Annotated in this window: 96 protein-coding genes and 3 pseudogenes (1 of these 99 running past the window's edge); 53 read left to right on the top strand and 46 right to left on the bottom strand. The window is 46.5% G+C overall.

From position 1 onward, the window contains the following. Positions 1 to 648, top strand: the final stretch of a protein-coding gene (locus tag A8708_RS20630) for a BTAD domain-containing putative transcriptional regulator (protein ID WP_068666920.1). 2,451 nt of this gene lie to the left of the window's left edge; 648 of the gene's 3,099 nt are visible here — the last part of the coding sequence; its start codon lies off the left edge, out of view; the stop codon is at positions 646 to 648. 196 nt (positions 649 to 844) lie between these two features. After that, entirely contained in the window at positions 845 to 4,615 is a 3,771-nt protein-coding gene (locus A8708_RS20625; protein WP_068666918.1) for an S-layer homology domain-containing protein, read from the top strand. A gap of 102 nt (positions 4,616 to 4,717) precedes the next feature. Here the strand turns inward: A8708_RS20625 and A8708_RS20620 are convergent, their stop codons facing one another. Genes A8708_RS20620 through A8708_RS36875 form a run of 4 tightly spaced genes read right to left on the bottom strand, consistent with a single transcriptional unit; the run spans position 4,718 to position 9,273 of the window. Then, positions 4,718 to 5,497 (bottom strand): DUF1295 domain-containing protein, encoded by a 780-nt coding sequence (locus tag A8708_RS20620; RefSeq protein ID WP_068666916.1) that lies wholly within the window; start codon positions 5,495 to 5,497, stop codon positions 4,718 to 4,720. Further along, on the bottom strand, positions 5,498 to 7,309 hold the full coding sequence (locus tag A8708_RS20615) for a DegV family protein (RefSeq protein WP_068666914.1): 1,812 nt from the start codon (positions 7,307 to 7,309) through the stop codon (positions 5,498 to 5,500). Next, complete coding sequence (locus A8708_RS20610; protein WP_068666912.1) at positions 7,297 to 8,307, bottom strand: EAL domain-containing protein; 1,011 nt, start codon at positions 8,305 to 8,307, stop codon at positions 7,297 to 7,299. Before A8708_RS20610 ends, A8708_RS20615 begins: the two co-directional genes overlap by 13 nt. A gap of 33 nt (positions 8,308 to 8,340) precedes the next feature. Next, on the bottom strand, positions 8,341 to 9,273 hold the full coding sequence (locus A8708_RS36875; RefSeq protein ID WP_068666910.1) for a methyl-accepting chemotaxis protein: 933 nt from the start codon (positions 9,271 to 9,273) through the stop codon (positions 8,341 to 8,343). A gap of 178 nt (positions 9,274 to 9,451) precedes the next feature. Here A8708_RS36875 and A8708_RS20600 point away from each other — a divergent pair, with 178 nt between their 5' ends. Beyond that, positions 9,452 to 10,333, top strand: coding sequence for a MerR family transcriptional regulator (locus tag A8708_RS20600; protein ID WP_068666908.1), 882 nt, complete (start codon positions 9,452 to 9,454; stop codon positions 10,331 to 10,333). Positions 10,334 to 10,508: 175 nt separating this feature from the next. On the opposite strand, the gene A8708_RS20595 is transcribed toward A8708_RS20600, so the two are convergent. Both A8708_RS20595 and A8708_RS20590 read right to left on the bottom strand, forming a co-directional pair. Then, entirely contained in the window at positions 10,509 to 10,856 is a 348-nt protein-coding gene (locus A8708_RS20595) for an MFS transporter (protein ID WP_068666906.1), read from the bottom strand. A gap of 70 nt (positions 10,857 to 10,926) precedes the next feature. After that, on the bottom strand, positions 10,927 to 11,166 hold the full coding sequence (locus tag A8708_RS20590) for a hypothetical protein (RefSeq protein WP_068666904.1): 240 nt from the start codon (positions 11,164 to 11,166) through the stop codon (positions 10,927 to 10,929). 238 nt (positions 11,167 to 11,404) lie between these two features. Here A8708_RS20590 and A8708_RS34965 point away from each other — a divergent pair, with 238 nt between their 5' ends. Next, positions 11,405 to 11,515 (top strand): S-layer homology domain-containing protein, encoded by a 111-nt coding sequence (locus tag A8708_RS34965; protein WP_082927670.1) that lies wholly within the window; start codon positions 11,405 to 11,407, stop codon positions 11,513 to 11,515. An 80-nt stretch (positions 11,516 to 11,595) separates the two neighbouring features. On the opposite strand, the gene A8708_RS20585 is transcribed toward A8708_RS34965, so the two are convergent. Further along, positions 11,596 to 12,174, bottom strand: coding sequence for a TetR/AcrR family transcriptional regulator (locus A8708_RS20585; RefSeq protein ID WP_068666902.1), 579 nt, complete (start codon positions 12,172 to 12,174; stop codon positions 11,596 to 11,598). A 283-nt stretch (positions 12,175 to 12,457) separates the two neighbouring features. Here A8708_RS20585 and A8708_RS20580 point away from each other — a divergent pair, with 283 nt between their 5' ends. Further along, on the top strand, positions 12,458 to 13,651 hold the full coding sequence (locus tag A8708_RS20580; protein ID WP_068666900.1) for an MFS transporter: 1,194 nt from the start codon (positions 12,458 to 12,460) through the stop codon (positions 13,649 to 13,651). A gap of 117 nt (positions 13,652 to 13,768) precedes the next feature. Then, positions 13,769 to 14,869, top strand: a complete 1,101-nt coding sequence (locus tag A8708_RS20575) for an FAD-dependent monooxygenase (RefSeq protein ID WP_068666898.1) — start codon at positions 13,769 to 13,771, stop codon at positions 14,867 to 14,869. A gap of 80 nt (positions 14,870 to 14,949) precedes the next feature. Here the strand turns inward: A8708_RS20575 and A8708_RS20570 are convergent, their stop codons facing one another. Further along, positions 14,950 to 15,588: a nitroreductase family protein gene (locus A8708_RS20570; protein WP_068666896.1), complete on the bottom strand. Its 639-nt coding sequence runs from the start codon at positions 15,586 to 15,588 to the stop codon at positions 14,950 to 14,952. Between the two features lie 135 nt (positions 15,589 to 15,723). Between A8708_RS20570 and A8708_RS20565 the strand changes: the two genes are divergently transcribed. From A8708_RS20565 to A8708_RS20540, 6 genes are all read left to right on the top strand, one after another. Beyond that, positions 15,724 to 16,086, top strand: coding sequence for a helix-turn-helix domain-containing protein (locus tag A8708_RS20565; RefSeq protein ID WP_068666894.1), 363 nt, complete (start codon positions 15,724 to 15,726; stop codon positions 16,084 to 16,086). A gap of 209 nt (positions 16,087 to 16,295) precedes the next feature. Then, entirely contained in the window at positions 16,296 to 18,068 is a 1,773-nt protein-coding gene (locus A8708_RS20560) for a diguanylate cyclase domain-containing protein (protein WP_068666892.1), read from the top strand. Positions 18,069 to 18,289: 221 nt separating this feature from the next. Further along, positions 18,290 to 19,231, top strand: a complete 942-nt coding sequence (locus tag A8708_RS20555) for a hypothetical protein (protein ID WP_068666890.1) — start codon at positions 18,290 to 18,292, stop codon at positions 19,229 to 19,231. Between the two features lie 76 nt (positions 19,232 to 19,307). Then, positions 19,308 to 19,559 (top strand): NHLP leader peptide family RiPP precursor, encoded by a 252-nt coding sequence (locus A8708_RS20550; protein WP_068666888.1) that lies wholly within the window; start codon positions 19,308 to 19,310, stop codon positions 19,557 to 19,559. Between the two features lie 114 nt (positions 19,560 to 19,673). Then, positions 19,674 to 19,925, top strand: a complete 252-nt coding sequence (locus A8708_RS20545) for an NHLP leader peptide family RiPP precursor (RefSeq protein ID WP_068666886.1) — start codon at positions 19,674 to 19,676, stop codon at positions 19,923 to 19,925. Between the two features lie 195 nt (positions 19,926 to 20,120). Beyond that, positions 20,121 to 20,369, top strand: a complete 249-nt coding sequence (locus A8708_RS20540; RefSeq protein ID WP_068666884.1) for an NHLP leader peptide family RiPP precursor — start codon at positions 20,121 to 20,123, stop codon at positions 20,367 to 20,369. Here the strand turns inward: A8708_RS20540 and A8708_RS20535 are convergent. From A8708_RS20535 to A8708_RS20520, 4 genes and pseudogenes are all read right to left on the bottom strand, one after another. Next, the gene (locus A8708_RS20535) at positions 20,335 to 22,254 is read right to left on the bottom strand and encodes a sensor histidine kinase (protein WP_068666882.1); all 1,920 of its coding nucleotides are present in this window, start codon (positions 22,252 to 22,254) and stop codon (positions 20,335 to 20,337) included. The two genes, A8708_RS20540 and A8708_RS20535, sit on opposite strands and share 35 nt — an antisense overlap. A gap of 182 nt (positions 22,255 to 22,436) precedes the next feature. Beyond that, positions 22,437 to 23,423, bottom strand: coding sequence for an ABC transporter substrate-binding protein (locus A8708_RS20530; protein ID WP_068666880.1), 987 nt, complete (start codon positions 23,421 to 23,423; stop codon positions 22,437 to 22,439). A 75-nt stretch (positions 23,424 to 23,498) separates the two neighbouring features. Beyond that, positions 23,499 to 25,145, bottom strand: coding sequence for a helix-turn-helix domain-containing protein (locus A8708_RS20525; RefSeq protein WP_068666878.1), 1,647 nt, complete (start codon positions 25,143 to 25,145; stop codon positions 23,499 to 23,501). A 126-nt stretch (positions 25,146 to 25,271) separates the two neighbouring features. Beyond that, positions 25,272 to 26,235, bottom strand: a pseudogene (locus A8708_RS20520) (helix-turn-helix transcriptional regulator). Positions 26,236 to 26,338: 103 nt separating this feature from the next. Here A8708_RS20520 and A8708_RS20515 point away from each other — a divergent pair. Genes A8708_RS20515 through A8708_RS20505 form a run of 3 tightly spaced genes read left to right on the top strand, consistent with a single transcriptional unit; the run spans position 26,339 to position 27,786 of the window. Beyond that, positions 26,339 to 26,755, top strand: coding sequence for a DoxX family protein (locus A8708_RS20515; protein ID WP_068666876.1), 417 nt, complete (start codon positions 26,339 to 26,341; stop codon positions 26,753 to 26,755). Positions 26,756 to 26,815: 60 nt separating this feature from the next. Further along, positions 26,816 to 27,295 carry a GyrI-like domain-containing protein gene (locus tag A8708_RS20510; protein WP_068666874.1) on the top strand — a complete coding sequence of 160 codons (480 nt, stop codon included), beginning with the start codon at positions 26,816 to 26,818 and terminating at the stop codon, positions 27,293 to 27,295. 23 nt (positions 27,296 to 27,318) lie between these two features. Further along, positions 27,319 to 27,786, top strand: a complete 468-nt coding sequence (locus A8708_RS20505) for a phage tail protein (protein WP_068666872.1) — start codon at positions 27,319 to 27,321, stop codon at positions 27,784 to 27,786. Between the two features lie 151 nt (positions 27,787 to 27,937). Here the strand turns inward: A8708_RS20505 and A8708_RS20500 are convergent, their stop codons facing one another. Then, positions 27,938 to 28,699, bottom strand: coding sequence for an SDR family oxidoreductase (locus A8708_RS20500; protein WP_068666870.1), 762 nt, complete (start codon positions 28,697 to 28,699; stop codon positions 27,938 to 27,940). Further along, positions 28,696 to 29,079, bottom strand: a complete 384-nt coding sequence (locus A8708_RS20495; RefSeq protein WP_068666869.1) for a MerR family transcriptional regulator — start codon at positions 29,077 to 29,079, stop codon at positions 28,696 to 28,698. Before A8708_RS20495 ends, A8708_RS20500 begins: the two co-directional genes overlap by 4 nt. A gap of 190 nt (positions 29,080 to 29,269) precedes the next feature. Here A8708_RS20495 and trpB point away from each other — a divergent pair, with 190 nt between their 5' ends. Together trpB and A8708_RS20485 are read left to right on the top strand one after the other, a co-directional pair. Further along, the gene (trpB, locus tag A8708_RS20490) at positions 29,270 to 30,430 is read left to right on the top strand and encodes a tryptophan synthase subunit beta (RefSeq protein WP_068666867.1); all 1,161 of its coding nucleotides are present in this window, start codon (positions 29,270 to 29,272) and stop codon (positions 30,428 to 30,430) included. 301 nt (positions 30,431 to 30,731) lie between these two features. Continuing rightward, positions 30,732 to 31,565: a LamG-like jellyroll fold domain-containing protein gene (locus A8708_RS20485; RefSeq protein WP_068666865.1), complete on the top strand. Its 834-nt coding sequence runs from the start codon at positions 30,732 to 30,734 to the stop codon at positions 31,563 to 31,565. 68 nt (positions 31,566 to 31,633) lie between these two features. Here the strand turns inward: A8708_RS20485 and A8708_RS20480 are convergent, their stop codons facing one another. After that, positions 31,634 to 33,901, bottom strand: a complete 2,268-nt coding sequence (locus tag A8708_RS20480) for a helix-turn-helix domain-containing protein (RefSeq protein ID WP_068666863.1) — start codon at positions 33,899 to 33,901, stop codon at positions 31,634 to 31,636. A 340-nt stretch (positions 33,902 to 34,241) separates the two neighbouring features. On the opposite strand from A8708_RS20480, the gene A8708_RS20475 reads away from it, so the two are divergent. From A8708_RS20475 to A8708_RS20450, 6 genes are all read left to right on the top strand, one after another. Further along, on the top strand, positions 34,242 to 35,135 hold the full coding sequence (locus A8708_RS20475; protein WP_068667049.1) for an ABC transporter permease: 894 nt from the start codon (positions 34,242 to 34,244) through the stop codon (positions 35,133 to 35,135). A 16-nt stretch (positions 35,136 to 35,151) separates the two neighbouring features. Beyond that, a complete protein-coding gene (locus A8708_RS20470; RefSeq protein WP_068666861.1) occupies positions 35,152 to 36,018 on the top strand; it encodes a carbohydrate ABC transporter permease in 867 nt (288 codons plus the stop codon). A gap of 58 nt (positions 36,019 to 36,076) precedes the next feature. Continuing rightward, positions 36,077 to 37,621 (top strand): extracellular solute-binding protein, encoded by a 1,545-nt coding sequence (locus A8708_RS20465; RefSeq protein ID WP_068666859.1) that lies wholly within the window; start codon positions 36,077 to 36,079, stop codon positions 37,619 to 37,621. A 156-nt stretch (positions 37,622 to 37,777) separates the two neighbouring features. Then, positions 37,778 to 38,440 (top strand): serine/threonine protein kinase, encoded by a 663-nt coding sequence (locus A8708_RS20460; protein WP_068666857.1) that lies wholly within the window; start codon positions 37,778 to 37,780, stop codon positions 38,438 to 38,440. 110 nt (positions 38,441 to 38,550) lie between these two features. Beyond that, positions 38,551 to 39,012 carry a phage tail protein gene (locus tag A8708_RS20455; protein ID WP_068666855.1) on the top strand — a complete coding sequence of 154 codons (462 nt, stop codon included), beginning with the start codon at positions 38,551 to 38,553 and terminating at the stop codon, positions 39,010 to 39,012. A 145-nt stretch (positions 39,013 to 39,157) separates the two neighbouring features. After that, positions 39,158 to 40,801 carry a stalk domain-containing protein gene (locus tag A8708_RS20450; RefSeq protein ID WP_068666853.1) on the top strand — a complete coding sequence of 548 codons (1,644 nt, stop codon included), beginning with the start codon at positions 39,158 to 39,160 and terminating at the stop codon, positions 40,799 to 40,801. A 78-nt stretch (positions 40,802 to 40,879) separates the two neighbouring features. On the opposite strand, the gene A8708_RS20445 is transcribed toward A8708_RS20450, so the two are convergent. Beyond that, positions 40,880 to 41,233 (bottom strand): DoxX family protein, encoded by a 354-nt coding sequence (locus A8708_RS20445; protein WP_068666851.1) that lies wholly within the window; start codon positions 41,231 to 41,233, stop codon positions 40,880 to 40,882. Positions 41,234 to 41,367: 134 nt separating this feature from the next. Here A8708_RS20445 and A8708_RS20440 point away from each other — a divergent pair, with 134 nt between their 5' ends. Both A8708_RS20440 and A8708_RS20435 read left to right on the top strand, forming a co-directional pair. Next, the gene (locus A8708_RS20440) at positions 41,368 to 41,709 is read left to right on the top strand and encodes a winged helix-turn-helix transcriptional regulator (RefSeq protein ID WP_068666849.1); all 342 of its coding nucleotides are present in this window, start codon (positions 41,368 to 41,370) and stop codon (positions 41,707 to 41,709) included. An 89-nt stretch (positions 41,710 to 41,798) separates the two neighbouring features. Further along, complete coding sequence (locus tag A8708_RS20435) at positions 41,799 to 44,159, top strand: discoidin domain-containing protein (RefSeq protein ID WP_204787605.1); 2,361 nt, start codon at positions 41,799 to 41,801, stop codon at positions 44,157 to 44,159. A 133-nt stretch (positions 44,160 to 44,292) separates the two neighbouring features. Here the strand turns inward: A8708_RS20435 and A8708_RS20430 are convergent, their stop codons facing one another. From A8708_RS20430 to A8708_RS20415, 4 genes are read right to left on the bottom strand one after another with little or no spacing between them, the layout of a single operon-like run. Beyond that, positions 44,293 to 45,099, bottom strand: coding sequence for an ABC transporter ATP-binding protein (locus A8708_RS20430; protein WP_068666845.1), 807 nt, complete (start codon positions 45,097 to 45,099; stop codon positions 44,293 to 44,295). Continuing rightward, a complete protein-coding gene (locus A8708_RS20425; RefSeq protein ID WP_068666843.1) occupies positions 45,099 to 46,130 on the bottom strand; it encodes a FecCD family ABC transporter permease in 1,032 nt (343 codons plus the stop codon). Before A8708_RS20425 ends, A8708_RS20430 begins: the two co-directional genes overlap by 1 nt. Beyond that, positions 46,127 to 47,167, bottom strand: coding sequence for a FecCD family ABC transporter permease (locus A8708_RS20420; RefSeq protein ID WP_068666842.1), 1,041 nt, complete (start codon positions 47,165 to 47,167; stop codon positions 46,127 to 46,129). The genes A8708_RS20425 and A8708_RS20420 overlap by 4 nt, the downstream gene beginning before the upstream one ends. A gap of 4 nt (positions 47,168 to 47,171) precedes the next feature. Then, positions 47,172 to 48,251 (bottom strand): iron-siderophore ABC transporter substrate-binding protein, encoded by a 1,080-nt coding sequence (locus A8708_RS20415; protein WP_068666840.1) that lies wholly within the window; start codon positions 48,249 to 48,251, stop codon positions 47,172 to 47,174. A 336-nt stretch (positions 48,252 to 48,587) separates the two neighbouring features. On the opposite strand from A8708_RS20415, the gene A8708_RS20410 reads away from it, so the two are divergent. The 6 genes from A8708_RS20410 (at position 48,588) to A8708_RS20390 (ending at position 52,639) form a co-directional block, all read left to right on the top strand. Beyond that, the gene (locus tag A8708_RS20410; protein WP_068666838.1) at positions 48,588 to 49,784 is read left to right on the top strand and encodes a ParM/StbA family protein; all 1,197 of its coding nucleotides are present in this window, start codon (positions 48,588 to 48,590) and stop codon (positions 49,782 to 49,784) included. Continuing rightward, a complete protein-coding gene (locus A8708_RS20405) occupies positions 49,781 to 50,143 on the top strand; it encodes a hypothetical protein (protein ID WP_157264913.1) in 363 nt (120 codons plus the stop codon). Before A8708_RS20410 ends, A8708_RS20405 begins: the two co-directional genes overlap by 4 nt. Before the next feature lie 52 nt (positions 50,144 to 50,195). Next, positions 50,196 to 50,654, top strand: coding sequence for a hypothetical protein (locus tag A8708_RS20400; RefSeq protein WP_068666834.1), 459 nt, complete (start codon positions 50,196 to 50,198; stop codon positions 50,652 to 50,654). A gap of 45 nt (positions 50,655 to 50,699) precedes the next feature. Beyond that, positions 50,700 to 50,930, top strand: coding sequence for a hypothetical protein (locus A8708_RS35900; RefSeq protein WP_204787606.1), 231 nt, complete (start codon positions 50,700 to 50,702; stop codon positions 50,928 to 50,930). Between the two features lie 124 nt (positions 50,931 to 51,054). Continuing rightward, entirely contained in the window at positions 51,055 to 51,576 is a 522-nt protein-coding gene (locus A8708_RS20395; protein WP_068666832.1) for a TetR/AcrR family transcriptional regulator, read from the top strand. Between the two features lie 112 nt (positions 51,577 to 51,688). After that, on the top strand, positions 51,689 to 52,639 hold the full coding sequence (locus A8708_RS20390; protein ID WP_068666830.1) for an NAD(P)H-binding protein: 951 nt from the start codon (positions 51,689 to 51,691) through the stop codon (positions 52,637 to 52,639). Between the two features lie 413 nt (positions 52,640 to 53,052). On the opposite strand, the gene A8708_RS20385 is transcribed toward A8708_RS20390, so the two are convergent. The 9 genes from A8708_RS20385 to A8708_RS20345 form a co-directional block, all read right to left on the bottom strand. Beyond that, a complete protein-coding gene (locus A8708_RS20385) occupies positions 53,053 to 54,066 on the bottom strand; it encodes an extracellular solute-binding protein (RefSeq protein ID WP_068666828.1) in 1,014 nt (337 codons plus the stop codon). Positions 54,067 to 54,236: 170 nt separating this feature from the next. Then, positions 54,237 to 55,313 (bottom strand): ABC transporter ATP-binding protein, encoded by a 1,077-nt coding sequence (locus A8708_RS20380; protein ID WP_068666826.1) that lies wholly within the window; start codon positions 55,311 to 55,313, stop codon positions 54,237 to 54,239. 44 nt (positions 55,314 to 55,357) lie between these two features. Continuing rightward, positions 55,358 to 57,070 carry an ABC transporter permease gene (locus tag A8708_RS20375; RefSeq protein WP_167355908.1) on the bottom strand — a complete coding sequence of 571 codons (1,713 nt, stop codon included), beginning with the start codon at positions 57,068 to 57,070 and terminating at the stop codon, positions 55,358 to 55,360. 45 nt (positions 57,071 to 57,115) lie between these two features. Next, a complete protein-coding gene (locus A8708_RS20370) occupies positions 57,116 to 58,150 on the bottom strand; it encodes an ABC transporter substrate-binding protein (RefSeq protein ID WP_068666824.1) in 1,035 nt (344 codons plus the stop codon). 24 nt (positions 58,151 to 58,174) lie between these two features. Continuing rightward, positions 58,175 to 58,960, bottom strand: a complete 786-nt coding sequence (locus A8708_RS20365) for a DUF3919 family protein (RefSeq protein ID WP_068666822.1) — start codon at positions 58,958 to 58,960, stop codon at positions 58,175 to 58,177. A 43-nt stretch (positions 58,961 to 59,003) separates the two neighbouring features. Beyond that, positions 59,004 to 60,443, bottom strand: a complete 1,440-nt coding sequence (locus A8708_RS20360) for a sensor histidine kinase (protein WP_068666820.1) — start codon at positions 60,441 to 60,443, stop codon at positions 59,004 to 59,006. A 3-nt stretch (positions 60,444 to 60,446) separates the two neighbouring features. Further along, positions 60,447 to 61,121, bottom strand: a complete 675-nt coding sequence (locus A8708_RS20355; protein WP_068666818.1) for a response regulator transcription factor — start codon at positions 61,119 to 61,121, stop codon at positions 60,447 to 60,449. A gap of 504 nt (positions 61,122 to 61,625) precedes the next feature. Next, positions 61,626 to 62,894: a sensor histidine kinase gene (locus tag A8708_RS20350; RefSeq protein WP_068666816.1), complete on the bottom strand. Its 1,269-nt coding sequence runs from the start codon at positions 62,892 to 62,894 to the stop codon at positions 61,626 to 61,628. After that, the gene (locus A8708_RS20345) at positions 62,894 to 63,574 is read right to left on the bottom strand and encodes a response regulator transcription factor (protein ID WP_068666814.1); all 681 of its coding nucleotides are present in this window, start codon (positions 63,572 to 63,574) and stop codon (positions 62,894 to 62,896) included. The genes A8708_RS20350 and A8708_RS20345 overlap by 1 nt, the downstream gene beginning before the upstream one ends. Positions 63,575 to 63,795: 221 nt before the next feature. On the opposite strand from A8708_RS20345, the gene A8708_RS20340 reads away from it, so the two are divergent. From A8708_RS20340 to A8708_RS20330, 3 genes are read left to right on the top strand one after another with little or no spacing between them, the layout of a single operon-like run. Further along, positions 63,796 to 64,533 carry a polyphosphate polymerase domain-containing protein gene (locus tag A8708_RS20340; RefSeq protein ID WP_068666812.1) on the top strand — a complete coding sequence of 246 codons (738 nt, stop codon included), beginning with the start codon at positions 63,796 to 63,798 and terminating at the stop codon, positions 64,531 to 64,533. Beyond that, positions 64,530 to 65,210 (top strand): DUF4956 domain-containing protein, encoded by a 681-nt coding sequence (locus A8708_RS20335; protein ID WP_068666810.1) that lies wholly within the window; start codon positions 64,530 to 64,532, stop codon positions 65,208 to 65,210. Before A8708_RS20340 ends, A8708_RS20335 begins: the two co-directional genes overlap by 4 nt. 31 nt (positions 65,211 to 65,241) lie before the next feature. Next, the gene (locus A8708_RS20330; RefSeq protein WP_068666808.1) at positions 65,242 to 67,143 is read left to right on the top strand and encodes a carbohydrate-binding domain-containing protein; all 1,902 of its coding nucleotides are present in this window, start codon (positions 65,242 to 65,244) and stop codon (positions 67,141 to 67,143) included. Between the two features lie 80 nt (positions 67,144 to 67,223). Here the strand turns inward: A8708_RS20330 and A8708_RS20325 are convergent, their stop codons facing one another. From A8708_RS20325 to A8708_RS20315, 3 genes are read right to left on the bottom strand one after another with little or no spacing between them, the layout of a single operon-like run. Continuing rightward, positions 67,224 to 67,886 (bottom strand): hypothetical protein, encoded by a 663-nt coding sequence (locus A8708_RS20325; protein ID WP_068666806.1) that lies wholly within the window; start codon positions 67,884 to 67,886, stop codon positions 67,224 to 67,226. 59 nt (positions 67,887 to 67,945) lie between these two features. Next, positions 67,946 to 69,589 (bottom strand): thiamine pyrophosphate-binding protein, encoded by a 1,644-nt coding sequence (locus A8708_RS20320; protein WP_068666803.1) that lies wholly within the window; start codon positions 69,587 to 69,589, stop codon positions 67,946 to 67,948. Positions 69,590 to 69,599: 10 nt separating this feature from the next. Continuing rightward, a complete protein-coding gene (locus tag A8708_RS20315) occupies positions 69,600 to 71,840 on the bottom strand; it encodes an EAL domain-containing protein (RefSeq protein ID WP_338044213.1) in 2,241 nt (746 codons plus the stop codon). Positions 71,841 to 72,263: 423 nt separating this feature from the next. Here A8708_RS20315 and A8708_RS20310 point away from each other — a divergent pair, with 423 nt between their 5' ends. From A8708_RS20310 to A8708_RS20295, 4 genes are all read left to right on the top strand, one after another. Beyond that, a complete protein-coding gene (locus A8708_RS20310; RefSeq protein ID WP_068666801.1) occupies positions 72,264 to 74,063 on the top strand; it encodes a sensor histidine kinase in 1,800 nt (599 codons plus the stop codon). Further along, positions 74,063 to 74,659, top strand: a complete 597-nt coding sequence (locus A8708_RS20305; RefSeq protein WP_068666799.1) for a response regulator transcription factor — start codon at positions 74,063 to 74,065, stop codon at positions 74,657 to 74,659. Before A8708_RS20310 ends, A8708_RS20305 begins: the two co-directional genes overlap by 1 nt. A 169-nt stretch (positions 74,660 to 74,828) precedes the next feature. After that, positions 74,829 to 77,561: a hemoblobin-interacting domain-containing protein gene (locus A8708_RS20300; RefSeq protein ID WP_068666797.1), complete on the top strand. Its 2,733-nt coding sequence runs from the start codon at positions 74,829 to 74,831 to the stop codon at positions 77,559 to 77,561. Positions 77,562 to 77,638: 77 nt separating this feature from the next. Further along, on the top strand, positions 77,639 to 79,354 hold the full coding sequence (locus tag A8708_RS20295) for an S-layer homology domain-containing protein (protein WP_157264911.1): 1,716 nt from the start codon (positions 77,639 to 77,641) through the stop codon (positions 79,352 to 79,354). Between the two features lie 69 nt (positions 79,355 to 79,423). Here A8708_RS20295 and A8708_RS20290 read toward each other — a convergent pair whose 3' ends face one another. Both A8708_RS20290 and A8708_RS20285 read right to left on the bottom strand, forming a co-directional pair. Further along, positions 79,424 to 80,896, bottom strand: coding sequence for a DHA2 family efflux MFS transporter permease subunit (locus tag A8708_RS20290; protein ID WP_068666793.1), 1,473 nt, complete (start codon positions 80,894 to 80,896; stop codon positions 79,424 to 79,426). Next, a complete protein-coding gene (locus A8708_RS20285; protein ID WP_068666791.1) occupies positions 80,889 to 81,350 on the bottom strand; it encodes a MarR family winged helix-turn-helix transcriptional regulator in 462 nt (153 codons plus the stop codon). The genes A8708_RS20290 and A8708_RS20285 overlap by 8 nt, the downstream gene beginning before the upstream one ends. 458 nt (positions 81,351 to 81,808) lie before the next feature. Between A8708_RS20285 and A8708_RS20280 the strand changes: the two genes are divergently transcribed. Beyond that, positions 81,809 to 87,184 carry an Ig-like domain-containing protein gene (locus A8708_RS20280; protein ID WP_068666789.1) on the top strand — a complete coding sequence of 1,792 codons (5,376 nt, stop codon included), beginning with the start codon at positions 81,809 to 81,811 and terminating at the stop codon, positions 87,182 to 87,184. An 83-nt stretch (positions 87,185 to 87,267) separates the two neighbouring features. Here the strand turns inward: A8708_RS20280 and A8708_RS20275 are convergent, their stop codons facing one another. The 6 genes and pseudogenes from A8708_RS20275 to A8708_RS20250 form a co-directional block, all read right to left on the bottom strand. Beyond that, entirely contained in the window at positions 87,268 to 87,948 is a 681-nt protein-coding gene (locus tag A8708_RS20275) for an ABC transporter permease (RefSeq protein ID WP_068666787.1), read from the bottom strand. Further along, complete coding sequence (locus tag A8708_RS20270) at positions 87,929 to 88,864, bottom strand: ABC transporter ATP-binding protein (protein WP_068666785.1); 936 nt, start codon at positions 88,862 to 88,864, stop codon at positions 87,929 to 87,931. Before A8708_RS20270 ends, A8708_RS20275 begins: the two co-directional genes overlap by 20 nt. A gap of 15 nt (positions 88,865 to 88,879) precedes the next feature. Next, a complete protein-coding gene (locus A8708_RS20265) occupies positions 88,880 to 89,815 on the bottom strand; it encodes a sensor histidine kinase (protein WP_420848591.1) in 936 nt (311 codons plus the stop codon). Positions 89,816 to 89,819: 4 nt separating this feature from the next. After that, positions 89,820 to 90,521 carry a response regulator transcription factor gene (locus tag A8708_RS20260; protein WP_068666781.1) on the bottom strand — a complete coding sequence of 234 codons (702 nt, stop codon included), beginning with the start codon at positions 90,519 to 90,521 and terminating at the stop codon, positions 89,820 to 89,822. Positions 90,522 to 90,588: 67 nt separating this feature from the next. Next, positions 90,589 to 91,383 carry an ABC transporter permease gene (locus A8708_RS20255; protein WP_068666779.1) on the bottom strand — a complete coding sequence of 265 codons (795 nt, stop codon included), beginning with the start codon at positions 91,381 to 91,383 and terminating at the stop codon, positions 90,589 to 90,591. A 43-nt stretch (positions 91,384 to 91,426) separates the two neighbouring features. Then, positions 91,427 to 92,131 (bottom strand): annotated as a pseudogene (locus tag A8708_RS20250) (ABC transporter ATP-binding protein); the annotation flags it as partial. Between the two features lie 870 nt (positions 92,132 to 93,001). On the opposite strand from A8708_RS20250, the gene A8708_RS20245 reads away from it, so the two are divergent. The 8 genes from A8708_RS20245 (at position 93,002) to A8708_RS20210 (ending at position 102,985) form a co-directional block, all read left to right on the top strand. After that, on the top strand, positions 93,002 to 93,994 hold the full coding sequence (locus A8708_RS20245; RefSeq protein ID WP_068666775.1) for a substrate-binding domain-containing protein: 993 nt from the start codon (positions 93,002 to 93,004) through the stop codon (positions 93,992 to 93,994). Next, the gene (locus A8708_RS20240; protein WP_068666773.1) at positions 93,991 to 95,451 is read left to right on the top strand and encodes a sensor histidine kinase; all 1,461 of its coding nucleotides are present in this window, start codon (positions 93,991 to 93,993) and stop codon (positions 95,449 to 95,451) included. The genes A8708_RS20245 and A8708_RS20240 overlap by 4 nt, the downstream gene beginning before the upstream one ends. Then, complete coding sequence (locus A8708_RS20235; RefSeq protein WP_068666771.1) at positions 95,426 to 96,793, top strand: response regulator transcription factor; 1,368 nt, start codon at positions 95,426 to 95,428, stop codon at positions 96,791 to 96,793. Before A8708_RS20240 ends, A8708_RS20235 begins: the two co-directional genes overlap by 26 nt. A gap of 302 nt (positions 96,794 to 97,095) precedes the next feature. After that, a complete protein-coding gene (locus tag A8708_RS20230; RefSeq protein ID WP_082927678.1) occupies positions 97,096 to 98,439 on the top strand; it encodes a sugar porter family MFS transporter in 1,344 nt (447 codons plus the stop codon). Positions 98,440 to 98,552: 113 nt separating this feature from the next. Continuing rightward, positions 98,553 to 99,053: an SRPBCC family protein gene (locus tag A8708_RS20225; protein WP_068666769.1), complete on the top strand. Its 501-nt coding sequence runs from the start codon at positions 98,553 to 98,555 to the stop codon at positions 99,051 to 99,053. 27 nt (positions 99,054 to 99,080) lie between these two features. Next, positions 99,081 to 100,097 carry an SDR family oxidoreductase gene (locus A8708_RS20220; RefSeq protein ID WP_068666767.1) on the top strand — a complete coding sequence of 339 codons (1,017 nt, stop codon included), beginning with the start codon at positions 99,081 to 99,083 and terminating at the stop codon, positions 100,095 to 100,097. A gap of 997 nt (positions 100,098 to 101,094) precedes the next feature. Further along, the gene (locus A8708_RS20215; protein ID WP_068666765.1) at positions 101,095 to 101,940 is read left to right on the top strand and encodes a MerR family transcriptional regulator; all 846 of its coding nucleotides are present in this window, start codon (positions 101,095 to 101,097) and stop codon (positions 101,938 to 101,940) included. Between the two features lie 88 nt (positions 101,941 to 102,028). After that, positions 102,029 to 102,985: an NAD-dependent epimerase/dehydratase family protein gene (locus A8708_RS20210; RefSeq protein WP_068666763.1), complete on the top strand. Its 957-nt coding sequence runs from the start codon at positions 102,029 to 102,031 to the stop codon at positions 102,983 to 102,985. Between the two features lie 640 nt (positions 102,986 to 103,625). On the opposite strand, the gene A8708_RS20205 is transcribed toward A8708_RS20210, so the two are convergent. From A8708_RS20205 to A8708_RS20195, 3 genes are all read right to left on the bottom strand, one after another. Further along, positions 103,626 to 105,209: a catalase gene (locus tag A8708_RS20205; protein ID WP_068666761.1), complete on the bottom strand. Its 1,584-nt coding sequence runs from the start codon at positions 105,207 to 105,209 to the stop codon at positions 103,626 to 103,628. 132 nt (positions 105,210 to 105,341) lie between these two features. After that, on the bottom strand, positions 105,342 to 106,184 hold the full coding sequence (locus A8708_RS20200) for an aldo/keto reductase (protein ID WP_068666759.1): 843 nt from the start codon (positions 106,182 to 106,184) through the stop codon (positions 105,342 to 105,344). Continuing rightward, positions 106,181 to 107,404 carry an MFS transporter gene (locus A8708_RS20195; RefSeq protein ID WP_068666757.1) on the bottom strand — a complete coding sequence of 408 codons (1,224 nt, stop codon included), beginning with the start codon at positions 107,402 to 107,404 and terminating at the stop codon, positions 106,181 to 106,183. The genes A8708_RS20200 and A8708_RS20195 overlap by 4 nt, the downstream gene beginning before the upstream one ends. Before the next feature lie 137 nt (positions 107,405 to 107,541). Here A8708_RS20195 and A8708_RS20190 point away from each other — a divergent pair, with 137 nt between their 5' ends. Then, positions 107,542 to 107,958 carry a winged helix-turn-helix transcriptional regulator gene (locus tag A8708_RS20190; RefSeq protein ID WP_068666755.1) on the top strand — a complete coding sequence of 139 codons (417 nt, stop codon included), beginning with the start codon at positions 107,542 to 107,544 and terminating at the stop codon, positions 107,956 to 107,958. Then, positions 107,955 to 108,323 carry a DUF4180 domain-containing protein gene (locus tag A8708_RS20185; RefSeq protein ID WP_068666753.1) on the top strand — a complete coding sequence of 123 codons (369 nt, stop codon included), beginning with the start codon at positions 107,955 to 107,957 and terminating at the stop codon, positions 108,321 to 108,323. The genes A8708_RS20190 and A8708_RS20185 overlap by 4 nt, the downstream gene beginning before the upstream one ends. 88 nt (positions 108,324 to 108,411) lie before the next feature. Here A8708_RS20185 and A8708_RS36205 read toward each other — a convergent pair whose 3' ends face one another. Further along, complete coding sequence (locus A8708_RS36205; RefSeq protein ID WP_157264909.1) at positions 108,412 to 109,350, bottom strand: hypothetical protein; 939 nt, start codon at positions 109,348 to 109,350, stop codon at positions 108,412 to 108,414. 130 nt (positions 109,351 to 109,480) lie between these two features. Between A8708_RS36205 and A8708_RS35545 the strand changes: the two genes are divergently transcribed. Continuing rightward, the gene (locus tag A8708_RS35545) at positions 109,481 to 109,774 is read left to right on the top strand and encodes a hypothetical protein (RefSeq protein ID WP_157264907.1); all 294 of its coding nucleotides are present in this window, start codon (positions 109,481 to 109,483) and stop codon (positions 109,772 to 109,774) included. 20 nt (positions 109,775 to 109,794) lie between these two features. On the opposite strand, the pseudogene A8708_RS20165 reads toward A8708_RS35545, so the two are convergent. Together A8708_RS20165 and A8708_RS20160 are read right to left on the bottom strand one after the other, a co-directional pair. Further along, positions 109,795 to 110,120 (bottom strand): annotated as a pseudogene (locus A8708_RS20165) (antibiotic biosynthesis monooxygenase). Between the two features lie 201 nt (positions 110,121 to 110,321). Then, positions 110,322 to 110,990, bottom strand: coding sequence for an HAD family hydrolase (locus A8708_RS20160; protein ID WP_068666751.1), 669 nt, complete (start codon positions 110,988 to 110,990; stop codon positions 110,322 to 110,324). A 172-nt stretch (positions 110,991 to 111,162) separates the two neighbouring features. Here A8708_RS20160 and A8708_RS20155 point away from each other — a divergent pair, with 172 nt between their 5' ends. The 3 genes from A8708_RS20155 (at position 111,163) to rlmN (ending at position 115,219) form a co-directional block, all read left to right on the top strand. After that, positions 111,163 to 112,947, top strand: coding sequence for a methyl-accepting chemotaxis protein (locus tag A8708_RS20155; RefSeq protein WP_068666749.1), 1,785 nt, complete (start codon positions 111,163 to 111,165; stop codon positions 112,945 to 112,947). A gap of 162 nt (positions 112,948 to 113,109) precedes the next feature. Then, positions 113,110 to 113,955 carry an ABC transporter ATP-binding protein gene (locus tag A8708_RS20150; protein WP_068666747.1) on the top strand — a complete coding sequence of 282 codons (846 nt, stop codon included), beginning with the start codon at positions 113,110 to 113,112 and terminating at the stop codon, positions 113,953 to 113,955. 181 nt (positions 113,956 to 114,136) lie between these two features. After that, positions 114,137 to 115,219: a dual-specificity RNA methyltransferase RlmN gene (rlmN, locus tag A8708_RS20145; RefSeq protein ID WP_068666745.1), complete on the top strand. Its 1,083-nt coding sequence runs from the start codon at positions 114,137 to 114,139 to the stop codon at positions 115,217 to 115,219. Positions 115,220 to 115,343 lie beyond the last annotated feature (124 nt).

Raw genomic sequence — 115,343 nt, 5'->3', positions numbered from 1 at the left:
TCCAAAACAAAAGAGCTTATGGCTTACCTAGTTCACCATCAGGGAGAACCCATTGATAAGTATCGAATCATAGATGCTTTATGGAGCGATTTTGATGCAAAACGAGCAGTCGCTCAGTTAAACACGACGGTACATTATCTCCGGAAGCAATTAGAACAAATAGGGTTAAAAGGAATCGTCCAATACGTCAAAGGCAGTTACAGGTTGGAAATGAATCATTTTGACTGCGATTACAATGCATTTCGTCAATTGGCGTCAGCTGGTATTCCGATTGCGACCGAGGAAGTCAAAGCTTATGAAACAGCACTGGCAAAGGCTTATCGGACAGGCTATATGGAAGATAGTTTATTTTCGTGGGTCGAACAGGCGAGAAACCATCTGGAAAGCGAGTACATCGGCCAACTGCTGCAGATCTATGAATACTACGTACAGGAAAAGGAATTTCCAGCAGCCGTGGCCGTATTGAAAAGGGCGCTTGCCTGTGATCCGTTTAACGAGAGCTTGCATACGAAGCTGATTCGCGTATATGTGCTTGTCGGTGATCGGGTCTCGGCGAAGAAGCAATATGATTGGCTTTATAGTATGCTTCGCGCTGAGTTTGGCTTAGAAGTCGGAAATGCTGCCAAACAATTGCTACAAATTCTTTAGCTATTCAAATTAAGCTTTCAAAGCAGGAGTGCGAATCGAAATCCCTCTATTGACAAGGGATTTGGATGCGTGCTCTTGTTTTTTTTGTCGATATATATCAATTTTTGTTGAGTGTTTGATGAGTATTTGCAAAGTGAGTCATTGCTATAGTAGGAAGAGATTGAAACCTAATGAACGAAGAAAGGGAAGAACGAAAATGAAACGTTACTTATCTCTGATTTTGGCAATGCTCTTGATGGTGGGTCTCATGCCAGTTTATAAATCTGCCTATGCTTCCACTCCGTTAGACAACTGGGAGTCGAGAACATCCGGTTCTACAGATACGATGTATGGCGTGGCTTACGGCAATGGATTGTTCGTGGCAGGAGGAGACAAAATCGTCACCTCAACCGATGGCGTAACGTGGAGCGCGGTGACTTCTCCTCCGGGTTTTTCATTCCTGGCGAGTGTTAGCTACGGGGGTGGCTTGTTTGTCGGAGTTGGTTGGTCGGGCAATTTGTTCACTTCTCCAAACGGCACGACGTGGACCAGCCGGGCTTCCGGCACGTCGAATATTCTCTTTGATGTGGTGTATGGGGACAACTTATATGTTGCCGTAGGGCAGTCGGGGTACATGCTGACTTCCCCGGACGGCGTAACTTGGACGAGCCGTGTGTCCAATACCTTTTCTGGACTTAACCGTATTACTTACGGCAATGGGAAGTATGTAGCAGTAGGTGATTATGGTACGATTGTCACTTCGACGGATGGCATGACCTGGACAAGCAGTACCTCAGGCTCGACTAATCAGCTTTACGGCATCTCTTACGGCAATGGGGTGTTCGTGGCGACGGGGTACGAAGAAGTTATTCTGACTTCCGGGGACGGCGTGACCTGGACGGAGCGGCAAAGAATCCCTGGGACTAATCCAATGTTTCCAATCGCATACCAGTATTATCGTGCCATTTTTAGTAATGGTATGTTTATCTTGGCAGGACAGTTAGGCAAAATTCTGACCTCTACTAACGGTATTACCTGGACGAGTCATAACTCCGGATACACGGGAGGGTTATGGGGTCTGGCTTCTGGTAACGGCACTTATGTGGTGACGGGTCAACAGGGGACGATCCGGCAAACGGTGGCGTCTTTGAACGCCGAAGCGCCAAGCATTAGCGTGCAGCCGTCGAACCAGACGGCGAACGAGGGCGATACAAGTCCGACGCTGTCCGTTACAGCGACGGTAAGCGACAACGGTTTGCTGAGCTACCAGTGGTACAGCAACACGACGAACAGTAACAGCGGCGGCACGCTAATCGGCAGCGCAACAAGCGAGACGTATGCGGCGCCGACGGCAAGCGCGGGTACGACGTATTACTATGTCGTCGTAACGAATACGAACGCTAGCGTGAGCGGTACGCAGACAGCTTCGACCACGAGCAGCGCTGCGAAGGTGACGGTGAACGCGCTGGTGAACGCCGAAGCGCCGAGCATCAGCGTGCAGCCAACGGAACAGACGGTGAACGTTGGCGATACAAGTCCGACGCTGTCCGTTACAGCGACGGTGAGCGACAACGGCTTGCTGAGCTACCAGTGGTACAGCAACACGACGAACAGTAACAGCGGCGGCACGCTAATCGGCAGCGCAACAAGCGAGACGTATGCGGCGCCGACGGCAAGCGCGGGTACGACGTATTACTATGTCGTCGTAACGAATACGAACGCTAGCGTGAGCGGTACGCAGACAGCTTCGACCACGAGCAGCGCTGCGAAGGTGACGGTGAACGCGCTGGTGAACGCCGAAGCGCCGAGCATCAGCGTGCAGCCAACGGAACAGACGGTGAACGTTGGCGATACAAGTCCGACGCTGTCCGTTACAGCGACGGTGAGCGACAACGGCTTGCTGAGCTACCAGTGGTACAGCAACACGACGAACAGTAACAGCGGCGGCACGCTAATCGGCAGCGCAACAAGCGAGACGTATGCGGCGCCGACGGCAAGTACAGGTACGACGTATTACTATGTCGTCGTAACGAATACGAACGCTAGCGTGAGCGGTACGCAGACAGCCTCGACCACGAGCAGCGCTGCGAAGGTGACGGTGAACGCGCTGGTGAACGCCGAAGCGCCGAGCATCAGCGTGGAGCCAACGGATCAGACGGTGAACGAGGGCGATACAAGTCCGACGCTGTCCGTTACAGCGACGGTGAGCGACAACGGCTTGCTGAGCTACCAGTGGTACAGCAACACGACGAACAGTAACAGCGGCGGCACGCTAATCGGCAGCGCAACAAGCGAGACGTATGCGGCGCCGACGGCAAGTACAGGTACGACGTATTACTATGTCGTCGTAACGAATACGAACGTCAGCGTGAGCGGTACGCAGACAGCTTCGACCACGAGCAGCGCTGCGAAAGTGACGGTGAACGCGCTGGTGAACGCCGAAGCGCCGAGCATCAGCGTGCAGCCAACGGATCAGACGGTGAACGTTGGCGATACAAGTCCGACGCTGTCCGTTACAGCGACGGTAAGCGACAACGGTTTGCTGAGCTACCAGTGGTACAGCAACACGACGAATAGTAATAGCGGCGGCACACTAATCGGCAGCGCAACAAGCGAGACGTATGCGGCGCCGACGGCAAGCGCGGGCGAAAGCTATTATTATGTAGTGGTGACGAACACGAACAACAGTATCAACGGTACGCAGACGGCGACGGCTGTGAGCCAAGCAGCCAAGGTGACCGTCCATGCATCGCTACTGGTAAGCTTCGACAGCAATGGCGGTTCGGCTGTAAACAGCCAGACAGTGAGCTATAACGGCAGTGCCTCCCGACCTGCAGACCCGACGAAACTTAATTATACATTCGCCGGATGGTACAGCGACAGCAGTTTGATAACTACATTCAATTTCAATAATGTCATTACTGACAATATGATGTTATATGCGAAATGGTATTCATCAATAGCCTCATTATCAGCGTTGTCGGTAGATCAAAGCATGTTAACACCAGCATTTACAGCGTCGGAAGTTAATTATCGAGTGGATGTTCCGAACTCAGTGGATAGACTTACTTTTTATATAACTAAAGGGAATTTAAGCCAATCCCTTACAGTTACCGGGGCAACTTACAGTGCTGTAACGAATAATGTGTATGCGTATCGCACCGCAGATTTGCTTGTCGGATCCAATGTAATTCAAATTGCAGTAACGGCACAGAACGATACTACAACTACTTATACGATTACGGCGACGCGTGGATCTGTACAAACACCAACATCAACGTCAACACCAAGTGACAGTGAAGCTCCTCCATCTACAAACAATGAAACACTGAATCTACCAGTTAGTCCCTTTAAGAATCATGTAATTGATCAGGAGGCGGTTATCAAAACGGTCAAAGATGCAATAGCCGCTACTAAGAACACAAGTGTAGAATTTAGTGATATCTCTCAACATTGGAGTGTCCCAAATATCAAGGTTGCCGTGAAATTGCGTATTATCAGTGGTTACCCAGATCAAACGATCCATCCAGATGCTCCAGTGACCAGAGCTGAGTTTGCGACTATGATTTTCCGCGCTTTTGGTCTTGAGCAAGGCAAGGCTGTAGCTTCGTTCAGTGATACTTCCTCACATTGGGCTTCTGCCTATATCCGTACGTTAGCTTCCCTCGGTATTGTGAGCGGATACGATGATAGCAGCTTTAAGCCGGATGCTGAGATCACCCGTGCGGAGATGGTAACGATTATAGCACGGGTACTAGATCTAAATCTGTTGGGAAAAGGTGCAACCACTAACTTTAATGATGTTAGCAGTGACTATTGGGCGAAGGATGCTATCCAAAAATCCTCATCTGCCAAACTGATTCAAGGGGTAACCAACGATACATTTAAACCAGATAGCCATGCTAGTCGAGCGGAAGCCATAACCGTTATTATCTATGCTCTAGAAAGTGACACTTCTATCAAGAAATTAATTCAAGACATTCAATAAATCAAAGAGCTAAGCAGCTTGGCTGCTTAGCTCTTTGTAGTTTTTTGGCTCATCCAATGAAATATAAACAAGTATCATTATCTGCAGCTTCGAAGCGTACATTTACCGCCGTTCGATTCTAGGAAACCATGGTAGGAATCGATTCGTTTCTCTTTTATATTGCTGATAAGCCAGATTATTTGCGTAACGCCGATCAAGGAACGGTACACCGGAAACCTTAATTAGTAGAAGATTAATTAATAGGGAACTGATTAACGCACCCCAACCGCCGGGCAAAGGGAGGACGATGAGTGCGATTCCCCACCACATCACAGCCTCGCCAAAGTAATTGGGATGGCGAGTATAGCGCCATAACCCGCTTGTCAGCACTTCTTCTTGATTCCGGCGGTTCTTCTTAAATTGTCGAAGTTGCCAATCCCCGATCGTTTGGAACATGAATCCGACAATCCATACAGCCAAACCGAGGTAAGCGGTTAAATCAAAGGCACCCATCTGTTTCGAATGAACGCGAATGATCGGATATGCGAGCAGCAGCATAATGAATCCTTGCATCATGAAGACGCGGAAAAAGGCGATGAGCACAGCACGGCTGCCCCATTGTTTACGGAAGTTGGCATAGCGGTAATCTTCCCCTCGACCAATTGAACGAATGAATAGATAGACCGCCAACCGAATACCCCATATGCACACCAAGATCGTGATCAGTAATTGTCTACCGTCATAACCTTGCTGATACATGAACGTCGTCAGTGCGATGATGACGAATCCTAAGCCCCAGCCGATATCTACAATCGAGTTGTCTTTCTTGACTTGCGCTATAAAGAATAATAAGGACATAAAAATAAAGACAGCAACTCCACTGATTCCATATAATACCCACATTTACGTATTCCTCCTTGTATTTTTGCCGCTAAGCATCATAGCCACGCTCACCGCTCCCTTGCCTGCATGCAGTCCGATAACAGGTGCTACTCCGGTGATATACAGCGGGTTTTGTCCAGTCATCCGAACCATTTCTTCTACGTAACGCGCGCTGTCCGCTTCAGCTCCAGCATGAAGGATAACATAACGTTGGATTGGATTGCGGCGATGAATGAGTGAAATCATTTTCAGCATTTTGCCTAGATTGGATTGTTTATAAAAGGTTTTTCCATAGAGGATCGATTGGCCTTCTTGATTGACAGATACAATGGGTTTCATATCGAGCCATCTTGCGATTTTCCCCTGAAGCGGGCTTACTCGTCCGCCTCTAATCATGTGCTTCAACGTCGGCACGCTCACGAGAATTTCCGAACGGGATATGGATGATGCTAGCAAATCAAGCACCTCCTCGATCGGTTTCCCTGCTTTAACCGCCTCAGCGGTTTCATGAACGATAAGCCCATAAGCGCCGGACAAAGTTCTCGAATCTACCACATGTATTCTGTCCGAATCAATACGTTCGGCTGCTTGTCGGCATGCATCATAGGTGCCGCTTAGCGGCTTAGATAGGTGTATAGAAATTATATGGTCATAATGAGTCAATAACTGTTCATAGAGCAACGTAATGGTTTCTTGAGCAGGCTGCGAGGTAGTCGGCTGTTCGGTCATCCACTCAAGCTTGTCATAGAATGTATCTAATTGAAGGGTTACTTTATCTAGATAGGTGGAACGACCGAGCTGTAGATGTAGAGGGATCCTATGAATCTGATAGTCATCCAGCCACGTTTCTGGCATATCGCAAGCAGAGTCGATCACAAGGGCAATAGATGCTTGGCGATTGTAAATCATATCTTTCTGCCGCTTCATGTCTTCAACCTTCTGATAGACGATCCAGCCGTTATTTTGAATTACCTCGGCGACCCGAGCAGGAACGTTAGTATGAATATGAATTTTGCCCTGAATACCGTCACCAACAGCTACCATCGAGTTACCCAAAGTCGCGATATGCCCTTTGACTTCTTCTAAACTCGTCTTAATGTCGAACATAAATTCGGTACAATACCGATACGCAAGGGAATCGGAGAGATCATGGGATGGATTGTGGACAATGTCGTCGGTGGAAGCGAATGGTTCCTGTTCATCAAAGATCTGCTCAGCAATCGGGAATGTATCGTCTAATGATGCAATAAATCCCTGCAAGAAATGGATAAAGCCTCGCGCTCCCGCATCGACGACGTTATGTTTTCGAAGCACTTCCAGCTGGTGTTTCGTATTCTCCAACGAGATGCACGCCTCAGCGTAAGAGCGATGTAGCATGTCTGCAAGCCCCTCCGAAGGAGCGAACGCGGTTTGAAGAACGTTGACCCAGTCATCCATGACTGACAACACGGTTCCTTCCTGCGGTTCATGCACGGAACGTCGGGACATGGCCACAGATTGCTCACACATTTCAATAAACTGTGCAATCTTCAGCTCTGGGCGAGCGGTCATATAGCTGCACATAGAAAGGATAAACTGAGAGAAAATCATGCCCGAGTTGCCGCGCGAGCCTCTCAAGCAAGCCCGTTTCATACTTTCGAGCATCTCGGAGGAGGTATCGCTCCATTTCGTCTCCCGTACGAGCATTCGCATTAAGTGCGCAAGGTTGCTTCCCGTATCCCCATCAGGAACGGGGAAAACGTTGATAGCATTCAACTCTTTTTCCCTCGATATAATTTCGTTGGCTCCGGCCAAGATCATGCGGAATAACGTAGGGTGATTTAGAACTTGCAAGTCTGGACCTCCTGTTGAGGGCTCGGAGGAAGGCTGGGTTTTCCGAATAAGTAGCCTTGAAATAGCCGATACCCTCGTTGTTTTAACCATTCGAAATCTTCTCTGGATTCGATACCTTCCGCCAGCGGTACTGCCCCGATGCGTATAGCTGATTCAAGGAAAAGTTCAGCTGTCCGCTGCATCGCCGAATTTCGTGAGACGCCATGTACATGGGAACGATCCAATTTCATATAATGAGGCTTAAGCTCTGACAGCATTTCTATCGTACTGAAACCTTCCCCAACATCATCAAGGGCATATTTAAACCCTTTTTCCTTGTAAAACGCCAATATACGCTTCAAATGCGCTAAGTCTTCGGTCTTCTCAGTTTCAACAACTTCGAAAACAAATAGCGAAGGGTCAATGTTCAATTTTGTGGCTAACTCGATGGTGGACTTTAAACAAAATTCGGGAGAATAAATGGACGTTGGTATAAAATTAATAAACATTTTGGCTCGAAGCGGAGCAGCTTCTTCTACTGCTTTCATCCTGCATAGTCGGTCTAAAACGTATAGCCGACCGCGTTTCTTGGCAGCGGGGAAAACGATGTTCGGATAAAGCACGGAACCGTCTTCGTCCGTGAATCTCGCTAATGCTTCATAGGCATAGGTCCGTTCTTCGCTGTCAACAATAGGTTGGAAATACATGAAAACCCGACGCTCAGCAATTAACTTGTCGATCCACTTCGTTTCAGCAATCACCAGAAGCTCCGACATGGACCTCCAGTCCTCTCCCGGCAGCCGAATTCTCATTTTCTCTTGATCCAGGTGATCATTGCAAAAGTCCGCAAGCTCACGAGCTCCGAACTCTCTAATCGTTAAAGTATCTTCATTCTCATGATGCAGGGCTTTTCTAATTTGCATAAGATTAGACACGTCACGCAACAAATTCCGGTTATGGGGCCCCTCAACTTTAATTTCGATGAGCAACTCATTCAGTCCGCAACCCTGGCAGCTCATTAGCATTTCCTCCCGTTGAAATCGGATTTGTCGTTAATTCAGGATCAACTTGATTTCGTTCGCTTTCCCATCTAGCTTAGAGGTGGCTTTCCCGATGTCCTGGAACTCTCCTATAGCTTGCTGGATTCGTCTCTGGCTCTCGGAAGCGTAAATCTGCGAGCGTTTCGTGCTTTCTCCGACTTCCCGGACCTGAGCCTCGATTTCTGCGACGTATTTGCTTGCTTCCTTAGTCGCTTGTTCGACTTGTGCTGCAAGCTTGCGCACCTCGCTAGCCACTACAGCGAAACCTCGCCCGTGCTCCTTTGCGTGAGCAGCTTCGATTGCCGCGTTAAGGGCAAGAAGATTTGTTTGTGAAGCAACGTCTTTGATGGATCGTACGATTTTGCGAATGGAATGGGACTGGTGTTCCAATTGAAGCAAAACAGCCATATTCTCCTCGGAGCCCGAAACGACGTTGCTAACCGCTTCTTCGATTTCCCTGCTGCGAGCTATGCCTTCCTTTGCCCGGTGAAGCAGATCCTCGGACATCCGTAAAAGATCCCCGGTCAATCGGGCAGCCGCTTGTTCCCGCTCATCGATGTTAGTGGCGATCTTCAACACGCCGAACGGTAGTCCATCTTCACCGAGGATCGGCATATAAGTAGCTTCAAGCCAAATAAGACGCCCGTCTTTTCGCACTCTATGGATTTTGTTCTGAAACGCCTTGCCTTGCCTTAATCCTTCCCACAGCTTATGATAGTGAGCACTGTTTCGAAATTCGGGCGTACAGAAAGCCGTATGTCGCATGCCGCGCATTTCCGAGGATTGATAGCCCATGGAGTTCGCGAAATTATCGTTGGCATAAAGCACATTGCCTTCCATGTCGAATTCAATCATGGCAAGGGAGCTTTCGATGGCCGTCATTAATGCACGAAGTTTCGTATCGCCATGTATCTCTATTAAAGCCGTTGCTTGATTTCTGTTCATGGGAATGAGCTCCTCGGTTATGTATAGATTTTATAATCATAATTGTACAAAATCTATACAGAATTATCAATAAATTTTGGGAATCAATGAAAAGTTCATAAAATCGATGAAATTTTTGACAAAGCTCTCCTCATTTTGTATTGATTATGTATAATTAAGTGGAGGAGGGGACGAAATCATGTATAGCATGAAAAAGGCGTCGGAGCTGCTTGGTATCCCAGTCGTAACGATTCGTGCCTGGGAGAACCGATACGGGGTTATAACTCCGAGCCGAAGCGGTGGCGGACATCGGCTGCTAAGCGAAGAAGATCTATCAAAGCTTCGCTTCCTTAAAAACCAAATCGATCAAAACGGCTTGAAGATCAGCGAAGCAGTGGCGAAATTGGTTCAGGAGAACAAGCCTATCCCTCCAGTACAAGAAGCAGAACAAGCGGCGAGCATTCGAACTTACGACATTTTAGCCGAAAAGCTATACATGGATTTGATCCATTTCAGATCCGTCCAAGCGGACGAGACGATAGATCTGGCGTTTGCCTTGTATGACTTCGAAGAGGCGTTCCGACGCATCATTGTTCCTGTTCTATATAGGGCTGGATCGGATTGGGAGGAAGGAAAAATCGTCGTAGCACAGGAGCATTTCGCTTCAGAAACGATTATGCGAAGAATATCCGCCTTGTTCAGAATTTTTCCGGTGAATCCCAGCATGCCTGTTGTATTGGCTTTTTGCCCCGAGGGAGAACGGCATCATCTCGGACTCATGTCGTTTAGCCTATTCTTGCGTAAACGCGGAGCCGAGGTATTGTATTTAGGACCCGATACGCCTTTGAAGGATCTGGATAGTATCATCGCGAGTCAAAATGTATCTTTTATCGCCGTTTCCGTTACGGACCGACGCCATGTGGACAAGCTCTTGGAGTGGATTGAATTAGCCATACGAAACCATCCCCGATTGAGGTTTCTTCTTGGGGGGGCCGCATTCGAATTAGAGGAATGGCGCCCTGCTAAAGCTAATGTTCGTTATATGTCTGTCGAAGAATGGGAAGATTGGCACAACGCTTAAGAATGACTGGGTCAGCAGGATGGACATCGATCGGTGGGGAGAATACGCTTGGGAATGTAAGGTATATAAACCAATACCGTATGTTTGTTAAGGAGAGCAACGGTTGAACAAACGAGGAACGACAGCTGAATCACCGACAATCAGGCCGACGATAATCCCATTAAGCTGAGCCGTATTACAAATAACGGCGAAATAAGTGTTTCAGAACCCTAAGACACCAAGTTTTAGGGTTCTTTCTCTTGAGAGAAATCGGCGCACCGAGACGGCCATTTATAAACCAACCCAGTACCAATACAAGTATGGATAGAATACATTCAATTCCAAAAACCGTTTGCAAGCCGGCAACGATGCTTTGTGGTTTATCTTCAAATGCAACGGGATCGAGCGAACGGTGAAGATAACGGTTGGCTCCGGATGACATGATGCCAACGAACAAAGCGATGCCAATTCCCCCAGCAATCTGCTGGAGCGTATTGTATATGGCTGTACCATGGGGGACCAGGTGAGGCGGGAGTTGATTCATGCCTGCCGTTTGAGCAGGGCAGCTAGCATCGCCCCTCTCTTTATTCCACTTGCCTCTTGAACCTGTCCGTTCATCCTACACCATCACTTTCTAACAAGGAGTAAAAATTATCGCGGTCTTCATCATCGAATCGTCCAAGCGCCCGTATCCTGACAAATTCATGCCCACCTAACATGTCGATTTCCTCGCCGAAACTATTGTAGAGTGCAATCATATGGCCATCTTGATTCAGCTCCAGATATCCGTAACAAGTTGTCTCTAGCGCTTTGCCGTAAAAGATCAAAAATTTGATTTTATCCACGCTGTTCATGCAGATCTCCTTCCTTGGTTCCTCATTGATCTGAAGACTATTTTACGTGAGACCGGATGAATTGGAAAAAGCGATATTGCCCTGCATACTCGGAAATTGATTCCTATGTTGAAAACATAAGGGGGGATCTCCCGCTATATCGCTCATTTGCACATTATCTCTTGACGAGATGCGATTTGGGGATTATGATAACGTGCCTGTAAACCCAACAAGCTAATTCAAACGAAAAAGCCGAGCGGTGCAAGCAGGCATTATGCAAGGCAAAGGTGATAACCAATTTGCACCTAACGACAATGCGATCAGAGCAGAGGCTGTAACGGTACTGCTTAATATGCGGGAGCAGAAGTAAAATTAGTACGGAAAAACGCAGCCCTATACACCATTGGGCTGCGTTTTTATTTCCCTGGAAATGGGGATCCTCTAATAAAATCAGGTTAAACGGATTCCTTCAAATGCATTCTTAACTAAATGCTCCACATAGAATTCATCCAAGGTTTCGCCTGTCACAAGCAAACGATAAAAAATTGGTCCATAAATGAGATCAATGCAGATGCCGATGTCGAGATTATTTTTCAATTCCCCGCGTTGAATTCCTTTTTCCAAAAGACCTCGCGCCTCGAGTCGGCGGGGACGGAAAAACCGAGTTCGATAGGCGTCCGCCAATCCTGTATCAAACTGTCCTTCACCTAATAACTGCGTAATGATGGTTCCCTCGCGGCTTGTCAAAAATCCGGTTAAATTCGTAGCGTGAATTAGAACGTCTTTATAGGTTGTACCTGTATCAGGGACGGGTAATCTATCCGTGGCAGCATGCATGAAACCATCCATAACTACAGCAGCTTTGTTAGGCCACCATTTATATATCGTGGCTTTGCTCACTTGGGCGCGTTCGGCAATTTTATCGACGGTGACGGCTTGAAAGCCATTTTCCAGCAATAACTCGTAAGATGCGGAAAGGATAGACTTATGAGATTCTATATTACGCGGTCTTCCTCTTTTTCCATTCATCGTTAGCATCCTCTTTCGTCCTTACATAAATGTAAAACCATTAAAACAAACTATACGTTCAGTATACCAATTATAAATTAAAAATAAAGTTGCACTTGCCTATTTACAAAACTATACGTTCAGTTTAATATTCAAGTTATATAATTAATAAACTATACGTTCAGTATATTAAAGCGGAGAAAATTTATGATAAGGAAGGGGTATGGAATCGTAACTGTCGTAATGCCATGAATTTATTGAACCTATTGAACACATTATATTTCTATATAAGGAGCTGCCGAAAATGACTGCTAACAAAAATCAAGCTATTGAGAAAAATATTCCAACCTGGCTAACTGTACTTCTGGCTGCCGCATGCGGTGTCATTGTAGCAAATCTTTACTATGCCCAGCCGTTGGTTGGGGTTATCAGCTCTTCCATCGGGCTGTCGCCAAGCAGTTCTGGCTTAATCGTGACGTTAACACAGATAGGTTATGTAGTCGGCTTGTTATTTATTGTACCTTTGGGAGATATCGTTGAAAATCGAAGGTTGGTTGTCGCATCCTTAGTTCTTACAGGTGTTGCTCTTGCCGTTACGGCAGTATCGAAGCAAGCTGTGCTATTCTTGGCAGCCTCGTTAGTCATCGGAATAGGGTCCGTTGCGGCGCAGGTACTCGTACCTTTTGCATCATACCTTGCATCGGATTCTTCACGCGGTCGTGTTGTCGGCAATGTCATGAGCGGTTTGTTGCTTGGCATTATGCTCTCGCGTCCATTGTCTAGCGTCGTGGCCGACTTTCTAGGCTGGCATGCCGTATTCGCGTTGTCTGCCGCAGCGATTATTAGTTTGGCAATTGTCTTGTCCAAGGTGCTGCCTGAAAGAAAACCCACAAATGCCACACGATATACCGCTCTGCTCGCATCGATGTGGGGTTTGCTGCGCACAACTCCGATCTTACGCCGTCGGGCAGCTTACCATGCATTTGTGTTTGCGACTTTCAGCCTATTCTGGACAACAGTTCCATTACTGTTATCTGGCCCTATGTTTCATTTTTCGCAGATAAAAATTGCGCTGTTCGCGCTTGTTGGAGTCGCAGGTGCGATCGCCGCGCCTATAGCTGGACGGTTAGCTGACCGCGGCTGGACGAAACCCGCAACAGGGATAGCACTCGTTACTGTCGTCTGTTCCATGTTGCTGCCGCTTATATTCCGCACGGGTTCAATGACCGGAATTATTATTCTCGTCGTTGCAGCTATTTTATTAGACGCGGGCGTATCCGCAAATCTTGTGCTTGGACAACGGGCACTGTTCTCGCTTAGTCCAGAAATTCGTAGTCGGCTGAATGGGCTTTTTATGGCAATCTTCTTTTTTGGCGGTGCGATCGGATCCGCGATTGGGGGATGGACCTATGCGACAGGAGGATGGAGTGCCGTATTATGGATTGGCATGGCTTTCCCCCTCGCAGCTATTCTTTATTTTGCGACAGAGAAGAAGTAATGCTAGGCGGAAGAATGAATCAACAGTGAATACAATGATGTTTATATTCAGTTTATAAGTCTAATTTATTCTGTAATCACACCATTAAAAATGGCATGGATTACGGGAGGAACGAATATGACAAAAAATGTTCTAGTGAGTGGAGCTAGTTTCGCAGGTATCTCAACTGCCTACTGGATGAAACACTTGGGATACAATGTGACCGTAGTGGAGATCGCCAAAGGTCTCAAAAAAGGCGGAACACCTGTAAATATCCGTGAAAATACGGTCGACATCGTGAAACGGATGGGGCTGCTCGACGAAATCAAGTCTAATAAAATAAACATGGAATTAATAGAATTCAAAAATTCAGAGGATGTCACCGAAAAAGTGGAATTGCGCGTGGATCTCGCAGAGGATGAATATGAAATCGAGCGAGACGTATTGTTGAATATCATGTTCAACTCTGTCAAAGATGATGTGGAGTTTATTTTTGGCGATAGCATCGTTTCAATGAAGGAAGATAGTAACGGCGTCGACGTAGCTTTCAAAGGGGGCCAGAAGCGCTCGTATGACCTGGTATTCGGTTGTGATGGTATCCATTCGGCCGTCAGGAAATTATGCTTCGGGGAGGAAGCCGAATACTCGCATTTTCTTGGAACTTATTTCTCTATAACGATAGTGGATAAGTTGTTGATCAGGGAGAATACGACACAGATGTACAATGAGCCGGGCAAGGCGGTTATGCTGAACAGTTACAATAATAAAACCGATATCGTCCTCTGCTTCTCTTCGGAGAAGGAAATCCCTTATGACTACCGAAACGAAGAAGGGCAGCGGACTATCATTATGAATCAGTTTGCGGGCCTAGGCTGGCGAACGCCCGAATTGCTGGAAGAGGTGAAGAACTCGCAAACTTTTTACTTTGACAAGCTATGCCAAATGAAAATGCCATCATGGACAAAAGGCAGGGTAGCACTTGTCGGTGATGCTGGATACTGCGCTTCTCCAGCTGCTGGCATGGGTGGATCACTCGCCATAGATGGTGCAGCCGCGTTGGCGGATGCTTTCCAGGAATGCGATGGTGATTATGAACTTGCGTTCCAAGCCTACAACAAGAGTTTCCGTCCTTTCATCGAGGAAGTGCAAGCTAACGCGGCACAATTCGTAGATTTCCTTGTTCCACGAACGGAGGAAGCCATTCGCCAAAGAAATTTGCAAGAAGGGTACGATTTATAAAAAGCTTTGGTTATTGTTCATGAAATGAGGAAAGTCGGGCCGGTTACCGGTCCGACTTTCTCTGTTTCAATGGATAGATATTACCGCCAATAGGTAATTCGTTCACCAGGCAATCGCACAGATTCATGCCCGGCTTCTTTCGCTTTTCCAATAGAGAGGATCATGACCGGTACATATCGCTCGTCGTCTAAATCAAATGTGCTAACAACTTTATCGCGTTCAAAGCCTGCCATAGGATTCGTGTCATATCCATGCGCGCGGGCTACCAGCATGAGCTGCATAGCAAATAAGCTTGCATCGATTTTGGCAATTTCGATCTTTAAATCCCTAGGTATGTGAGGAAACATGCTCATAATTTGTGTAACCTGCTTGTCGCGTACATCGCTAGGCATTTTCCCTTGTTCCACAGCCGTATTATAAATTTCTTCTACATACAGTTCACTCTGAGTATCGCCTATTATGATGAGCATTGCCGCGGAAGTATCATTTTGTTGCGTATTAAACTGAACAAGAGGTCGCAGTTTGTTTTTCCCTTCAGGGGAGTGAACGACGATGACACGCCAAGGCTGTATATTCGCAGAGGAAGGTGCTAGACTTGCTTCTTGAATGATAGCTTGCAATTCTTCTTTTGGAATGGGAATGTTCTCATCATATAGTCGTACGGAACGACGGCCGGTAATAATGTTGACAAAATCGTTATTTTGAATGTGTTCCAGCATGTAATCTCTCCTTTGGATGTCACCAATTGTTTTGACAGTTGTGATGTCATTGGTTATCATGTTGTTTAGTATGAACTATGAACCTTGGTTCATAGCAAGTATAAATGATTTGTAAGCATAGGAAGGGGAACGGTTATGAAAGCAAATGAGGTTTCTAAGCTGACAGGGCTGTCCATATCCACCTTGCGATTCTATGAACGCAAACAATTGATTCCGGAGCAGTTTATCTCGAGGGATGAGAATAATTACCGTGTATATGATGAAGAAGTGGTTACCTATTTGCAGGATGTGAGAACGCTGCTCACGGTAGGTTTTACAGTTCAGGAAATAATTGTACTCATTAGTGAAAGTTCCGATATCGAGAAGAAGGTATTGGTTACGGAGAAAATTATATATATCCAGGAGCTAGAGGCAAAATTGGAAGCATCGAAAACTTTCTTAACGAATGTGTTAGAGGGTAAGGCGAATTTTCAGACCCGATGCAACTATGAGCATTAACCGTGGCATGAAATTACAGATCATATTTGTAGTAAGCGAACTCGGTGTGCGGGTATAGGCTAATCGATATAAATCGCTATAGGATAGGACTTAATTTGCGTGTTATACTTATCGATGACGAAGAAATATGTTGAAAATAATAGCATTCATCGCTTTTAGAGATCGAAAATGTCATGTTTTGTAGACCATTCAATTCATGGAGGTGTGTTATGTCGAAGCAGGACGAAATTCCGGCCTATACCCTCTTTACAATGCCGTCCAACCGTTTGCAGCGGCGGTCTGCTTTTGTCATTGGCCTGGTCATAGCTATTATTACGTTGATGTGCGTTCCGTTTGCCCGATTGGACTTACCCAAGACCAATACATTCCTACCGACTTTGTTAGGCACAGTGATCTGTTTTGAGTGGATGACCATCTTTGTGTTTTACAATCAGTTTCGCATCCACCGCTCCCCACAGATCTTAGTCCTGTGCGCAGGATATTTGTACACTTCTCTGATGACATTGGCCTATTTACTACTATTTCCGGGGTATTTCCCGCCGACATACTATCGACCGGGCAATCAGACGGCCGAGTATTTGTATGTCTTCTGGCACGCCGGATTCCCTTTGGCCATATTGGTCTATACCGTCATGGAACGTTGGTTCAAAGTGGTTCGATGGAGCGAAAAGCAAGCCCTGCGGGGAACCATTATACTAGGTATCGGTGTTGTCTGCGTCGTGGCTTGCATCGTATATAGTTCGGTCTCTTTTGAAAATCGACTGCCCCATTTGATGAACTTCGGCCTTGTGTCGAGGTTATTTACGTTTGGCTTTGCTCTGCCAATCATGGTACTTAGTTGTGCAGCTTTCATATTCTACTACAGACTGACCCGGGCAGGCACAGTAATTTCGTCCTGGTTCTGCGTAGCATTGCTTGCAAATGTATTGGATGTGGGAATCGTCTTGTGTGGCGGCAACCGATTCAGCCTGGGATGGTATGTGTCCAAATTCGATACGTTTATTTTCGCAAATATCGTGCTTGCCGCAATCATTTATGAATTTATTCAAATGTACGTGAAGATGACGGGACTATATGACCAAAGCCGGAAGAAGGAACGCAAGATTGCAGAGCAAAACAAGATTATTGAACGTATGCTGGCATCTAGCCATGAAGCGGTTAGTATGTGCGACAATCGGGGATTGGTTGTTTTTACTAATGGCAGGTTTGAGGAATTATTTGGACGAGCATTGTCTACAGGAGATTCCTTAATAACTTATTTTCAGGGAATGAAGCTATTGAATGGAGGCGTGCTTACCGAAGAGATGCTCATATATTTTGAGAAAACACAGGCTGCCTTCCGGGAGTTCGTTACTCATCGGGCGTCTGATGGAGAGACTTACTATTATGAGTGTCATGTCACTCCAATCAGGGATGAGGAAACCACCACTTTCTATGGGCATTTAATCGCCTTCGGAAACCGTACTGAAACCGTAAATAAGGCACACCATGATGAATTGACCGGACTGCCAAACCGTCGGTATATTGGGGAGTGGCTTGAACGCCGAGTGTCCTTACAAGAAACGGGAGAGGCTCCTTATGCATTGCTGTTCCTGGATCTGGACGGGTTTAAAAAGGTGAACGATACGCTGGGGCATGAAACTGGCGATAGACTCTTACAGGAAGTGTCCGCCGTGCTCAAACGGTGTACTGACGATCAGTGCATTGCTGCCCGCTGGGCCGGGGATGAATTTGTAATCCTAGTGGAACGGGTCGAACATTATGTTGATTTGGATCAGTTAGCCAATAGTGTTATTTCTGCCGTACGGCAAATTAAAAATATCATGGGCTACCCAGTGACCATCTCCTGCAGCGTAGGGATTGCTTTAGGAAATGAGGCCAATATGGATGCAAAGACAATTCTGCATCAGGCGGATCAAGCAATGTACGAGGCCAAGTCGAATGGGAAAGACCGTTACTGCTTTTATAGCAAAATAGCGTAGGATTAGCCCCGATAAGAAGGGGCTTTTTTAAATTGGCGCGGAAGATACGCGCCGTCAGGCGCATTGTTTGAATTTGTATAATTACTATTATGATGCGCTATGAGTATATGATGCGAATTGCAAGGTTTACGCCTAGATGGATCAGAAGTATAATTATGGAAAATATACGACCCAGCCTAGATAAAAGATTTTCAGAATAAGAGAGGAACTGATTCCAATCCATGAATCAATTAATAGAGCCATATAGCGATGAGATTGTCCACATCTTCGGGAAAGCCTCAGCTCAATTGCAGACGCTGCCGGAGGAATTGAAGGAGCAAGCTTTGGCGCTTCTGGGCAAGTGCCATCCATTGAATAGGAAGGACAACGAGGGACCTAATATGATCAGCTACCTGCTGCCGTATTGGGTCGGAGAGACCTTGGGGAGCCCGATCGAGTTGTGTCGCGAGTTAGCGGTGGGGAATTTGTACGGGATGTTGTCCTTCTTTCTCTTAGATGACGTTATGGATGAAATGAGAGATGTTCGGCGTTCGCTAGCGCTTAGTACGGTTTTGAATCAGCGCTTCTTGGAGGCTTATCAGTGGTGTTTCTCAGAAAACCCTCAGCTGTGGGGTTGCTATAATCGCTATTTAGCCCAGTGGGCAGATGCTATGTACCGTGAGGAAGACGAGCCTATGGACCCGCGGGATCCTGGCCGATTGGCTCGCAAGGCTGCCCCAGTGAAGCTGTGCGTCGCAGCATTGTTGCTTCAAGCTGGACAGGTCAATAAGATGCCTCATATGGAGAAAGCCATTGATCTGGCCCTAGCGGTACTCCAACTCTCCGATGACTGGGCAGACTGGCTGGAGGATTTGCCGACAGCCTCCTGCAACGCTTTCCTGGTGTTGTTGCGGGAGAACCTTCAGCTACAGGTGGGCGAAGTTATGGATGAGAGCATGGTGAAACGCAGCATCTACCGTGAGATGGCTTTAGGAGGGCTTGCGACCCTTGCAAGCGATTATGCGGATGAGTTGACAGCCATGAAGGAGGCTCCTGCGTCCCTTCAGATTTTCGCATCGACCATGGCTGAAAGCTTGCAGTTTAAAGCAAATGAGATCAAAGATCGCTATGATAGGTTGTTAAATGATGGCGGGTTTTCAATTTATTTAGCAGAAAATGGTTAAAAATGGTACAAGCTATCTAGTTCTATGGTAATATGGAGATGCAATTACATCCTAATATTTGGAAGGTAGTGTTGTCATGTCCATCGATACGTTGAAAGTGAATATCATCAAGAAAGCTTGGGAGGACGAGGATTTCAAGGCGCGTTTGCTGGCAGATCCTCGTAGTGCACTGCAAGAGGAGTTCGGACATGAAATTCCTGAGGGTATTGAGCTGAATGTGATGGCTGTAACACCTACGAAGTATGCGCTGATTATTCCTCCGAAACCGGAGGAATTGGATCAATTCACAGGTAGTGGGGTACAGCCGCAAATGGCTTCTTGGAGTTAAAGTTGGAAATGAGAGGGAACCAGGTGATGGCATCGGTTCCCTAGATACAACATGTTCAGTTAAATGACATTATGAAGGTGTATTATATTCCAATATTCGAAAGGTTGTGTTGTCATGTCCATCGATACGTTGAAAGTGGATATCATTAAGAAGGCTTGGGAGGATGAGGATTTCAAGGCGCGTTTGCTTGCGGATCCCCGCAGTGCACTGCAAGAGGAGTTCGGACATGAAATTCCTGAGGGTATTGAGCTGCAAGTAATGGCTGTAACACCTACGAAGTATGCGCTGATCATTCCTCCGAAACCGGAGGAATTGGATCAATTCACAGGTGCAGGGGCACAACCACAGATGGCTACTTGGACATAGTGTTGGAAAAAGGGAACCGAGCGATGGCTTCGGTTCCTTTTCCTTTTCATTAAGTAATTGCAGGCACCATGATTGTTGAATGCTGGTGAATTTAAAATTTATTTGTCGATAATTGGTTAATAATGGTACAAAAGATCTAGTTCCATGGTATGATAAACAGGAAGATATCCTAATATATTGAAGGGTTGTGCTGTCATGTCCATGGATACGTTGAAAGAGAAGATCATTAAGAAAGCTTGGGAAGACGCAGATTTTAAGGCACGCTTGTTGGCAGATCCTCGTAGTGCACTGAAGCAGGACTTCGGAATTGACGTTCCAGAAGGTATTGAGTTGAGTGTGTTGGCAGAAACACCAGCTCATTATGCACTGGTCATTCCCCCACAACCGGAGGAATTAGATCAATTGAAAGCTACTGAGGCACAAGTGCAGTATTCTTGGAACTAGGGTTGGAAACGAGAGGGAACCGGATGATAGCTTCGGTTCCTTTTCCTTTTTCACTATGAAATACTAAGCTGCCCTCCATGACTTCGATGATACGGAAGGTAACCATTAGGCCGAGGCCAGTTCCTTTGGACTTTGTTGAGAAGTAAGGCTCTCCTAGCTTCGCGATCTGCTCTGGTTCCATGCCTTCGCCGTTATCTGCAATGCGGATGACAGCGGTTCCTCCCTCGACCCAGGCACTAATGGCAATATGGCCCTCTTCGTGAAGGGACTCGATGCTATTTTTGATAATATTGATCAATGCTTGCTTGAACTTGGATGAGTTGCCCAAAATGACAAGAGGTTCGGGCACGTGGACCTCCAGCTCCCCCTTATTCAGCAAGACGAGAGGTGTCATCATTGTTTCGATCTGTGCCAGTTCATGCTGCAAATTCAGCTCTACCAGGGTATCCAGTTCCGGTTTCGCAAAGGTCAGGAAGTCTGTTATGATACCTGACGCCCGATCTAGCTCTTGAATGGCTAAGGAAAAGTAGGACTTATCGTGCTCTACTGATTTTCCCGAGAGCAGCTGCAAAAAGCCTCTTGTGACTTGAAGCGGGTTGCGTACTTCATGAGCAATTGATGCGGCCAGTTCACTGATAATCTGCATTTTCTCTGTCCGCTGCAGTTGGTGATTGTAGAGCTCCAGCTCCTTGGAGTAGGAGAGGAGCCGGGCATAGTCTGATGCAATGCGGCGGTTCAGGATCATCACCAGGGAAGCGATCAGAATAATGATGCCAAGTTTCCATAAATTTAACATACGCAGTGTATCTATCGTGTACATCAGCACGAGATCCGTTACACCGGATAGGGCAAGGATCAGAATGCCCAGAGAGAGGATTAGGGAATTGGGATTCTGCATAGCGTTCCGAAAAGCGAGGACGCTAATGAGAATTAGTTGTCCGATAATGAGCGGTGCGCCCAACAAGAAGGTCAGAAACCCGTAAAGAGAATACAAGGGAGTTCCGACGATCTTATACAATACCATAACGCAAAAGCTAACTGAATAATAGACAACAAGCCAGCGAAACACTCGCTTGATCCACGGATACCGGCCTTCGAATATGTGGGCGACGAAGTACAGCAAGGCAGGAAACATAATATAAATAGACGTATCAAAAATAAATACGAACACGTGTCCAAGCTCAGGAAAGTAGTAGTAAGGCATAGCCGAGTAGGTCATAATCAGAATGCCGCTGCACATGACAAATAAGGTAAGCGCCAAAGCGATACTGCGTTGCGCCCGGTTCAGGTACAAGGAGCAGAGAAGCATCATGAGCGATAGGAAAACGAAGCCCGCACCTAGCAACAGGTTAGGCAATTCCTTCCGGACGACTTGCCGGGAGTTTTCGGGAAGCTCGCCGAGTTGGACATTACTGGTAATGCCTGCACGTTCCTTCGCTGTTAGCTGCATATACAGATCGCTAGTTGCCTCAGCATGATCAAGTGGAAGTTGGAGAAGGGTTCGCTCGAAGTCAAAGCTGCGAGTGACCTGATAGACGGGCTTGCCGTTCTCATAAATCATTATGTTCATGGCGTATAGGCGTTCAATGAATAGCCCGGGTTTGGATAGATTGGACGTCGGGGGGACAGTCAAGTGAATCCATGCGCCGACCATCCCTTTGGGAATGGCATCAAACGGGTGCTCAACCGTGGCAGACAGCCACTCTCCGTCCATGTCAGGCAGGGCGTCTTCTGGAGCTCCAACAGGAATCCATTGCACTTTCCAGGCGGTTATTGGAGTACTGGCAGAATCCTCCGATGAAGTTACAAAGGGATACAAGAGCAATGCCAAGAAGGCAGCGCCGCCAAATGTGAGTAGTAACAAGATTAAGTGAAAACGCTTCATTTGCGCACCTCGTGGGGGACACCCAGTATTTTCATGTATGCCTATAAATTCGACAAAATTGTATATTAACCCTTTCGTTGCCGACAAAATTTTACAAATCCACTAATACGTCAAAAGACCCACTTCACAGCCGTATACGAACGGATAGAAGAGGGTCTCTATTTAAGTTACAACATTACATTTTATCGGCCAGCTAGAATGGCATCAGACAAGATATCGATTTGATTCTCGACGGCAATAGGATCATCGTTATACAAGTAATTATAGTTCACTACATGGACGTTTCCGTTTTTGACCGCTTTTAGATTTTTCCAGAGAGGGCTACTCTCCAGCTCTTTAAGAACAGTCGAAGTACCATCAGGGTCATAGGTCGTCAAGATAATGTGATCACCTGCAAATTCCGGTAGCACTTCGTAAGAGATCTCACGATACCACTCTTTCGCATTGCGGAATTCTTTCTCAACATTGGGAGCAGGAGTTACTTGCAGACCATCATACAACGCATAGCCGCCCATATTCACGAACCCATATACGCGAAGTTTATTTTTCCAAATGTTGAAGATGGTGAATGTCTCATCCTTGCTAATCTTACTGGCAACCTTCTTCCGAGCTGTTTCTACTTTCGCATCGAATTGCGTAATCCATTGTTCTGCTTCAGCTTTCCGCCCCAGAATGTCTCCGAAGATGCGGACAGAATCCTTAGGTCCCCCACTTAGTTCCAACGGAACGGTTGGAGCGATCTTGGAGTAATTATCATACTTCGAGGCTCCCCAGGAAATAATGAGATCGGGCTGCAACTCAACGATCTTCTCCAGCGATTGCCCAATGCTCTCCGTGCCATCTTTCTTAATGAAAGGATGGTTCTTAAGTACGAAGTCATCTGTACCGATAGGCTTAAGTCCAAGGGCAACGAGTTGGCCATAGTACCAGTCAGTGACTACACGTTCTGCCTTGACAGGAATTACCGAGCTGCCTGCCATATGTGTATAAGAACGGGTCTTGGCTTCAGCAGTTGGCTTAGCCGTTTCCTTAGTAGCGTCTACGGATTGATTAGTGGCGGTTGGTGTTCCCGCGGCACTGCCGGATTCCTTCGCATTACCGCAAGCGACAGTCCCCCCGACCATCATGATGATGATAAAACAAATTAGTATGATTCTCTTTCTTCCCATTACCTATTGACCTCCCATATATAATGATTCTCATTCTCATTTACATGATAACAAGATCATTCATCCATGTACATGTCAGATTATTCTCTGTTTCTTTGGATAATTGGGTAGAAGGTAATGGATGACATCATTCAGTTGGGCATCTAGGGCAGCGGGCCCGTACCCGTACCATTTGGTCATCTCCACGGGATAGACACATTGTTGCTTCCCAGCAGTTAAGGCAAGCCACTCGGGGCTTCTCATCATGGTCACTGCACGTTGTTTGGCTGCTTGATTATTCTCAATGGATACGAAGTAATGATCGGCATCGAAACGGGTTAATTCCGGGATAGAAAACTCAGGGTGCTCTAACCCTTGTGCATACATAGAAGCAACAACGCGAGGGCGGGTCAGCTGCAAAATATCATAGAGTAAATCAGCCCCCATGTACCCGTAAGCATAGATTAGCGAGCGATTGCTGCGCACATTGATGATGGCAACTGTCGCGTGCGGACCTAGCAGTCGACACAAAGCTTCCCGTACTTCTCCTGCTCGATAATCGAAGGAATCCAACCAGTCGCGTGCGTGCTGCTCCGTACCCGTTATTTGGGCAACATTCATAAAGTGCTGTTTCCAAGTCACACCGCGCCATGGAATCTGAATAACCAGCCCAGATTGGTGATAGTGTTCCATTTGTTGGTGTTCATCGCCTTCTATTAGAGGCAGCAAAATGATATCAGGCTTGACGTTCTGAAGTACCTGCAGCCGTCTCTCATGCTCGGTTTCCCAGTAGAGGGGCTGAAACGAACGTGAGCCTTGTAAGCGTTGAAACTGATCATTCACCCAAGTATCTGTAATGGCTGCAGAAGGTTTAACGCCAAGTGAGAGCAAGTCCAAGGTAAAGGCATGGTCTAGGGATGCAATCGTATGAGGTTTACGTAAATAGATGGTGGGGGACATCCCTGTGACTTGCTTGAATTTACGGCTTAAATAGAATTCATCGGCATAACCCACTTCACGGGCAACTTCATTTAATGATTGTGGGTTTTGCAATAAAATCGTCTTAACCTTGTCGATGCGTATACGATTCAGATATTCGGTAAAGGTAGTGCCCGTGCGCTGCTTAAAGCTTAACGTGAATTGCCGCAGGCTTAAACCGGATAGGCGCACCACATCATCTCGTTTGATTTTGCGCTCATAATGCGTATGCAAATAAGAAATGACCTGACTGATACCGTCCAGCGGTTGCGTAAAGGAAAGAGAATCGGGCTGTTCGAGTACCCAGCATGCATCAGCGAAAAGGGTAAGGAATTGAGCCTGTAGCGGGAGACGCTGTGATAGGCTGTTATACAGTCGATTTTCGTAGGAATCGTATAGAGAGGACACTTGATCCAGCAGAACGGAATGGCTCAGTTTCGCCAGCATCGGCATGAACGAAGCGTCTGTGGATGAATCCTCGCAGATCCATTCGTAGTTGCAGGCATAGAAACGAAGCTGCTCGGAGGATGAGGGAAGGTTCTCTATCAGCTCCTCACTCTGGATATGAATGGACGTACGAGGTGGTAGATTTACGCAACCGATCCCTTCGAGCTTATGTGTGTGGTTGTTAATCGTAAGTATAACGGAACGTGCATGTATAATTAATAAACTATAGGCATCCCGATGGTAGTGAAAGCCCTCGGGGTGCCCAGCTTCTGTGTACAGTGACATGTTTTTGAGAACAGGAAGTCCTGAATGCTCCATAACGAGTGTCAGCCCCTTCTATGATGCGTCTTCTTCAGTATTAGTATAAATGATGGATGGGTTGACGCAAAGAGCTCAATTGACATACTTCTCTGGAGATAGAATACGCCGAGCGTGTCATTTTACTTATTCCCTATAAACAGCTAGTCGCCCCTGTAAACCTTCCACAACCTCTTTCGGCACTTCCCTAATCTTGATATCTCCACCTAAGAAAAGGAGCCAATTTATGATTTCGGTCAATTTATCTGAATGATGAGTAGGGATGAATGTTTTTAAAATTGCCGTACTCTGATAAGGATTCGTATATGAAATTGACATGTCTAACGGATGATACTTTTTGTACTGGGCTATTGCCTTTGGACCTAGTTCAAGGACAAGATTAATGGCTTTCTCCTGCTTGCTTAATAGTTCTATAATCTTCTTCTTGCTGATTCTCTTTTTCTCAGCGTACGGTGTAACATCGATGAGATTGTCGACAGGAATAATCCGCCGTTTCTCTTCCTCTAGGTCAAAGCCCTCAATTTGCCAAGAGCTTTTCTCCCGATATAAATGCAATACATAAATGGCATATGACTTTATTACGCTGCCTTCCTCGACGGAAACGACTAAGCAGCTGTCCGATAGAATGAGTTGGATGAGGCTGTTCTAGCATTGGAAGAGGGATATCTGACAGATCGAGCAAGTCGGGATTATGGGGGTTGGTACCTTCAAACAGCAAAATCTGATTTAACAACACAAGATCATCCTGCTGATTTGCCGAGATAAGTCCGAGTAGTTTTTCAGCTAAAGATTGACGACTCTTGAGATAGGGGAGCTGCAGATTTCTTGTGGCCATGAAGGCGATAAAAAGGGCTTTAATCTCATTATCGGTAAAGCGGACAGTCGGCAGGACGGAATTTTTCATGACAAAATAGCCCCCATCCCTCCCAACTTCAGCGACAAGCGGCATTCCCATGGTCTCAATTTCTCTGATATCTCGGATAGCTGTAGAACGAGAGATATGAAATTCCTGCATGATTTCAGAAATGGTAAAATGGGCGCGGTTGTTGATATACCGCATGATGATGTTAATCCGTTCTACTTTACGCATGGGGTCCCCTAAACAGTATCATATTTTGACATGATTAATAGTTATTATAAACGTATGAAGTGAAAACACAAATAGACATTCAATCAGAAAAGGAGGTTAGAAGATGACAACGTACAGTGAGCAAATTGCGAAAGCAGCATCCCGCCCTATTGGCAGAATAATCGCTTATTGGAGCGTCACCATCATCCTGGCATTCTCGATTGCATTAAGTGGTATCGGGCAGTTAATGCGATATGGAGGAAATGTTGATTTAGTGACCGATATTGGTTTCCCGTTGTATATCACGAATATTCTCGGAGCTTGGAAATTACTTGGCGTCGTCGCGATCGTAATGCCAGGTTTCCCGCGGCTGAAGGAATGGGCTTATAGCGGTATCTTTTTTCTAATGACGGGTGCGGCTTTATCTCATGCGTACGCTAACGATTACGGAGATTACGGATTTCATATTATTCTTCCGCTTTTCTATGCTGCGCTTGGCATCGTTTCTTGGGTACTGCGCCCGAATAACCGCAAACTGTAATGCGTGTAGGATCTAGTGTAAAATAAAGGTAAAATTCATCTATAAAAAGGAGATTTGATCATGTCAACGTATACCCTTGAGGAAAAAGACAGTTTTATCGTTCTAGGCATTGGCACGGAGTTGAAGAGCAATTACACGGATTATGCAGGTATAAATAAGGAGAAGGAAACCTTTTGGCGGGAAGTGGAGCAAGATGGAAGGCTTGATGCTTTGAAGGCCATTGCCACGAATGACTACATTTTTGCCGTGAATGAAGCGGTCAATCATAAGATGATGTATTATGCTGGCGTTATGACAGGAGCAACGGTTCCGGAAGAACACAGAGTTATTCAATTCCCTAAGGGAGAATACCTCATCGTTAAAGGCGAAGGAAACACAGCGGATGAGTTGAGTAATAAACTTACTGGGGTTGCCTTTGGTCAAGTTTTGCCAGAAGCCCAGAATTTCGCCTACGTTGGCGGGCCTAATGCAACAGTTGAGATGGGGCAGCGAGACGGCCTGGTCTATGGCGAAGTATGGATTCCTGTTGTTCGGAAATAAGCGAAAATCTAGGAGGGATGAGCGTGTCTCAGATCGTTGATTTTAAAAATGTATCTACAGCTGGTCTAGAATCTTCCCCAGTAGCAGAGTCGCTTGCAGGCTTACGAGCGAATGAAGCGCGTTACTTCATGAATAAATACAAGCATGAATTTACGGTTGTACCCGCTGGCGAAAGCCAGGAGGCTCTTGCGTATGCAAACCGAGTTCTGAAAGAAGAACGTGGTATTGAGTTTGCAGCCAAGCCGTTAGAAACGGCGCGTTTCCAAGTGGAAAATATCCAATTTACCTATGTCTTCTATGAAGATGGTCTTGGGATCAATGTCATGTATACGGTTGATGACCCTAAGAAGCGGGCTGTTGGTTTTAAGCTTTCCGAGGGGATGGAAGTGCCTAAAGAGTTGGAAGAGAAGAAGTTCAAATTTGCTAGACAGAAGTCCAAACTTGCTGGGACGATTCGAGGTTCGTTCTTCGTGATTAAAGGACAGTATTAAGGTTTCAAGTGTGATAAGATACGGGGACAAATTGTGGTTTTGAATAAATATTACCGTGTAAAGGACTGCCGAGAGGCAGTCCTTTTGTACTTTTGTTTGAACTTATCACATGTTTAGGTGCTAAGTGGTGGCGAGCTTTTTCAATTACTTATTATTCAACCATATGTTTCGTTGCTTTATATAAATTGGCTACTTGCTCATCGACTTCATCCCGAGACATACGTAGACGAGCCACGGAAGTTCCATAGCCAATTTCCGGTTTCCCCTCGGCTAAACCTTCAAAAATGCCATCCGCGAAGTCGTCCAAGGGTTCTCCATGCATATGCAGCCCGGTTCCGCCCAGATCAGTATTTACCGCAGGGGGAGATACTTCAATGACCTCTACGGAGGTATCTGAAAGTTGGTGTCGCAGGCTCATTGTGAAAGAATGAAGGGCCGCTTTCGTTGCGGAATAAATAGGAGCTATTGCAAACGGGGTGAAGGCCAACCCTGAGGTGACGTTAATGATGGTGGCAGCTTCTTTGGTTGCCAAAAATGGAGCGAACAGCATAGAGAGATGGAGCGGTGCTTCGATATTAGTTGTAACCTCTTGATTGAAATACCCCCAATTGTTCCGCACATCTGCTTTTAACAAATTAAAACGTTGTTGAATTCCTGCATTGTTCACGAGTACATTCACTTCGGGATAGCTCACTGTTACCCAATCAAATAATGCGATACGCTCCGATTCCACAGTCAAATCACTAACCCGCGTAATAAGGCTTGGATATTTCTTTTTTGCCTGATGCAGGACATTCTCACGTCGTCCAGTAATTATGACAGTATTTCCAGCTTGAATAAATCGTTCTGCAAAAGCCAATCCGATGCCTGTACTTCCGCCTGTAATTAGAATCGTATTTCCTGTAAGTTTCATGATTGTCCCAGTTCCCCTTTGCTTTGGTGATTCGTGTAACGATTAATTTTGAAATCAATCCCTTGTAAGGATTCGGTCATCAACGAAATTTCAGCCAGTACCGCTTGTTTGTGTTGTTTCATCATGGCAAGCCGGCGTTCAATGGTGCTGTCTCCTTGAAGAATCCAATCTATATACTGCTTGATTTGACTTATCGGCATGTGCGTGTTTTTCAAACAAATGACGGTTCCAAGGAGTGAGAGTTGATTCTCTGAGTATAACCGCCTCCCAGCTGCATCACGCTCAATGAGCGGCAGCAGTCCTTTTTTCTCATAGTAGCGTAAAGTGGATTCCGGGATATGAAATTTAGCTGCAGCTTCACTGATAGAACAATACTTCATCGGTTACCGTAACCTCCAAATGGCATATTTCCTTGTCGACAGGATTAGGATACAACTTAAACCAAGGTTTAAGTCAACACTATTTTGTTGGGCTTGTAATCCTATGTTCTTTTAAATACGGCATGTGGAAATTATGGTAATATATGAGGAGAGGTATCATTCCTATTACAGTCTATGGAGGCGCTTACTTATGGATCAACAATTGCAGCAAGAGGGATACTTTGGAGAGTTTGGCGGAAGCTTCGTTCCACCGGAATTGCAGGAAGTGTTGAATTATTTGAGTGAGCAATTTTATAAGTTTAGAGACGACCCGGAGTTTAAGGAAGAGCTTCGCTATTACTTAAGCGAATATGTCGGTCGCGAGAACCCGCTGACGTACGCGGAGCGACTGACCAAAGCTTGGGGAGGACCGAAGATCTACTTAAAGCGCGAGGATTTGAATCATACGGGGGCGCATAAGATCAACAATGCCATTGGTCAGATTCTGCTCGCTAAGCGAATGGGGGCCAAGCGGATCATAGCCGAGACGGGTGCGGGTCAGCATGGTGTGGCTACGGCAACAGCTTGTGCTATGTTTAATATGGACTGCGTTATCTACATGGGTGCTGAAGATACGCGGCGGCAGGCGCTAAATGTGTTCCGGATGGAGTTGCTTGGGGCAACGGTTGTACCGGTTCACAGCGGCCAAGGCAGATTGAAGGATGCAGTAGATGCAGCGCTGGATGATCTGGTTCGCAATTATACCAATACATTTTATTTACTCGGTTCGGCAGTGGGTCCACATCCGTTTCCGACGATGGTTAAGCACTTCCAGGCTATTATTAGTGAAGAATCGAAGCGTCAGATTGTGGAAAAAGAAGGCCGTTTACCAGATGCGGTCATCGCTTGCGCAGGTGGCGGTAGCAATGCCATTGGTGCATTCGCTCATTACATAGATGAACCAACTGTTCGCCTGATCGGTGTTGAGCCGGATCAAGCACCATCCTTAACGCAAGGCGTTCCGAGTATCATTCACGGCTTTAAATGCCTAGTGTTGCTGGACGAAGAAGGTCAACCGAAGAAAACGTATTCAATCGCAGCGGGACTTGATTACCCAGGTATTGGGCCGGAGCATAGTCATCTGAAGGTGACGGGCCGCGGAGAATATGCAACAGTCACCAATGAGGAAGTGTTGGAAGCCTTCCAAGAACTGTCCCGCACGGAGGGAATTATTCCAGCACTAGAAAGCGCACATGCGGTGGCATACGCGAAGAAGCTGGCACCGACAATGGGTCAAGATCAGATCATTATCATTAATCTGTCTGGTCGTGGGGATAAGGATGTTGAGCAAGTGTATCAAATGCTGAAATAGTGTAACGGATCCATGTAGACTTGCATGAAGGAAAGGACGTCCAATGGGGCGTCCTTTTCTCATTTCTCGGGTGCTTCGCATTATTATCGATTATGACGAATTATTTGGCTGGATTAAGATTTCATCATCATCCCAAAACGAGGCCATTTTGAAATAAGCCCCTTCCCGATAAGATGAAAATAACGACGGGGAAGGGAGGAACTGTAACGGCTGACGACCGAGTTAAGCGAAACGGGTAAAACGAACTAGCGCAGGTGAAACCTAGCAAGTGATTTGCCAATAGGAGAGGAGACGATTGACAATGAGAAACCCTTTTTCACTCCGCATGTCCAAGCTTACAGCAACAATGATGACGGCTATTCTGCTTTCCGCCTGCTTCAATTTCTCTTCAGCCGTACAGGCCACCTCCACCTACGATACGGCAGTACTGGCTGACAACCCCGTTGGATATTGGCCTTTATCCTCCGCGGTAACGGCAGATCAATCCGGTAACGGTATGAATGGTACGTTCACAGGAAGCACGACTGACACGACGATGCCCAATGGGGATGCAGCTCCGGTATTCAACGGAACGAATCAATATTTTACAATTCCGGATAACGATTATCTGGAGGTTACGCGGACAGGCATCTTAACCGTCGAAGCCTGGATGCGGCCGGATACGCTGCAATTTACGAATTATGAGAGCAGCGGCTATGTGCATTGGATGGGCAAAGGGACGTCTGGCCAGCATTCTTGGGTGGCGAGAATGTACAATCAGACCAACACCGAGAACCGTCCAAACCGCATCAGCGGGTATTCGTTTAACTTGAGCGGAGGCTTAGGCGCAGGCTCCTACTTCCAGGATACGTTGACCGCTGGTCAATGGATTCACTACACCTTGGTGATTAATACCGTAAATACCAATTCCACATACACAACAGGCTATACCAAGGTGTTCAAAAACGGCGTCCTGCGCGATCAAGATAAGCTGTCAGACTACAGCATCGTGCCTGGAAACGGCACAGCTCCGATGCGCATCGCCACGCGAGATCTCGCATCGTACTTCCAAGGCGCAATCGGCAAAGTTGCCGTGTACGATTATGAGCTGACGCCTACCCAGCTGGCTGCGCATTACAGCTCGATGACCAACTAAGCTACATAGCAGCTTAGGAAGTGAAAAGGACGATCCTCCGAAGCGATTCGGTCAGGATCGTCCTTTTTTTAGTGCATACGGGCTCGCCTGAACTCGCTCGGCGTAAGGCCAGTATGCTTTTTAAACATGCGGTTGAAGGAGGCAATCGTGTAATAGCCGACAAGCGTAGAGACGTCCTGAATTTTGAGATCCGTCTTCTCCAGCAGCTCCATCGCTTTGTTCATGCGCACCGTATTGACATAATCGCTAAAATTAATGTCGGTCTTTTCTTTAAAATACGTCGACAGATAAGCGCCTGTAATGTTGAGCTTATCCGCTAACAAGTCCAGGGATAGATCGCTGCCGAAATGCTCATTGACGTATTTCGTGACGAAACTGGTAATGTGGTCGGTCGCTTCTTTCTTTTGGCGAATATCGGAGGCGGACTGTGTCAGAATTTCCTTGAAAAACTGCTGAAATTGTTCTAGCGTGCGGCAATTCTTGAGAATATCCGCCAGACTCCTCTTATCATCCAGCAAGGAGATTGGATTATGGCTGGAATAGAGCGTTTTAATAATCAGGTTGACAATTTCCTTGGCAAGGTCATGGATTTGCGCGTAGGAAGCGCCTCGTTTGACTGCGAGCTCTAACGTTTTTGAAACGATAGGAATGGTGATCGAGTGGTTACCAGAAGTCAAATTCGCCGTAAATTCTTTCATATTAGCCGGTGAGAACCAGAGATCTGGAGGTAGAATTTCCTTTTCCCGAATGATTTGGACACCTTCCCCCAGCTTCCGTTGTTTGGCTAACAGCAGCGTGTTTTCGAAAGCTTCGTTGAAAATAAACGCATTGTCATGGACAGGACTCACGGCAATGGTGACGGAACAATAGGAAGCATCCAGCTCAAATATTTTTTTAATATCGATCAATAGATTGTCTAGCACGGAAAGCTCGGAATCGTTCGTAAAAATAATCGTCAGAATTTGATCCTTCTCGATTTGGAAGGTCAAGGCGTCTTTATAGGCCTGAATAAACTGCGATTGCACGAATTCCTTGATGTAATAGGAAGCGCGATTAGGATCCATGTCCATGGCGGCTAACTGGTTGTCGATATACATGAGCTGGTATAACACGATGACATAGGGTTTATCGGAATCAATGGATATTTTGGCGTCTTCAATATCGGTGTGAATCATTTTCACCTTATTTAAGTAAGCGTAATGCTTGAGCAGCGAATTTTTGCTTAGTAAGTCACGATTAATCGTTTCATTGGTCAGAAATAAATCATGCAGCTTCTGGCTAATGACATTGAACTCACGGATCGGACTTACAAAGGGAGCACTTTGGTGACGATCCATTTGTTGAATAGAACTGATGATGGTGGTGAGCGGGTTGTTAAAGCGTTTGGCAAAGAGAATTGAAATGGCGACTCCGATGATAATGGAAAGGAATATTAACCCAACCATAAATACATTCAGCTTGAAGAACTGTTCGGAAATCGTAGCGAAAGGCACGATCAGCACATAGGTGTTCCCGGTCACTGCACCTTGCTTGTAAAAATAATAATTAGTGCCTTCCAAATAATAGCCTGAGCTGCCCGTATGCGGCTTTAACTGCAGTGGATCCTTCCGATTGGATACAGCGTACGTTGTGCCTCCAGCGTCGTCCAGAATGTAGAAGTCGGAATCTACTTGAAAATGGCTGTAGGCCTCAAACAATCGATCACTGTCTAGCAAGGCTATGATAGATAAGCCGTCCGTAGCGGCGCTTTTGAAAAGTACGGGATTAAACGTCCCAAAGCTTCTAGTAGAGAAGCTTGTACGTTCTTGGAATTCCGCAGAAGGGTACACCCGGAAGGAGAGCGAAGATTTTCCGGTTTCCGTTGACCAGAACTGCTCTGGATACATGGGGGACGTATAAAATTTGCTGAACATCATTTGCGCATCGCGGGAGCCATCTTTATCGATAACAAAGTCACGGTTCGGAAAGTAATAGATGATGTTATATAAAGAAAGCTGATTATTCGCTAACACGTTTTGCAGCTCGCGTTGAACCTGACTTGAAATAATAAAGTCGAGCTTTTGTGGATTATTTTTGAGCGCTTCGGTATGGGTGTTGAAGTATAAGCTGACCATCAGGCTTTTAATTAACGAAATGTTCTTTTCATAGCTGGCTACGGTCGTCTCGAGATTCAAGGAGCTGTTCTTAATAATTTCTTCGCGAATACTGCTTCGAAAGAAGGTAAAGGAGGCCACATTAAAGGATACGAGCAGCAAAATGATGATAATGAAACTGATCAATAGTCGGTAGAACAAGGAACTGCTGTATCTTTTTCTAGGGACATAGGTGGTTTGCATGGTCATCTCCTTTCGCTGGCCTGTAGTATGTGGAAATTATAGCATGGTGAAATTCAGGGTGTGAGAAAAAAATTTACAATTCCTTATATGAATTTTTATGATTCTTATTATTATTCTCGATTTAGAGAAATTTGCGAATGAGTCGATGAGGAAGTGGATAGTCGGCATGGGGTTTTTCCGATACGATGGGCTTGTCGATACAGCGCCTTCATAACTAAGGGGGCAATTCACATTCCACATTGAGAAAAAGGAGAGATGACTATTGCGTACGCACCCATCGGCCGCCACGACACAGACGTCTGTTTCGCAAGCGAATCTCCGGTCGAAAAGAAGTGCCTATCTGAAGCAGTGGAAACGAGGGAAATACTTATTTCTCCTCTTCCTGCCTACCTTGCTGTTTTATTTGCTCTTTAAGTACGTTCCTATGTTCGGCCTAGTCATTTCTTTGAAAAATTACAATTTATTCAAGGGTGTCTGGGCAAGTGAATGGGTCGGATTCAAGTATTATAAGCTTTTTTGGGAAAATCCGGACTTCTTTAAGCTCATCTACAACACGTTTATGCTCGGAATTTACAGGCTAATCTTTGGTTTTCTTGCACCGATTCTTCTGGCATTGCTCCTGAATGAAGCGAGGCACGCCTTTTTCAAACGATTTGTACAAACGGTCAGTTATTTGCCCCATTTTATATCGAATGTTGTGGCAGCGAGTATGGTACTCATGTTCCTTTCGCCTTCCAGTGGTATCGTCAACCACCTGATTCAAGTTTTCGGCTTTGAGCCGATTAACTTCATGGTGATGCCCGGAATGTTCCGTTCGGTTTATGTGATTTCGGAAATCTGGCAGCATGTCGGTTGGGAGACGATTATATATCTAGCAGCCCTGACATCGATTGATCCTCAGCTGTATGAAGCGGCGGAAATGGATGGCGCGAGCAGGTGGAGGAAAATAGCGAATGTCACACTTCCTGGCATTGCACCGGCTATCGTCATCGTCTTTATTCTGAATGTCGGGCACGTCCTCGATATTGGTTTCGAAAAAGTGTTTCTGCTCTATAATCCCGCCATCTATGAAACGGCCGATATTATTAGCACTTATGTGTACCGAACAGGGATCGGTCAGGGCAATTACAGCTATGCGACAGCCATTGATTTCTTTACAGGAATTGTCAGTTTAGTGTTTATATACTCGGCCAACTGGATTAGCCGTAGAGTCGGCGAGACCAGCTTGTGGTAGAAAGGAGGTAGGCTTGATGAAAACGAAATTTGGCGTGGCTGACCTACTGATCATCCTTATACTGTTTGGGGTTGTTGCTGCAACGCTGTACCCCTTTGTTTATATGTTGGCGGTCTCGTTCAGCGATAGTACGCACATTTTAAAAGGCGAGATTACGCTCTGGCCAAAAGGATTCAACGTGGAAATGTACAAAATCGTCCTACACGATCCGCGTATTTCCTCCGCCTATATCAATACTATTCGTTATGTACTTGTCGGAACCTTGGTCTCGCTAATTATGACAGCCATGGGCGCGTTCGCGATCTCCAAGAAAGAGCTACCGCATCACAAGCTGTTTACACTGCTCATTGTGTTTACGATGTTTTTCAGCGGAGGCATGATTCCAACTTTCCTGGTGGTCAAAAGCTATGGTTTGGTCGATAGTCTGTGGTCCATGGTGTTGCCTACCGCCGTCAGTACGTGGAATCTCATCGTGATGCGAACTTTTTTCTCCGCAATGCCCAAAGAGTTAGAGGAATCGGGTAAAATGGACGGATTAACCGATATCGGTATTTTCTTTCGGCTCGTGCTGCCGTTATCCAAAGCTGTGCTTGCCACCATCGGGCTTTTCTATGCCGTTGGCATCTGGAATAACTTTTATTCCGCATTACTCTATCTGCGCAATCAGGATATGTTCCCTCTGCAGGTTGTTCTACGCAATATCGTTTTGCAAGGGCAGATCAACTCAGCTAACGTTTCCAGCGTAGGCGGCGATAATCTGGTCGTTGATGATGCCTTGAAATTTACAACGATCCTTGTTTCCACCGTACCGATTCTCCTTGTGTATCCATTTCTGCAAAAATATTTCGTCAAGGGGGTGATGATCGGCTCGGTGAAAGGTTAGTTGGTATCAGTAATAACAAGGCTGCGGGTCTAAACAAATGAAAAGGGAGATGGGTTCTATGAATAAAACAGTAAAAGGGTTATCAATATGTTTAGCTTTGGGACTATCTATGACGGCAATCGCCGGTTGTTCGACGAGTACGAACGAGACATCGACGGCAGCGCCTTCTGCCAGTACGGGGACAACAGCTTCAGCTCCTGCGCAAGTGGTCAAACAAACCTTTAACGTGCTCAATTATTCGAATCCAAGCTGGCCTTACAATAAAGATAATATTTCCTGGAAATTAATCGAAGAGAAAACAGGCGTCTCCCTGAATGTGCAGCTGCCGTCTGGGAAGCTGGATGACGCGCTAAGCGTTACAATTGCCTCCGGCAACTTGCCGGATATGATGATGACGCAGGACAAAAAGCTGGCAGATAAGTACGGACAGCAAGGTGCGTTAGTCAATATTTTGGATTATGTAAACGAGATGCCGAATTTGAAGAAATGGATGGAAAAGTATCCGGTTGATACGCAAAACACGATTTCATCAGATGGCAAAATGTATATGTTCCCGAATGCGGGAATCGGGGAAACGAATCGCATGATCTGGATGTATCGCGAGGATGTGTTTAAGAAGCTTGGCATTACCGAGCCGAAAACGTGGGATGAATTGTATGCAGCGCTTAAGAAAATAAAAGAAGCGTATCCGAAGAGCTATCCACTTTCGTTCCGGAATGGCTTGCAGCGTCTCTTGAATTTTGCGCCAGCCTTTGGCACCGGTTCAGATGTGTACTATGATTTTGATAAAAAAGAATGGCGCTATGGTCCTCTAGAAGATAACTACAAGCAAATGATTGTGTATCTAAATAAATTTTACAAAGAAGGTCTAATTCCTCCTGATTTCTTGTCAGCAGATACGAAGCTATGGCAGGACCTCATGTCAACGGAGCGAGCCTTCGTTACAATCGATTACATCGGACGGATCGACTTCTTCAATTCGGCATTGCGCAAGGATAAACCGGAATTTAATCTGGCTTTCATGGGAGCGCCAACCGGATTTGCAGGCGCACCTGCCAAAAATGCGTTCACGCAATATTTGGACGAAGGTTTCATGATCGCGACATCATCGAAAAAAATCAAAGAGATTCTGAAGTTCATGGATTTCTTCTATAGTGAGGAAGGAAAGACGCTAGCCAGCTGGGGGAAAGAAGGCGTCACATACAAAACGGAAAATGGCAAGAAGCAGTTTATTGAGAAATATGCGGATGTAGCGGACATGAGAAAGAAGACCGGTATTTCTACGGACGGTACCTATGCGTGGTTCGATTATGATGCTCATCTTTCCCTCTCATCGCCTGAGCTCCAGAAGGCTTATCAAGAAGCGCCGAAGTATGACAGTCTGCAGCAGCCTCGGCCGGCATTTACAAGCGCGGAGATGGAAACCCTCTCTCTCTCCGGGGATACCATTATGAAGAAACGCGATGAGAATATTTCCAAATTCATCGTTGGTGAACGCAGTCTGGAAGATTGGCCGAAGTATGTGAGCGACATGAAAGCGTTAGGCGTTGATAAAATGGTGGACATTTACAAAAAAGCGTACGATCGGGCTTTGAAAAAATAAAGCTGGAAAATCAGCATTTATTCATAAGAAACGCCGTTCCCTCTAAGAACGGCGTTTCTTGCTGTATAGAAGCGATAGGGACGGGTAATCTTCTTCTAGCATATTGCCTCATATTTATGTATAATACCACAAAATAACAGTTTGGGGTGACATGGTGTGCAGAAGCACTGGATTGAAATCATTGAAGCAGAATTGCTTCCAAATTTGCAGATTGCCAGTGAGCGGCCTTATGACCCGATCGTCGTTTATAGTGTTCCTAAGCCATGGCAGCTTGTCGGAGCGGGTAATTATGCGGCTGTGCTGATGCATCCCAGTTATCCCGATATGGTGGTAAAGGTGTACGCGCCAGGTCGGCCGGGCATAGAGGATGAGAAGGAAATATATCGACGGTTGGGTAAGCACCCAGCGTATTCAGAATGCCTGTATGAGGGGGATACTTATCTTGCACTGCGCCGATTAACGGGTGTAACGCTGTACCAAAGTTTGCTGCGCGGGATTCCGATCAAGCGCCAAGTGCTGAACGATATCGATGAAGCGTTGAAGTACGCGGTTAGCCGAGGACTGACACCGCATGATGTACATGGCAAGAATGTGATGCAGCACAAAGGTCGAGGCCTGGTCGTTGACGTATCGGACTTCTTGAAAGAAGATAATTGCTCAATGTGGGATGATTTGAAGCGTGCTTACGATCGTTTCTATTTCCAATGGCTGCGCAGGTTACCAGTTCCAGAATTCTTGCTGCATTTAGTTCGGCGAGGTTACCGGAAATACCGTAGGTGGGCGCGACCCTCGGGTGAGTTACACAAGAAGGGAATGTAAAATGGAGCGTAGTCCGAAATATTCGAACTAAATCGGGGAACGTATACGTTTATGTTGAATTCATTTTTGGTATAATAATAGGAAAAAGTGATAGAAAACGAGGGATACACATGTCATATATCGTTGATTTCAAAAATGTATCTACGGTAGGCTTAGAATCTTCACCTGTCGTAGACGCGCTTGCTGGTTTACGTGCGAATGAAGCCCGTTACTTTATGAACAAATACAACCATGAATTTACGGTTGTACCGGCTAGTGAAAGTCAGGAAAATCTTGATTATGTGAACCTTATTTTAAAAGAACGTGATCTTGTTTTTGCAGCCAAACCGTTAGAAACGTCGCGCTTCCAAGTAGAGAACATCCAGTTTACCTATGTCTTCTATGAGGATGGTCTTAGCGTTAATGTGATGTATACAGTGGATGATCCGAAGAAGCGGGCCGTTGGTTTCAAACTTTCGGAGGGGATGGAGATTCCTAAGGAGTTAGAACCGAAGTTCAAGTTTGCTAGACAGAAATCGAAATTAGCAGGAACGATTCGAGGTTCGTTTTTTGTAATTAAAGGACAATACTAGATCTTCATAAATTGTGCTGAAAGGTAGCTATCTCACATGGACTGTGATAGAGCTGCCTTTTTAAATCTGAAAAAAAGAAGGAAACCAGTCGAAAAACGTAGAATGTTAATAATTGGTAGATTAAGTATGCAGGGGGAAGGCATCTATGATAAATAAGTTTTTAAAAATAATGCTCGGGCTCTTTATCGTAGTTTCAGGGTTGTTTATCGCACAGCCACAAGTGGAGGCAGCATCTTATTCTTCCTATTGGTATCCGCAAGGAAAAGTAGGACTGATGAAGCCAACGATTGTGTTTGAATTTGTCAAAAGCGATATTACACCCGAGTTCAAAAGTTATACGATGAAAATCGACCAAGTCAAAGTAGATGCGCAGTGGGACATCGGTAGAATGGTCCTGTCTTATACGCCTACAGCTGATCTAAAAGTGGGAGAGCATACCGTTCATATTGTAATGGAGCTTAAAGAGGATGGTTACATGCCGCTTGAGAAGAGTTGGACATTTCGTGTTGACGAAAAAGCGATCTCTGATCTACCAGCAGCACCTACGGCTCAGCAAGTAGAAGGCATTAAGGCGATTAACGATTACAGGGTTATGCACGGATTGAATCCTCTTACTTTCAATAAGAACCTAACGTACGCAGCTAAGCTGCATGCGCAATATCTAGAAACGAATAAGGTCAGTGAATCTGGGGTATCCATGCATGAAGAAAATAGTAAGCTCCCCGGCTATATCGGAAGTAAGCTCTATGAACGAGGGATGTATGCGTCTTATGCTGGAAATTTCTCAGAAGACGTATCGTACAATGGAAATTCACAAATCACAATTACACAAGCTATCGACGGACTTTTCGATGCTCCCTATCACCGTACGCCATTCTTAACTTTGGATGCCATTGAAATTGGTCTTGATAAACAAGGTGATTATACGGTGATTGAATTTGGATTAACGAATGAATGGAACTCACGCTTAGTCGTGTCTCCGGCTCCTGGCGATCCCTATGTTCCAATCGATTTCGCTGGTCATGAGACGCCTGACCCTATACGAAATCATCCCGGTACGAAGTACCCTGTGGGCTATCCCATCATGGCGCAGCTATCAGGAAGATTTGTTAGAGATGTCCAGTTAGTAGAATCCAAGCTGACAGATAGTACGGGTAAGGAGATTGATCTATTGCCCAATACGCCGAAAGATGATGATCATCTGCAGACTGAGGTGATGTTGGTTCCAACTCAGCCACTTTCCCCGGATACAGTCTACACAGCATACGTTAAATTATCCGTTATTGAAGATAATCAACCCAAACTGTACGAGAAGAAGTGGAACTTCCGGACGGAGCCTATTGCTTCTATAGGAAAAAGTAAATTACATAGCGATTCTACCGCGTATTTGAAGAAAATGAGTGAAACGGGCACGTTACAGCATGTGGTTTCTTTTGGACTAACAGATAATAAATTCATCTTGGATGATATTAAGGTGCCAATGAAGCAAAGGCCTATCATTAAAGATGGCAGCTCGTACCTTTGGATAAGAGATTTGGCAGGGGCACTTGGGGCATCCGTCGAATGGGACGATAAACAGAAGGCTGCGATATACACGAAACAAGGCAGAACGATCACCCTCTTTACGACCAAAAGTGCCTATGCGCTAAATGGTGTGGAAGTGGCGACAGATTCTCCGGCTATTCTAGACAATGATTCTACGATTATCCCAGTGAGACTGCTATCTGAAGTGCTAGGCGCTAAGGTTGATTATGAGGACCAAACACGAACGGTTAGAATTAGTTATTAGTTTAACCTCTCGTTATAAGTGAAGCCAATCTGACCCGCATCAGTTGATGCGGGTTTTTGCATAGCCATGTAAGATCCATTAAAATCGACAGATTGCAATAAACGCAGCTAACGCGAAGAACACAACGTTCACGCCAATTTCCCGATATTCCTTGCGTGAAACATGAAATAAGGCGCCCAGAAGAACGATTACCGCAAGTCCAGTTGCGGCAATGGGTGTCAGGATCGGCGCAATATTCGTCGCCCGAGGAAGAATAAGCCCAATGGCCCCTATGAATTCAACGATCCCGATCCCGACAACGAATGCTTTTGAAACATCTTTTACCCAACCCCAAGAAGACTTCGCTTGTTCATACTGAAATGCCTTCAACCAGCCTGAATAGACAAAAGCTATTGCTGCAAGACCTTGAATAATCCATATGGTAATATTCATGAATGGTGTAGCCTCCTTATTACTTTTCGACATCTCTACAGGTATAATAAACGCAAGTATTCAATTAAGGAAGTAGGCACTAATTCTAAACAGAGTAAACAAAAAGTTACCTAACAAAGGGAAGTGTGGTCTATATGAAAGAGTATTGTAAATTTGAATCGGCGCTTGATATTTTAGTAGGAAAATGGAAACCTGTCATTCTGCTTCAGCTCATTTCAAATGGCACCATGAGGTTCAGCGAGCTTCAGAAAGCGATACCGGATATTAATAAAAAGATGCTTACCCAACAATTACGAGAACTTGCGTATAACGATATCGTGCATCGTGAAGTGTATAACCAAGTTCCTCCAAAAGTAGAATATTCCATTTCTGATTACGGTAAGGGCTTAAGCAAGATTCTACAACCTTTGAACGATTGGGGTGCGGCTCATATCGAGCATATGAATGAACTATACGGAGAGGATCGCCCGAGGTAATGCAGCTTAATTAAATCTATAGGAATAAAGACCTATTCGCCCACAAGTCTTCATGTTATAATTTGGATAAATTTGAGGCGGGAAGCATGGTGAATACGTTGAAGACATATCCAGGGCAAGTCATTCTAATTGTATGCTTAGTATTTGGTTTACTGTTTAAGCTACCACACAGCTCCAATGCGATTGTAGTACCGCAGATTATGGCGGTGGAGTCGACAACACCGGATGGTTCCTATAAAGATGGCACTACGATTATGATTTCGGTGAAATTTAATGGGGCAGTAACTGTAGAAGGTTCACCGTCAATCGCGCTGAATAGCGGCGGAACAGCACAATATTCCTCAGGTAGCGGGACAGATACACTCCTCTTTACTTATATGCCGCAATTAGGCGAAAATTCAACGGATTTGGACTGGTCAGTTGAAAATGCCCTCGCGTTAAATAACGGCAGCATCATGGATTCTTCCAATGCCTCGCCTGCCATTCTAACAACTACATTACCCGCACTGGGTGCAATTAAGAACATAGTGATCGACACCATTGCTCCTGAGAAGCCCGTTATTACGTTATCGACGACAACACCAACGCATGAAGTAACTGTGAGTATTAGCTATCCGCCAGATACGGTGACAACAGAATATCAGCTATGGGGAGATAATCGTTCGACATACGCTGGCCCTTTCAATTTGACGTCAAATCGAACGATTTCGGCGTATGCCGTGGATACGGCGGGCAACTCTTCCGAGGCGGTAGTAGGGATTGTTAATATAGATACAACACCACCAAGTGTACAGGCTAAAATTAAAGGAAATGTACAAGCAACCTATTCCAATGTGGTTAAGCTGGAAATGACGGGCCAATCTACGGACGTAATTCACATGCAGTTCTCAGATGGAAACGACATCTGGTCTGAATGGGAACCATATGATTCATTCAAAGTCTATACATTGCCGACAGGCGCAGGACTGAAGACCCTCTATGTTAGGGTCAAAGATGCTGCGGGCAACCTCAGCGAAGCATATCCGGTATCGATTACCGTACTATCCTCGAATGAAGGGATGAATCTCGCTTTATATTCGAGTATGACGGGGTATCCCCAGGTGACTGCGTCGTATACATGTTGCGGACATGGTGAAGATGATGGGCAGCGAACGGTCAATGGTCTATTCGACTATTCAGATAGCGCGCACGATAGATGGACGAACTACGGTGGCAATGCATCGGATTACTTAATTTATGATTTAGGTGAGTCTAAAATATTTAATCAAATCAAGTTATACCTCTTTGATGACGGGGGAGGTGTGAGACTCCCATCCAGTTATGATGTGCACTATTGGGTGAATAATGAGTGGGTCAGCTTACCGAATCAAGACAAAACGCCTGACGTTCCCACAGCTGTTAGTAATAAGGATGGAGCTGCAAAGGGAAATACCCTAAACACAGTCGATTTTGATCCCATCTCAACCAACCAAATCAAGGTAACTATGCATAATGGAAGTGCCTCTACTGGTTTTGTTGAGTTAGAAATTTATAACCATATTACAGCTACCGATACGCAAGCCGCAGGCAGTGTACAGGCAGCCATTGAATCATTGCCTACAGAACCTAATATGGGATTATCTGATGCTGGTGCCGTCCAGGCAGCACGTGCGAGCTATGACGCTCTAACGGTATCTCAACGCACTTTAGTGACCAATGTGAATAAGTTAATAGTATTAGAAAATAAATTACTACTCCTGCTCCAAGTTGCGGCGGCGGATCAAACTGCAGCGGCACCCGTTATAGCAGCTATCGATAACTTACCTAACCCGGACGTTGTAAGACTATCTGATAGTGAGGCTATTCAAGCAGCACGTGCTGCATTCGAGGCGCTTACAGAGAGTCAGAAAGCTTTGGTGACCGGAATAGATCATTTAATCCAAGCAGAAATTACTCTGCATGAGCAAGAAGGGATGCTAACAGATCTATCCGTGGAATCAGCTTTTAGCAATAGAGCGGGAAATGAAGTTACGTTGAAAGTGGCATCCCCGTTGGATATGGAATATGCATTAGCAGCAGATCTCTTTCACATCCATGCAAATGGTGAAGAAATAATAGTTTCAGAAGCTTGGTTTGATTTCAGTGATTCGAGTTATCGAACCATTAAGCTCATGCTCTCCACACCTATACAAGCTAGTGCAACAACAGTTGCTGTAGATATAGGCCGCGGAGCGTTACGGACTCATCTACCTACATTAAATAACCTGATTTCTGATAGACAGATCATTACGTTTAAATCAGTGGATGTAATAGTGGATGATCAGATTACTATCGAAGATGTGGCTGCAATCGCTAGTCGTTCAGAATGGCATATGGATGTTAATCGAGACGGCGTCTTTAATCGTGATGATGTGAAAATTCTGCTAAGTCAAATTCAGGGTATAATTGAACCAATTACCTATACGGATTAATCTGAGAAATGAGAAAACCCACTCCCGTTGACGGGGAGTGGGTTTATTTAATTTATATCTATACACGTTAAGTCATGAGTCATGAGTAATGCACTTCGTGGTAATTCCTTACAATTAGCTCATGGTTAAGTAATCAAGCTGGATTCACATGATATCGTCCCTTGGGTATGACCAGAGGGGAACCCGAAACCGGATCTGCGATTACCGCGCAATCAAGTCCGAAAATATCTTTGACCAATGTGCTGGTAATCACCTTCGAAGGCTCGCCCTCAGAAATAAGCTTTCCTTGATAGAGCGCAAAAATATGATCTGCATAACGCGCCGACAAATTAATATCATGGAGGACCATGACGATGGTGGTTCCATGTTTTCGATTAAGATCGGTGAGGAGGTCAAGAATCTCAACCTGATAAGTGATATCTAGAAAGGTTGTCGGCTCATCTAGAAATAGAATATCGGTTTGTTGCGCCAGTGCCATCGCAATCCAGACGCGCTGTCTTTGCCCACCGGATAGCTCATCGATATTCGCGTTGGCAAGCTCAGTAATCTTCATAATTTCCATGGCTTCGGCCACAGCCTCGTAATCTTTCTTCGTCCAGCCACTAAATAACGCTTGATGTGGAAATCGGCCTCGTCCCACTAGATCGGCGACGGATATACCTTCCGGTACAATCGGAGATTGCGGCAGTAGTCCTAGAACACGTGCTAGTTGTTTAGGCGGAATTTTATCAATTTGTTTGCCATCAAGCGTGATATTTCCTGATTCCGGCTTTATAAGCCGGGATAGTGTCTTAAGGAGCGTAGATTTTCCACACGCGTTTGCTCCAATAATTACGCTTATCTTGTTACTGGGGATAACGAGGCTTACGCCTTGAATGATCGTTTTATTATCATAGCCAGAAACGGTTTGTTCGGCTTGAAAAAGATGTGTCGGCTTCATTATAAATCTCCCTTTCGATTCATTCGGAAGAGCAAGAAGATCAAATACGGTGCTCCGAGAATTCCGGTTATGATGCCTACAGGGAATCTGGTTTCGAAAGCGAATTGCCCCATGAGGTCCGATGCTAAAACTAAACAAACGCCAACTAGACCCGCCGGAATGACATTGGAGAAACCAACCCCGACTAATCTTTTGGCGATCGGTCCCGAAAGGAAAGCAACAAAGGCGATTGGACCCGTTGTAGCTGTAGCAAGGGCCACCAGGAAGACGGCACTGAGAATGAGTGCAATTCTTGTCATGTCAGTGTTTACACCGAGTGTAGTGGCGGATTGCTCACCAAGTTCCAAGAGACTCAGATGTTTGCCGAGCACAACAAGGAGAGGCGAGAAGATCAGTACCGTTATAATTAGTGGCGGGAGCTCATACAGTTGGACACCGTTAAGACTGCCGGTCAGCCATCTGAACGCAGCGGGAATATCTTGTTGTGCGCCCACTAGTAGCAGATAGGATATAACAGAGTCCAGCATGGCTTGGATGCCGATGCCGATTAGGATTAATCGTCCGATCGAGAATATTTTTCCGCGGGACAATAAATAAATAATTAGAACAGTAGCTAGTCCAGCAATGACGGAAGCTACGGAAACAACGGTGCTGTTCGCATGAAGGATGAGTATGCAGAACACGGCTGCCGCACTCGAACCAGCAGTAATGCCGATAACATTCGGGTTGGCAAGCGGGTTGCGCAACATGGTCTGAAAAGTGTTCCCTGCGATACCGAAAGCAAATCCGGCAAAAAGACCCGCTAACATCCTCGGTAAACGTACGGTATTAATCGCAAAGGACACGCCTTGAAGCTCTTCTCCCATTAGCACACGTAGGACATCTTTCACCGAATAAAAAGTAGTTCCTAGTAGAAGCATGGCGCAGCAAAGTGCCAAGGAGAGCAGGGCAAGTATGCTGGTAACAAGGATCCACCGGCGGCGTCTTTGGCGTCTTCCCGCCATAATAAATGCAATAGATGTATTTGTCATAATGAACGCACTTTCGATTTCATCGCTAGAATGATTAGTATAGGAGCTCCAATAAACGCAGTGACGACACCGACTTCGAGTTCTCCAGGGCTACCGACAAGCCGGCCGATTACATCGGATATAGTCAGGATGATGGCTCCTGAAAAGGCTGACATCGGAATAACGAAGCGCAAATCGGGACCAAGGATTAGGCGAATGACATGAGTCGAGATCAGTCCGATAAAGCCAATAGGTCCTGCGAGAGCAGTCGTTGCGCCGCATAATATTACCCCTGCGAAGGCTGCAATAAAGCGTAATGTACCTGTCCGGATGCCTAGCCCGGTCGCTAATTCATCTCCCAGCGCTAACGCATTGAGCGCGGGACCTGAGATTATGCCGACCAATAGGCCGATAATCAGAAATGGGGTAAAGGTAGCAACAGCGTCCCAAGTGGCTGAGCCTACGCTGCCAACGGACCAGAATCGGAATTGATCCATGACATAAGAGCGTGGCACCATGATCGCACTGACCAACGAAGAAAGGGCGGCACTAGTGGCAGCCCCGGCCAGGAGAAGCTTAATGGGCGTGGCGCCGCCACGCCCCATAGAGCCAATACCAAATACGAAAATGGCAGTAATGGCCGCCCCCGCTAGAGCCAACCATATATATTGATTAGCCGTTGATATGTTCAAGAAGGCAATGCCACAAACAACAAATAAGGATGCGCCTGTGTTGACCCCAAGTATACTCGGATCGGCAATCGGGTTACGCGTGACCGCTTGCATAAGCGCGCCGGAAACACCGAGTGCTGCCCCGCAAAACAAACCAAAAACGGTTCGTGAGAACCGTTTTTGCACTATGCTTGCCCCGTAGGAGTCGACATTTGGGTGAAATAAACCATCGAGTACGTCTTGTAATTTTACCACTCGAGAGCCAAAGGCCAGGGATGTAATGACGCAAACCACAAGCAAGATTAGACAGATTAGTAGTACTAACACAAAATGCTTTGGGATATGCGAGTTTAGTTGTGTGCTGTCTGAAACCGATGAACGATTCATGGGTTTATTTAACTGCTGCTGCAATCAATTTCAAGTATTCATCAATCGTATAAGAAATCGAAAGTGGGTTAGGGTTACCAGAAGCTGCAAGAGGTGTACCGTTACCGATCAGCACAACAGCACCTTTTTGAACCGCTGGAATTTTACCAAGAATAGGATCTGCTTTAACAGCTTGCAGCAAAGCGTCGTCTCCATATCCGATCAAAATATCCGCATCGTTAAGTGCATCCGCATTTTCAGAACTTAATTTCAAGTTATAAGCGGTAGGGTCTGTAATTTTTTTCGTAACGCCTTCCGAGTAAACCATGCCAAGCTCAATTAAGAAAGCACCGCGAGGGTCAGCAGCAGTATAGATATTAATTTTGGATAAATCCTTAGCTGAGAAGTTTGTAAATGCAACTTTTTTACCTTTCAACTGCGGGTATTCACTTGCTTTTTTCTTAATGAGCTCTTCGGTGTCCTTAATCAGTTTCTCGCCTTCGGCTTTCATCCCCATGCCTGTAGCATTAAACAGGACTTGCTCGCGCCATGTCGTTACCCAAGGGCTCTTCTCATAAGCGACAACTGGAGCGATTTTACTAAGTGTTTCATAGTCTTTTTGTGTAATACCGGAGTAAGCAGCAAGAATAACATCAGGTTTGGATGCGGAAATAGCTTCGAAATTGAGTCCATCTGTATCTTGGAAAACGTTAGGCTTATCTACGTTAAGTTCCTTAAGCTTCTTAGCTGTCCAGGGCAGAAGTCCGCTCTTATCTTGAACACCGTAATTTGCTGCTGAGAAACCTACAGGTACAACGCCTAGTGCAAGTACAACATCATGGTTAGCCCATTGAATCGTAGCAACCCGTTTAGGTTTGCTTGGAATTGTTGTTTCGCCAAAAGCATGCTTGATCACGATCGGGTATTTCGTAGCATCTGGGGTAGTACTTGCAGCAGCTGTTGCAGCAGGAGTCGCTGCGGCACTCACAGCCGTCGTTGGTGCAGGTGTTGAACTGGATTTCTCCGATGCACAACCAACTAGTGGAATCATGATTGCAGCCGAAATTAGTAACGTTTTGAAAGAGATTTTCTGTTTTGTTTTCATGTTGTAGACCCATCCTTAGTATGAATTATATTGGTGGTAGTGCCGATGAACGGCACTGAGTAAACGCATGTCATTATATGATAATGATTATCAGTATCAAATATAAAGCTCATTCACTGGGTTGTCAATGAAAAATCTTATTTAAGTGTCAGTAGAGGTTTAAAGTTTAGAGTTTAAATCTTAACTTTCAAACTTGAAACGTTAAACTCTAAAAGCTGAATTTCATTTTCCTCCCAATTATTAAAATTGTTAAAAATTCCTAATAACCGTCTTAAATCGTGGCTATCCACCGAATCTATTTATAGTATTTCAATTAGGTTGGGAGAGGAAATAGACATGGCAAAACATGATATTCTTACCACAACTATTCATTTATCCATTGATAACGGCAGCAGCCATATTAAAGGCATCTATGACGATTTGAACAACAGTTTTATTTTCCCTAATGTTGTGGCACAGCCTTTTGGGGAGCGATTTCTATTGATGGAGCAAGGAGATCCCTTGGATTTCTTAGATGTGCAAATCACATCGCCGGCCATTGATACGGAGCAATACCGTCATGTCTACGTTGGAAATTTGGCGATCGGAGACGAAGGAATTGTCCATGAAATTGTGGGAGATAAAGCGGTACAAAAGAAGGCCCAGCGGCCTGAAACCATGGTTACGCTCCTAACAGCTACGGCATACGCCATAGCTACGAAGCATGAGGATGCCATTAAACGCGGTAAGAATCGCATTAAAGCGACGGTCCAGCTAGGAACCGGACTACCCATAAGAGAAATTACGAAATTTAGCGAAGAGTTTGCACAGAAGATAACAGGAGGCGTTCATTCCATTACGTTTGTGACGACACCGATATTTAAAGGCGTAACAGTGGAAATGGAATTTATGCTGCCATCGGGAATTAGCATTGACGACGTATCAGGTGTTTATGATATGGAGGCTACAACGAAGTCACAGCTTTCACATAAAGGCTTTGGGATAGCAGATGTTGGCGGAGTCGATATGGATATTGCTTTCTTCAGACCAGGGCTTGATTTGGATCAACGGCATTCAACGGGAGCTAAAATCTACTTAAACGATGCGCTAGAAAGCATACGGAATGAAATCAATGCCCAAGGCGAAGAGTTAGTCTCAAGCACTGCGGAATTGACCATCATGTTAGTTAACAAGAAATATGAAATTTATGCTGAGGGTAAAGTGGCTTTTGACATGACGAACCTCGTAAACCGTCACATGCGAATCTTAGCCGAAAAGGTGCTGAAATACGCCCGCAATTCTTGGAAACACGTTCGCTATGCCAACGAGTTCTGGTTTATCGGAGGCGGGGCAATCGTTCTTCAACCGTGGATCGAGAAACTAAATGCCGAGCTAGGCTTGCCGATCCGATTTGATAAGTCAGAGTACAGCCAATTCCGTAATGTGCGCGGCACTTTCTTTTTGCTGGAACATGCCCTGAAACAAGCGAATCATGAAGCAGCGGCAAGCATGGAATCCCAGACGGAGTCTGGGGCTGGGAGCGGAGCAGATTGAAGAAACGGAGATCGACTGTAATGGTGAGTCCGGGTAAAGACGTGACGTTATACATCCCGACAGAAACACCGCCAGAGGTCATTGCGTATATGAATCAGTTGAAAGCCGAAGGCATGTTCAGTCATGGCATTATGGACATTTTGACAAAACATATCCTTGGTGAACAATCGCTAGCTAAGTTGGCAACCGAAGGGGAGCCACATCTGAATATGCAGTCGTTCGTCGAGGACGATATCTTGTTTACCGCACCCATAGAACACCAGGAGTCTATAGATACCCAGGTTTCTAACAGTCAGAAGAACTTCAGTTTAGAAGATATATTCCGGCAAGCTAGCCGTAATGCTGGCAAGCTTATCTAGGATGTAACTGGGCGGGGTGAACTCCGATCATAATGAAAAGGAGGACATCGACATGTCTAACGGAGAAACAAACGAAGGTACACGGAGTTTTGCGCTATCGGATGATATTTTTCGTCAACCAGGGTTGGATCTTCATTCTCAAATGGTCTATATTATTTTGAAAAGTTTTGGCTCCGAGTCCAATTTTCCCGCACTATCAGAGATCGCGATTCTTGCGAGAATGACGGACAAGCAGACGATGAAGGCGTTACAAGATCTTGTAGATCTTAGAATTCTTCCGCACAAACTGTTCCGCCGGATGGTTGGCGATTTCCAAGATGACCGACTTTCATGGGCAGCAAAGGGATTACTTATTTTTTGCAAAGAGAATCCGCATATTCATTTACATGACTTGCTCGAGTTAACGAGCCAATCAGGCGAGGACGAGCTTAGCATTCGCAATTCGCTACAAGAGTTAAGTCAACACGGCTACTTGGATGAATACCCCCAGTGGCAGCACATCGCGAACTGAGCGGATCGAGGATGATTGGGAGCCAAATGAGACACACTAAAGCGTATGCCAAGGCTAATGTGTCTGGCAGCTCAACCATTTACGCTAAGAGGTGATTATGTGAGCGGAAGAAATAATAAGCCAGATAATGACGGCCCGGCAGGGCAGCCAGGCAGACTCGACCAGTATGGTGACAAGCTGGGATCGAGCAATGAGGCAGAGTTCGAAGCGGCAGCCAACCAGGCATGCGACACTTCCTCTACAGAGGACTTGAGCGATCAGGGGCAAACGCACTAGCTCGAAAAAAGGGCTTCGTTAAAGCAAAGGGCGCTATCCAATCGGGTGGCGCTTTTGTTTGTTTCTTGTTACACTACGTTTATAATTGATTAATCACTCATTACCTATGGGGGGAGCTTTTCACATGGCAAAAGACGACAACATTTCGGTAAATCGCCGAACTGATATTATATCCGCTGCAATTGAAGTTTTTGCTGAAACAGGGTATTATCGCACGACAACAGCGCAGGTAGCGCAGCGAGCAGGCATTTCACAGCCGTATGTATTCCGCTTTTTTGCAACCAAAGAAGCGTTGATGCTCGCGGCACTGAAAGCCTCTTGGGCAAGAATTGCAGAATCCTTCTGCAAAGTCATCGCCACTGCTTCACCGAGTGGATTGGAGCAGGAGCTGATCGCTGCCTATCAGGAAATCCTGACTGCTCACAAGCCGGAGATGCTGCTGCAGATGCAGGCTCAAACCATGCAGGAGGAACTGATCCGAGAGGCGATGCAGGCTGGTTTTCGAGAGATTCGAGGCATTGTGCTCGAAGCCTTTCAGAAGAATGCGATTCCGGATTCGGAAGAGAGGACGCTACTCTTTCTTGCGCGGGGTATGCTTTGCAATATTTCTATGGCATTGGGTATACCAGAGCTGATGAAGAGTTAAAAGGCTGTAAAGCCGAAATTAATAGTTATTGATCAATCACTAACTATTTGATATAGTGACTATAATATGTTAGTGATTGATCAATCACAAAATAAGTTGAGGAGATGCTGAAATGAAAAAAGCAATTGTTATTGGAGCAACTGGCGGAACTGGTGCCGCTGTCGCGGAGGAATTAGTGAATAGAGGAATTCCTGTCGTTGCATTTGGGCGTTCATCCGCGAAGCTAGAGCAGTTCGCTGCTAGGTTGGGTCATCCTGCACATCTGACGCTTGCCGTAGGGGATGCCTTCTTGGCAGATGATGTGGCAGCCGCGGGGGTAGATGCCGATGTACTGTTTCATTGCGCAAACGTTCCTTATCATGAGATGGCTAAGCGGTTGCTTCCGTTGGGAGAGGCTATTATGGAGGCAGCTGATCGATTAGGTCTCAAAGTGGTCGCAGTCGATGGTATCTATCCCTATGGAAGAAGACAAATGGATGTAGTTACAGAGAATCACCCCAAACAGCCGCACACACGTAAAGGACAAATTAGACTGCAATTTGCACAGATGGTTTTCGACAAGCGATGGAAGCAAGCACGCCCGTTGATCGCTCGTCTGCCCGATTATTATGGTCCAACAGCCAATCAGGCCTCGTATCTAGGTTCTACTTTAGAAGCTATCGCAGCTGGCAAGATGAGTTTCTTCATCGGGAACATGCATGTGCCACGTGAGTACGTATATTTACCAGATGCAGCTAAAATGCTTGTGGAACTTGCGATGAATGAACATGCCTTTGGTCAAGAATGGAACATTCCTGGCGGGGGAACGATTTCTGGCCATGATATTATCCGCATCGCTCGCCGTGCTAGCGGCACTTCCAAACCTGTGCTCTCCCTAGGGAGGATTGGCCTTTCTTTGATGGGATTATTCATTCCCGTCATGAAAGAAGTCGTGGAGATGCTGTATTTAACGACAGAGCCGCTCCGCCTTAGTGCTGAGAAGTACGAACGTTGGATAGGGCCTGTCCCAGCCATCAGCTTCGAGGAGGGAATTACGGCTACGATCCATCAGTTGAAGAGGTAGGCAGGGATATTCACCATCCGTGCCGGTGTGTTGGGCATTTCTTAGAACAATACAAATCGTTTGCAAGGCTTTTCTTTTAATTTTTAGTCGTATCAAATTCAGCGGACTGCTCATAATAAACTCGCACTACCTTAAATCTATATTTCAAGGAGCGTGAGCGGCATGTCAGGTCACAAACAGCAAGGGCAATCCAGAAAAAATACAACCACACGTACACAGGACCAAAGCAGCAACAAGGGCGGCAAATAAAGCTGCCCCATCAGGCAAAACATAACCCTAAATAAAGAAAAAGGTCCACACCTCTTCAGAGGTGTGGACCTTTTTAAAAATATCAGAATGTATAAGTTTTACTTAATAATCATTTTTGTAGATGATAACATAAAATGACAAAATTTTAGATAATTTTAGGAGAGCTAATCCGATGCGCTCCTCCATTGATTTAGCAGTTTTTCATGCAACTGAGCAGCTAGATCAAAGCGATACGTAGCAAGGAGATTCTCCAACTTCACTGGTGCAAGAAGCGGATTCACAGGAATATTAGGTGCCACTGGGAAGGAAAACGCTGTGTTCATATAGTCCGTTTGAACCTCTTTGGACAACATGAAATCAACAAGCTGTTTGGCTGCAGCAGGATTGTTGCCTCCCTTCAGGATGGAAACAGCTCCGATCTCCCAGCCCGCTTGAGGTGGAATGAACGAAGTTATATGGTAGCCTGAGTTTTTGAAGCGCAGCTGGTCGCTTAAGAAGGAGACGGCCGCTGCCACTTCGCCTTCGGCTAAATGCTGTGCACTCGTGTTGCCGGCGAACGTCATGGAGGCGCTTTGTTTCTTCAACGCTTGCATGAGATCAATTGCGGCGCTATCCCCGCGCTGTTGGGCGACCGATGCGAGCAGCGTATAGCCAGTCCCCGACGTCTCGGGGTCGGGAATCTCGATCTTGCCCTTAAGCTCAGGGCGCAGCAGATCCTCGTATCGCTGTGGCAGCGGAAGACCCGCCAGTTGAGGATCCTGCTGCCAGACGGTTTGATTGACGCCAATGGCCAGTGCACCCATGTAAATACCGGTCCAATAACCATCCGAATCTTTGTATTTGCTCGGGATGCTGCTTGCGGAGGCAGAGGAGTACCGAAGCGATTTACTCTTATTCTTGAGCTGCTCGTGGAGGTCGGCAGGGCCACCAAGCACGACATCAATACCCGTTTTACCTAGCGTTAGCAGGTGGTAGCTCGCTTCGCCACTGGACATCCGGATAATATCATACGGCTGGTCTGTTTGTTCCTTGAACGTCTCGAGCAGAATTTTCCCTGCATCCTCCTGGAAGATGACGTACACCTTAAGCGGTTGGTTACTTTTCTTCTCCCCTAAGACGAGATATCCAAAGAACACGCCGATACCGACGATGAGTACGAGTAAACCTTTTTTCCACATGGCGAAACTCCCTCCTGAACAGCCAAAATAAACGACTACGCCGTCCTTTTAGGACGGGAGCGTTTATCTAGAAATATAGCAGACTAATCGTGTGAAACATAATAATTCTATATTTCAAAAAAGGAAACCAAAGTTTCCCTTTTCGACCCGCTGCTATTTCTTATGTTCAACTACCTTAGTTTAATTACATGAATTTTGTCTTCAGCGGCACTAATCGTGACATTCCCTTGGTATCTTGTCAAACCGATATCATACGCATCGACGATCCATTCTTTCATATCATCATCGAGAATGAAGTAGCGTTCTTTCTCGCCGAGGAACATGGACGATTTCACGAAGCCGCTTACTACGAATTCACCGTCATTCGTTGCATGAATACGCATGGACTCTGGTCGAATGCTGAGCAGCACCTTCTCACCGGCTGTCACAGCTTCATCGACCGTTACACGAGCCGTCCGTTTACTCGTGCCATACTCCACAGTGGCTTTGCCATTGGCAGATTCGCGTACAACAGCGTCAACGAAATTCGTTGTCCCGATAAAGTCGGCGACGTAAGGCGTGCGAGGCTTGTAATAAATATCATGCGGCGTGCCATACTGATCAATCGCTCCCTTGTTGAAAACAACGATATGATCGGACATCGATAGGGCTTCGAGTTGGTCATGGGTGACGTAGATAACCGTCAAACCAAGCTCTTGTTGGATGGTGCGAAGCTCCACACGGACTTCTTCGCGGAGCTTCGCGTCCAAATTACTTAACGGCTCGTCGAGCAGAATGATCGGCGAGTTCATGACGAGGGCACGCGCCATAGCGACCCGCTGCTGTTGGCCCCCGGACATTTCGTGCGGATACCGCTCTTCAAGTCCGGTCAGTTTCACTTTCGCCATCGCGGATTTAACGCGATCCTGTATTTCTGCTTCAGGGCGCTTCTGAATATCCAACCCATAAGCGACATTATCGAATACGGTCATGTGTGGGAAAAGTGCGTATTCTTGGAATACCATCGGTGTTCCGCGTTTATAAGGCGGGAGATCGTTGACGAGCTGGCCATCAATCCGAATTTCACCCTCATCAATGGAATAAAAGCCTGCAATCGAGCGAAGCAACGTCGTTTTCCCACAGCCACTCGGACCAAGAAACGTAATGAACTTCCCGCGTTCAATTTGTAAATCGATCTGCTTGAGAACGTGATTGCTGCCAAACACCTTACTTACATTTTTCAAATCTAACAATATGTGTGAACTCATGATTCTCACTCCTTAGGACGTCAGTGTTACGCAGTTACGTATAGTTAGAAATCGAATATTTTGACCTTCGAACGGAAAATGAGCTTCATCACACCAAGCGTAGCCAGTGTTGTTCCCATCAAGCCAACGGCAACGGCTGCTGCCCAGTAGTAGGTCCCGGTTTCGGCATAATTGAAGATGGATACGGCGGCGACCACCCATTTGGGCGTAATAAGAAAGACAATGGTGCTTAGGGTGTTCATATTTTTCATAAAAGCATAGACGAAGTTCGCAACAATGGTCTTTTGCAGCATAGGGAATACGATGGTCGTTAATGTGCGGCGACTGTCTGCACCGAGATTCGTTGCGGCTTCCTCAATAGATTTATCTACCTGTTTGAAGGAAGCGGTGAGTCCGCGATAGCCGACTGGCATCTGCTTGAGCAGCATGGCGACGATAATGAGAATGGCGGATCCTTGCAGCATAATAGGTCCATTACTGAAAGCCACGATCAAGGCAAGACCAACGAACGTACCAGGCAGAGCAATTGGCAATACGGCAGTGAAGTCCAGCAGCTTTTTTCCAGGAAACGGTTTGCGTACGACGACATAGGCCAACACAAGCGCGAAGCCAACGGCCAGAATGGAACTAATGAGCGACAAGACTAAGCTGTTCATGACAGCAGGGCTGGAGGGGTTAAACACAATTTTGAACATATGATCCAGCGTAAAAGTATTGTCACGTCCGAAGTTTTTGGTAAACGCAAACAGGATGGTTATGGCGAACATAGATAGAATGAAGAGTGCCATGATGCTGTTGAATATGAAAAGCAAGATATCTGTCTTACGGGAAGTTTTCACTCGGTTGAGTCCAGAAACAGGCTTTCCAGTGATGGTTGAGTAGGAGCCTTTGGCTAGCAGCCTGCCTTGAATCACGAATACCAAGAGGGCAGGAATGACGAGAATGAGACCCATGACAGAGGCGAGACCAGGCTCGTTATTAATGATTTCACCGTAAATTTCAACAGCCAAGAGGGAGTAATTGCCCCCAATCAGCTTGGGATTCCCAAAATCGGCAAAGCAATTGATGGCGACGAGTAGAAAGGCGTTAATAACACCGGGAAGTGCTAATTTAAGCGTAATGGTACGGAAAAGTTTGAAACCGCGTGCACCTAAGTTCTGAGCAGCAATTTCTAGGTTTGGCGAAATGGAGCGAAGGACGCCAGTTATGGTCATGTAGGCGAGCGGGAAATACGAAATTGTTTGTACGATCCAGAGGCCCGGCAGCCCGTATAAATCCAATTCGACGTTAAACCAGGCTTTCATGGTTTGTGAGACCATACCACCTCTACCGAATAGCAGCAGGAAGGCAAGGCCGGTCATGACAGATGGTGCGAGAATCGGGAGGAAAGCGATAAAGCGGAAAAACTTTTTCCCGACGATATTACTGTAATGAATCGAATACGCATAAATAAAGCCGCAGACAGTTGCAGTTAGAGCGGATAGGGAGGAGCTGACAACCGTATTGAGCAGAGCCTTCGCATACCGGCTTTTGCTGAAGAAAGTTGTCCAATCTGTCGCTCCTGGAAGCGCAATCACATATATGAGCGGATAAATAACGAAGAGACAGAGAACAGCGAAACTGATGAGAACAAGGATCAGCGATGATGGATCTTTCATCAGTCTGCCGATCGACGAACCCATACCCTTTTTTTCTATGATCATAAGGGGTTCACGACCACCTTCCAAATTCATTGTGTAGGCGGGCATTGTCAGCATAAGAAGCATTCCTCATACCTTCAATGCCCTTGTACATAGGCTTTTTTACTTAAGATCTTTCAGTGCATCTTGCAGCTCTTTGCGCTGTTCGGCAGCTTTCCACAAGCTGTAAGTAGTGTTATATTTCGTTGCTTTGATATCGATACCGCCTTTAGGAATCGGTACAGTAGGCTTCACGGAACTTGCAAAAGCAGACTCAGTGTAAAGAAGTCCAGGTTCATTGGTTAGCATATAATCCATGAGTTTCTTAGCGCCCGCTGTGTTAGCGCCGCCTTTCACGATAGCTAATCCACCAACCTCATAGCCTGCGGATTCAGGAACGATACTAACAATCGGGTTGCCTTGATTCTTCATCTTTAACTGGTCACCAAGGAAAGTAATCCCGATCGTGTACTCGCCTTTGGCTGCCTTCTGAATCGGCTCAATGCCGGATTTCGGTCTTTCCTTTAGGTTTGGAAGCAGCTTCGCCACATAGTCCAGCATCTTCTCTTTCCCCCATACTTGCGCAAGAGATGCAACAGCTGTGTAGGCTGTACCTGAGGTTGCTGGGTCGGACATGCCGATTTCACCTTTGAATTTCGGGTCAAGCAACTCTGCGAAGGTCTGCGGGTAAGGAGCTGCGGCATATTTCTCTTTCCACCGTTGCTCGTTGATACCAATGGCGATAGGATTGAGATAGAATCCGGTCCAGAAGCCTTCTTTGTCCTTCATATTGTCTGGAATATCTTTGGCATTGGTTGAAATGTAAGCTTCAAGCGCACCGGCTTTTTTCAGTACCTCATGCGAATCAGCCGGACCACCCATCAGGAAGTCGGCCTGAGGCTTGCCCATCTCGTTTTGTACACGGGTCACCGCCTCACCGCTTGGCAGACGAAGGACGTCGTAGTCGATTCCCGTTTCTGCTTTAAACTTATCTAGGATTTTACGGGCTTCTTCTTCTTGGAAAATGGAGTACACCGTGATTTTGCCTTTCGATTTCCCGCCAAAAACACCGGATTTGTACAGGAAGAATCCTGCTATAAGTACGACAACAATGACCGACACGATCATAATGGAACTATTACTTTTCTTTCTAGCCATTTCATCAACCATCCCCTCGATATGTTAGGAGGCATCACTTAACTTGAAATAGGCTTTATGGTTGGTTTCATCCAACAAATCGAAAACAATGAAGTAAGCGTTATCATATCGGTCAAGATGCAACCAATGCTTGCCGTTCACAGCTTCGTCGGTTAATTGCACGACATAGTGGCTGCTAGGCTGTTCAGCCATGAAGTCGAAATGACTGAAATCGATCAGCCTGACTGCGGATCGCATCTGTGCCGTTAGTGCAGCCCGTTCACCCTCGGAAATCGTCGTGAGGAGGCCATCCTGCAAACGGAAGACTTGATGATCTTGATTTGCAATAACGCCGCCTACCGTTTCTGCTGTGAGCGTCTTATCGATGAGCATATTCTGCAACTTCCGAATTTCAGCGCTAATTTCCAGTGAGTTGACCGAGTCTGTTCCGAAGCGGAAGCCGCTGGTCCCAATTTGGAAAGGGATGTCCTCCTGATCCAAATAGGCAATGGAGCCCGTTAGCAGCAAACGTGAAGCGTTTGCACGCGTCTGCGGCTTTCCCCCGTTAAGTATGCGGGTAAACGATGCTTTCCACGCAATCAGCTCTTTCGGGTCATCAATGGAAATCGTGCCAACGCCAGGATACGTTACGTTCATGCGCATAGGGACACCGTCGAACATATCACGGTTGTTAGCTTCCTTAGGGACGATACGCACTTCATCGACGCCGATACGAAATACATAGGCAAAAATGCCTATCAACGTACAACCAATCACGATTTGTAGTAAGATGAGACGCAACCATGAAAGCCCTTTCTTCTCCTCTTGCATGTAGATTACTCTCCTTTTATCTCAGAAAAATCATCGATTTGTATCAATTTTGTAACAAACTTTGCGTCAGGGTTGGTTCGGTTTGGAATACCAAAATCACTTCAGTCCCCATTTTCTCTCGGCTATGCACCGTGATGCTGCCCCCTTGCAACTCCATTAACTGCTTGCAGAGAAGTAGACCAAGCCCATGGGAATGCGGCGAAATGGGACGCTTCTGATTGTACTCCGAAGAAGGAAGAAACAATGCGGCTGCTTCTTGCTCACTTAAACCTTTGCCGTTATCGGAGATGCGGACATGGCAATGATATTCCAGCTGCTCTAATCGAATCGTGAGATGGGTGCATTCACTGTGTTTAATCGCATTTTCAATGACGTTGAACAGGACCTGCTGCGTACGCTGGGGATCAACGTAGACCTCGCACGGCTCAGCCTGCAGCGTCGTTGTAATCGATGATTTGTGCAAGGTAGGTTCAAGAATGCGCAGACTATCGGTTAGAATTGCCGCCAGATCTGTGCGCTCAAGCTGTACGCGCCAAGCTTCGTCGCCTTTGAGCGATGTTTGCAGCAGCTCTTCAACCATTTGTAACAGTCGTGTGCTTTCCTTGCGGATGTAGACATTGCAGGTTCGAATATCTTCAACGCGCTCCATTTTGTCAATCAGATCGGAGAATCCGATGATGGAGGTTAGCGGTGTTTTGAGCTCATGGGTGACATTATCATAAAATTTCTTCTGTTTGCTTTGTTCGTATTGAAGGAGCTCGATATGCTCTTGGAGTGCTTCTGACATTTGATTAAAATCATCGGCAAGTTCCCGTACTTCGTCTTGGCTGGTGACAACAATCTTACGGCTGAAATCCCCAATGGTCACTTGTTTCAGTGCCTGTTGAAGGGCGTGCAGCGGTTTCATGATAAAAAACGAGAAGGAGTAGCTCGCCAGCAATGCGATGAGCAAGCAGCCAAGTGCAACGCCAATAAACCAAGAGCGCATCTCCGATAGCGTTTCTTCATGCTTATTCAGATCCAGCAGATAGCGGAATCCGCCTACGATTTTGCCCTCATAAGTGAAAGGAGAAGCATAAATAAGAATTTTATTATTCTCACCCTCGGTAATGACGGAAGCCGATTGTCCAGCCATTGCAGCGTCAATATCGCTTCGTTTCATCAGATCTTCTTTGTTGCCGCTATCCCCGATAATGGTACCCTCTGGATCAAATAGCTGTACCTGGAAGTTGCTGTTCGCTGCAAGGTGGGAGGCAATCAGTGGCGCATAAGCCCCAGAAAAGAGCTGTTCAATACTAATTTTCTTATCATTGACGATTTTCAAAGCTTCAATGCGGTGCAGACCGTAATACTGGTCCAAGGTTTGGGTATCCCGTTCGATCATGCTTTTGCTCAGGGTATAATTCACAACCACATACATCGAAGCAAGCAGCATGATGATCGTTATCGAGTGCTGGATGAACAGCTTGTTACGCAGCTTCATGGCTTAAACCTCCAGTTTATAGCCCGTACCATGAACTGTGGCGAGCACGTGATCGTGGGGTTTGATTTTCTCCCGCAGGCGATTCACCATCATATCGACAGACCGTGTCTGTCCGTAATATTCGAATCCCCATACTTGGTCTAGGATGTGCTCACGCGTAAAAACTTTCTTCGGATTCTTGCACAGCAGCCAGAGGAAATCGAATTCCTTGCTCGTTGTCTTAATAGGCTTGCCAGCCAATTTGAAGGAGCGCTCATTTCGATCAATTTCGATCATGCCAACATGCAGGACGTCAGCACCTGGTGCTGGTGTATCTGCTGTTACACGGCGCATGACAGCGCGAATGCGCATGATAAGCTCTCGTGTCTCGAAGGGCTTGGTTAAGTAATCGTCAGCTCCGAGCTGGAAGCCTAGTATTTTATCATTCATCTCATTCTTAGCTGTGAGCAGAATCACGGGGATTTCTTTATGGATATGTTGGAGCGTCTTCAGCAGCTCGAACCCGGACTGATCGGGCAGCATGAGATCCAGCAGAATGAAATCGATAGGCTCTGAAGCGAGTATCTCAAGACTGGATGCGACTGTGCCTGCTACGATAGGATGAAAGCCCTCCACTTCAAGGCTTAGTTTGAGCAACATTTGAATGCTGGAATCGTCTTCAATAATTAAAATATTCATAGGAAAAGTTCCTTTCCGATCGCATTTTGCCTACCTCATTCACCACGTATGAAGCGTGTTCCTTGTGTATCCATTCTACACAAGGAATACGACATGTAAATACGTGAATGAAAATGTGGCCCTCCGAAAAGGGGGGGGGGAGGCACTTCATCATGGGGAGGATGGGGGTGAAGGCAGGTTTCTCCGAATTAGCCCAACTAATCTCGCTGAGAGTACTGGGGATTCGTATTTAGTCCGAAATAACCCAATTAAAACGGCCTAAACAACTCTTACGCGAGGAAATTCGGTAAATAGTTCGGCAAAACCTGACTAATTGTCATTTTTAACAAGTAAACCTCGTTTTAATTCGGGAATATCGGACTATTGCGGCTTCTAGGCAGATTGCAATCGCAAGAGGTATGCGCAGACCACGCAAAAGAGCTAAACGGTTCAAGGCCGCTTAGCTCCTAGGAACTCACTTATCTAATTGTTGTATATGAACGATATCTGATATCAACAACGCTATCAAGGGAGCTGCACATAGAACGACGTCAGCTCATGTTGCACACTTTTGGCATATATTTTCCCCTTATGCTGCTCAACGATGGACTTCGCTATGGCTAATCCAAGCCCGTAGCCGCCGTGCTTGCGCGAACGCGAGGGATCTGCGCGATAGAAGCGATCGAAAATCCGCTCCACATGCTCAGGCGGGATACCTTCCCCCGTATTCGTTATGGTAAGGAGTGTATCGTGATGATGCTTCTTAAACGTGAGCGTGATCGCGCCCTTCGATGGCGTGTATTTGATCGCATTATCCATAAGAATCATGACGACTTGCTTGATTTGCTCACTATTGCCGTGCAAGGTTAAGTCAGGTTGAATCTCGTAATCCAGCGTAATATCCTTCTCGAACACGACGGCTTCCATCGTAAGAAGCACGCTTTCCACAGATTCACTCACGTTGAATTCGCTGTACAAAATTCCTGCTCGGGTATCATCCATTTCTGTCAGATAGAGGAGATCGTTGGTGAGCGTCTTCATCCGTTCCGTTTCGGATTTGATCCGATGCAGCCATTTCGACTGACTCTCGATGGTATCCTCACTATTCGCTAAGAGAACATCCGCATTGGTATGGATAACTGCTAGCGGCGTCTTCAATTCGTGGGAAGCATCTGCAATAAATTGCTTCTGTTTCTGGAAAGCTTCGCGGACTGGGGCGATCGAACGATTCGCGAAAAAACGGCTCGTAAAGAAAATGACGATCAGCATCACCAAGCCGACGAGCGTGAAGGTATATACAAGATTCGTCAGAATGGTCTTCTGTGCCGTAATGTCGAGATAGACGACACTATATCCAGAGGCATTCTTTTGCACAATATACGCCCATTGGTTGCCATCAAGCGTAAATTGACTGATATCCGCCTTGCTGGTGGAGACCTCCTTAATGGCCGATTCGTAGAAAGCTGTGTCCATGTCAAACCGGGAATTCGTTGCTGTAATGTTCCACTGGGCATCCGTCTGCAGCATGAAGGAAATCGATCGTTCTGGTGGGAAGTCTTTGTACCCCTGAGGTTCTTGCTGGTGATACCCGCCGCCATCAGGTCCGGGCTTCATACTCCCCTTTTTTCCGTCAGGTTTGAGATTGAAATTGGCTACACCATGCAGCTCCATATCGATGTCGGCCTTCACATTCTGATACGTGATGAAATAAATCGTTGCGAAAGATAAGAGCATGATACAGGAAATGATGACTAGATTCACGATGAGAAATCGGTTGCGAAGCTTGCTGAACATTAGGAAGTCACCTCTTCGAGTACATATCCGACGCCTCTAAGGGTTGAAATGCGGACCGCCGCGTGTAGGAAAGTTAGTTTTTTGCGTAAAAAAGAGATATATACTTCGACGTTATTATGCTCGACATCAGAATCGAACCCCCACAGCTTCTCGATAATCTGTTCCTTGGAGGTGACAGCTTGCTTTCTCGTCATTAATAGCTCCAAGAGCTCGCTTTCTTTTAAAATCAACTTCAATTCCTTCCCCTTGCAGGTCAGTTTCAAATTTCCGGTGTGCAATTCGATGTCCCCGAACTTAAGAGCATCTTCAGGTACGACTTCCCCCTTACGTCTTAACGCCGCGCGTATTCGAGCTAATAGCTCCTCCGTTGAGAACGGTTTGGCCACATAATCGTCGGCACCGTAATCCAATCCCGTAATTTTATCCGAAATTTCCCCTTTGGCCGTAAGCAGAATGACAGGTGTCGATATTCCCTTGGCGCGCAGGGTCTTGAGGATCGTGATTCCGTCCATTTCAGGGAGCATGATGTCGAGCAATAGAAGATCATATATACCGCTTAATGCGTTATCCAGACCGGCCTGCCCATCGTGAACAACGTCAACGGAGTAATGGTGTTTTTTTAAAATTTGAGTTAACGCTTCTGCTAAATGTACTTCATCTTCCACGATTAGAATTCTCATGGTCGTCTCCCCCTTAGTGCCTCAAGGTGCTTTCGAGTGGCATGGCTTCATTATAGGCATGCGAACCTTTAACCAACCTTAATAGTAGCACTCCCTGTGCGGATTTACGAAAAAAACATAATTCATCTCCCATTTAAGTTTCACTAAAGGTTGGGGGGCTAAGATACAGTCATGGAAGCGGCGAACAACACGCAGCATGAACAAGAAGGAGGCGCATCACAATGGCGATTGAAGTATTTAATCGATATGAAAACAAGTATCTGATGGATACGAAAGCCTTTTACACAATCTATAATCGACTGCTCGAATATATGGAAATGGACGCGTACAACAAGAATGAGCAATTCTATTCGATCAGTAACATCTACTTCGATACAGAACATGATTCATTAATCCGAAATTCGTTGGCGAAGCCCAAATACCGAGAAAAACTGCGAATAAGGGCATACGGAGTTCCGGACGCGGATGCGAAAGTATATCTGGAGCTAAAGAAGAAGGTGTTTGGCCTGGTGAATAAAAGAAGAACAGCGCTGAAGCTGAACGAGTCGTATGACTTTGTACGAACGAAGGTAGAGCCGGAATTGCAGCCATACATGAACAAGCAAGTGATCCAAGAGATTAAATATTTCTTAGGCCGATATGATCTGGAGCCGAAGGTATATCTGGCGTATGACCGAATTGCGATGTTTTGCAAAAATAATCGAGATTTGCGGATCACATTCGACACGAATATCCGTTCCAGACGATACGATCTTAAGCTCGAAAGTGGCGATCATGGGGAACAGTTGATGGGCCGCGGGCAATGGCTTATGGAAGTGAAGGCGGAGAAAACGATCCCGCTCTGGCTATCAAGGTTGCTGTCGGAGCACGAAATGTTTCGAACAGGCTTCTCCAAATACGGCAACGAGTATAAGAAAATGAAAAATGAACAACTAACGGGGGAGAGGATTCCATTATGATCGATTCCATTTTTGCACAAGTCACGGCAGGCACTGAATTAACCCTAATGAATGCTTTATTAACCATCATTACGGCAATTGTATTAGGCGCGATAATCAGCGTTACTTATATGAAAACACAAACGAATTATACACAGAGCTTCACATTGACTATGATTGTTCTGCCCGTCATCGTAGCCATTATTATTCTATTAATCGGCAGCAACATTGCTAGAGCATTCAGTCTTGCAGGAGCATTCTCGATCATTCGATTCCGAAGCGCTCCGGGAGATCCGAAGGATATTGCGTTCGTCTTGTTCACGATGGCGGCAGGTCTTGCCTGCGGCGTGGGATCGTTTGGTTATGCTGTGCTTTTCACAATTATCCTGTGCGTATTGATGTTTGTTCTGAAAGCGACGAATTTCGGTGCTAAGAATGCCGCACAGAAGCTATTGAAAGTAACGATTCCTGAGAGTCTGGGCTATGAGGAAGCGTTTGATGAAGTTTTCAAAATGTTCGACATTGCGTATGAATTGAAAAAGGTAAGAACGACCGAATTAGGCAGCTTGTATGAGCTAGTTTACGTTGTGACGATTGATCATTTGACGAGTCAAAAAGAGTTCTTAGACGCTATAAGATGCAGAAATGGCAACTTAGACATCACCTTAACGATGAGCCCAACAGCGGCTGAATTTTAAAATCAGGCAAGTGAGGAAGGAAGAGGTTTCTATGAAAAAACCGTTGAAAATGAAAGGCGCAGGTGCCTTGTTATTATGCACTGTTGTATTGGCAGCATGTAATGAAACGACAGATATAGCTTCAACGTCTACGGAGACTACACCAGCAGTAGCGACGACTGCAGCAACGACGGGAGCGACAGCTTCTACGGCTGCAAGCGGGAAAGCAGTGACCACGGATATCATCCAGAAGGTTGAGTATGCGGCTGATGATGCTTACACCGAGTGGGCTTCTGCGAACCCGACGAAGATTGCTTTAACGGGAGCGGGTGCAACGATTGAGGGGAAAGGTGCAGAGGCGAAAGACGGGAAGATTGCGATTACAGCCCCAGGGACGTATGTATTGAGTGGCAAATTGACAGATGGTCAAATAATGGTCAGCGTGAAGGATAAAGGCGTCGTTCGTCTCGTGTTAAATGGCGTGGACATTTCGAACAGTAGATCTTCCGCCATCTTCGTCGAAGAAGCGGGCAAGGCGATCATCTCCTTGCAAGAAGGAACGGAGAACATCGTTTCTGATGGAACGAAGTATGTGTATCCGGATGCTGCGACGGATGAGCCGAATTCAGCGATCTTTAGTAAAGACGATCTAACGATTAATGGATCTGGGAAGTTAGTCGTGAAAGGGAACTACAACAACGGGATTACCAGTAAGGATAAACTGAAAATCACCGGAGGCACGCTGGAAGTTAAAGCTATTGATGATGGCGTGATGGGCCGCGACTTGGTTGCTGTCCAAGCAGGTACCTTGACGGTTGATGCAGGTGGGCACGGCATCAAAACGACGAACGATAAAGAGGGTAAGGAAGGTTATATCAGCCTTGCTGGCGGAACCTTCACGATCCAATCCGGCGAGGATGCGCTGCATAGCAGCGGCGGCCTTGATGTGAGCGGTGGAGACCTTCACATTAACGCTGGCGATGATGGCATACACGCCGAGGTATCTCTTGCTATCGCCGGTGGTACCATCGATATCACACAAAGCAATGAAGGGATCGAGGCGCCTGCGGTGCTGATCTCGGGTGGTACAACCAATGTCGTCTCTACGGACGACGGTGTGAACATCTCCAGCGGCAATGCGGAGTCCGCTGAGGGCGGCGGTGTGCCGCCGGGCGCGGCGACTGGCGGAGCAGGGCAAGCTGGCGCAGGAGCAGGAGCAGCAGGTACAGGTTCAGGTAATCAGGCAGGGGCTGCGCCTGCTGGTAGGGGGTCTGGCGGCGGAAGTAGAGCGCCGGGCGCATCTGGCGCGAATTCGAGCAATATGCTGACGATTACCGGCGGCTTCCTATCCGTCGACTCGAAGGGCGACGGGTTGGACTCGAACGGATCCATCACGATGAGCGGTGGTACGGTCGTAGTCAACGGGCCGATCGAGAACAACAACGGCTCCCTCGACTATGACGGTACGTTCGTCATGACTGGCGGCTTTCTTGTTGCCGCGGGGAGCTCCGGCATGGTGCAAGCCACGTCGGACAAGTCGACACAGGCCGGCGTCCTAATGACGTACACCAAGACCCAGCAAGCGGGTGCGCTGGTTCATCTTGAAGATAGCGCAGGCAATTCCATCATCACCTTTGCGCCAGCGAAGAACTACCAGTCGGTGTTCATTAGTTCACCGAACTTGAAGCAGGACACTTCGTATACGCTTAGCTCGGGTGGAACTTCAACAGGCAGGGCTGCAAAAGGCCTATTCGAAGGAGGCACGTACCAAGGCGGGACGAAAGTTGTCGACTTCAAGACAGCAACCATGATTACGTGGTTGAACGAAACAGGCGTAACCACCGCTAGGAGCGGGATGATGGGTGGTCCTGGAGGTGGGGGACCCGGCGGACAAGGCGGAGGCGGCATGCCACCACAAGGTGGTGGGCAACGTCCACAACGAGCAGCACAGTAGAACGAGTAAATAAAAAGCTATCCTCACGTAGAACACTAATGTGAGGATAGCTTTTTATTTATATCATGTAAGTATTACAGTTAATAATAGTCTCGTATAACCGATACAAGCTTCCCCATTAATTGTCCTTTGAAGGCTTCTGAAATCGATTGACCTGTTGGGTTTGAATAATGGTAGCTTTTCATCTCTGCATGATAGGAAAAGCCTAGTGCGAGTAAGAAGTCATGAAGTTCGGAGGGGAATTGGTCGAATCCTACTGTGTTCATATAATAGTCTGTAGCACAGACTGTTACATCAATATCGCCTTTTCCAGTAATGACACTTAGGATATCCGCAGGGTCTTGTAAAATCCATTGACCTTTCGAAAAGATGGATAACCTAGGGTTATCCAATGTAGCGATTGCTGTTAGATTGACACCGAAAATGTCATTGACGAGACTTCGTATCTCCGCTCCTGTGATTGTAGGTCCATAGGACAACAGATATTTGTCCATAACTTCTACCTTTGTCATAGACATGATTTCAGAATCGTGATCCGTAGTGGCAGGCTCAAATCCAAGTGATTGCCTAACATGTTTCATGATTTCGAGAGGGTATAAGGCTAAAAAACTGCCTTCACCTTTAGCGGAAATGTCATCTAAGCTAATGTGATAAACGATTTCGATAATTTCTCTAATCTTATGGCCAGTTAGAAGTTCGCGATGGGAGGCCAAGTGGCTGTCCATGACCGCTATTTTCGACATCGTACTATCCTCTTTTCGTTGTTGATGGAATTTCTAATGGATATGCGTCCTTCGTAAGTTTAATCTAAACTAAGCAATCTAGTCAGAATCGGCGGAATTTCTAGCGGATCAACCATGACCTCGATAACCGTAGCTGTCTTGGACTGTAAAGCTAACTGAACCGCGTTCTTAACGTCTGCTTCATTTTCACAGCGAAACGCCGTAGCTCCCATAGATTGGGCAAATAAGCTAACATCCAGCGGTCGCTCATAGATAGCGCCAACGGACCGTCCCGTGTTATACGACATACCCTTTTCTACCATATCTAACCGACCGTTATTCAAAACAAAGAAAATAACAGGTATCCCATGGTTAACTGCTGTCGAAATTTCTGTACCATGCATCATCATGCAGCCGTCGCCGGTCACACAGACAACAGGCCGTTCGGGCATGCCAATTTTCGCGCCGATCGAAAAGCCGATCGCTGCCCCCATGGTTATGAACATTTCAGCTAAAAAGAATGTCCCAGGCTCTATGATTTCGAAATTTTGTACGGCATGAAAAGAGTGACTTCCTGCATCCCCGAAAACAACCGCCTCTTTCGGAAGCACGGCTCGCAAACTTCTGAACGCCGCCCCCGCTGACAATGCGGATTCCGTTGGAGCGATCGTTGCCGCCACTTGTGCACGAGATACTAGCACTTCATGCTCTTTGAGGGATGCACCGCTCTGCAAGATGAGTTGATTCAGGTTGTATTGAATATCGCCTAGGATGACTTGCGTCGGCGCTTGAAGGGTTTTACCTGCGAACGTAAGGTCATACTCGAATTGCAATACTTTCTCGGGCTCCATATCTGCCGTAAATCCGGACAAAGACATGTCGCACAGTTTGCTGCCAACAACGATCATCAAGTCAATGCCGGATTTCATATATTCTGTCGCATATTTGGAACCGCCGAGGCCATATCCGCCCAAGTATAAGGGATGGTTAGTGGAAAATGCTCCTTTCCCACCAGTTGAAGTTACGACAGGTATCCCCCAATGTTCGGCAATAATCCGCACTTGGTCGTATGTTTCCGCCGCGACAGCGCCTTTGCCCAGAAAGAGGACAGGTTTCTTAGCCTCATTGATTAAGGATAAGGCTTTATCAATATCAGGGGATACAACGGGTGAAATGTGGTCGGGCAAAGGCAAATAGAAGGATTCCACTTCCTCCATCAGCACATCAAAGGGGATACAAAGATGAACTGGGCCTTTTTCACCCGTGTAGGCTTTTTCCAAGGCATGTTTAAGGTATAGGTGAAGAAGATCTCCTCGCTCGACGCGAGCACTAAATAGGGTTACTGGTTCGAACATTTTAACCAAATCTACCGAAAATTGGCTTGAATCCTGACTTAAAGCACGTCCAGTCTCTTGCATCGAAGGCTGTCCGGTGATGAATAATACAGGTAACTGGAACTCTCTGGCATGCCCAGCGCCTGGAATTAGATTCGTTCCTCCAGGTCCGGAAGTGCCAATCGCGATCCCCACCGTTTTCTTCGCCAGTGCATAGCCTGACGCTTCAAACCCGCTGCCGGCTTCGTGGCGACCTAACACATATTCAATCCCATAAGTGTCAAGTTCCAGCATCAGCGGAGAAATGGACTTTCCAGGAATACCGAAAACGTGAGAAATTCCCCAGTTCTTAAAATGCTCGACTAATAATGTATACACTCTCTTTTTCATCATATCACCTTTACAATTTGGTATCGATTTCCATTGTATTCATCAACAACTGCTCAATTTCTTCTACAGGTAAAGGTCGATGATAATAAAAACCCTGTACTTCATGGCAGTTCTGACTACGGAGAAAATCTAATTGTTCCTTCGTTTCTACACCTTCTGCGATTACATCAATTCCAAGGTTATGGGCCATAGCTATTATTGTAGCTACAATATCTGCGTCATTCGAATCCGTCATTATGTCCCTGACAAAGGATTGATCAATCTTTAACCGATCAATGGAGAACAATTTTAAATAGTAGAGATTGCTGTAGCCTGTCCCAAAGTCGTCGATGCAAATTTGTATGCCTAATTCCTTCAGTTTTCCGAGTACCTCGATCGCGACTTCAACATTCATCGTCATCGACTCTGTAATTTCGAGCTCTAGGTATTGGGGATCTATGTGAGTTTCGTGTAAAATCTCAGTAATGGTCTTTACCAAATTCTGCTTTGAAAATTGACGAGAAGAAAGATTGACCGATACGCTCATAGGCGCGTATCCTTTTTCTTTCCATATTTGATTTTGAATGCAAGCGGTTCTAAGCACCCATTCCCCAAGGGGAACAATGAGTCCCGTTTCTTCGGCGATCGGGATGAACTTAGCTGGAGGGACCAAGCCGAGCGTCGGATGATTCCAGCGAACGAGAGCCTCGGTACCAATAATTTTCCCTGTCAGCGTATCGATTTGGGGCTGGTAATATAACACGAATTCCTCTAAGCGCAGCGCTTTGCGGATTGAATTCTCCAAGGTAAGCCGTTCAATACCACTGTTGTTCGGGCTAGGTTCGAAGATGGTATAGTTGTTCTTTCCGTCTTCTTTCATACGGTACAGAGCAATATCAGCGTTCTTCATCAGCATCTCGCCATTCTGGCCATCTTGTGGATAGAAGGCAATACCGATACTAGCCGTTATATAGAACTCATAACCGTCCACTGCAAACGGTTTCTCGAATGCTTTAATGATCACTTCGGCAACATGAATGGCTTCCGTATGATCCGTCATCTCTTGCATGAGGATTGTGAATTCATCCCCACCCATTCTTGAAACCAATTGATTAGGAGCATTGCAGCACGTTTTTAGACGCTCAGCAACTAGCTTCAACAGTGCGTCACCGTTGTTATGACCCAGCGTGTCATTAATCTTTTTGAAGCTGTCCAGATCGAGAAACATGACGGCAAAGATACTTTTTTCTTTTACCCCGTGTTTCAGCAATTCATCAATATGCCGGGTAAAAAATCTTCGATTCGGTAAACCAGTTAAATCGTCATGATAGGCCAAATAATTAATCTGCTTTTGCGTATGATAACGTTCCGTGATATCCCGAAACTGCGCAAATGCACCCATGATCTGCATATTCTCATCGCGAATAGGGAAAGCGTCGAATAGGCAAACCAGCTCGTCTTGCCCCTTCTGAGCGGGAAGTATCAATTCCATATCTTCGTATTCTTTTCCCGTTTGAAGGACCTCTTTAATGAAATCATTTGTTTTGGCATCCGGAATAGGTTTATTAATGACGTCCTGCTTTTTGGAGCCAGTTAAAATTTCGGCAAACTTGTTAAACTCGGTAATGATCCCATCCCGATCAGTAATAATAATGCCGTTTCTTGTTGTTTCGATGACTACCTGATTCAAAATGTGCAGTCGTCTATTTTGCTTTTTCAGCATGAGTTCTCTTTCGATCGAATCTACGACTGTGCATAGCATCGCCAATAAAAATGGATTATGCTGATTAATCGCTGTCATGATCGATATCGTCCCGAGCAAATTGTTGACATCCGTATATTTGAAGGGTACTGTATAGCAGGCAGAGGATCCCAAAAATTCGTAATAATGCTCGTCCCCAAGAAGTTGAATCGGCTGACAATGTTCCAAAACTAAATTAACGCTATTGGTTCCGGCTTCATGTTCGTTGAATACGAGACCAACTTTGATGCCCGATTGCTCAATCACATTCTTAATCGCTTCATCTCCGGCCATTTCCAGAATGCAGCCATTCTCATCCGTAATTAAGATCAGTACGGGTATCCCTTTCATGAGCTCTAACATTTTATGAACAAAAAAATTAATAACGGATAATATTTCTTCGTATTCGGCCCGTTTTAAATTCAAATCCACTTCTGATAAAACGTTAGAAAAGGTGGGAGTCCCCCGCGGATTAATACCTAGCTTTTCACATCTCATTTTAGACTCCGAGATTAAAGATACGTTGGTCAAAGCAATCCCCCTTCGCTACCATGAAATTGCAATAAATTATAGTTGAAAAATCTAGAGTAACCCCATTATATATCGTTTCTTTTTCATTATGTCTATTCATCTCGTTTTTTGTCAATTTTTTTCTAGCTGTCAAACTGTACTTCTCTGTAAGCGATCTGGACGGGATATTTGTCTTAACTGAAGACACTACTTTAAAGTATATCAACATCATCTTCAGCGGTTAATGGCCGACTCTGAATTGGTTTCTTTCATATAATAAAATTCGATAATTTTCAATAGATTCCTACTTATAAAATAAATATGGTACTTAGTACCTAGTTTCACAGATACTTTGTTTACTCTAAAAATTAACAAAATGCATGGCAAGTTTGGTAACATAGGAAACGAGGAATGAAAGATGATTCCTGAATGGGGGCTAGAGCAATGAATTATAATGCGTATTTATCCGTTCTCCTAATTGCTGCGACCTGCTGTTCATTGGTCATTGCCTATCTTTGTTGGAAAAGAAGAGAGCTTCCCATTGCCATCAGCTATGGTTTAGGGGTGTTAACGGGGGCGTTTTATACTTTCGGCTACGCCTTCGAAGTCGTTAGTACATCGATAGCGCAAATACAGTTCTGGCTGCGTATTGAATATATAGGGATTCCATTTGGTACCGTCCTGTGGTTTGTACTTGTTCTACAGTACACTGGTCGACAGAAATTAGTCAGCAAATGGGTCGTTGCTCTCCTCATGATCGTACCGATAATAACATTTATTTCCCATAATACGAATGAGTGGCATCATTTATTTTATTCAAGCATGACATTAGATTACTCCGAAGGATTCCCTCTCGTTACCATGGAAAAAGGACCTTTATACAAGCTGCATGTTGCTTACTCGTATTCATTCTTTGTAGTCGGTATGGGCATGCTGATCCAAATGTTCCGTAAAGCAACACCTCGAATGAGGAAACAAATCGCGTTTATGATTATTGGTTCATGGGGCCCGTTCGGATTTACTTTGATTTATTTAAGTGGTCTATTCTACCTGCCAGTCGATATTTCCCCATTCGGCTTTATATTCTCAGGCATTTTCTACCTCTGGGGAATTTATCAATTCAATATGCTGCGATTAGCGCCCTTGGCTCTGCAGAAGGTGTTCGCATCGATGCAGGATGCGGTTATGGTTTTTGATTTGGATAACATCCTGACTAGCTTCAACCAATCCAGTAAGCGTGTTATTGCAGGTATTAATCCGAGTTGGATCGGGCAGCCTGCTGTTCAGGTCTTCTCTCAATACCCCGTCTTGTTAGAGAGGGTAAGACAGGGACCAACATTGGAAAATAAAATTCAAATTTCAAGTAGGGCTGATCAGCGATTTTATAATGTCCACTTGTCCTATATTCATGATCATGTGCAAAAGCCTGCCGGCAAAATGCTCTTGTTAAGCGATGTCACAGAAATGGTGCGATCTGAAGAGATTCTGCGCGATAATGCAAGACAACTGAGTGAGCTTAATACCTTCAAGGACAAAATGTTTAACGTCGTGGCGCATGATATTCGTGATCCATTAGCTGTCCTCATCAATTTAGTAGAAATTATGGAAGACGATTTGCAGGATGTCGAGGGGGATTATGAAGAGATTGTACTCGAAATGAGCCAACAGATTCAGAATACGTTTACGTTGGTAGAGAGTTTACTAGACTGGTTTCGAAGTCAGAGTGGTGGCATGATGTTTAATCCCGTTGAACGAGACTTGGCACAAACCATACAGACGAACTTGCGCATGATGCAGATTCGCAGTGAGAGTAAGCAGCTTAGGATGATCAATGAAATTCCTAAGGATACGTTCGTGTACGCAGATAAAGAAATGCTTGATCTCATTATCCGTAATTTGTTATCGAATGCGATTAAATTTACAGGAATCGGAGGCACAATCCGGTTGCAAGCGGCCTATGAATCAGATGCCGTCGTTGTATCGGTGAGCGATACAGGGGGAGGCATGACATCCGATCAGGCGAGTATGTTGTTGAAAGAGGCCTATCCGGTTTCGTCAATGGGGACTGCCGGCGAACGAGGCATCGGACTTGGGCTAACCCTATGCAAGGAGTTCGTACACTTAAACGGTGGAAAGATCTGGTTCGAGAGTATACCCTTGCAAGGAACTACGTTTTATTTTACCATGCCAACACGTCCTGAGGCGTCAACAATACGAATAGCACATGAGGGAGTGCGAGAGTGATGAAAGTCATCCTGATTGACGACGAGAAGGCCATGCATCTCATCATGAAGCGGATGCTCGCCAAAATATCAGACATCGAAGTTGTGGGTTGTTTTTTAGCGGCGAAAGAAGCTTATGAGTACTTGACCACGCACGAAGTGGATATGGTTTTCGTCGATATTAGTATGCCGCGGGAAAATGGCTTGGAGTTTGCTGAGCGTGTGAGGGAAAGAGGGGGAGATACCAAGATCGTGTTCATTACCTCTCATAAGGAATACGCCTTATCTGCTTTCGATGTATATGCCTTCGACTACATCGTGAAGCCTGTTGTGCAGGAGAGATTGATTAAAACTGTGGAGCGGGCTCGTGCGGAGATAGTTCCAGAAATAGATAGGATGGTTACTTCATCCGAATCTCTAATCGATCCACTGACGAATCGAGAATTAGATATCGCATTAGCCATCATAGATGGATTGTCCAATATGGAAATTGCCAAACGGTTCGGACTCACGGAAGGTACGGTAAAAGGGCACATCAATCGTTTATATGGGAAGTTAGGCATTAAACGACGCGTACAAACTGTTGCTAGAATGAAAGAGTTAAGAATGCTGCCTTAATAGGTCTAACTACATAGAAATAAAGCGCCCATACCTGCCATAAGTATGGGTTTTTCGACATTTATTTTCATAACTATAACTTTAGTTACAATTTATTTTTGGGAGTAAAGTCTATAATTGCCAGTAGAAATAGAGTTTCGACAAAAATTGATAGGAGTGAGATTGTTCCATGTTAAAGAAGAATCAGGGGTTTAGGAAGCTAGTTTGGGGAAGATTATTATCTTTTCTGCTAGTTTTAGCGGTGGTTATTTCGCCGTTTAGCGCGAGTTTTTCGGGGAAGGCGTATGCGGATACCGAGACAGAACTTGCCTTGGTGAGCGCTATTGCTAGTGATGACAATTCGCAGGTAGTGCTAACATTCAACAGAGATGTATCGTCCGAAGACGGTTGGTCAGACAAGATCGAGTTAAAAGGAACGTATGATGGTTACTTTTATGATGATTTTTGTTATGCGACAATGAATGAGAATACGGTAACGTTAAATCTGGACTCAAGTTTGATTGGAGATAAAAACCAAATTCGCATCAAGGCAGGTGCTTTTGAAGGACAGAACTCCGATATCATTAGTGACGTGTTTGGTGTTCATGATTTGAGTACACCACAAGTTATTAGCTCGGTGATCAGCAGTGATCAGCATAACGTTACGTTGACATTTAACGGGGATGTACAATCTGTATCGGAATATGTATATAAGTCTGTGGATTATAAACTAGTTCGTGGAAGCGAATATATCCCTTTTACAGCTGCAGATCAGGTTGTATTATCTGGTAATACGATGACAATCCAATTCCAAGTACCTCTAACTGGAAAGCCGACGATTAGGATCGCGGAAGAGTCTTTGCAATTCGTTGGTGGAAATTTGAAGACAAATGCAAGCGATCTATGTATCCGATTGAATGCAAATCCGATCGAATTTGATGGTTATGAGCTAAATGATGGAGATACAATAACGAATTCAGAACTAAACGTATATCTTTCTCAAGATGTTATTAGTACAGGTAATGCAGATGCCTTGAAAGCAGCCGTAACGATAGCGAAATATGATGCTATCACGAGTGCATTTGGTGCGTATACCGCTTTAGCTCCGAATGATACTGTTTCTTTAGATACTAACAGCAGCAATTATATCTATATCCGTTTCTTTGAATCGTTGACGCCAGGCAGCTACAAAGTGAAAATCGCGGCTAATGCCTTGAAAAATAGTAATGGTCTTATTACTGCTAATGAAATTACCTCCGATGAGATTGTTGTTGGTGATCATAATGCACCTGTTTATCAAGGTTTTGAGGTTAATGCAGACGGTAATGTAGTGACGTTGACATTTGATAAGGCAATTAGTTTAAATCCGAATGAACAAAATTGTAGTTGGGTTTGGGGTTGGGTGTGCACACAAAAACCATTAGCAGAGTTTGTTTATTTTAAAACAAGTGAAAATGGTTTTCAGCAGCTGACATCGAATTACGGGACTGTGCAAATAGAAGGTAAAAAGTTAATTATTACCCTTAATTCAGCACTTTCAGGAGCTACAAACAAGATTTTCATTTCTGAGAGAGCATTAGTAGATGAGGCAGGCAATGTTCTAAACACAGGGATCACAACAAACTATATTGATGTCACTGGCATTGGTACACCGCAGTATGTTCGTTCAACTATTGACAACCTGAATCACGATTGGAACTTATATTTTGACAAAAATATAAAAATAAATTCTGCATTTGTAGGCGATCTTAAAGCAGCGATTACCCTCTCAAAGGATGGTCAAGCTCTCACTCCGTTAAATACCCTTGCAACCATTACTTATAGTGAGAATAAAGTTGTTCTGCATTTCGTCAACGCGCTTGTTGATAGCAATATTCAGGTTAATGTACCAGCTGGTGCGTTTACATCTGAAAATAATGTAGTTTTGACAGATGCGCTTACAACGGAGCCAATTTCGCCCAATAGCTTTTACGAGCCTAAAATGTACTATCAATTCTTGGTATCTCAGCATTCAGTGAAAATATATTATTCAACTCGGCAAGGACATCTGGTTGACAATACAATCAATGGAACGGGTTCTCATCTCAAGGATTATATAACGTACTCAACGGATAAAGGTGTGACGTTCTTACCTCTTCAGTCGGAGGATAGTGTTATGCTAGATGAAAGTAGCATTAATGTCTATTTTGATCATGTCATCGAAGGCAATTTGCAAATTAAAGTTGCTGGAGATGCACTCAAAGATTCAACTGGCGTAGTATTGACTACAGATACAGTCACGGAAGATCTGAATACAACGAATTACCCTCCTTATTTAACTGGATCGTTTTTCAGCAATGTTGCTAGTGTTCTAACATTCGAGGATAACGCAACTTGGAGAAGTAAAATTCAACGTGTTGTATTAGCAGAGAGTGCCTATAACTGGTCTGAACGAACTTTATCTCCAAGTGAGTATACGATTAGTGCGGGGAAACTAATCATCAAGCAAGGAGTTTTAGAGAAAGATTCTTATTACCAAATCAGAATTTACTCAGACGGGTTCAACACTAGCTATTCAAATGGTATGAGTGCTATGAATAGTCAAGATTCCTACTATATAACGCCAGTGAAAATAAATACGACTAGTGGAATAACGGCTAAAGTGAAGATTGCAGAAAACCAGGACGGTGGACATTTGCATGTCATCTTCCAATTGATGAATGATCAAACACCGGTAAGTATTGTTGCTGCAGAATCGGATTATTTCAGAGCAGGAACATTCACAGCCAACTTTAATGTAGCTGATGCAGCAACGAACGCAAAGTATATGGTGAGAGCTTTCATAGTAAGTGAATATAGCAATAGTCCGTTGAGTGTTGGTGCCAACCTAGCTACACAAATTTCCGATGCGGAATATGATTTGATAAGCAACCAAAACGAATAATAGTAACTAAATAAAATCACATTGAAACTGCCCACGCGGGCAGTTTCAACAGTTAAAGAAAGTGAGGAATGAACACGGTGAAACCTTTAAAGCTTATTCTGAGCTCATCCATAGCTCTATCTATAGTACTGGCTAGTACAGCCATAGCACCTTTAGCCGCACTAGCAAATTCAGTGCCCCAAGTTAGTGTCGCAGCAATTCCAGCGGTAACACTAGGTGGAACGGTAACAATTTCGGGTACTTCCCTGAATGGGGAAATCATCTTGAAGGTAATTGGTCCGACGGGTAGTGTCTTCTTCTTCGATGTTGTTAAAGCCACGAACGGCGCATTCTCAGATACTTTCATCGTGGGTACCAGCGAGCTAACGGGCACGTATAAAGTCGTTGCTGGATATGGGGATACGGTAGATACGGAAGACTTTATTGTTAAAGCGCCACCAGTCGTTGTTGGCGGCGGAGGCGGTGGTGGTGCTGGTGGTGGCGGAGGCGGAGGCGATGGTGGTGGCTCAGGTGCCAGCAACACGGTAACTCCTAACAATGTCGAAATCCATCCCGATGCTGTTAAATCGAACAAAGTGACAGGTCCTGACGGAAAATCGACGACAACTGTGACGATTGATAACAAATTTTTGGGCGATGCGTTTATTCAGCTCAAAAATCAAAGTGAAACGGAAGAAAAGCAAATTATCGCGATTAAAATCGGTGCGGTTGAAGCAAACGGGAAGACAACAATTGATATCCCAGCCTCTGTGCTTGTAGAAGGAATGAAGAGTGCGCCTGATGCGCTAATCCGCATTTATTCAGGTAAGGAATCTTATTTACTTCCTCTATCCGTGCTAGATCTTGCAAACCTTGCTAAATCCCTAGGTACCGACAGTTCAAGTGTGATTCTTCACCTTAATATTTCGGTGATGGGGACGGACATTGAGAAGAAGATTCAAGAGAGTGCGGCAGAAGAAGGCGCTACCTCGTTAGGACATTCTGTTGATTTCAGTATTACAGCTGAAAGTAACAATAAAAAAGTCGATGTGAACAACTTTGGCAGTGTCTACGTGGAGCGACAAATCGTATATTCAGGAACGATTAAGCCTGAAAATGCAACAGGTGTCCTTTATGATCCTATTACAGGGGATATTTCTTTCGTACCTACAGTGTTCACAGTGAACTCGGATGGAACGACAAATGCGAATATCAAAAGAAATGGAAACAGTATTTATTCCGTGATTACAACCTTCAAATCCTTTGATGATATCAAAGGACATTGGGCAAAGTCGGACATCGAATTGCTAGCTTCCAAGCTGGTCGTTAGCGGTGCAACAGATACAGGCTTTGCTCCAGAAGCGAATATCACTCGCGCTGAATTTGCAATGTTGCTCGTACGTGCGTTGGCGTTGACGTCGAATGCAGGAGCAGCCTCATTCAATGATGTGGATGCCACGGATTGGTTCGCAGGAGCCGTCGGTGCTGCTGTGAAGGCCAACCTAGTGAGTGGCTTCGAAGATGGTTCTTTCCAACCTAACGCGCCGATCACGCGTGAGCAAATGGCGGTTATGGTGGCAAAAGCGTTAAGCGCTGCGGGTAAAACAGTTGAAGGCCAAGCCGAATTGTTGAATAAATTTAACGACAACGCAGCAATTAGCAGTTGGGCTAAGACATCTGTTTCACAATCTGTGAAAGCGGGAATTATCTCCGGAATGACAGACAGCACATTCGTTCCAACAGCAAATGCTAGCCGCGCACAAGCGGTTGTCATGTTGAAGCGATTGCTGCAGTACGCGCAATTTATTAACTAAAGCATAACAAAAAGGTCATCTTCGCGATGGCCTTTTTTGTCGTTCTATTTTAATGTAAACCTCGCTTCGTTACGCTACTTTCTCAACACTAGGTTCCTCGGTCGGTGAAGTCTTTCTGATAAAGAAGGCCAGCACCAGCGCGGCGAGTGTCATCCATGTTGCGATTTCGAAGGAGAAGTTGATTCCATATACCGTGGCATGATGAGTTACGTCGGCCATAGCCGCCGCGTCCTTCGGATCGATTTTGCCTGCGATGACAAGGTCTTTCGCGTGTGAAGTCGCTGCATTGGTCATAATCGTAACTAGCAGTGCCGCACCAAGAGCCCCCGCAACATTCCGAAGCGTCTGAGACATCGCTGAGCCATGAGCGTTCAAGCGTCTTGGCAATTGGTTCAAGCCTGCCGTTTGAATTGGCATCATCAGCATGGACATCCCGAACATCCGAAGGGTGTAGACCAGCATGAGATGGGCATACGTAGAATCGACGGTAAGCTTACTAAATTCGTACGTCGTAATTGTTGTAATCGCTAAACCGATGACAGACAACCACCGAGCCCCAATTTTGTCGAAAATGATTCCTGTCACAGGTGACATAATCCCCATTAGAATGGCACCTGGTAGGAGCAACAAGCCTGAATCCAATGGTGAGAATCCGCGGATAGTTTGCAAGAAAATAGGCAATAGAATCATACCTGAGTACATCGCCATGGTGATAATGATATTAATGACAGTGGTTAGAGAGAACATGCTGTATTTGAAAACACGAAGCTCGAGAAGCGGTTTCTCTGCTGTAAGCTCACGCCATACGAAGAGAGCTAAGGAAATCGCACCGACGATCAAGCAAGTCACAACGGTTGTACTGCCCCAACCATCGGTACCAGCGTCACTTAATCCGTATAACAAGCCACCAAAGCCGAGGGTGGAGAAGATTACACCAGGGACATCGAATTTAGGTATCGATGTCTTAATGACATTTTTCATGGAGAAAGCGCCGTAAATGAAGGCAATTAATGATAATGGCAAGATGATATAGAACAGGACACGCCAAGAATGATGCTCAACAACCCAGCCAGACAGGGTTGGGCCGATCGCAGGGGCAAGGATCATGGCAAGGCCCATAAGTCCCATAGCTTTACCACGTTCAGCGACAGGGAAAATCGTTAGAAACACAATAGACATGAGCGGCATGAGAATCCCAGCGCCCACAGCTTGAACAAGACGCCCCACAAGCAGAATTTCAAAGCCGGGAGCGAAGGCACAAATAATGGTGCCTACTGCGAAAAATCCGGATGCAATCAAAAATAGGTTGCGAGTCGTAAAGCGCGTGATTAAATACGCACTGACAGGAACGAGCACGCCGTTCACGAGCATGTATCCATTAATTAACCATTGGATGGTATTTTCGGTGACGTTCAGATCTCTCATCATGCTGGGTAAGGCGACATTCAATAAGGTTTGAGCTAATAGGGCTACAAAAGCCGCGATCAGCAAGGAGGCAACGATCGGCCCCCTTCGTAGGGTGTTCGTAACTGCATTACTCATACGTAGAATCTTCCTCCAGTTCTTGGTGCAGGATGCGCACAATTTTTTGATGAATACGAAGTAGACTGTCGATTTCATCATCGGACATTTGCAAGAGTGGAGACATTCGCTCCACTTGGTTTTCTCGCACTTGTTGAAGCAACAGCTCGCCCTTGTCTAGCAGCTTAAGGATAACGGACCGGCGGTCTGTGCTAGATTGTTCGCGAGACACCATTTGATCTCTGACCATGCGATCAACAATGCCGCTCGTCGTGCTTTTGCCCAATTGAATGCATTCGGCTAGCTCCGATAGCGTGATGCCAGGTTTCTCACTCAGCTTGCGCAGGACGAATGATTGAATCGGTGTGATATTTAAATGCTGGTAAGCTTTACTCATCACCTGATGAAAGGCTTGTTTGACCTCTCGTGCGGAGTGGATGATCTCGAGTGTACGCTGTTGCTGCTGATCGTCCATGTTCATTCATTCCTTCAAATTAAATTTCGTGGGCGAATAATTCGTATACGAACTATTATAGAAGCGCAGATAAAGTACTGTCAAACTGATAAATTTGGTTGTTTGTCCTAGTTTGTGCAGAAAAGCGGATATTATGCAGTAAATATTTGGTAGAAAACCCAACACAACAAGAGCAAAATGGGCTGGATTTCAAACAGAATAGCAATAGCTTCTATGTGGAATTTAATGAATTCGCTTTCAAATAATTTTTCTAGATATTGCTATAAACATTGTTGTATAGTTATAAAGAACTATTGTTTCGACAATGAATTTCATTTTTTTTATGAAATTAGGTCGTTAGATCTATATTACAATAGATCTAATTTATATAAGAAAGAGGATACGGAGGGATTAATTTTAAACTGTGTTCGAGATTTAAGCTGTAAATATTAATTAAGAAATAGGAGGACGTTAAGCAAATGGTCATGAAAAGCGGGGCAGTATCACGATTAATGAATTGTTTATGGATTTTTATTTTAATTTTTTCAATAGTACTTGGTCCTTTTCAACGGGCGAATGCGGCCACTTACCTAGTGGATGCCAACTATGCAGATATGGATTTTGGAGTTCCTACAGGGAGTGGCTTGAACTTAAACTCCACGTATACATACACCAATGTTTTTAATAAAAACGGCATCCAAGTAGATGCGAAAGTAAAAGTTGTTGAACAAGTAAATAGTGCAACGTTTGGACTTTTTGATGATCCTTCTGGCGTTGAAAAAAGGTATCAACCTACGATTAGCACACCCAATGGAGCCGGTTACTTTAATTTAAAATTTGATTTTATTGAACATCAATCAGGTGATCCTGTATTGCTCAAAAATTTTTATGTAACAATAGTTGATCTCGATGGAAGCAGTTCATTACAGGAATATATTGAAGCCTCGGGTTTCGCGAGCTACACGAAGAGTAGTTTAAATGAACTAGTCATTGGAGCTGGTTCCAATGGTCGAACGAAATTCAGAGGGCTGGACAAGTCACTCAATGGTGTTGCATTCGATAATACGGCCTCAGTTATACTGAATTATACGGCCCCTATCAGTACCTTAAATTTGGTCATGGGAAACACAGGCACAGCTTCAACTGCGAGACAATTCTCAGTTAATTTCGGTGCGGCTGGCGGTATTTTCCAAACTCCACAAGTAGTTCAAAATGGAAATTCGCCGACGGTTGCAGTCAGTATTGACGACGGTAATGATGGTATTCTTACAGCTGGCGTAGATAATATTGGTGCAGTCAGAATTTATGGGACAACAACTGCGGAAACGGGTCAAACAGTCACTCTTGCTGTGACGGATTCTGTCGGTAGTACGCTCTATTTTACTGCGACCGTTGATAGCGAAGGAAAGTATTCTACACTGGCTGACTTATCAGCCTTAGCGTATGGAACGATTACAGCAAATGCTAGTGTCGTTAACAAAAATGGCAACCCGGCAACACCGGCAACCGATTCCACGAACAAAATAAACACGAAACCAGTGGCGTCGGGCAGCAATAATGCAACGCAAGTGGACAACCCGGTCAGTGGTACAGTGAGTGCAACTGATGCAGAGGGGCAAACATTAACGTATACGGTTGTTACACAACCTACCCATGGTTCTGTCGTGATGCAAACCAATGGAAGCTACACCTATACACCGACAGCAGGTTATACAGGTTCAGACAGCTTTACATTTAAAGCGAATGACGGACTTCTCGATTCCGACCCAGCAACCGTGACACTTACCGTAACATTAGGTAATACGGTCCCAACGGCAACAAGCGCAACTTATTCCGTTGAAGCTAATACCGTGTTGACAGGAACGTTGGGAGGCTATGATGGAGATGGCGATTCTTTAACTTATAGTGTCGTTACTCAGCCGACCCATGGAATGCTAACACTCGATGGGAACGGTTATACTTATACACCGACAGCAGGATATAGCGGTCCAGATAGTTTTAGTTATAAAGTGAATGATGGTAAAGTCGATTCTGCACCAGCAACGGTGACACTTACCGTAACACGAACTAACACGGTCCCAACGGCAACAAGCGCAACCTATTCCGTTGAGGCTAATCATGTGCTAACAGGAACGCTTGGAGGGTATGATGCGGATGGCGACCAGTTAACGTATAGTGTCGTTACCCAGCCAGCCCATGGAACGGTAACGCTCGATGGGAACGGTTATACTTATACACCGACAGCAGGATATAGCGGTCCAGATAGTTTTAGTTATAAAGTGAATGACGGTTCTACAGATTCTGCACCAGCAACCCTGACACTGACGGTAACTCCAGAAAATACAGTTCCAACGGCAACAAGCGCAACCTACTCCGTTGAAGCTAATCATGTGCTAACAGGAACGCTTGGAGGGTATGATGCGGATGGCGACCAGTTAACGTATAGTGTCGTTACCCAACCAGCCCATGGAACGGTAACGCTCGATGGGAACGGTTATACCTACACACCGACAGCAGGATATAGCGGTCCAGATAGTTTTAGTTACAAGGTAAATGATGGTCGTGTGGATTCTGCACCAGCAACGGTGACACTGACAGTAACCCCAGAGAACACGGTTCCAACGGCAACAAGCGCAACCTATTCCGTTGAAGCTAATACCTCGCTGATCAGAACGCTGGGAGGCTATGATGCGGATGGTAATCCGTTAACGTATAGTGTCGTTACCCAGCCAACCCATGGAACGCTAACACTCGATGGTAACGGATTTACCTATACACCGACAGCGGGGTATAACGGTCCGGATAGTTTTAGTTATAAAGTAAATGATGGTCGTGTCGATTCTGAACCAGCAACGGTGACACTGAATGTCACATTACTCGAAGGCTGGGTAGGTGGGCGAACGCTCTTAGGATCTTCAGCGAAATGGGTCGTGGCACCAGATAGTCCATTAAAGTTGTCTGCCATTACAGCCTTAGAAGCCACCTCGGTGGAAGCTGCATTTGATTTTGCCCTCAACGATAAAGTAACGCTTGTACTAGCGAATCCGACGAGCTTCAATACGGATGGTTATAAGTTGTGGGAAGCAGTCACATATCGGTTACCTTCAACGGTAACTTCAGGCACCCATAACGCAATCTTTGTTTCCAAGAAGAATGGTCTTGATTTACCAGCAGAGCCGGAAGCGAAACTGGCGAACAACCAGTTTGAAGTTGTGAGTGCGGTAACGATCGCTGGGACAGTCACAGACCGCGATACGCACGCCCCTATCGTAGGTGGTAAAGTGTCACTTTATGACCCTACAGGCACACATCCTGTTGAGCAACATGATCCGATATTCACTGATGTGAACGGGCACTATCAGTTTACTGATGTACCAACCGCACACTATCGCGTTGTCGTAGAGAAAGATGGTTATGCAGCACGGAATCGAATTATTGATGCGCTTCCGACAGTTGCGGGTCAAACGACAGTTACAGCAGATTTTGAACTTGTAAAATATATTCTTAAACTAAAAGCAAACCCTAGCTCCATTGTTGGAGATGGTCATACGAAATCAACGCTTTCAGCGGTTCTGACAGATAAGGATGGCAATCCGCTCCAAGGCGTGCCGGTGACTTTTACGGCTGAATTTGGCACATTTATTGGCTCACCAATTGTGCTCACGGATGTAAATGGAAAAGCAACAATCCAATACCAATCTGTTAAAATTGAAGGGATCCTGTCGCAGAATATTCCAGTAACAGCAACTGCGAACGATGAAGCCCGTGAAATTTATGCGCAGGAGCAAATTATCGTTACTTTCGAACCGGCCTCCATATCTGGTATTATTGCCACAACGAAAGATGGCGTGCGCTCTATTGTCCCTGGTACACGTGTAAAAGTAACAAAGGATTTTAACGGTGACGGCACGATCGATTTCGCTGCAGAAGCTGTGACAGATGAGAACGGCAGCTACAGCATCGCTGTTCCTAGAGGTGACGTACAGTACGACATTGAAGTTATTAAGTCCGTTCAAATAGGGAATGAGACCAAGGATTTCTCCTTCAAGCAAAAAGTTGATGTTGGTGCTGTCACGGGTAACGGTAGCGAGGTGTTTGAATCCAATAAAACACTAACGGGTATCCTAGTGACGCAACAAACGAATGGACAGAAGAAAACGTTAGATGAGAACAACATCAATGATCAAAACTATGCTCGTCAGATCCGTATTAAGCTGAGGGATCCAGATACCAATAGTTTCATCACAGTAGACGGTGAAAGTTCCTTCCCATTAACGCAAGAGGGTGTCTTTAACGTCCCGGGTCTGACAAGAGACAAGGTGTACGAACTTGCTATTGTTTATTTGATTCCAGATGAAGAAAATCATGGTACTGACAAGGAAATTATTATTAATGTGCTTGATAATACAGGTACATTGCCTACAGTGAAGGTTTCCTCAGACGGTGAATTGAATATTCTGGATGAGTTAATTGATCCTTACGGAGACATTACTAATGCGGAAACGCACGCCTTGATTGATGGTGCTCATGTTATTCTCTACTATGCGAATACACCGAGAAACGTGACTAATCATATCGTGCCGAATACACAGGTTGTTCTTCCAGCGATTCCGGGCTTCGCACCGAATGATAATGCGAATCCTCAAACAAGTAAGGATGGCGGACAGTATGCCTACATGGTATACCCGACAAGCGATTATTATTTGGTTGTAACGGCACCTGGTTATCTGACTTACACAAGTCCGACGATATCGGTTGAATACACGATCGTACGTCATGATATTGCGATGACGCCAATTCCAGCGGATACATCCTCTGGCAGTGTTTATGTGAAACCTGAGTCAGGCAAGCCGAATGTGATTGTGAATGCATCCATAACGCAGAGCAGACAGGAAGAGAACAGTACAGGTTTTGTCAAAGTAGAATACAAGAACGATGGTACTTCACAAGCGAATAACGCCACGGTTACGTTAACTCTCCCAGAGGGTACAGTCGTTACAAATGCAGCCGGCGGGGTAGTAAATGGCAACATTGTGGTGTGGAATGTTGGAGATTTAAAGGTTGGGGATCAAGGCGTATTTAATGTTCAAGTGAAATACCCAGCAATTAAAGAGTCCGAAGTATTGGTGAAAATTAAAGTTGCAGGAAAGTCAGCAGATAAAGATCTACTTGATCCTGACACAGCGCAAACATCCCTACAATTATTGCTATTCTCCAATCGTGGAGAGCACTTAGATCACACGAGATTTATTCTTGGCTTCCCTGATGGACAGTTCAAACCTAGCAAAACGTTATCGCGTGCAGAACTTGCAGCTATTATTGCGCGATTAGTTAATGGTGGAGAAACGAATCAGAAGTCGCAAGCGAAGGATGTTCCAACAAGCCATTGGGCAAGTGGTTATATTCAAATTGTAACCACACAAGGCATCTTTACTGGGTATGATGATGGCACATTCCGCCCGGATATAGCCGTATCACGTGAAGAACTCGCAGTTGTGATGACGCGATTCTTGAAGCTAGAAGTTTCACGTCCGATTACACCGCATTTTGCGGATGCTCAAGGACGCTGGTCTACTGCAGCCATTGAAGGATTATTCCGTAATGCGCTAGTGAACGGTTATGAGGATGGTAGTTTCAAACCGAGTAGTCCGATTATTCGACTTGAAGCAGTTACATTGATTAACCAACTCCTTTTCCGTGGAACACTTGATAATGCGACGCCATCTTTCCCAGATGTGACTAAGCAGTCATGGGGCTTCGGACAAGTAGAGGAAGCGACACATTCTCACATATCTACACGTAAAGCAGATGGTAGCGAAAGCTATGTAGAAGCTAAAGCAGATCACATTAACTAATAACGAATAGAAGGCTGGGCCGTATGTAGATTATTCTACAGAGGCCCAGCCTTTTGTGTTAGGAGGAATCGTGTGACAATGGTCTACAACTGACTCCTGCGCACACCCGCGTAGGCCATAAGGACCCCGATCGTGAAGCATACCAGGGCTGCCAGCATAAAGACACCATAACCATCTTCGACAGAGAGGTTATTGACGATCACCATCGAAGAGTTAGCGAGAACGAATGCGCTCACGATTAGAGCGGGCATCGTCTTCCGAAACATGCCGAAGTATAGTGGGATTAAAGACACACTTGCACAGGTGAAGGCGAAGATGAGCATGCGAATCACCTCTGCGATCAACCGAGCATGTGTCAGCGTTTCGGTCATGTAATGATAGTACGAATTGGCAATCAGGAGTGAGATTACCACGAAAATATTGTTGAATAACTCTGTGACAAAGGTCCAAGCCGCGATAATGATCAATTTGGCCAAGAAAATCATATTTCGAGGCACGGGGTAAGCGAATAGCAAAGTAATCGTTTTGTTCCGATACTCATCAATGACCATTCGGGACATGAGGACAGAAGCGAAAATGATGAAGGTAATACCGGAATAGTTCATAATACTTTGGAAAACACGGTCATAGGTTCTGACTTCATTATTCGGCACGTCACTGCCAATGACCCATAGTGCGACTAAGAGATTGGTAATCACGGCGCCAAGCAATAGCCCGCGCCACTTCGTTTTCTTTAGTTCCAGCTTAATGAGCTTCCAAAGCATCACGGTTGCCTCCTTCGATGACCCCGAGGAAGTAGTCTTCGAGCGAGCGGGTCTTCTTGTTCAGCGCCTCGACGCCAATCTCATGCTGCACGAGTAAGCGATTCAGCTCTACTGGAGCAAGGCGGGCATCATAGATCCGTATGGTGTTGTGGTCCATAATTTTAAAGTTAACGATAGCCAGCTTATCCTCCAGAACCAGCACAGCCCGCGGCACATCCGTCACGACGATCTCTGTATACTCGTTATGCCTTCCACGAACCTGTTCCATGGACACCTCTTCGAGCAGCTTGCCATGGTTGATGACACCGATCGTATCGGCCAATTGCTCGATTTCCTGTAAAATATGGCTAGAAATAAGCAGAGTCATACCAAATTCCTTGCTCAACATGCGAAACAAATCGCGAATTTCACGAATCCCCGATGGATCCATGCCATTCACAGGCTCATCGAGGATGAGCAGCTCAGGCTTCGTACAAATGGCCCTGCCAATGCCTAGACGCTGCTTCATACCCAGTGAGAAATCCTTCACAAGCTTATTACCAATGTCGGAAAGTCCAACGAGATCTAGTGTTTCGCGGATAGCATTTTTATCATAGTAGCCCATATATTCGCAGTGCAGCTCCAGATTCGCGCGTGCCGTCAGATGATCATAGAAGATCGGATACTCTATAATACTGCCCATCCGTTTCATCGTTTCGTAAGAGTGGGGGGTGAGTGGAGCACCGAACAATTCGATCTCTCCACTAGTTGGCGCGATGAGATTCGTAATCATCCGCATGACTGTTGTTTTGCCCGCACCATTGGGACCGAGGAAACCATAGATCTCGCCACGGCGGACGTGCATGTTGACAGCGGAGACAACTTCGGTCTTTTTGTACCGTTTAGACAATTGTTTGGTTTGAAGGATAAAGCTCATCACATAAGGTTCCTTTCAAAAGCGGATTGTGGGAAAACGGACCGTAAATACAGTCTTCACATAGGGAATGCTGTGCAGGGAAATGCTTCCCTCCATGAGTTCAACTAACCGCTTCGTAATCGTGAGACCCAGGCCGCTGCCTTGATAGGTCTGGTTTCTGGAATCCTCTAGCGTGTAGAGTCGCTCAAATACATTCAGCCGATCTCGCTCATCGATACCTTTCCCTTGATCCCATACGTCGATATAGACGCCGTCTGCTTCTTGTCGCAGTGTGATGCCAATCCTGCCGCCATCGTTTCCATAACGTATCGCGTTGGAGAGTAGATTTTGCAGCACACGCCCTAGTGATTCCGTGTTGCCGTAGGCATAGATCGGCTCCTCCGGAATCGCCACATCAACCTCGAGACCTTGAGACTCAATTAATTCGTAGTAGAAAAGAATTCCGTTTCGGCAAGCCTCACTCAAATTGATTTTGGATAAAGGGATGGGGCGATCACCTGATTCTAGGCGTGCTAGATCAAAAAACTGGTTCGTCAAATTGAGGATATCGAGCGTTCTTTCGTGAACTTTGAGGGAGAGTCGCTTCCTTTCCTCGTCACTGGCAGTAAGATCATGTGCAAGAGTCTCTGTCAGGCCAAGCACTACTGTGAGCGGTGTTTTCAAGTCATGAGACATGTTGGAAACCATTTTCTTGATCGCATTTTCCTTACGGGTATAGTCGGCTTCCACTTTGCGATTCGCATCGAGAAGTCGGTTTATGGCAATGAGTAAGCGTTGGAGCTGGGTAGAATCGGTATGGAGATGAACCTTCTCGGAAGTTTCCTGATCGAGAATATCAGTTAGTTTCGTTTGCAGATAGCGGAGATGACGCGATTGGTCGATTCTGAACTTTACTTGAAGGCAGATAACGATCCCGAGAAGGATACATAGGCAGGGCCACACAACAGGCAGCATATTAGAAATCCCCCATTTTGTAACCAATCCCCCATACGGTCTTGATATACCGCGGGTGCGCAGGATCATCTTCAATCTTCTCCCGTAGCCGGGATATATGGACTTGAATCGCATTTACATCGTCATAATAAGCGTCATTCCAGACCGAACGATAGATTTGCTCCTTAGAGAAGGCGCGTTTGGGATGGGACATCAGCAGTTTTAAAATAAGGAGCTCCTTCGCCGTGAGGTTGAGGGGCGTATCGTTTTTGGTCACGAGATGCTCGTCAGGATGAAGCGTAAGCTCATGAATACGCAAGAGGGATTGCTCAGCATGTACAGCAGAAGGGCTGGCATATTGGGAGACCCGTCGCAAAATCGCTTTGACACGTGCGGACAACTCAATAAGGGAGAATGGCTTCGCCAAGTAATCATCTGCTCCGAATCCGAGACCTAATGCTTTCTCAACATCACTATCCTTCGCAGACAAAATGAGAACAGGCACCGTACTTCCGCTACGCACTCTACGCAGCACCTCCATACCATCGATCCCAGGCAGCATCAGATCCAGCAGTATCATATCAAAAGCTTCTTCGGCAAAGAGCCTCAGCGCCGCCTCCCCGTCAGGGGCATGTCGAACGGCGAGACTCTCTTTGGTTAAATGGTTATGGACCATTTCAGCAATAGCCGGGTCATCTTCTACAAGCAAAATGCGATTAGGCATATCAGTTCCACCTTTATGTCATATGCTTCCAGTATACTGCTTTGTCCGCACATAATGAAACGGCTCCTTATATCGAAACATCACGCTTTGCGAACACATACCAAGCTAGAGCGAGGAATAACAGCTGGTAACCCGCTAACATGAGCAATGAAAAAGATAAAGACATACTGGCCATAAGCGGCCTGCCATCCACATAACTCAACAAATTCGTATTGGCGAAAATCAGAAATTTGGACCACTCAAACTGTTTAAGCACGTAGGCTAACTGCCCGCTGGTCAATAAGAAGAACAAGGAAATCCCGATGGCCATAGAGCTTGCACGAAACACAGAAGAGAACATGAAGGCAAGTGTGACCATGACGATTAATTCGATGCCGCTGTAACCGATCGCTCTCCAGGAGTAAGCAGCATTCGAGAAGGCAGCCCCAGCATGAAGCTCGGAAGCACCACCCCATCCGAAGAACATGCCGCCTGTAAACATCGTGGTTACTAACAGCAATAGTGTAAGGCCTAACCCGAATAAGAGGACGGTTGTGAACTTGGATAGTAAGATCGTGGAGCGGCTGAAGGGGCGAATCAGCAGTAATTTGATTGTTCCGCCAGAGAATTCGGAGGCTACAATGCCCGCGGCTACAATAATCGTAAACAAGGTGACAATATCCATGAGATTAGGGATCGCAGAAAGGCACAGATCTAAGAACTCCCAGACATTGTTTACGGTAAGTTCCTCTTCGTTCGCATACTTACAGAGAAGGGCGACCGCAATAACTAGAATCGGAATGAAGGCAATCATCACCCAGGATCCAATTTTGGTGAAGATCTTAATGCCTTCATTTTGCACGAGTTTGGTGAAATTAAGCATAGCTGGCAACCTCCGTTAGCCTGATATATTTCTCTTCGAGTGTCAGCGTATCCGTCTGAGACTGTAGGTCTGAGAGCGAGAATGTCGTTCGCAGACGGCCGTCTATGACGACCCCGAAGCGGTCACACATGAGCTCCATTTCGGCGAGCAGATGGGAGGACACCATCACCGCGAGGCCTTCTTCCGCTGCCAGCTGGCGGACGAGCTGGCGCATTTCGCGAATGCCTGCGGGGTCAAGTCCGTTGGTTGGCTCATCGAGGATGAGCACAGCGGGGTTATGGAGCAGAGCCTGGGCGATGCCTAGCCGCTGGCGCATGCCGAGCGAGTAGGTCTTCACCTTATCGTGAATGCGGGCTGACAGCCCGACGAGCTGCACGATCTGGTCGATACGGCTCTGGGGAATAGTCCCCACCATGCGAGCGAATTGTTTTAGATTTTGCATCCCGGTGAGATGCTTGTAGAGCTCGGGATTCTCGATAATCGCGCCGACATGCCGAATCGCTTCGCGGAAGCTTGTGCGAATGCTGTGGCCGTTAATGGCGACATCCCCGTCGCTCATGCCGATGAGGCCGACCATCATGCGGATGGTTGTCGTTTTGCCCGCGCCATTGGGTCCGAGGAAGCCGAATACCTCTCCAGGGAAAAGTTCAAAACTAATCTGATCCACGAGGTTCCTGTGTCGAATCCTCTTCGTCAGATTACGTACTTCGACAACGGGTTGTTTGGTCAACTTGTTCCTATTGCTCATATGCGCTACCTCCGATTAATTGGATACGCTTATCTTACTAGATACATCATGCAGGACTCTTTCCTAAACCTTACGAAAGTCTTTCGATGCGTTGGCGGGAGGGTGGGGGCGGGTTTTCTGCTGAGGCCTCTAAGGTTGCTGTGAATTCTGGGTGTATGCTGAGGATCCTTAGTACTCACTGATGTGCCGTCGTTGAGGTGTCTGAGGCCGGCTTGTTGATTCTCTAAGGTTGGCTGTCCATGCTTTGAAGTTCGGATGTCGGTTCTCGAAGGTCGGCGTCGATTCTCCGAGTCTCGGTTTTCGATGCTTTGAAGATCGTCTGTGGGCTCTCTAAGGTCGGCTATCGATGCTATGAAGTTCAGTTGTCAGTTCCCTGAGAGTCCCCGCCCCCCGTCGCATCTTAATGGAAAAACTACAGTTATTTTCTCTGATTTCAGCCGATTTTCGTGTTTAACTGGAAAACCTACAGCTAATTCGATGCCATTTACGCTAATGGGCCGAATATGGAGGAATTACCTGTATGAAATCCATCTAATCATCCTTTCGAGGCTCAATCGCCGAAAATAGATGGAGTTTATCCAGTTAATCACCTTCAGCAGCTCGCTACTCACGGCTAAATCCATGCTCCTGTATTATGCTGAGCATTCTTACTACTCGCTGAGGTGTGGTTGAGGTGTCAGAAGTCGGCTGTCAGTTAATCACCTTCAACAGCTCGCTACTCACCGCGAAATCCCCACTCCGGTATTCACAAATCAGCCCTTATCGCTCGCATCCGTGTGGAAAACCTTGCATGTGCATCTCCCACTGGGCTCATACTAATCAGAAAGCGTTCCTCCTAGCGGACGAATGCACGGCTTAGGAGGTGAAGCTATGCGCAAAAGAAGCTGGACGCTCGGTCTGCTGGGCTTAATTCTTGTCTTTTGCTATGTCATGATGCAATTTCTCATAGCCACGATGCATTTGGGCAGGCTCGTCGGGCAGATGGAGCCGCAGAGCGAAGCCGAGGAGCCGTTCAAACACGTCATGCTCATCGCGCAAGAGCTGGACAACCCATTCTGGCGAATGGTGGAGAGGGGCGCGAGCGAAGCTTCAGCGAGCCTTGGTATGAAGATTGATTATCTGGGTCCAATTCGTATCAACCCAGATGAACAAACAAATCTATTGGAGAAGTCAATCGCAGCTAAGCCAGATGCGCTTCTTGTGCAAGGGATCAAGGAGCCGCAGTATGACAGGCTGATTAGCAAAGCGATGGATCAAGGCATTCCCGTAATTACGTTAGATGCGGATGAGCCGGGAAGCCGCAGATTGACCTATGTGGGTACGGATAATCGGGAAGCGGGCAGACGGATGGGAGAGCTGGTGGCTGGAGCCGCAATCGGCAAGGGGCGAATCGGCGTTATTATCGGAAGTGAGCAGGCGGAGAATCAGCAACAGCGTTTAGAGGGATTCCGTGCTGGTATTGCGAACAGGCCCGGATTCGAAATTATAGATATCCGCGCGTCGAATATATCCCGTATTCAAGCTGCTAAGCATACGGAGGCCATGCTGAGGGAACATCCCGCTATACAGACCTTGGTGGGATTCAGCTCCTTGGATGCCGCAGGCATCGTGGAAGGGGCGAAAGCAGCGCATCGGGATGGTATGCTCGTGTTCGGCTTCGATGATATCGCAGCGACAAGGCTGGGGATTAGTCAAGGGACCATCAAGGCTTCTATCGTGCAACAACCTCATGAAATCGGTTCAGTAGCTGTAGAGCTGCTAGCTTCCCATTTCCTAGGATACACGTTGCCGCAACAACATGTTATAGATACCTACATCCTCGACACGACGACGTTAACTCCTGTGAGTGGGAGTTCCCCGTGAACATACGTCGCATGCTGTTTATTGTGCTGCCAGCGTTGTTTATTTTGAATAATGCCGTGGCTTATTTTATCTTTCATAGCGGCAGATCCGTACAAGAGAGCTACAATGTTATGCTCGATCGGGCATTGTTATACAAGCAAATTGCTGGGCAAACGCAGGACAATCTCCGTGCAATGAACGGCTACCTAGTGAACCGAAGCGATGACAGCCGCTTGGCTTTCTTACGGCAGAAGGAGGGGCTTCAGACACTTCAGCAGAAATTAGCTTCGCAGCTGACCCTCCCGACGACTGACCTTACTTTCCGCAGCTTCGCCCATATGGTCGACACCTTCATGACGCAAGAAGCAGGTGTGATCCAGGCAGCAGGCAGCCCTGATGCGTTAGCGTATACAGCTTTTTACGAAAAAGCAGAGCGGACAGCGGCTTTCATACAGGAGGAAGGCTATCAGTTGATTGATCTAGAGCTGAGCTACTATCAGCCACTCTATCGGCAGATTCTGATTCAGACGGAGGGGATGAACCAGTGGGGTGTTGTTATTTTCATCCTCACGACCCTGATCAGTATTGTGCTAGCCTTTCGCATTTCATGGGGCATCTCGAGACCGATTGGGCAGCTGGCTCAGGTGGCGCAGCACATGTCGAATGGTGATCTGCATGCCCCCATCCCTCCATTGCCGGCAGAGCATGAGTTTGGCGTGTTAGCGCGAGCTTTTGGACATATGCAGGAGAACCTCAAAGCGCTGATTGTGAAGGAAACGGAAGGGTTGGAGAAGGATAGGCAGTTGAAAGAAATGGAGCTCGAGGTGTTGCAAAATCAAATGAACCCGCACTTCCTCTTTAATTCCTTGAATGTGCTGTCTAAGCTTGCCCTGTTGGAGGGCGCTGAGCAAACAAGTGATTTGACAGTCACCATGTCGAATTTGCTCCGCTATAATTTGCGAAAGCTGGATCGGCCAGTACGGCTTAGGGATGAAGTGGCGCATGCCAAACAATATTTTACCATTCAGCAGGCAAGGTTTCGTAATCGCATTCAGTTTATAACGGAGATTGATGAGGGCGGACTGGACGTCCCTGTTCCGATGCTGACGCTGCAGCCGATCCTCGAAAATGTGTTCGTGCACGGTATAGAGGGGATGGAAGCAGGAGCTGTTATACAGCTCGCGATTACACAAGGGAACGACGAAACGCTTGTTGAGATATCGGATAATGGCGTGGGAATGAGCGAGGAGATACGTGAAGCGTTGCTTGATGTAGACGGGGAAACTCAGATCTCTCGTGAGGACGGCCAGTCCACAGGTTTAGGAACACGAAATGTGTTCAAGCGTTTAGCATTATTTTATGGTCAAAAGGATCTCGTCCACATTCAGAGTGAACCTGGCCGAGGGACGAAGGTCACGCTGCGGCTGCCTGCCATAGGAAAGGAAGTTGGAGATGTATCGCCTACTGATCGCCGATGATGAAGCGTTAGAGAGAGAAGGCATAGAATGGATCGTCGGCAGGATGATGCCAGATACATTCGAGGTCATTCATGCAGAGAATGGCCGAACTGCGATTCAAAAGGCGGACGAGCACCGCCCCCACATCATCCTGATGGATATCCGTATGCCGGGTATTCAGGGCTTGGAAGCACTAAGGGAAATCAAGGAGGGACATCCTCAGACGAAAATGGTGCTAGTAACCGCCTACGAGCAATTCGAGTATGCCAGAGAGGCTCTTTCCCTAGGGGTTAAGGATTATCTTGTCAAACCAGCCAAAAGGGATGAAATCGTTGAGCTCCTGCAGCGACTAGTTGCCGAAATAGAGCAAGAGGGGCAGAAGCGGGATGGGGAGCTCGCAATGAGAGATAAATATTTCCAACTACTCCCGCTGGCCGAAACGGAAATGGCGCTGGTCATTATGTCCGATCCTGTGAATGAAACGGATGCCGGGTATTTGGCAGATATTCTGGAGCTATCTATTGAACAGGGGTGCGGGCTAGTCCTTGCGCTGCCTGAGCTTAGGTATACCACCGACCAAGAAGTAAGCACTGCTAAGAAGAAAATATACGAAACCGTTAAAACCTTTACGAAAGCCTATCTCAAGAATCGCGTTGGGTGTGTGGTCAGCTCGATGGTGCATTGGCATATGGCTATTTTTCTAGTGGATCGTGCGCAGCTGGATAGCAAAGTGTTGCGGGAAGAAGCTGCTTCCCTGGGAGCGAAGCTCGTAGAACATCTGCAGCAGGTACGCGGCATTGACGTGAATATCGGCTTGGGCTCGATTCGGCTTGAGATGGAGGGGATTCGAACGTCCTACTTTGAAGCGGTATTTGCTGCGACATATGATAAAAAGTGGGGCAACCTGCGGTCCTTCGAGGAGTTGAAAGGACGCCCAGCGGTAGGGCAGCTAAGCTTAGCAGAGCCGCGTACCATCGACAATGCAACGAATCGTACCTATGTGGAGCTTGCCATTCGGCGCATCCGCGAGGAGCGTGAGTACCAGACGTGGACGGTGCTGGATCGGGCGTTGAGTTACATTCATGAGAAACTTCAGGCGGATATCTCGCTTGAGGATGTTGCAGAGCTTGTCCACCTGAATCCTCATTATTTCAGTAAAGTGTTCAAACAGCAAACAGGCGAAACGTTCATCGACTATGTGACACGACTGCGCATCGAGAAGGCCAAGGAGCTCATTGGCGAGGGTCAGCTTAGCCTGAAGGAAGTCTGCTATTTAGTTGGTTATAAGGATCCCAATTATTTCAGCCGCGTGTTCAAAAAGGTGACAGGTGTGACCCCAACGGAATACCGCACGGGGCTTTAAGGCCGAAATAGCTCCTGCTGGCGTTGGTGCAAGGACAATTGGGCTATTACCAGACAAGATTGTGCTAGTCGGAGGCCAGGGAGAGGCGTAGAAGTGGCGTGAGCTTGAGACGAATTATTTTAATGCTGGTATACCACAAATAAGTGCAGGGAAAGGTTCCCCAGCTGTTCAATTGCCCATGCTATAATGAGTCTCGCTTCACACGAAATGTAGGATGAAAGACTCGCATTAAGTTGCGGCAGACGTCAGAAGGGAGCATCATTGTGGGTGTACAAATAGATCATTCAAGTCAGCAGGCAAGCATGAAATTCGTCACGCTAGTCTCTATCGTTGCTGCGCTCGGGGGGCTTCTATTCGGCTTCGATACAGCCGTCGTATCAGGTGCGGTTGGTTTCATGAAAGAGCGCTTTACGCTTAGTGAAGTAGAGGTAGGCTGGGCGGTTTCCAGCTTAATTATTGGGTGCATCGTAGGTGCAGCGTCATCTGGTGTCCTAAGTGATCGTTTCGGTCGGAAAAGGGTGCTCATTGCAGCCGCGCTGCTGTTTATTATCGGTTCTATCGGATCTGCAATCCCGGACACATTTACGGGGTATATTATTGCACGTATCATTGGTGGACTCGGCATTGGGATCACCTCTACGCTGTGCCCGCTGTATAACGCGGAAATAGCGCCTGCGAAATATCGCGGCCGCTTGGTAGCATTGAACCAATTTGCTACAGTGACGGGAATTTTCCTTGTGTATTTTATTAATACCAGCATTGCGAATCATTCCGATGAGGTCTGGAATGTTACGTCAGGCTGGCGTTGGATGTTCGGGTTCGGCGCCTTTCCAGGCCTAGTATTCTTAATTCTACTTTTCTTCGTACCCGAGAGTCCGAGATGGTTGATCAAGCAAGGACGTGCAGCGGAGTCACTTCCGATTCTGCTTCGCATTCATGGGGAAGAACTAGCTAGAAGAGAAGTGGTGGAGATCAAGGAATCTTTTAAACAAGACAATGGGTCCATTCGCCAACTGTTCAGTCCAGCGCTGCGGCTTGCCTTAATCGTCGGTGTGGGCTTGGCCGTTCTGCAGCAAGTAACAGGTATCAATGCGGTGATGTACTATGCGCCTGAGATTTTCAAACAAACCGGCACAGGCACGAATGCTGCGCTGACACAGACAATTTTGGTCGGACTCATTAATTTCCTCTTCACCATTCTTGCCATCTGGCTCATTGATAAAGTGGGTCGGAAAGTGCTGCTGCTAGTCGGTTCCGCTTCGATGACAATCTGCTTAGCGGTGATCGGTATTGCGTTCCACACAGGGCACACATCAGGCAATCTAGTACTTGTCTTTATCTTACTTTATGTAGCTTCCTTCGCGGTGTCCTTAGGGCCTGTTGTTTGGGTGATCATGTCCGAAATTTTCCCGAATCGTATTCGCGGCAAGGCAACAGCCATCGCTTCGATGGCACTGTGGATCGCCGATTATGTGGTCTCACAGACGTTCCCGCCACTCCTTAGCTCTGCAGGTCCAGCGATAACCTTCTGGATATTCGGTATCCTCTCCTTAGTGACGTTCGTCTTCACGATGCGAGTTGTGCCAGAAACGAAGGGCAGATCATTGGAAGAAATCGAGTCCCTATGGTCCGCGAAAAAAGCATAAGAGCATGAACAGAATGGCCGGGGCCCTAACCTCGGCTTTTTGGCTATTTCTTGATTTGAACCCGTCTATGCAGGTAAGATGAAGCTAGGACGACAAAGTAGAGGAGGCATCGTATGATAGCTGATCTTCAATCTGCCCAAGGTGGATATTTGGCTCGTTATGAGCGTCATTGGCAGCAGGATGTGAAAGAAGTCTGGTCATGGTTGACGGAAAATGACAAGCTAACCCAGTGGTTTCCCGAGTTAGAGGTGGGCGAGCTCCGTGAAGGCGGGTTGATGAGGTTCAATATGCCTGATGGGACAGCTGTTCCCATGGATATTCTTGCGTATAGCCAAGATCAGGTGTTGGCTTTTACATGGGATAAGGATCGCGTTCGTTTCGAGCTTCATGCGGAGCCGGATGGTGGATGTCTTCTCGTGTTCAGTGAGTATTTACATCAAATCACGGAGCATACGCCGAGAGATTTGGCTGGGTGGCACGTGTGTTTAGATGTGATTGAGGCGTTGCTTGCGGGTAGAACGATTGCCTCTCGTAAGGAAATGTGGAACGGCTGGTATGTGAAGTATAAGCAGCTGATAGACACATTTCTGACGAATCAGGCGTCATACATATAGGAATATAGGGATAACGGAGGCGAAATCATGAAGGCACTATTCATTGGCGGAACGGGCACCATCAGCTCGGCGATTACGAAACAATTGCTATCCACAGGCTGTGAGCTTTATTTATTGAATCGTGGTACACGCAATGCGGATTTACCAGCAGGTGCGAACATCCTACAAGCGGACATTAATGATGAGGAGCGCGTGGCGAAGCTGATCGAGGACTTATCGTTCGATGTTGTCGCAGATTTTATCGCCTTCGAGCCGTCCCAGCTGGAGCGGGATTATCGACTTTTTCAAGGCAAAACCAAGCAATTCATCTTCATTAGCTCGGCTTCCGCCTATCAGACACCATTATCGGATTACCGGATCACGGAAGGCACGCCATTATCTAACCCCTTATGGGCTTACTCCAGAAATAAAATCGCCTGTGAAGAGTACTTAATGAAACAATACCGGGAGCAAGGCTTCCCGATCACGATTATTCGGCCGAGCCATACGTATGATGAGCGTTCCATCCCGCTTGGTGTGCATGGTACGAAAGGGAGCTGGCAGGTTGCGAAGCGTCTGATGGAGAACAAGCCCGTGATCATTCACGGCGACGGAACGTCTTTGTGGACGATGACGCATAACAGTGATTTTGCCAAAGGATTCATCGGCCTCATGGGTAATCTTCATGCGATCGGGGAATCTGTTCATATCACATCGGATGAGTCATTGACGTGGAATCAGATTTACGAAGCGATAGCAGATGCGCTAGACGTGAAGCTTCACGCAGTGCATGTCGCTTCTGATTTCCTAGATGCTTGCAGTGCACAGGACTACCGTGGCGGCTTGCTTGGGGATAAGGCGAATTCGGTTGTTTTCGACAACACGAAGTTGAAGCGGCTTGTGCCCAGTTTCGTGGCTACAACACGATTCGATCAAGGGATCAAGGGGACAGTCGCCAATATCCTGGCCAATCCCGAACTGCAACGGGAAGATCCAGAATTCGACGTGTGGTGCGACAAGGTCATTGGGGCATTAGAATCTGCGAAGAAAGCGATCCTCGCTTAATCGCGTATATGAAGACAAAGACACTTCATGTGTCTTCGGGCGGTTGACCGCCATGCGTCGGCGCCGCAACGCGCGCCAAGGATCCGCGCGCGTTGGGAGCGTGATTATCCCGCCTAGCGAGAGGGAGATCTGATGTCGACTATGCCAACTCGACGAGAAGGAAGAAATTTGAATGCAGATATCCGACAGGCGCGATGGAAAAGTCTGATTTCGTAGATCCTGTCCGACGAGAAGGAAGAAACGTCCGATCTCAGATACTCCGACCTGCCTTAGCTGAAAAATGTTCGATTCCAGATACTCCAACCCGCTGGGATGGAAAACGTTCGATCCCAGATATCCCATCCCGATTAAATGGAAAATCTACAGTCAATTCCCTTGAATTCTACCGAAATCGACGATTAGGTGGAAAATATGTAGTTAAATCATTAGTTTTCACCGATATCCTCTCAAATACTCCAAGTTAGATGGAAAATTTCCAGTTGATTCACTATTACACGAATTATAGGCGCTATTAGATGGATAAAATACAGGTATTATTGTCTTGTATTGGCATAAGCTGCTCATCTCCCCCTTTTAGCAATCAAGCATGGATAGGAAAGTGGAAGTCGCACTCATGCTCATAGGAATGCCAATTGAACCGCTGCCGCTGGCTGCATAGCAAAAGGGACGTACTTGTCAAAGTACAGTCCCTTTTCTCAAAATATCAGAACTTATAAGTTTTACTTAATAATTATACTGAATTTCTAGATAAATGCTCCTGTCCTTCAAATGACGGTATAGCCGTTTATTTTGTGTACGGGTCTAAACTCGAATATCCAATGTATGCGGAAGCCCACAGGTGACTAGGTCATGACTATTTGGGGAAATGCCGAAGGTGCACTGAGGATTCGCTAAAAAAGGGAAATGGGGTTAAGGCTAGCGGCAATTAACTCGCCATATTTTAAATGAAATCCGTATAATGGATATAACTGAACACGGATTTGAAAGGCGGGTAACGATGTCGAATTTTATTAGAATCGGACTTTTTTCCAAAATCGCACAGGTAACCATACGCACCCTTCGCCATTACGATGAGCGAGGCCTACTCAAGCCTGCTTATATCGACAACGCGACTAGCTATCGGTATTACACGTATGAACAGCTCACTCGCATTCATCATATCGTGGTGCTGAAGGAGACAGGGTTCTCATTAGATGAAATCGCGACGATGATCGATCAAGCACTCACCATGGACGATATGAAGCAGATGATGCACAAGAAGAAAGCGAACCTAGCGAATCAGATCGAGGAAGCGGCACAGCAAATGGCGCGCATTGAGTCTAGGTTGCATCAACTTGAGCGAATGGGTGAGAAGCCTGCTTATGAGGTTGGGATTAAGCAGGTACCAGCGCTCTACATGGCCGGGCTTCGCCGAATCGTACCACGCGTACTAGATATGCCCGTCTACCGCTGTCAAATGTTCGAAGAGCTCGAGGCGGGACTGGGAAGCGGTGTACTAGATAGTCATATGCAGCAAGAGTACATGCTGTATCATATGACGGAATTTATTGAGGAGAATTTCGATATTGAGGCGGGGGTTAGCTTGGATTCATTAGCTCATCTACGTCCAACTGGCCCAATCACACTATATGAAATTCCAGCAGAGCCAATGGTGGCAAGTCTGGTTTACAAAGGGCCTTTCATGGGCGTTGGGGAGGGGATTCTGGCGCTTTTCACATGGCTCGGGGCTAATGGATTTGCACAAACAGGTCCTGTTCGCGAGCTGCACCTATTCGGTAGAGAAAACTATGTTCAGGATTACAATAATGTAGTCGTGGAGCTTCAAGTACCGATATCTCAATAGGCTGATAACTAATTTCTAAATGTCTCTTGACTCTCTCGTTACGGTAGACAATATCGTTAAGGTATTGAAGATGAGAGGGGCATGAGGAATGAGTAAACACGTGCATGTGATTGTGGGAACGGGGCCACTAGGGATGGCGGTCATGAGGGAATTAAAACGGCGTGGGGTCGAGCACATACGCATGGTGAACCGCAGCGGCAGATTGTCAGAGGCGACGGGGATAGAAGTGGCCAAAGGGGACGTTTCCCAACGTACTGAGGCAATTGCGTTGTGCAAGGATGCGGCAGTGGTCTATCACTGCGCCCATCCCGGATATACGAACTGGCCGACGCAATTTCCTGGACTTACCCGAGGGATTATGGCTGGTGCCGCTGCTGCGGGTGCGAAGCTAATCTATGGCGACAATCTGTATATGTATGGCCAAACCAAGCAGCCTTTGACAGAGAAGTTACCCCACCTAGCTACTGGTAAAAAGGGACGTACACGCGCCCAGATGGCGGACGAATTGCTGCATGCGCATCAATCGGGGAAGGTTCGTGTGGCGATTGGCCGCGCCTCGGACTTCTATGGCCCAGGCGTGAAACAGTCATCCCTGGGAGAGCGAGTCTTTGGCTTCGCGTTGAGCGGAAAGCCTGTAAGTCTGCTAGGTAATCTGGATATCCCACATACCTTTACATATATTGATGACTTCGCTAGAGGACTCGTGACCCTTGGTCACGAGGATCGTGCCCTAGGTGAAGTCTGGCATATACCAAGCGCGAAGACGCACACAACGAGGGAGATGCTTGAACTGATTTTCGACGAGCTGGGTGCCACCAGCAAAATTAACACATTATCCCGTGGCATGGTGACGATGATTGGACTTTTTCATCCCATGTTGCGGGAGATCAAAGAAGTCTTCTATGAATTCGAGCATCCATTCATCTTGGATCACAGCAAATTTGAGGCGGCCTTTGGCTCGCAAGCGACGACCCCGCATGAGGAAGCGATTAGGCAAACGGTGCGGTGGTATAAGGAAATGATGAGAGAACAGCGGGCTCAATAGTAGGAGCTAGAGCTATGCCACATTATGTCCTGCAACTGGAGTCAGTGGAAGAGATCAAGCAGTACGTAAGGACGACGCTGCAGATGTAGAAGGGCTAAGTGTTCATGCGCTACTGTTAGTGATGAAAAACATCACTAACGCACCGTAAGAAGCGAGCTGAGCCAGGTTGGAGCACAGTTAGTGATGAAAAACATCACTAACGCACCGTAAGAAGCGAGCTGAGCCAGGTTGGAGCACAGTTAGTGATGAAAAACATCACTAACTCACCGTAACAAGTGAGCTGAGCCAGGTTGGAGCGCTATTAGTGATGAAAAACATCACTAACACACCGTAACAAGCGTGACGAGTCAGGTTGGAGCGCAGTTAGTGATGAAAAACATCACTAACGCACCGTAAGAAGCGAGCTGAGCCAGGTTGGAGCGCAGTTAGTGATGAAAAACATCACTAACTCACCGTAACAAGTGAGCTGAGCCAGGTTGGAGCGCAGTTAGTGATGAAAAACATCACTAACGAACCGTAACAAGCGAGCTGAGCCAGATTGGAGCGCAGTTAGTGATGAAAAACATCACTAACGCACCAGCTCAGCTCAGCGCTCGCCCCACAACAGAGAAAGGCACCCATCCAGGGTGCCTTCCGCATTCTAATACCCGTCCGACCGCTGCCCAGCGGTCTCCGCTAATTCAGCCCCCGCTTGCGCGGCGGCTGAGCCCAAGTGCTCCAGCTCAATCTTCGCTTGAGCGAGTCCCTCAGCCACACGCCGTCCGTAATCCGGATCGGCCTGCTCGAAATAACGGATCATGTTCGCCTGTATCACAGGCTTACAAATCTTCAAAGCATCGACTAAATTCGCGATCAACTCGTCGCGCTCCCAATCCTCGAACTTGCGGTACGTATCGCCCGCCTGCCCATAATCATTCGTGCGGCTGATCTTCTCCCTCACCAAACGATCATTATACAGCGGCTGATGCTCTTTGCCCGAAGGAGCCGCTTCTTTCAGCCCGCCGAGCGAAGAAGGCTCGTAATTGACATGCGGGTTCTGCCCGGCAGCTTTGTCTACCATCAGCGTCATCTGCCCATCCCGCTGGTTCGTCGCGACAGGCGACTTCGGCGCATTGATCGGCAGCTGCAAATAATTAGTCCCTACACGATACCGCTGGGTATCCGAGTAGGAGAAAGTCCGGCCTTGCAGCAGCTTATCGTCCGAGAAATCGAGGCCATCAACGAGTACACCCGTCCCGAAAGCGGCCTGCTCCACCTCCGCAAAATAATTCTCCGGATTGCGATCCAGCACCATTTTGCCTACTTTGCGAAAAGGAATCTTCTCATGATCCCACAACTTTGTCGGATCCAAGGGATCGAAATCGAGCTCAGGGTGCTCGTCATCACTGAGAATCTGTACGCACAGTTCCCACTCCGGATAATCCCCACGCGCAATGGCTTCGTATAGATCCTGCGTGGCATGGCTAATGTTTTTGCCTTGAATCGCCTCGGCTTCAGACTGTTTCAAGTTCTTCATCCCTTGCTTCAGCGGCTCCCAATGATATTTCACAAGCACCGCATCACCGTTCTGGTTTACCCACTTGTATGTATTGACGCCCGACCCTTGCATTTGTCGATAGTTGGCTGGAATGCCCCATGGCGAGAAGAGGAAGGTGATCATATGCGTCGCTTCTGGTGAATTGGAAACGAAATCGAACATTTTCTCCGGGTTCTGGAGGTTCGTAACAGGGTCTGGTCTGAACGCATGCACCATGTCGGGGAATTTTAACGGATCGCGGATGAAAAAGATTTTCAAATTATTGCCGACTAAGTCCCAGTTGCCATCTTCCGTATAAAATTTCGTTGCGAAGCCGCGCGGATCCCGTAACGTTTCTGGCGAGTATGTGCCGTGGACCACTGTCGAAAACCGCACAAAAACAGGGGTACGCTTCCCCTTCTCCTGAAAAAGCTTAGCCCGCGTATACGTAGAGACCGGCTCGTCGCCGACCGTACCATACGCTTCGAAATACCCGTGAGCCCCCGCACCGCGCGCATGCACGACACGCTCTGGAATTCGCTCCCGATCAAAATGGGAGATCTTCTCGATGTAATGGTAATTCTCAAGTGTCGACGGGCCGCGATTGCCAATCGTGCGGATGTTCTGGTTATCCGAGATCGGATGGCCTTGGCGGTTCGTTAAGGTCATATTCGTTTGTTCGTTCTTTCCATTTGGTTCATGGCTCATAGCGCTAACGTATCCTCCCAACTGTAGTTAAAAGTAATATTTGCCATTGAAAAGGGAATTATTCCTAGCAAAGAGCCCTCCCCACTTTCCAAAGAAAGAAGGCAGGACTTAGGCTTCATCACCATATAGGGATTAAAAATCAAAATTATCTGGATCTGGGCCAACACGCAGATTCTGATTCATCGCATTGATCGCTGCCATGTCGTCGGCCGAAAGCTCGAAATCGAAGATCGAACCATTTTCGAGAATGCGGTGCTCTTTCGTAGACTTCGGAATGGTGACGATGCCACGCTCCAAATCCCAGCGCAGAATGACTTGAGCAATGGATTTGCCATGACGTTCAGCGATCCCCTTCAGCGTAGGGTTATCCAGAAGCTGACCCTGCATGAGCGGGGACCAGGCTTCTAACTGGATGCCATGCGTTTTGCAGAAATCATGTAAATCTGTCTGAGCGAGAAGGGGGTGAAGCTCCACTTGGTTAACCATTGGTTTAATCGACGCGGTACCCATCACATCTTCCAAATGATGAATTTGGAAGTTGCTCACACCAATCGCTTTGACACGGCCCTCCTGATAGAGTGTCTCAAGCGCTCGCCATGCCTCTACATATTTGCCTTGAACAGGCCAATGAATAAGGTAAAGATCGAGATAATTCAAGCCTAGCTTCTCCAAGCTTGCTTCGTAGGCTGCAATCGTAGACTCATAGCCTAGATCGGCATTCCACACTTTTGATGTGACGAATAGTTGATCTCTCGTTAAACCCTGCTCCGCCATCCCTTCGCGAATCCCTTGGCCTACGCTGCTTTCATTACCATAAATGGCCGCGGTATCGATACTGCGATAGCCGAGTTGCAGGGCTGCTTTCACGGCTTGCACGACCTCAGGGCCATCCTCTACTTTAAATACACCAAGACCGAGATAGGGCATAGTTACGCCATTGTGAAGTGTAGTTGTGGTTTGTAAGTTGTGTTTCATCTTGTTATTCCTCCTAAAATGGTTGGTTGTAATCGTTCCGTTTGATCTGATTTTTCAAGCTTGCGGCTCCAGAGGGTGAGTAGAACAGCACCGAAAACCATCGCTCCGCCTACCCAGGTGGTATGAATGAGGCCAATGGAGTCGGTAATGATACCACCGAGGAATGCTCCTCCGGCAATGCCTGCGTTGAAAGCTGCAATGTTGAAGGCAGATGCGACATCTTTGGCCTCTGGGGCGAATCGTTCAGCAAGCTGTACGACATAAATTTGCAAGCCAGGTACGTTCATGAACGCGAGTAATCCCATGAAGAAGATGGTGATTAAGCCTGCGGCTTTGTAAGGCGCTGTCCACATGAAGAGAAACAGCACGAGAGACTGTAAAAGAAACATGATCAGCAAGGCTTTGCTTACATTGCGATTCGCGGCGCGGCCTCCAATGATATTGCCAATCGCAATAGCAACCCCATACAGGAGTAATATTAACGCTACTGTATGTTCTGCAAATCCTGTAATCTCATGTAACAGTGGAGATAAATAGGTGAACACCACGAATGTGCCGCCGTAGCCCAAGGCTGTAATGGAGAAGGCGAGCAGCAGTCGCCCATTGGTGACCAGCTTCAGCTGTGTACCGAGCGGTGTCCGAATGCCTTTGCGTAAATCCGAGGACACCAAGATCAGGTTCGCGATGAGTGCCACCACGCCAACTGCGACAATGGCGAAGAACGCTGCCCGCCAGCCCAGCTGCTGGCCGAGGTACGTGCCGATCGGCACACCGGTCACGGTGGCGACGGTAAGGCCCGAGAACATAAGCGCAATCGCGCTGGCTCTGCGGTTCTCGGGAACGAGATCAGCGGCGATGGTTGAGCCGATCGACATGAAGATCCCGTGCGCTAATGACGAGATGACGCGAGCGATCAACAACACGACGATGCCACTTGCCGTGGCAGCCAATAGATTGCCTGCGATAAACACGAGCATGATCCAGAGCAGCAGTGTTTTGCGCGAGACGGTTGAGGTTAGGGAAGTTAAGATGGGGGCTCCTAAGGTAACCCCTAACGCATATAAAGTAACGGTTAAACCTGCGCCCGTGATAGATATATGAAGGTCTTCAGCAATGAGCGGAAGCAGTCCGACACTGATAAACTCGGTTGTGCCAATAGCGAAGGCGCTAACTGCAAGGGCAAGCAGCGCTAGTGTATTTCCTTTGGTTTCTTGTTTCATAGCTATCACTCCAAACTTGAATGTCCCGGCCGGTAAGTGCTATTATCAGACATAATAGTCAGATTGACCAGTACGTACTTTTAAGTACGGTAGGTACTTTTTAGTGCCTATAGCAAAGGATGGAGGGAAATCATTAGATGGCCAAAAAGCTGTACAACATCTCTGTGGAAGCCACGCTTGAAGTAATCGGCGGGAAGTGGAAATGCGTCATTCTCTGCCATTTGACCCATGGTAAACGGAGGACGAGTGACCTTAAGCGACTGATGCCTAGAATTACTCAGAAAATGCTGACACAACAGCTCAGAGAGCTCGAAGACGATGGGATCGTGGAGCGAATCGTATACAATCAAGTGCCGCCTAAAGTGGAATATGCCCTCAGCGAGTATGGGGCGAGCCTGAAACCGATCTTGGATTCGCTCTGCAATTGGGGAGAAACGCATATCATCAAAGAATACGGAGATAAATTCGTTGTTCTAGAGGAAAATGTATTGAATAAACGGGACGAAGAGGTCCTAGTCGACGAACTTAGGGAGAAAGAGGTAGAAATGATATGAATACATCGATTAATCAGAGGGGCGATTCTCAGGTAGCTATCGTCGAGAGCACGGACATTCTCATCAGCAGTGAGCAAGATGCGCTAGACTTAATGGCATCCGTGCAATACTTGACGGGATGCAACAAGTTTATTATTAATCAGTGGAATGTGACCGAGGATTTCTTTGAGCTCAAAACGAAGCTAGCCGGTGACGTTCTCCAGAAATATACGAACTACCAGATAAAGATGGCTGTTATCGGCGAATTCGAGCAATACAACAGCAAAAGCCTCCGCGATTTCATCTACGAATGCAATCATGGCAAGCAATTCTTCTTTGTTGCAGATGAGCAGGCGGCTTTGGATGCTCTGCATGGCGTGAAGTAGGGTGGCAGGGTGCACCTTACTAAAATAACACCACGAAACACAACACAGAAAATAACTCGCAACCCGTAACATCAACAAATTTAGCTACTCAAATAATCTGACCCGACGCACACTTAACCAGCACCAGCACCAGCACCAGCACCAGCACCAGCACCAGCACCAGCACCAGCACCAGCACCAGCACCAGCACCAGCACCAGCACCAGCACCAGCACCAGCACCAGCACCAGCACCAGCACCAGCACCAGCACCAGCACCAGCACCAGCACCAGCACCAGCACCAGCACCAGCACCAGCACCAGCACCAGCACCAGCACCAGCACCAGCACCAGCACCAGCACCAGCACCAGCACCAGCACCAGCACCAGCACCAGCACCAGCACCAGCACCAGCACCAGCACCAGCACCAGCACCAGCACCAGCACCAGCACCAGCACCAGCACCAGCACCAGCACCAGCACCAGCACCAGCACCAGCACCAGCACCAGCACCAGCACCAGCACCAGCACCAGCACCAGCACCAGCACCAGCACCAGCACCAGCACCAGCACCAGCACCAGCACCAGCACCAGCACCAGCACCAGCACCAGCACCAGCACCAGCACCAGCACCAGCACCAGCACCAGCACCAGCACCAGCACCAGCACCAGCACCAGCACCAGCACCAGCACCAGCACCAGCACCAGCACCAGCACCAGCACCAGCACCAGCACCAGCACCAGCACCAGCACCAGCACCAGCACCAGCACCAGCACCAGCACCAGCACCAGCACCAGCACCAGCACCAGCACCAGCACCAGCACCAGCACCAGCACCAGCACCAGCACCAGCACCAGCACCAGCACCAGCACCAGCACCAGCACCAGCACCAGCACCAGCACCAGCACCAGCACCAGCACCAGCACCAGCACCAGCACCAGCACCAGCACCAGCACCAGCACCAGCACCAGCACCAGCACCAGCACCAGCACCAGCACCAGCACCAGCACCAGCACCAGCACCAGCACCAGCACCAGCACCAGCACCAAAATACTCTCGGCCCTCGCGGCCACGAATAACTGGAAAACCTACAGCTAATCTTGATGTTTCATCCCCAAAATACGATTTAACTGGAAATTATGCAGGTAAATTCATGTTTTTAAGCTAGATGCGTGCAAATTGCTGAAATTAGCTGCAGGAAATCCAGTTAAACGTATTTTCGTAGCGGAATCCTCTAATTTAGCTGTACTTTTTCCATCTATTCGTGCAGTGATGTACACAAGTGACGCTAATGGTGGAGGGGTAGATGGTGAGGATGTGCAATGTTGGAGAGGGCAATATGCTTCTGCATCCGAACAACCTCCGCATCTAGTTGATAGCGTGCCTAGCCTACCGGATTGCTCTCCAATAGGGATCTCCCCGTGCACCATTGTCCTAACTTACGAGACGCTTAAGGCTTCTCTGCTGCTTTAGGGACCTCCCCGCGCAACTTTTTATTTCCCGAACTGGCCAGGCCGGACTTTCTTCACTTCAAACATGCTTACATGGGATGAAATGACGTATTCTGGACGTTCCTGCCCTTACTATTGCGGTGGCCTGCAAGATGCTCAGGGCTTTTCTCCCAGTTCTACCACGCTTGCTCGGACTCCCAACGGATGAAATCGACAACCTCTTCGTTCTCTTTGCTCCGTTTGTTGACCATAACGGTCACATCAATAAGCCCTTCCATGCCGTCCAACGGCCCTTCTTGGCTAAAGCGTTCCACAACGTGGTCACTATTTCCAGGTTGTACAATAATGGTTCTCTGTTGAATAAGCACGAGGTTCAGCTCCTTCTTAACTACGAATGAATATGAGAATCATCATCATTCAAAATAGAGGAGACGTCAACACGTGCGTACGCTGTTTATTTAATTTTCTGTATCGAAGCCTTCCGTCATCAGAATCATTTCGTTTACCAGATCATCCCGGTCTACCAGTATTATTTTGGCCTGCCGAGTCATTTCCAACTACGAAATCGTCTACTTACCCTCGACTGCCTCCAGCAACTCTTGCAGCGACATTTCTTCCAAACTACTCACCTTGCGCGGCTCCCCGTCAAAAGAAAGGAACTTCGTAACCGTGTTCGGTACGACGATGTAGTGCATACCCGCGGCTGCCGCAGCGCGAGCACCGTTGGGTGAATCTTCGATGGCAATCGCCTCATTGGGCTCCACACCAAGATCCTTCAGCGCTAGCTCATACAACTCAGGATGAGGCTTCACCAAAGCGACATCTTCAGCTGTGCGAATCGTTTCGAAATACTCACCGATTCCCAGCTGTGCCAGATACTTATCAATCCAAGCTCGTTTAGAGCTGGAGGCTAGTCCTATGCGCAGGCCTAATGCTTTGGCCTCAACCAAGTAATCAAGAATACCGGGACGAATACCTTCCTGGGCCATCATTTTGGTATGTCCCGTGTGGACAAGTTTAACAAGCGTTTCACGATCCAGTGGTATTTTTTTAGTCGTAATCAGATAGTCATAGGGATCGAAAACATGCAGGGAAGTACCGATGCATTGCCCGTACGTATCGATAGTTAGTTCAATATCGTGCTCGAGAGCAATTTCTCGGAAAGCCTCATACCAAGCTGTCTCCGTATCTAGAATCGTCCCGTCAAAATCAAAAATAAGCGCTCGAATCGCCGACATACTTCTACAACTCCTTTTTTCCTGCAATCTCAACGATCGCCTCACTCAAAACAAATTCTAAATAAACGTGGGAAGGGTTTCTAAGAACTTTGTCGAAATCTAGAAGACTAGCCTACAAGACCTAAGTCCTAAACCGCTGTGCTGTAAAACTCTGGAGGTGTTTTTGTTAATCATGTCACAAGCTAATTCACAAGGCAAGCAAACATCTGTAAGGTTTTTTCGATCCCTTTCTTTCAAAATTTCAGCTTGGACAGCCGCCTGCTATATTGTACTTTGCGTGTTGCTTACCTTCGTTTCCTATCAACAGCACAGGCAGCAAATGTCAGATAACTTGATCGCACTTGAAGGGATTTTCCACGCCCCCCTCATGCAGAAAATAGATTACATTGAGAAAGCAAAGACAGAATTAAAGAAAAATAATGAAGCATATAAGTATGACCCTGCTGTTATGAATGTACAGGAGGATATGGACCGTGTCGCTCAAGGGGAATTGGTCGAAAATGCCTACTTATTTTACCCAGAATGGACTACGTTGGATGGAGAGCCAGCTCTTCTGAATTTGTTATCCAATTCGGAGCTATATGTCGATGAGAAACCTGCAAGTCCTTATGCACCCGTTCCTGAGTTGCTCACAGCGCTTAAGGAAGCAGAGATGACAGGTTTTGGGATCACGGGAGTCTACAAAGATACATTAGGAACTTGGGTAAGTGCGGTAAGTACGATTCGAGATCAGAATGGCAAACTTGTTGCTTTCGTTGGATTAGATTTCGATTATGGCGTTTTACAGACACAGATGAACAAATATACGCTCCAATCGATATGGACGGGATTAATCGCAATTGTGATCGGAACTCTTTTCATCGTCTTCATTGTCCGACTGTACCTGCGTCAGATTACGCCATTATTGAAGCTGGCACAGTCGGCAGCGGCAGGGGATTTATCGGATGCATCGCTAGTCAAAAGCAAAAACAGTGATGAATTGGGTGTACTGGGCAATCACTTGAAGGACATGGTCGGAAACCTTCGCGGCCTCATCATTCAGATCGCACAAGCAGCGCAGCAGGTTTCGGCGGCATCTCAATCGCTGCAAACGGGCGCTCAGCAGACAAGCGAATCTACAGCTTCTGTCTCGGAGATGATGGGCCAGCTTGCTTCGCATTCGGAGCAGCAGCGTCAAGGCACAGAGGAAAGCAGTCATGCCATGAACGAGATGGCTGTTGGGATTCAACGCGTAGCGGAATCTGCAGGTCATGCTACTGATATTTCAGGTCACGCACGCGCTCATACGAGCGAAGGCAACGCCCGGATGGGTCAGAACATGCTGCAAATTAAAGAAGCGCTGCGATCTGTCCAGGAGGCTGTACAAGCCATTCAGAGCTTGAAGTCGATGTCCGAGGAAATCGGGGAGATTACAGTCCTCATTACGCATGTGACCAGACAAACGAATCTGCTTGCACTGAATGCCTCCATTGAGGCAGCGAGAGCAGGCGAGCACGGCAAGGGCTTCGTAGTTGTTTCCACGGAAATTCGCAAGCTTGCGGATCAATCTCGACTGGCGACAGAGCGCATTGCTGAGCTCGTAGAGCGTGTCCAACATGAGACGGGAACCGCTGTGATCGCGATGGATCGTGGTCTTGGGGAAGTAGAGGCTATGCAGTCTGTTGCGCAACAGACGGACAGTACATTCAAGGATCTTTCTGGCACGGTACAGGAGGTCGTAGATCAGATGACCGATGTGTCTGCTGTTTCGGAGCAAATGTCAGCAAGCTCAGAGGAAGTACTAGCGGGAATCGTGGAAATTGCAGCATTAACTCGCATGACAACGGAGCTTACTCAAGCTGTTGCGGCGGCATCGGAGCACCAACTAGCGACGATTTCGGAAGTGGCGAGAACAGCTAACGAGTTAAACGGGATGTCGAATGAGTTGCAGTTGGCTGTGGCTCGATTTAAAGTATAAGTATCCAAAATACTTGGAAGAAGTAGGATGCCTCAGGGCATCCTTTTTTTGTACGAAAAACCTTGACATTTTTATTGATAATGATTATCATTTTTAGTTAATAGAGAAAAATTAATTAATCATTCAACCCTATATACATATTGAAAAAAGGGGATGTCCCTCATGGCAATATCGACAAGAATATATACCGAACAGCTGCATGTTTCTTATGATAAATTGAAAATCATCAACGATTTGAGCATTGAGATTCCAACGGGCAAGATCACCGCTTTAGTCGGTGCGAATGGTTCGGGGAAATCAACGATTTTGAAGGCAATGTCACGATTACTAAAACCAACGGAAGGCACCGTATTCTTAGACGGTCATTCCATTCATCATCAATCAACGAAGGAAATTGCGAAGAAATTAGCGATTCTACCGCAATCTCCATCTGCTCCGGAAGGCATTACTGCCGAGGAACTAGTCGGATATGGCCGTTTCCCGCATCAGCGTGGCTTTCAGAAGATGTCTAGTAGCGATCGCGAGATCATCAACTGGGCGTTCGAAGTGACAGGGATGACAGCGTTCAAGGATCGTCCCATCGATCACCTATCAGGCGGTCAACGTCAACGGGTATGGATCGCCATGGCACTAGCGCAGCAGACGGATATGCTGTTCTTGGATGAGCCGACGACGTATTTGGATATGGCGCATCAGCTTGAGGTTCTCTGTTTGTTGAAAGAAATTAACGAGCGACACAATACGACCATCGTCATGGTTGTGCATGATTTGAATCATGCGACGCGTTATGCGGACCATTTGATCGCGATTAAATCAGGCAATGTCGTCTATGAAGGCGCACCGATGGACATTGTAACTCCGCAGATGCTACTCGACGTGTTTGCTATTCATGCAGATGTTATCGTGGATAAACGTGCTGGCGTACCACTCTGTATCCCATATGGCTTGGTATCGGATGATGAAGTTCCGGCAGTTGAGGAACGTAAGGTAGCAGTAACGAGTGCTTAATTAGCGTAAATGAGCCAGAGAAAGAGGTACCCCCGGACTGGGAGGTGCCTCTTCTTTGTGGAAATGATAGGCTTCCCTTGTGTTCAGGGAGGATTTTTGGCACAATATGAACTATATGGTACGCTTCGGCTGCTTAGATGAACTGGACTGCATGTGCTAGTCTTGAAAAGAGGATAACGGAATGAAACTTTCATCCATTTATGGATTAACTTTTGATCAACTGGTCGCATGGCTCGCCGAGAAGGGCTATAAAAAGTCGCGCGCCCTGCAAGTATGGGATTGGCTGTACCGCAAGCGGGTCGCTTCGTTCGCGGAAATGACGGATGTAAAAGAAGATTGCTTGGCCACGTTAAGCGAGCATTATGCTATTCATACTTTGAATGAGCACACGCGGCAGGAGTCAGCGGACGGCACGATGAAATTCCTGTTCAAGCTCTCGGACGGCAATTTGATCGAAACGGTTCTGATGCGTCATAAATTTGGCCTATCTGTCTGTGTGACGACGCAAGTGGGTTGCAACATTGGCTGCAGCTTCTGCGCGAGTGGCTTATTGGCTAAGAGCCGTGATTTGTCCGCCGCGGAAATTGTGGAACAAATTATGAAAGTCCAATTTCATTTGGACGCGATGGGCAAAGCGGAGCGCGTTAGCCATATCGTAGTGATGGGGATCGGCGAGCCGTTCGACAACTTCGTGAATATGGTTGATTTTATCCGTGTCGTGAAGGATCAGAAGGGTCTGGATATTGCGGCACGCCATATTACCGTATCGACTAGCGGTCTCGCTGGTAAGATCAAAGAGTTCGCAGACTCCGACTTGAAAGTGAATCTCGCGATTTCCTTGCATGCGCCAACGAACGAGCTTCGTACACGCATCATGAAAATCAATAAGGCGATACCGATCGAGACGTTGATGGAAGCGATAGAGTACTATTTGGAGAAAACGAACCGTCGTATTACACTTGAGTATATTTTGCTCAAAGACGTGAACGATGGCAGAGAACATGCTCTTCAACTGGCTGAACTGATTGGGCATATCCGCCAACTGGCGAATGTTAACTTGATTCCGTACAACCCGGTGGATGAGCACAGCCAATATCAGCGGAGTGAGCGCGAATCGGTGCGTGCCTTCTATGACACGCTCAAGAAGCAAGGCATCTCTTGCAGCGTGCGATTGGAGCACGGGACGGACATTGATGCCGCGTGTGGACAGCTGCGCAGCAAACAAATCAAGAAGTCCACAGGGGATAGCGTTGTGGCGGGATAATAGAGAGACCTGTGAATGAGGAACATTCACAGGTTTTTTTGTATGGGGCGTGCCCAGAGGCACGCATTATCTAGTTGGTGAAAGTCCAACCAAGGGAGGGGCCAGGCCACCTTTGTAGCTAGGA

Source organism: Paenibacillus oryzisoli (assembly GCF_001653565.1).
Lineage (GTDB): Bacteria > Bacillota > Bacilli > Paenibacillales > NBRC-103111 > Paenibacillus_E > Paenibacillus_E oryzisoli.
This window is presented reverse-complemented; position numbering and strand designations above follow the sequence as displayed.

Coding starts and splice junctions, on each gene's coding strand:
- A8708_RS20625 (WP_068666918.1), top strand. CDS start 845: ATGAAACGTTACTTATCTCTGATTTTGGCAATGCTCTTGATGGTGGGT.
- A8708_RS20620 (WP_068666916.1), bottom strand. CDS start 5,497: ATGTGGGTATTATATGGAATCAGTGGAGTTGCTGTCTTTATTTTTATG.
- A8708_RS20610 (WP_068666912.1), bottom strand. CDS start 8,307: ATGAGCTGCCAGGGTTGCGGACTGAATGAGTTGCTCATCGAAATTAAA.
- A8708_RS36875 (WP_068666910.1), bottom strand. CDS start 9,273: ATGAACAGAAATCAAGCAACGGCTTTAATAGAGATACATGGCGATACG.
- A8708_RS20600 (WP_068666908.1), top strand. CDS start 9,452: ATGTATAGCATGAAAAAGGCGTCGGAGCTGCTTGGTATCCCAGTCGTA.
- A8708_RS20595 (WP_068666906.1), bottom strand. CDS start 10,856: ATGAATCAACTCCCGCCTCACCTGGTCCCCCATGGTACAGCCATATAC.
- A8708_RS20590 (WP_068666904.1), bottom strand. CDS start 11,166: ATGAACAGCGTGGATAAAATCAAATTTTTGATCTTTTACGGCAAAGCG.
- A8708_RS20585 (WP_068666902.1), bottom strand. CDS start 12,174: ATGAATGGAAAAAGAGGAAGACCGCGTAATATAGAATCTCATAAGTCT.
- A8708_RS20580 (WP_068666900.1), top strand. CDS start 12,458: ATGACTGCTAACAAAAATCAAGCTATTGAGAAAAATATTCCAACCTGG.
- A8708_RS20575 (WP_068666898.1), top strand. CDS start 13,769: ATGACAAAAAATGTTCTAGTGAGTGGAGCTAGTTTCGCAGGTATCTCA.
- A8708_RS20570 (WP_068666896.1), bottom strand. CDS start 15,588: ATGCTGGAACACATTCAAAATAACGATTTTGTCAACATTATTACCGGC.
- A8708_RS20565 (WP_068666894.1), top strand. CDS start 15,724: ATGAAAGCAAATGAGGTTTCTAAGCTGACAGGGCTGTCCATATCCACC.
- A8708_RS20560 (WP_068666892.1), top strand. CDS start 16,296: ATGTCGAAGCAGGACGAAATTCCGGCCTATACCCTCTTTACAATGCCG.
- A8708_RS20555 (WP_068666890.1), top strand. CDS start 18,290: ATGAATCAATTAATAGAGCCATATAGCGATGAGATTGTCCACATCTTC.
- A8708_RS20550 (WP_068666888.1), top strand. CDS start 19,308: ATGTCCATCGATACGTTGAAAGTGAATATCATCAAGAAAGCTTGGGAG.
- A8708_RS20545 (WP_068666886.1), top strand. CDS start 19,674: ATGTCCATCGATACGTTGAAAGTGGATATCATTAAGAAGGCTTGGGAG.
- A8708_RS20540 (WP_068666884.1), top strand. CDS start 20,121: ATGTCCATGGATACGTTGAAAGAGAAGATCATTAAGAAAGCTTGGGAA.
- A8708_RS20535 (WP_068666882.1), bottom strand. CDS start 22,254: ATGAAGCGTTTTCACTTAATCTTGTTACTACTCACATTTGGCGGCGCT.
- A8708_RS20530 (WP_068666880.1), bottom strand. CDS start 23,423: ATGGGAAGAAAGAGAATCATACTAATTTGTTTTATCATCATCATGATG.
- A8708_RS20525 (WP_068666878.1), bottom strand. CDS start 25,145: ATGGAGCATTCAGGACTTCCTGTTCTCAAAAACATGTCACTGTACACA.
- A8708_RS20515 (WP_068666876.1), top strand. CDS start 26,339: ATGACAACGTACAGTGAGCAAATTGCGAAAGCAGCATCCCGCCCTATT.
- A8708_RS20510 (WP_068666874.1), top strand. CDS start 26,816: ATGTCAACGTATACCCTTGAGGAAAAAGACAGTTTTATCGTTCTAGGC.
- A8708_RS20500 (WP_068666870.1), bottom strand. CDS start 28,699: ATGAAACTTACAGGAAATACGATTCTAATTACAGGCGGAAGTACAGGC.
- A8708_RS20495 (WP_068666869.1), bottom strand. CDS start 29,079: ATGAAGTATTGTTCTATCAGTGAAGCTGCAGCTAAATTTCATATCCCG.
- trpB (WP_068666867.1), top strand. CDS start 29,270: ATGGATCAACAATTGCAGCAAGAGGGATACTTTGGAGAGTTTGGCGGA.
- A8708_RS20485 (WP_068666865.1), top strand. CDS start 30,732: ATGAGAAACCCTTTTTCACTCCGCATGTCCAAGCTTACAGCAACAATG.
- A8708_RS20480 (WP_068666863.1), bottom strand. CDS start 33,901: ATGCAAACCACCTATGTCCCTAGAAAAAGATACAGCAGTTCCTTGTTC.
- A8708_RS20470 (WP_068666861.1), top strand. CDS start 35,152: ATGAAAACGAAATTTGGCGTGGCTGACCTACTGATCATCCTTATACTG.
- A8708_RS20465 (WP_068666859.1), top strand. CDS start 36,077: ATGAATAAAACAGTAAAAGGGTTATCAATATGTTTAGCTTTGGGACTA.
- A8708_RS20455 (WP_068666855.1), top strand. CDS start 38,551: ATGTCATATATCGTTGATTTCAAAAATGTATCTACGGTAGGCTTAGAA.
- A8708_RS20450 (WP_068666853.1), top strand. CDS start 39,158: ATGATAAATAAGTTTTTAAAAATAATGCTCGGGCTCTTTATCGTAGTT.
- A8708_RS20445 (WP_068666851.1), bottom strand. CDS start 41,233: ATGAATATTACCATATGGATTATTCAAGGTCTTGCAGCAATAGCTTTT.
- A8708_RS20440 (WP_068666849.1), top strand. CDS start 41,368: ATGAAAGAGTATTGTAAATTTGAATCGGCGCTTGATATTTTAGTAGGA.
- A8708_RS20430 (WP_068666845.1), bottom strand. CDS start 45,099: ATGAAGCCGACACATCTTTTTCAAGCCGAACAAACCGTTTCTGGCTAT.
- A8708_RS20425 (WP_068666843.1), bottom strand. CDS start 46,130: ATGACAAATACATCTATTGCATTTATTATGGCGGGAAGACGCCAAAGA.
- A8708_RS20420 (WP_068666842.1), bottom strand. CDS start 47,167: ATGAATCGTTCATCGGTTTCAGACAGCACACAACTAAACTCGCATATC.
- A8708_RS20415 (WP_068666840.1), bottom strand. CDS start 48,251: ATGAAAACAAAACAGAAAATCTCTTTCAAAACGTTACTAATTTCGGCT.
- A8708_RS20410 (WP_068666838.1), top strand. CDS start 48,588: ATGGCAAAACATGATATTCTTACCACAACTATTCATTTATCCATTGAT.
- A8708_RS20400 (WP_068666834.1), top strand. CDS start 50,196: ATGTCTAACGGAGAAACAAACGAAGGTACACGGAGTTTTGCGCTATCG.
- A8708_RS35900 (WP_204787606.1), top strand. CDS start 50,700: ATGCCAAGGCTAATGTGTCTGGCAGCTCAACCATTTACGCTAAGAGGT.
- A8708_RS20395 (WP_068666832.1), top strand. CDS start 51,055: ATGGCAAAAGACGACAACATTTCGGTAAATCGCCGAACTGATATTATA.
- A8708_RS20390 (WP_068666830.1), top strand. CDS start 51,689: ATGAAAAAAGCAATTGTTATTGGAGCAACTGGCGGAACTGGTGCCGCT.
- A8708_RS20385 (WP_068666828.1), bottom strand. CDS start 54,066: ATGTGGAAAAAAGGTTTACTCGTACTCATCGTCGGTATCGGCGTGTTC.
- A8708_RS20380 (WP_068666826.1), bottom strand. CDS start 55,313: ATGAGTTCACACATATTGTTAGATTTGAAAAATGTAAGTAAGGTGTTT.
- A8708_RS20375 (WP_167355908.1), bottom strand. CDS start 57,070: ATGCTGACAATGCCCGCCTACACAATGAATTTGGAAGGTGGTCGTGAA.
- A8708_RS20370 (WP_068666824.1), bottom strand. CDS start 58,150: ATGGCTAGAAAGAAAAGTAATAGTTCCATTATGATCGTGTCGGTCATT.
- A8708_RS20365 (WP_068666822.1), bottom strand. CDS start 58,960: ATGCAAGAGGAGAAGAAAGGGCTTTCATGGTTGCGTCTCATCTTACTA.
- A8708_RS20360 (WP_068666820.1), bottom strand. CDS start 60,443: ATGAAGCTGCGTAACAAGCTGTTCATCCAGCACTCGATAACGATCATC.
- A8708_RS20355 (WP_068666818.1), bottom strand. CDS start 61,121: ATGAATATTTTAATTATTGAAGACGATTCCAGCATTCAAATGTTGCTC.
- A8708_RS20350 (WP_068666816.1), bottom strand. CDS start 62,894: ATGTTCAGCAAGCTTCGCAACCGATTTCTCATCGTGAATCTAGTCATC.
- A8708_RS20345 (WP_068666814.1), bottom strand. CDS start 63,574: ATGAGAATTCTAATCGTGGAAGATGAAGTACATTTAGCAGAAGCGTTA.
- A8708_RS20340 (WP_068666812.1), top strand. CDS start 63,796: ATGGCGATTGAAGTATTTAATCGATATGAAAACAAGTATCTGATGGAT.
- A8708_RS20335 (WP_068666810.1), top strand. CDS start 64,530: ATGATCGATTCCATTTTTGCACAAGTCACGGCAGGCACTGAATTAACC.
- A8708_RS20330 (WP_068666808.1), top strand. CDS start 65,242: ATGAAAAAACCGTTGAAAATGAAAGGCGCAGGTGCCTTGTTATTATGC.
- A8708_RS20325 (WP_068666806.1), bottom strand. CDS start 67,886: ATGTCGAAAATAGCGGTCATGGACAGCCACTTGGCCTCCCATCGCGAA.
- A8708_RS20320 (WP_068666803.1), bottom strand. CDS start 69,589: ATGAAAAAGAGAGTGTATACATTATTAGTCGAGCATTTTAAGAACTGG.
- A8708_RS20310 (WP_068666801.1), top strand. CDS start 72,264: ATGAATTATAATGCGTATTTATCCGTTCTCCTAATTGCTGCGACCTGC.
- A8708_RS20305 (WP_068666799.1), top strand. CDS start 74,063: ATGAAAGTCATCCTGATTGACGACGAGAAGGCCATGCATCTCATCATG.
- A8708_RS20300 (WP_068666797.1), top strand. CDS start 74,829: ATGTTAAAGAAGAATCAGGGGTTTAGGAAGCTAGTTTGGGGAAGATTA.
- A8708_RS20290 (WP_068666793.1), bottom strand. CDS start 80,896: ATGAGTAATGCAGTTACGAACACCCTACGAAGGGGGCCGATCGTTGCC.
- A8708_RS20285 (WP_068666791.1), bottom strand. CDS start 81,350: ATGGACGATCAGCAGCAACAGCGTACACTCGAGATCATCCACTCCGCA.
- A8708_RS20280 (WP_068666789.1), top strand. CDS start 81,809: ATGGTCATGAAAAGCGGGGCAGTATCACGATTAATGAATTGTTTATGG.
- A8708_RS20275 (WP_068666787.1), bottom strand. CDS start 87,948: ATGCTTTGGAAGCTCATTAAGCTGGAACTAAAGAAAACGAAGTGGCGC.
- A8708_RS20270 (WP_068666785.1), bottom strand. CDS start 88,864: ATGAGCTTTATCCTTCAAACCAAACAATTGTCTAAACGGTACAAAAAG.
- A8708_RS20260 (WP_068666781.1), bottom strand. CDS start 90,521: ATGCCTAATCGCATTTTGCTTGTAGAAGATGACCCGGCTATTGCTGAA.
- A8708_RS20255 (WP_068666779.1), bottom strand. CDS start 91,383: ATGCTTAATTTCACCAAACTCGTGCAAAATGAAGGCATTAAGATCTTC.
- A8708_RS20245 (WP_068666775.1), top strand. CDS start 93,002: ATGCGCAAAAGAAGCTGGACGCTCGGTCTGCTGGGCTTAATTCTTGTC.
- A8708_RS20235 (WP_068666771.1), top strand. CDS start 95,426: ATGTATCGCCTACTGATCGCCGATGATGAAGCGTTAGAGAGAGAAGGC.
- A8708_RS20230 (WP_082927678.1), top strand. CDS start 97,096: ATGAAATTCGTCACGCTAGTCTCTATCGTTGCTGCGCTCGGGGGGCTT.
- A8708_RS20225 (WP_068666769.1), top strand. CDS start 98,553: ATGATAGCTGATCTTCAATCTGCCCAAGGTGGATATTTGGCTCGTTAT.
- A8708_RS20220 (WP_068666767.1), top strand. CDS start 99,081: ATGAAGGCACTATTCATTGGCGGAACGGGCACCATCAGCTCGGCGATT.
- A8708_RS20215 (WP_068666765.1), top strand. CDS start 101,095: ATGTCGAATTTTATTAGAATCGGACTTTTTTCCAAAATCGCACAGGTA.
- A8708_RS20210 (WP_068666763.1), top strand. CDS start 102,029: ATGAGTAAACACGTGCATGTGATTGTGGGAACGGGGCCACTAGGGATG.
- A8708_RS20205 (WP_068666761.1), bottom strand. CDS start 105,209: ATGAGCCATGAACCAAATGGAAAGAACGAACAAACGAATATGACCTTA.
- A8708_RS20200 (WP_068666759.1), bottom strand. CDS start 106,184: ATGAAACACAACTTACAAACCACAACTACACTTCACAATGGCGTAACT.
- A8708_RS20195 (WP_068666757.1), bottom strand. CDS start 107,404: ATGAAACAAGAAACCAAAGGAAATACACTAGCGCTGCTTGCCCTTGCA.
- A8708_RS20190 (WP_068666755.1), top strand. CDS start 107,542: ATGGCCAAAAAGCTGTACAACATCTCTGTGGAAGCCACGCTTGAAGTA.
- A8708_RS20185 (WP_068666753.1), top strand. CDS start 107,955: ATGAATACATCGATTAATCAGAGGGGCGATTCTCAGGTAGCTATCGTC.
- A8708_RS20160 (WP_068666751.1), bottom strand. CDS start 110,990: ATGTCGGCGATTCGAGCGCTTATTTTTGATTTTGACGGGACGATTCTA.
- A8708_RS20155 (WP_068666749.1), top strand. CDS start 111,163: ATGTCACAAGCTAATTCACAAGGCAAGCAAACATCTGTAAGGTTTTTT.
- A8708_RS20150 (WP_068666747.1), top strand. CDS start 113,110: ATGGCAATATCGACAAGAATATATACCGAACAGCTGCATGTTTCTTAT.
- rlmN (WP_068666745.1), top strand. CDS start 114,137: ATGAAACTTTCATCCATTTATGGATTAACTTTTGATCAACTGGTCGCA.